At 71.6% G+C, this 115,343-nt stretch carries 98 protein-coding genes, 2 tRNA genes and 2 pseudogenes (1 of these 102 running past the window's edge); 41 read left to right on the top strand and 61 right to left on the bottom strand.

Annotated features, from left to right (window positions below; genetic code table 11):
* From OP04_RS41870 to OP04_RS41855, 4 genes are all read right to left on the bottom strand, one after another.
* Positions 1-264, bottom strand: partial view of a DUF6412 domain-containing protein gene (locus OP04_RS41870; protein WP_085067197.1) — the 5' portion only. The gene continues 45 nt to the left of window position 1, outside the view; only the first 264 of its 309 coding nucleotides appear in the window; it begins with the start codon at positions 262-264; its stop codon lies beyond the left edge, outside the window.
* 35 nt (positions 265-299) lie between these two features.
* Positions 300-875, bottom strand: a complete 576-nt coding sequence (locus tag OP04_RS41865) for a GTP-binding protein (RefSeq protein ID WP_033345556.1) — start codon at positions 873-875, stop codon at positions 300-302.
* Entirely contained in the window at positions 865-1,266 is a 402-nt protein-coding gene (locus OP04_RS41860) for a roadblock/LC7 domain-containing protein (RefSeq protein WP_033345555.1), read from the bottom strand. The genes OP04_RS41865 and OP04_RS41860 overlap by 11 nt, the downstream gene beginning before the upstream one ends.
* A gap of 414 nt (positions 1,267-1,680) precedes the next feature.
* A complete protein-coding gene (locus OP04_RS41855; protein ID WP_033345554.1) occupies positions 1,681-2,052 on the bottom strand; it encodes a hypothetical protein in 372 nt (123 codons plus the stop codon).
* Positions 2,053-2,302: 250 nt separating this feature from the next.
* Between OP04_RS41855 and OP04_RS56115 the strand changes: the two genes are divergently transcribed.
* Complete coding sequence (locus tag OP04_RS56115; protein WP_085067196.1) at positions 2,303-2,719, top strand: ArsR/SmtB family transcription factor; 417 nt, start codon at positions 2,303-2,305, stop codon at positions 2,717-2,719.
* Here the strand turns inward: OP04_RS56115 and OP04_RS41845 are convergent.
* The 3 genes from OP04_RS41845 to OP04_RS41835 all read right to left on the bottom strand — a co-directional run bounded on the left by OP04_RS41845 (position 2,716) and on the right by OP04_RS41835 (position 6,139).
* Complete coding sequence (locus OP04_RS41845) at positions 2,716-4,086, bottom strand: FAD-dependent oxidoreductase (protein ID WP_033345553.1); 1,371 nt, start codon at positions 4,084-4,086, stop codon at positions 2,716-2,718. The genes OP04_RS56115 and OP04_RS41845 overlap by 4 nt on opposite strands.
* 10 nt (positions 4,087-4,096) lie before the next feature.
* Positions 4,097-5,215, bottom strand: a complete 1,119-nt coding sequence (locus OP04_RS41840) for a carboxylate-amine ligase (RefSeq protein WP_033345552.1) — start codon at positions 5,213-5,215, stop codon at positions 4,097-4,099.
* Positions 5,216-5,332: 117 nt separating this feature from the next.
* Positions 5,333-6,139 carry an Fpg/Nei family DNA glycosylase gene (locus OP04_RS41835; RefSeq protein WP_033345551.1) on the bottom strand — a complete coding sequence of 269 codons (807 nt, stop codon included), beginning with the start codon at positions 6,137-6,139 and terminating at the stop codon, positions 5,333-5,335.
* Positions 6,140-6,311: 172 nt separating this feature from the next.
* Between OP04_RS41835 and OP04_RS41830 the strand changes: the two genes are divergently transcribed.
* The 4 genes from OP04_RS41830 (at position 6,312) to rocD (ending at position 11,453) form a co-directional block, all read left to right on the top strand.
* Positions 6,312-8,117, top strand: coding sequence for a putative bifunctional diguanylate cyclase/phosphodiesterase (locus OP04_RS41830; protein WP_051799889.1), 1,806 nt, complete (start codon positions 6,312-6,314; stop codon positions 8,115-8,117).
* A 540-nt stretch (positions 8,118-8,657) separates the two neighbouring features.
* A complete protein-coding gene (locus OP04_RS50700; RefSeq protein ID WP_051799888.1) occupies positions 8,658-9,176 on the top strand; it encodes a hypothetical protein in 519 nt (172 codons plus the stop codon).
* Positions 9,177-9,427: 251 nt separating this feature from the next.
* On the top strand, positions 9,428-10,231 hold the full coding sequence (gene ddaH, locus OP04_RS41820) for a dimethylargininase (protein ID WP_033345550.1): 804 nt from the start codon (positions 9,428-9,430) through the stop codon (positions 10,229-10,231).
* 1 nt (position 10,232) lies between these two features.
* Positions 10,233-11,453 (top strand): ornithine--oxo-acid transaminase, encoded by a 1,221-nt coding sequence (gene rocD, locus OP04_RS41815; protein WP_033345549.1) that lies wholly within the window; start codon positions 10,233-10,235, stop codon positions 11,451-11,453.
* A 56-nt stretch (positions 11,454-11,509) separates the two neighbouring features.
* Here the strand turns inward: rocD and OP04_RS41810 are convergent, their stop codons facing one another.
* On the bottom strand, positions 11,510-12,310 hold the full coding sequence (locus tag OP04_RS41810) for a hypothetical protein (protein ID WP_157241079.1): 801 nt from the start codon (positions 12,308-12,310) through the stop codon (positions 11,510-11,512).
* 93 nt (positions 12,311-12,403) lie between these two features.
* Between OP04_RS41810 and OP04_RS41805 the strand changes: the two genes are divergently transcribed.
* Positions 12,404-12,709 (top strand): 4a-hydroxytetrahydrobiopterin dehydratase, encoded by a 306-nt coding sequence (locus OP04_RS41805; protein ID WP_033345547.1) that lies wholly within the window; start codon positions 12,404-12,406, stop codon positions 12,707-12,709.
* Positions 12,710-12,767: 58 nt separating this feature from the next.
* On the top strand, positions 12,768-14,018 hold the full coding sequence (locus tag OP04_RS41800; RefSeq protein ID WP_063746860.1) for an FHA domain-containing protein: 1,251 nt from the start codon (positions 12,768-12,770) through the stop codon (positions 14,016-14,018).
* A gap of 319 nt (positions 14,019-14,337) precedes the next feature.
* Here the strand turns inward: OP04_RS41800 and OP04_RS55065 are convergent, their stop codons facing one another.
* From OP04_RS55065 to OP04_RS41770, 5 genes are read right to left on the bottom strand one after another with little or no spacing between them, the layout of a single operon-like run.
* Positions 14,338-15,021 carry an HAD hydrolase-like protein gene (locus tag OP04_RS55065; RefSeq protein WP_033345546.1) on the bottom strand — a complete coding sequence of 228 codons (684 nt, stop codon included), beginning with the start codon at positions 15,019-15,021 and terminating at the stop codon, positions 14,338-14,340.
* Between the two features lie 11 nt (positions 15,022-15,032).
* The gene (locus tag OP04_RS55060) at positions 15,033-18,977 is read right to left on the bottom strand and encodes an SCO7613 C-terminal domain-containing membrane protein (RefSeq protein ID WP_198154169.1); all 3,945 of its coding nucleotides are present in this window, start codon (positions 18,975-18,977) and stop codon (positions 15,033-15,035) included.
* Between the two features lie 48 nt (positions 18,978-19,025).
* The gene (cutA, locus tag OP04_RS41780) at positions 19,026-19,346 is read right to left on the bottom strand and encodes a divalent-cation tolerance protein CutA (protein WP_033345644.1); all 321 of its coding nucleotides are present in this window, start codon (positions 19,344-19,346) and stop codon (positions 19,026-19,028) included.
* A 10-nt stretch (positions 19,347-19,356) separates the two neighbouring features.
* On the bottom strand, positions 19,357-20,403 hold the full coding sequence (locus OP04_RS41775) for a 1-acyl-sn-glycerol-3-phosphate acyltransferase (RefSeq protein ID WP_033345545.1): 1,047 nt from the start codon (positions 20,401-20,403) through the stop codon (positions 19,357-19,359).
* 7 nt (positions 20,404-20,410) lie between these two features.
* Positions 20,411-21,247, bottom strand: a complete 837-nt coding sequence (locus OP04_RS41770; protein WP_033345544.1) for a patatin-like phospholipase family protein — start codon at positions 21,245-21,247, stop codon at positions 20,411-20,413.
* Positions 21,248-21,396: 149 nt separating this feature from the next.
* On the opposite strand from OP04_RS41770, the gene OP04_RS41765 reads away from it, so the two are divergent.
* Both OP04_RS41765 and OP04_RS56110 read left to right on the top strand, forming a co-directional pair.
* Positions 21,397-22,710: a serine/threonine-protein kinase gene (locus OP04_RS41765; protein WP_033345643.1), complete on the top strand. Its 1,314-nt coding sequence runs from the start codon at positions 21,397-21,399 to the stop codon at positions 22,708-22,710.
* 201 nt (positions 22,711-22,911) lie between these two features.
* Positions 22,912-24,591, top strand: a pseudogene (locus OP04_RS56110) (DUF885 domain-containing protein); the annotation flags it as partial.
* 157 nt (positions 24,592-24,748) lie between these two features.
* Here the strand turns inward: OP04_RS56110 and OP04_RS52545 are convergent.
* The 11 genes from OP04_RS52545 to OP04_RS41705 all read right to left on the bottom strand — a co-directional run bounded on the left by OP04_RS52545 (position 24,749) and on the right by OP04_RS41705 (position 39,196).
* Entirely contained in the window at positions 24,749-26,038 is a 1,290-nt protein-coding gene (locus tag OP04_RS52545) for an ABC transporter ATP-binding protein (protein ID WP_085067209.1), read from the bottom strand.
* Positions 26,039-26,133: 95 nt separating this feature from the next.
* Positions 26,134-26,913, bottom strand: coding sequence for a hypothetical protein (locus OP04_RS50695; RefSeq protein ID WP_157241077.1), 780 nt, complete (start codon positions 26,911-26,913; stop codon positions 26,134-26,136).
* 44 nt (positions 26,914-26,957) lie between these two features.
* Entirely contained in the window at positions 26,958-27,173 is a 216-nt protein-coding gene (locus tag OP04_RS41745; protein ID WP_033345543.1) for a hypothetical protein, read from the bottom strand.
* A gap of 9 nt (positions 27,174-27,182) precedes the next feature.
* Complete coding sequence (locus tag OP04_RS41740; protein ID WP_051799884.1) at positions 27,183-30,374, bottom strand: M50 family metallopeptidase; 3,192 nt, start codon at positions 30,372-30,374, stop codon at positions 27,183-27,185.
* A gap of 360 nt (positions 30,375-30,734) precedes the next feature.
* Entirely contained in the window at positions 30,735-32,252 is a 1,518-nt protein-coding gene (locus tag OP04_RS41735) for a S1C family serine protease (RefSeq protein WP_033345542.1), read from the bottom strand.
* Between the two features lie 81 nt (positions 32,253-32,333).
* A complete protein-coding gene (locus tag OP04_RS41730) occupies positions 32,334-33,959 on the bottom strand; it encodes a sensor histidine kinase (protein ID WP_063746859.1) in 1,626 nt (541 codons plus the stop codon).
* 5 nt (positions 33,960-33,964) lie between these two features.
* Complete coding sequence (locus tag OP04_RS41725; RefSeq protein ID WP_033345541.1) at positions 33,965-34,666, bottom strand: response regulator transcription factor; 702 nt, start codon at positions 34,664-34,666, stop codon at positions 33,965-33,967.
* A 550-nt stretch (positions 34,667-35,216) separates the two neighbouring features.
* Positions 35,217-36,284 (bottom strand): helix-turn-helix transcriptional regulator, encoded by a 1,068-nt coding sequence (locus OP04_RS56105; RefSeq protein ID WP_232323935.1) that lies wholly within the window; start codon positions 36,282-36,284, stop codon positions 35,217-35,219.
* Positions 36,281-37,144, bottom strand: a complete 864-nt coding sequence (locus OP04_RS41715) for a DUF4097 family beta strand repeat-containing protein (RefSeq protein ID WP_051799883.1) — start codon at positions 37,142-37,144, stop codon at positions 36,281-36,283. Before OP04_RS41715 ends, OP04_RS56105 begins: the two co-directional genes overlap by 4 nt.
* A gap of 58 nt (positions 37,145-37,202) precedes the next feature.
* The gene (locus OP04_RS41710) at positions 37,203-38,132 is read right to left on the bottom strand and encodes a macrolide 2'-phosphotransferase (RefSeq protein WP_033345540.1); all 930 of its coding nucleotides are present in this window, start codon (positions 38,130-38,132) and stop codon (positions 37,203-37,205) included.
* Positions 38,133-38,521: 389 nt separating this feature from the next.
* A complete protein-coding gene (locus OP04_RS41705) occupies positions 38,522-39,196 on the bottom strand; it encodes a TetR/AcrR family transcriptional regulator (protein WP_033345539.1) in 675 nt (224 codons plus the stop codon).
* Positions 39,197-39,329: 133 nt separating this feature from the next.
* On the opposite strand from OP04_RS41705, the gene OP04_RS41700 reads away from it, so the two are divergent.
* The gene (locus OP04_RS41700) at positions 39,330-39,974 is read left to right on the top strand and encodes a TIGR03086 family metal-binding protein (RefSeq protein WP_033345538.1); all 645 of its coding nucleotides are present in this window, start codon (positions 39,330-39,332) and stop codon (positions 39,972-39,974) included.
* A gap of 162 nt (positions 39,975-40,136) precedes the next feature.
* Here the strand turns inward: OP04_RS41700 and OP04_RS41695 are convergent, their stop codons facing one another.
* Positions 40,137-41,267 carry a lysophospholipid acyltransferase family protein gene (locus tag OP04_RS41695; RefSeq protein WP_085067194.1) on the bottom strand — a complete coding sequence of 377 codons (1,131 nt, stop codon included), beginning with the start codon at positions 41,265-41,267 and terminating at the stop codon, positions 40,137-40,139.
* Positions 41,268-41,669: 402 nt separating this feature from the next.
* On the opposite strand from OP04_RS41695, the gene OP04_RS41690 reads away from it, so the two are divergent.
* The 4 genes from OP04_RS41690 (at position 41,670) to OP04_RS41675 (ending at position 48,959) form a co-directional block, all read left to right on the top strand.
* Positions 41,670-45,356 carry a multifunctional oxoglutarate decarboxylase/oxoglutarate dehydrogenase thiamine pyrophosphate-binding subunit/dihydrolipoyllysine-residue succinyltransferase subunit gene (locus OP04_RS41690; protein WP_033345537.1) on the top strand — a complete coding sequence of 1,229 codons (3,687 nt, stop codon included), beginning with the start codon at positions 41,670-41,672 and terminating at the stop codon, positions 45,354-45,356.
* Between the two features lie 87 nt (positions 45,357-45,443).
* Positions 45,444-45,629 (top strand): DUF6104 family protein, encoded by a 186-nt coding sequence (locus tag OP04_RS41685; RefSeq protein ID WP_033345536.1) that lies wholly within the window; start codon positions 45,444-45,446, stop codon positions 45,627-45,629.
* A 148-nt stretch (positions 45,630-45,777) separates the two neighbouring features.
* Positions 45,778-47,865, top strand: coding sequence for a phosphate acetyltransferase (pta, locus tag OP04_RS41680; protein WP_085067193.1), 2,088 nt, complete (start codon positions 45,778-45,780; stop codon positions 47,863-47,865).
* Entirely contained in the window at positions 47,862-48,959 is a 1,098-nt protein-coding gene (locus tag OP04_RS41675; RefSeq protein WP_033345534.1) for an acetate kinase, read from the top strand. Before pta ends, OP04_RS41675 begins: the two co-directional genes overlap by 4 nt.
* A gap of 8 nt (positions 48,960-48,967) precedes the next feature.
* On the opposite strand, the gene OP04_RS41670 is transcribed toward OP04_RS41675, so the two are convergent.
* Positions 48,968-49,153, bottom strand: coding sequence for a hypothetical protein (locus OP04_RS41670; RefSeq protein WP_033345533.1), 186 nt, complete (start codon positions 49,151-49,153; stop codon positions 48,968-48,970).
* 220 nt (positions 49,154-49,373) lie between these two features.
* Here OP04_RS41670 and OP04_RS41665 point away from each other — a divergent pair, with 220 nt between their 5' ends.
* Positions 49,374-50,297 (top strand): alpha/beta hydrolase family protein, encoded by a 924-nt coding sequence (locus OP04_RS41665; protein WP_033345634.1) that lies wholly within the window; start codon positions 49,374-49,376, stop codon positions 50,295-50,297.
* 41 nt (positions 50,298-50,338) lie between these two features.
* Positions 50,339-51,259 carry an alpha/beta hydrolase family protein gene (locus OP04_RS41660; RefSeq protein ID WP_033345532.1) on the top strand — a complete coding sequence of 307 codons (921 nt, stop codon included), beginning with the start codon at positions 50,339-50,341 and terminating at the stop codon, positions 51,257-51,259.
* 299 nt (positions 51,260-51,558) lie between these two features.
* Here the strand turns inward: OP04_RS41660 and OP04_RS41655 are convergent, their stop codons facing one another.
* Together OP04_RS41655 and sodN are read right to left on the bottom strand one after the other, a co-directional pair.
* Positions 51,559-51,948 (bottom strand): ATP-binding protein, encoded by a 390-nt coding sequence (locus OP04_RS41655; RefSeq protein ID WP_408606852.1) that lies wholly within the window; start codon positions 51,946-51,948, stop codon positions 51,559-51,561.
* A gap of 168 nt (positions 51,949-52,116) precedes the next feature.
* Entirely contained in the window at positions 52,117-52,521 is a 405-nt protein-coding gene (sodN, locus tag OP04_RS41650) for a superoxide dismutase, Ni (protein WP_033345530.1), read from the bottom strand.
* A 78-nt stretch (positions 52,522-52,599) separates the two neighbouring features.
* Here sodN and OP04_RS41645 point away from each other — a divergent pair, with 78 nt between their 5' ends.
* From OP04_RS41645 to OP04_RS41635, 3 genes are all read left to right on the top strand, one after another.
* Positions 52,600-52,905, top strand: a complete 306-nt coding sequence (locus OP04_RS41645; RefSeq protein WP_269746736.1) for a S26 family signal peptidase — start codon at positions 52,600-52,602, stop codon at positions 52,903-52,905.
* 223 nt (positions 52,906-53,128) lie between these two features.
* Entirely contained in the window at positions 53,129-54,280 is a 1,152-nt protein-coding gene (locus tag OP04_RS41640) for an NAD(P)-dependent malic enzyme (RefSeq protein WP_033345529.1), read from the top strand.
* A 185-nt stretch (positions 54,281-54,465) separates the two neighbouring features.
* Entirely contained in the window at positions 54,466-55,419 is a 954-nt protein-coding gene (locus tag OP04_RS41635) for a zinc-binding dehydrogenase (protein WP_033345528.1), read from the top strand.
* A gap of 258 nt (positions 55,420-55,677) precedes the next feature.
* On the opposite strand, the gene OP04_RS41630 is transcribed toward OP04_RS41635, so the two are convergent.
* Positions 55,678-56,100: a hypothetical protein gene (locus tag OP04_RS41630; protein WP_157241075.1), complete on the bottom strand. Its 423-nt coding sequence runs from the start codon at positions 56,098-56,100 to the stop codon at positions 55,678-55,680.
* Positions 56,101-57,079: 979 nt separating this feature from the next.
* Here OP04_RS41630 and OP04_RS41625 point away from each other — a divergent pair.
* Positions 57,080-57,334 (top strand): WhiB family transcriptional regulator, encoded by a 255-nt coding sequence (locus OP04_RS41625; RefSeq protein WP_033345527.1) that lies wholly within the window; start codon positions 57,080-57,082, stop codon positions 57,332-57,334.
* A gap of 284 nt (positions 57,335-57,618) precedes the next feature.
* Here OP04_RS41625 and OP04_RS41620 read toward each other — a convergent pair whose 3' ends face one another.
* The 3 genes from OP04_RS41620 to OP04_RS41610 form a co-directional block, all read right to left on the bottom strand.
* Entirely contained in the window at positions 57,619-58,416 is a 798-nt protein-coding gene (locus tag OP04_RS41620; RefSeq protein ID WP_033345526.1) for a sirohydrochlorin chelatase, read from the bottom strand.
* The gene (locus OP04_RS41615) at positions 58,398-59,141 is read right to left on the bottom strand and encodes a phosphoadenylyl-sulfate reductase (protein WP_063746867.1); all 744 of its coding nucleotides are present in this window, start codon (positions 59,139-59,141) and stop codon (positions 58,398-58,400) included. The genes OP04_RS41620 and OP04_RS41615 overlap by 19 nt, the downstream gene beginning before the upstream one ends.
* Positions 59,142-59,361: 220 nt before the next feature.
* Positions 59,362-61,062, bottom strand: a complete 1,701-nt coding sequence (locus tag OP04_RS41610) for a nitrite/sulfite reductase (RefSeq protein WP_033345524.1) — start codon at positions 61,060-61,062, stop codon at positions 59,362-59,364.
* A gap of 363 nt (positions 61,063-61,425) precedes the next feature.
* Here OP04_RS41610 and mycP point away from each other — a divergent pair, with 363 nt between their 5' ends.
* Positions 61,426-62,619: a type VII secretion-associated serine protease mycosin gene (gene mycP, locus OP04_RS41605; protein ID WP_232323934.1), complete on the top strand. Its 1,194-nt coding sequence runs from the start codon at positions 61,426-61,428 to the stop codon at positions 62,617-62,619.
* 59 nt (positions 62,620-62,678) lie between these two features.
* Here the strand turns inward: mycP and OP04_RS41600 are convergent, their stop codons facing one another.
* From OP04_RS41600 to OP04_RS41585, 4 genes are all read right to left on the bottom strand, one after another.
* Entirely contained in the window at positions 62,679-64,034 is a 1,356-nt protein-coding gene (locus tag OP04_RS41600) for a S8 family serine peptidase (protein ID WP_051799880.1), read from the bottom strand.
* Positions 64,035-64,121: 87 nt separating this feature from the next.
* The gene (locus OP04_RS41595; protein ID WP_033345523.1) at positions 64,122-64,403 is read right to left on the bottom strand and encodes a WXG100 family type VII secretion target; all 282 of its coding nucleotides are present in this window, start codon (positions 64,401-64,403) and stop codon (positions 64,122-64,124) included.
* A 26-nt stretch (positions 64,404-64,429) separates the two neighbouring features.
* Positions 64,430-64,744 (bottom strand): WXG100 family type VII secretion target, encoded by a 315-nt coding sequence (locus OP04_RS41590; RefSeq protein WP_033345629.1) that lies wholly within the window; start codon positions 64,742-64,744, stop codon positions 64,430-64,432.
* A 224-nt stretch (positions 64,745-64,968) separates the two neighbouring features.
* Positions 64,969-68,916 carry a type VII secretion protein EccC gene (locus OP04_RS41585; RefSeq protein ID WP_033345522.1) on the bottom strand — a complete coding sequence of 1,316 codons (3,948 nt, stop codon included), beginning with the start codon at positions 68,914-68,916 and terminating at the stop codon, positions 64,969-64,971.
* Positions 68,917-69,054: 138 nt separating this feature from the next.
* Here OP04_RS41585 and eccD point away from each other — a divergent pair, with 138 nt between their 5' ends.
* A complete protein-coding gene (gene eccD, locus OP04_RS41580) occupies positions 69,055-70,446 on the top strand; it encodes a type VII secretion integral membrane protein EccD (protein ID WP_033345521.1) in 1,392 nt (463 codons plus the stop codon).
* Between the two features lie 60 nt (positions 70,447-70,506).
* On the opposite strand, the gene OP04_RS41575 is transcribed toward eccD, so the two are convergent.
* Both OP04_RS41575 and OP04_RS41570 read right to left on the bottom strand, forming a co-directional pair.
* The gene (locus OP04_RS41575) at positions 70,507-71,208 is read right to left on the bottom strand and encodes a hypothetical protein (protein WP_051799879.1); all 702 of its coding nucleotides are present in this window, start codon (positions 71,206-71,208) and stop codon (positions 70,507-70,509) included.
* Positions 71,205-72,401: a type VII secretion protein EccE gene (locus OP04_RS41570; protein WP_157241073.1), complete on the bottom strand. Its 1,197-nt coding sequence runs from the start codon at positions 72,399-72,401 to the stop codon at positions 71,205-71,207. Before OP04_RS41570 ends, OP04_RS41575 begins: the two co-directional genes overlap by 4 nt.
* A gap of 167 nt (positions 72,402-72,568) precedes the next feature.
* On the opposite strand from OP04_RS41570, the gene eccB reads away from it, so the two are divergent.
* The 3 genes from eccB to OP04_RS41555 all read left to right on the top strand — a co-directional run bounded on the left by eccB (position 72,569) and on the right by OP04_RS41555 (position 75,809).
* Positions 72,569-73,993 (top strand): type VII secretion protein EccB, encoded by a 1,425-nt coding sequence (gene eccB / locus OP04_RS41565; protein WP_051799878.1) that lies wholly within the window; start codon positions 72,569-72,571, stop codon positions 73,991-73,993.
* A 158-nt stretch (positions 73,994-74,151) separates the two neighbouring features.
* Positions 74,152-74,517 carry a hypothetical protein gene (locus OP04_RS41560; RefSeq protein WP_033345519.1) on the top strand — a complete coding sequence of 122 codons (366 nt, stop codon included), beginning with the start codon at positions 74,152-74,154 and terminating at the stop codon, positions 74,515-74,517.
* Positions 74,517-75,809 carry a hypothetical protein gene (locus OP04_RS41555; protein WP_033345518.1) on the top strand — a complete coding sequence of 431 codons (1,293 nt, stop codon included), beginning with the start codon at positions 74,517-74,519 and terminating at the stop codon, positions 75,807-75,809. The genes OP04_RS41560 and OP04_RS41555 overlap by 1 nt, the downstream gene beginning before the upstream one ends.
* Positions 75,810-76,220: 411 nt before the next feature.
* Here the strand turns inward: OP04_RS41555 and OP04_RS41550 are convergent, their stop codons facing one another.
* Complete coding sequence (locus OP04_RS41550) at positions 76,221-77,783, bottom strand: sensor histidine kinase (RefSeq protein WP_033345517.1); 1,563 nt, start codon at positions 77,781-77,783, stop codon at positions 76,221-76,223.
* 279 nt (positions 77,784-78,062) lie between these two features.
* Complete coding sequence (locus OP04_RS41545; protein WP_033345626.1) at positions 78,063-79,097, bottom strand: SIS domain-containing protein; 1,035 nt, start codon at positions 79,095-79,097, stop codon at positions 78,063-78,065.
* A gap of 279 nt (positions 79,098-79,376) precedes the next feature.
* On the opposite strand from OP04_RS41545, the gene OP04_RS41540 reads away from it, so the two are divergent.
* Positions 79,377-81,149 carry a tetratricopeptide repeat protein gene (locus OP04_RS41540; protein WP_051799877.1) on the top strand — a complete coding sequence of 591 codons (1,773 nt, stop codon included), beginning with the start codon at positions 79,377-79,379 and terminating at the stop codon, positions 81,147-81,149.
* Here OP04_RS41540 and OP04_RS41535 read toward each other — a convergent pair.
* Complete coding sequence (locus OP04_RS41535; RefSeq protein ID WP_033345516.1) at positions 81,139-81,348, bottom strand: biotin/lipoyl-binding carrier protein; 210 nt, start codon at positions 81,346-81,348, stop codon at positions 81,139-81,141. The two genes, OP04_RS41540 and OP04_RS41535, sit on opposite strands and share 11 nt — an antisense overlap.
* Before the next feature lie 115 nt (positions 81,349-81,463).
* Between OP04_RS41535 and OP04_RS56905 the strand changes: the two genes are divergently transcribed.
* Complete coding sequence (locus OP04_RS56905) at positions 81,464-81,538, top strand: 50S ribosomal protein bL37 (RefSeq protein ID WP_408606851.1); 75 nt, start codon at positions 81,464-81,466, stop codon at positions 81,536-81,538.
* A gap of 53 nt (positions 81,539-81,591) precedes the next feature.
* Here OP04_RS56905 and rsrA read toward each other — a convergent pair whose 3' ends face one another.
* From rsrA to OP04_RS41510, 5 genes are all read right to left on the bottom strand, one after another.
* Positions 81,592-81,876 carry a mycothiol system anti-sigma-R factor gene (gene rsrA, locus OP04_RS41530; protein ID WP_033345515.1) on the bottom strand — a complete coding sequence of 95 codons (285 nt, stop codon included), beginning with the start codon at positions 81,874-81,876 and terminating at the stop codon, positions 81,592-81,594.
* Between the two features lie 4 nt (positions 81,877-81,880).
* Complete coding sequence (locus OP04_RS41525) at positions 81,881-82,696, bottom strand: sigma-70 family RNA polymerase sigma factor (protein WP_051799876.1); 816 nt, start codon at positions 82,694-82,696, stop codon at positions 81,881-81,883.
* 82 nt (positions 82,697-82,778) lie between these two features.
* Complete coding sequence (locus tag OP04_RS41520; protein WP_033345513.1) at positions 82,779-83,384, bottom strand: alpha/beta hydrolase family protein; 606 nt, start codon at positions 83,382-83,384, stop codon at positions 82,779-82,781.
* Between the two features lie 17 nt (positions 83,385-83,401).
* Positions 83,402-83,803 carry a WhiB family transcriptional regulator gene (locus tag OP04_RS41515; RefSeq protein WP_033345512.1) on the bottom strand — a complete coding sequence of 134 codons (402 nt, stop codon included), beginning with the start codon at positions 83,801-83,803 and terminating at the stop codon, positions 83,402-83,404.
* Between the two features lie 200 nt (positions 83,804-84,003).
* Positions 84,004-84,717 carry an SOS response-associated peptidase gene (locus OP04_RS41510; protein WP_033345511.1) on the bottom strand — a complete coding sequence of 238 codons (714 nt, stop codon included), beginning with the start codon at positions 84,715-84,717 and terminating at the stop codon, positions 84,004-84,006.
* Between the two features lie 89 nt (positions 84,718-84,806).
* Here OP04_RS41510 and aroA point away from each other — a divergent pair, with 89 nt between their 5' ends.
* The 4 genes from aroA (at position 84,807) to OP04_RS41490 (ending at position 89,000) form a co-directional block, all read left to right on the top strand.
* Positions 84,807-86,108 carry a 3-phosphoshikimate 1-carboxyvinyltransferase gene (aroA, locus tag OP04_RS55055; RefSeq protein WP_033345510.1) on the top strand — a complete coding sequence of 434 codons (1,302 nt, stop codon included), beginning with the start codon at positions 84,807-84,809 and terminating at the stop codon, positions 86,106-86,108.
* Between the two features lie 54 nt (positions 86,109-86,162).
* Complete coding sequence (rsgA, locus tag OP04_RS55050) at positions 86,163-87,152, top strand: ribosome small subunit-dependent GTPase A (RefSeq protein ID WP_232323938.1); 990 nt, start codon at positions 86,163-86,165, stop codon at positions 87,150-87,152.
* A 32-nt stretch (positions 87,153-87,184) separates the two neighbouring features.
* The gene (gene hisN / locus OP04_RS41495) at positions 87,185-87,997 is read left to right on the top strand and encodes a histidinol-phosphatase (RefSeq protein WP_033345509.1); all 813 of its coding nucleotides are present in this window, start codon (positions 87,185-87,187) and stop codon (positions 87,995-87,997) included.
* Between the two features lie 106 nt (positions 87,998-88,103).
* Positions 88,104-89,000, top strand: coding sequence for a hypothetical protein (locus OP04_RS41490; protein WP_033345508.1), 897 nt, complete (start codon positions 88,104-88,106; stop codon positions 88,998-89,000).
* 3 nt (positions 89,001-89,003) lie between these two features.
* Here the strand turns inward: OP04_RS41490 and OP04_RS41485 are convergent, their stop codons facing one another.
* From OP04_RS41485 to macS, 5 genes are all read right to left on the bottom strand, one after another.
* Positions 89,004-90,140: a glycosyltransferase gene (locus OP04_RS41485; protein ID WP_033345507.1), complete on the bottom strand. Its 1,137-nt coding sequence runs from the start codon at positions 90,138-90,140 to the stop codon at positions 89,004-89,006.
* 101 nt (positions 90,141-90,241) lie between these two features.
* Positions 90,242-90,958, bottom strand: a complete 717-nt coding sequence (locus tag OP04_RS41480) for a pyrimidine reductase family protein (RefSeq protein ID WP_033345506.1) — start codon at positions 90,956-90,958, stop codon at positions 90,242-90,244.
* Entirely contained in the window at positions 90,955-91,761 is an 807-nt protein-coding gene (gene folP, locus OP04_RS41475; protein WP_085067207.1) for a dihydropteroate synthase, read from the bottom strand. The genes OP04_RS41480 and folP overlap by 4 nt, the downstream gene beginning before the upstream one ends.
* Before the next feature lie 176 nt (positions 91,762-91,937).
* Positions 91,938-92,573 carry a response regulator gene (locus OP04_RS41470; protein WP_033345505.1) on the bottom strand — a complete coding sequence of 212 codons (636 nt, stop codon included), beginning with the start codon at positions 92,571-92,573 and terminating at the stop codon, positions 91,938-91,940.
* A gap of 348 nt (positions 92,574-92,921) precedes the next feature.
* Positions 92,922-94,040: a MacS family sensor histidine kinase gene (macS, locus tag OP04_RS41465; protein WP_269746735.1), complete on the bottom strand. Its 1,119-nt coding sequence runs from the start codon at positions 94,038-94,040 to the stop codon at positions 92,922-92,924.
* 97 nt (positions 94,041-94,137) lie between these two features.
* On the opposite strand from macS, the gene OP04_RS41460 reads away from it, so the two are divergent.
* Both OP04_RS41460 and OP04_RS41455 read left to right on the top strand, forming a co-directional pair.
* Entirely contained in the window at positions 94,138-94,566 is a 429-nt protein-coding gene (locus OP04_RS41460; protein ID WP_033345503.1) for an ATP-binding protein, read from the top strand.
* A gap of 40 nt (positions 94,567-94,606) precedes the next feature.
* On the top strand, positions 94,607-95,956 hold the full coding sequence (locus tag OP04_RS41455) for an MFS transporter (protein WP_033345502.1): 1,350 nt from the start codon (positions 94,607-94,609) through the stop codon (positions 95,954-95,956).
* A gap of 41 nt (positions 95,957-95,997) precedes the next feature.
* Here OP04_RS41455 and OP04_RS41450 read toward each other — a convergent pair whose 3' ends face one another.
* From OP04_RS41450 to OP04_RS41445, 3 genes and pseudogenes are all read right to left on the bottom strand, one after another.
* Complete coding sequence (locus OP04_RS41450) at positions 95,998-96,348, bottom strand: hypothetical protein (RefSeq protein WP_157241071.1); 351 nt, start codon at positions 96,346-96,348, stop codon at positions 95,998-96,000.
* 169 nt (positions 96,349-96,517) lie between these two features.
* A pseudogene (locus OP04_RS52530) lies at positions 96,518-96,670 on the bottom strand (CAP domain-containing protein); the annotation flags it as partial.
* 1,388 nt (positions 96,671-98,058) lie between these two features.
* On the bottom strand, positions 98,059-98,997 hold the full coding sequence (locus OP04_RS41445; RefSeq protein ID WP_033345500.1) for a ribose-phosphate diphosphokinase: 939 nt from the start codon (positions 98,995-98,997) through the stop codon (positions 98,059-98,061).
* Between the two features lie 224 nt (positions 98,998-99,221).
* Here OP04_RS41445 and OP04_RS41440 point away from each other — a divergent pair, with 224 nt between their 5' ends.
* The gene (locus tag OP04_RS41440; RefSeq protein WP_033345499.1) at positions 99,222-100,454 is read left to right on the top strand and encodes a glycoside hydrolase family 16 protein; all 1,233 of its coding nucleotides are present in this window, start codon (positions 99,222-99,224) and stop codon (positions 100,452-100,454) included.
* 42 nt (positions 100,455-100,496) lie between these two features.
* Here OP04_RS41440 and OP04_RS41435 read toward each other — a convergent pair whose 3' ends face one another.
* From OP04_RS41435 to OP04_RS41425, 3 genes are read right to left on the bottom strand one after another with little or no spacing between them, the layout of a single operon-like run.
* The gene (locus OP04_RS41435) at positions 100,497-101,477 is read right to left on the bottom strand and encodes an acetylxylan esterase (protein ID WP_033345498.1); all 981 of its coding nucleotides are present in this window, start codon (positions 101,475-101,477) and stop codon (positions 100,497-100,499) included.
* A gap of 11 nt (positions 101,478-101,488) precedes the next feature.
* Positions 101,489-102,319, bottom strand: a complete 831-nt coding sequence (locus OP04_RS41430) for a phosphoribosylaminoimidazolesuccinocarboxamide synthase (protein WP_033345497.1) — start codon at positions 102,317-102,319, stop codon at positions 101,489-101,491.
* A 12-nt stretch (positions 102,320-102,331) separates the two neighbouring features.
* Positions 102,332-102,571: a hypothetical protein gene (locus tag OP04_RS41425; protein WP_051799874.1), complete on the bottom strand. Its 240-nt coding sequence runs from the start codon at positions 102,569-102,571 to the stop codon at positions 102,332-102,334.
* 203 nt (positions 102,572-102,774) lie between these two features.
* On the opposite strand from OP04_RS41425, the gene OP04_RS41420 reads away from it, so the two are divergent.
* Together OP04_RS41420 and malQ are read left to right on the top strand one after the other, a co-directional pair.
* Positions 102,775-104,034 carry an ABC transporter substrate-binding protein gene (locus tag OP04_RS41420; RefSeq protein ID WP_051799873.1) on the top strand — a complete coding sequence of 420 codons (1,260 nt, stop codon included), beginning with the start codon at positions 102,775-102,777 and terminating at the stop codon, positions 104,032-104,034.
* Between the two features lie 66 nt (positions 104,035-104,100).
* Entirely contained in the window at positions 104,101-106,053 is a 1,953-nt protein-coding gene (malQ, locus tag OP04_RS41415; RefSeq protein WP_232323933.1) for a 4-alpha-glucanotransferase, read from the top strand.
* 127 nt (positions 106,054-106,180) lie between these two features.
* Here malQ and OP04_RS41410 read toward each other — a convergent pair whose 3' ends face one another.
* The 3 genes from OP04_RS41410 to OP04_RS41400 form a co-directional block, all read right to left on the bottom strand.
* Positions 106,181-108,304: a bifunctional metallophosphatase/5'-nucleotidase gene (locus OP04_RS41410; protein WP_085067190.1), complete on the bottom strand. Its 2,124-nt coding sequence runs from the start codon at positions 108,302-108,304 to the stop codon at positions 106,181-106,183.
* 139 nt (positions 108,305-108,443) lie between these two features.
* Complete coding sequence (locus OP04_RS41405; RefSeq protein ID WP_232323937.1) at positions 108,444-109,703, bottom strand: DUF1501 domain-containing protein; 1,260 nt, start codon at positions 109,701-109,703, stop codon at positions 108,444-108,446.
* Between the two features lie 36 nt (positions 109,704-109,739).
* Positions 109,740-111,284 (bottom strand): DUF1800 domain-containing protein, encoded by a 1,545-nt coding sequence (locus OP04_RS41400; RefSeq protein WP_033345494.1) that lies wholly within the window; start codon positions 111,282-111,284, stop codon positions 109,740-109,742.
* A 129-nt stretch (positions 111,285-111,413) separates the two neighbouring features.
* Here OP04_RS41400 and OP04_RS41395 point away from each other — a divergent pair, with 129 nt between their 5' ends.
* From OP04_RS41395 to OP04_RS41385, 3 genes are all read left to right on the top strand, one after another.
* Entirely contained in the window at positions 111,414-112,280 is an 867-nt protein-coding gene (locus OP04_RS41395) for a spermidine synthase (protein WP_085067189.1), read from the top strand.
* 224 nt (positions 112,281-112,504) lie between these two features.
* A complete protein-coding gene (locus tag OP04_RS41390) occupies positions 112,505-113,197 on the top strand; it encodes a response regulator (RefSeq protein WP_232323932.1) in 693 nt (230 codons plus the stop codon).
* Positions 113,198-113,276: 79 nt separating this feature from the next.
* Positions 113,277-113,948 (top strand): hypothetical protein, encoded by a 672-nt coding sequence (locus OP04_RS41385; RefSeq protein ID WP_033345493.1) that lies wholly within the window; start codon positions 113,277-113,279, stop codon positions 113,946-113,948.
* A 139-nt stretch (positions 113,949-114,087) separates the two neighbouring features.
* On the opposite strand, the gene OP04_RS41380 is transcribed toward OP04_RS41385, so the two are convergent.
* Positions 114,088-114,693 (bottom strand): ATP-dependent Clp protease proteolytic subunit, encoded by a 606-nt coding sequence (locus tag OP04_RS41380; protein ID WP_033345492.1) that lies wholly within the window; start codon positions 114,691-114,693, stop codon positions 114,088-114,090.
* Positions 114,694-114,918: 225 nt separating this feature from the next.
* Between OP04_RS41380 and OP04_RS41375 the strand changes: the two genes are divergently transcribed.
* Together OP04_RS41375 and OP04_RS41370 are read left to right on the top strand one after the other, a co-directional pair.
* Positions 114,919-114,992 (top strand) — tRNA-Met (locus OP04_RS41375).
* Between the two features lie 256 nt (positions 114,993-115,248).
* Positions 115,249-115,322: transfer RNA gene (locus tag OP04_RS41370), tRNA-Met, on the top strand.
* Positions 115,323-115,343: the final 21 nt, after the last annotated feature.

Here is a 115,343-nt window from a genome sequence, read left to right as displayed (position 1 = left end):
CCCGGCAGCGTCCGGATCACGGAGTCGAGGGGTGCGCGCGCTGAGCGCACGCGCGCGCAGCGCGGAGCCACGGTGCAGCGCGGGCCGCCCGGGGCCGGCCAGGCGCCCGGTGGCGAGGTGCACCGCGAGCACCACCGCGACCAGGCCGGCGGCCGCGACCGCGGCGGAGGCGAGCAGCTCGGCGGGGCTGGCACCGGGCGCGGTCAGCTGTGCGGCGGCCCACGCCCACAGCGACCACACGAACCCGGTCAGCAGCACCTGCACTCCACTCCCTCGGTCACGGTCCCGGCCAACGATACCTAGCCGCGTCGAGCGCTGTTCTTCTTGATCACGTACTCGACGAGCTCGATCAGGAGCTCCTTGCCGGAGGCGCGGTCCCGGGCGTCGCAGAGCACGACCGGCACGTCGTCGTCCAGATCCAGCGCGGTGCGTACCGCGGCGGGGCTGAACTTCTGCTCGTTGTCGAAGCAGTTCACGCCGACCAGGAACGGCAGGCCGCGGGTCTCGAAGTAGTCGATCGACGGGAAGCAGTCGGCCAGCCGCCGCGTGTCCGCCAGCACGACCGCGCCGAGCGCGCCCTGGGCCAGCTCGTCCCAGAGGAACCAGAACCGGTCCTGGCCGGGCGTGCCGAACAGGTAGAGCACCAGATCCTGGTCGATCGTGATGCGACCGAAGTCCATCGCGACCGTGGTGGAGGTCTTGCCCTCGACGCCGGACAGGTCGTCGGTGCCGACGCTGACGTCGGTGAGCATCTCCTCGGTCTGCAGCACGCGGATCTCGCTGACCGCGCCGACCATCGTCGTCTTACCCGCGCCGAACCCGCCGGCGACCAGCACCTTCAGCGCGACGGGCGCGCGTCGTTCTTCAGCGGCCATCGGAACCAGCCCGGTGTGAGACGGAGAAGTTGTCGCCGACGCGCGTGACCAGCAGCGCCATCTCGTAGGAGATCAGGCCGATGTCCGCCTCGGACCCGGCCAGCACGGCGAGGCAGGAGCCCCGGCCGGCCGAGCTGATGAAGAGGAACGCGTCCTCCATCTCCAGCAGCGTCTGGCGCACCGCGCCAGCGTCGAAGTGGCGGCTGGCGCTCCGCGCCAGACTCGCAAAACCGGAGGCCATGGCGGCCAGGTGCTCGCCGTCCTCCCGGGAGAGCCCGCGGGAGGCGCCGATCAACAATCCGTCCGCGGAGAGGAGCACCGCTTGCCGGGTATGAGGCACCTTCTCGATGAGCTCGTCCAGGAGCCATCCCGGCTGGCTGAACAACGTCATGCCGCAGTCTCCCACAACGTTCCGTGACCGTCGTGCCGGTCGATGCCGTCTCCGCCGCTGACGTTGGTCACCGAGAGTGCGGCCGGAACCGCGCGTGGTACGCATGGCGCATTTCTCGCTGAGAACATCCCGGCGGCCCTTCCCGATTCTCCTGTGCGACGGGGACATCATCCCTCGTTGTGCAACAGGAGATACAGGCGGGAGGCGGTTTTCCGTTGTGCGTGACGAGACCGGTGCTCTCCGCAATCGCTCCCTTGTGGAACGTTCTTCACGTGCGTCGGAATGCCGACAGATCGATCGGTAGATTTGCGGCTCTTCATGCGTTCAACAATCGGATTGTCACTCTGAGTAGCCGATCGTGACCGGCCCGGCGGTGGGCGTCCCGGCCGGGGGACGCCCACCGGGCTCCGGGAGTCAGACGTCGATCGACTCCTCGATCCGGCGCAGCTGGTGACGCGCCAGCGCCAGGTTCGCGCGAGACTTGTTGAGCGCCAGGTAGAGGAACAGCCCCTTGCCCGAGCGCGCCTTGAGCGGCCGGATCAGGTGGTACTGCTCCCCCAGCGTGACGAGGATGTCCTCGATCTCGTCCCGCAGCTGCAGCATCTCCATCGCGCGCAGCTTCGCGCGCACCACGTCGGTGTTCCCGGCCGCGGCCACGGTCAGGTCGAAGTCCTTGTTCCCGCCCGCGATGCCCAGCGCCATCCCGCTGGTGTAATCGACGAGCGCCACACCGATGGCCCCGTCGATCTGCATCGCGTCCTTCAGTGCGACGTCCATGTCTGGCATTGGGTTTGCCTCCGTGAGGGCTCCGTTGGGGAGGCCGAGGGTCAGCTCGACCGGGTCCGGCGGTCGCAGACGCACGTGAGCCGGCTACGGGTTACGAGGATGGGCCCGTCCGACGCACAGGAGTCGCACAATCTGTGCGACTGGGGGTGCGCAGGCTGTCACAAGCTTCAACTCAGCGCGGCACGCGAGTTGCACACTTCTGCAACTGCGCAACCAGTCAAGCCGCCCTCGAGCGAGGCAGGTCCCAGCCGTGTCGGTGCCGCTCTACCAGGCGAAGGCCGAGATGTTCCGGACGCTGGGCCACCCGGTCCGCATCCGGGTGCTGGAACTCCTCCAGGACGGCCCGAAGCCGGTCCGCCACCTGCTGTCCGAGATCGACGTCGAGGCGTCGAACCTGTCCCAGCAGCTGGCCGTCCTGCGACGTGCCGGAATTGTTCTGACATATCGTGATGGGCCGCTGGTGATGTATGCGCTGAGCACGCCGGACGTCGCCCTCGCTGCGCGCCAAGACTCCGCCGGCGCTCCGCTTGCCGCTTCGCGTCGGAGCCGGTTCCGCGGTGGTCGGGGAAGAGCACGCGAGTTTCGTCGTGGGCGCGGTGAGCGAGGCGGGTCCCGCTCGCCATCCGGGCCGGCACCGCCCGAGCCGCCCACCGCCCACGCCGGCTAGAACGAGGCGGCGTGGACTGCGTCCGATGCCTTGCGGGCGGCGATCAGCACCGGGTCCCAGACGGGGGCGAAGGGTGGGGCGTAACCCAGGTCGAGGGCGGTCATCTCCTCGACGGTCATGCCGGACCAGAGGGCTACGGCGAGCGCGTCGATGCGTTTGGCGGCCTCGGAGCGGCCGACGATCTGGGCGCCGAGGAGGCGGCCGGTGCGGCGCTCGGCCAGGAGTTTGACGTGCATGGTCTGGGAGCCGGGGAAGTAGCCGGCGCGGCTGGTGGACTCGACGGTGGCGGTGACGAAATCGAAGCCGGCCTCGGTGGCCTCGCGTTCGCGCAGGCCGGTGCGGGCCACCTCCAGGTCGCAGACCTTGGTGACGGCGGTGCCGATCGCGCCGGGGAAGGTGGCGTAGCCGCCGCCGATGTTGATGCCCGCCACCCGGCCCTGCTTGTTCGCGTGGGTGCCGAGCGGGAGGTGCACGGAGCGGCCGGTGATCAGGTGGTGGGTCTCGACGCAGTCGCCGGCGGCCCAGACGTCCTCGTGGCCGTGCACCCGCATGCGCAGGTCGGTCAGGAGGCCGCCGTGCTCGCCGACGGGCAGGCCGGCGGAGCGGGCCAGCAGCGTGTTCGGGCGGACGCCGAGGCCGAGCACGACCACGTCGGCAGGGACCTCGCCGGCGTCGGTGGAGACGGCGGTGACGCGGCCGTCGGTGCCGGTCAGGCCGGTGACGGTGACGCCGGTGCGCACGTCGATGCCGAGCGCGATCATCGCGTCGCGGACCAGTGCGCCCATGTCGGGGTCGACGGTGGACATGGGCTGGGCGCTGCGTTCCAGCAGCGTGACCGTGAGGCCGCGGTTTATCAGGGCCTCGGCCATCTCCACGCCGATGTAGCCGCCGCCGATCACGACGGCGCGGCGGACCTCGGGGGTGAGCCAGGAGGCGAGGCGGTCGCCGTCGTCCAGCGTCTGCACGCCGAAGACGCCGTCGAAGTCCACCTCGGCCCAGGGCGGGCTGACGGGCGTGGCGCCGGTGGCCACCACCAGCTGGTCGAAGCCGAGGTCGTAGTCGCCGGAGGACGCCTGGACGGAGACGGTGCGCGCCTGGAGGTCGATGGCGACGACCTCACTGCGTACCCGCAGGTCGATGTCCTGATTTTTCCGGAACGTCTCGGGGGTGCGCACGATCAGGTCGTCGCGCGCGTCGACGGCGCCGCCGATCCAGTAGGGGATGCCGCAGGCCGAGTACGACCCGTGGTTGCCCCGTTCGAACGCGACGATCTCCAGCTTGCCGGCGGGGATCCGCTTGCGGGCCTGGGACGCGGCGGACATGCCCGCCGCGTCGCCGCCGATGACGATGAGCCTCTTCGTGGTCACCTGTCGATTACTACCCGCGCGTCGCGGCGGTCACCAGGTCGAGCACGTCGTCGAGCCTGCCGTTCTTCGCGAACGCGGCCCGCTGCCGGGCGGCGCCGGAGCCGTGCGAGCGCAGCCGGCTCATCAGCACCGTGGTGATCTCCAGGTCGCCGTGCGCCTCCAGCTGCGGGCGGACCAGGTCGAACAGGCGGCGCAGCAGGTGCCAGGCCGGGCGCGGGCGCTGGTTGACCAGGTCGACCGCGAGGCCCTCCAGTCCGTCGTGCGCGGCCCGCCAGTGCGCGGCGGTGAGCAGCTGCTGGTCGATCGCGGGCGCGGGCAGGCCGGCGCCGATGTCCGCGATCGCGGTGCCGACCAGCGCGCGGACCAGCGCGGCGACCAGCATGGCGTCGTCCAGCGTCGGGCAGACGTCGCCGATCCGGATCTCCACGGTGGGATATGTCGCGGAGACGCGGCCGTACCAGTAGAGCATTCCCTCGTCGAGCACGGCGCCGGACGCGATCAGGTCGTCCAGCAGGTGGCGGTAGTGCGCGAACGACTCCAGGTGCGGCGTCGGGCCGACGGACGGCCAGCGCTCCCACATCACCGAGCGCCAGCTGGCGTACCCCGTGTCGATGCCCTGGTAGAACGGCGAGTTCGCGGTGACCGCGTGCAGCACGGGCAGCCAGGGGCGGATGTGGTTGAGCACCTGGACGGCCAGCTCCGGGTCGGCCACGCCCACGTGGACGTGCATGCCGTTGAGCCCGTGACCGGGCGAGAGCGCGCCGAACCGCTCCTCCATCCGGTGGTAGCGGGGCTGGTCCACCACGGGCGAGTCCGGGCCGCCGACCGGGCAGGCACCGATCGCGACGAGCCGTGCGCCGGCCGCCTCGGCCGCGTCCGCGACGCCCTCGCGCAGCACGCTCATCGACCGCCACAGCGCGGCGAGGTCCACGACCGGCGGGCCGGCCACCTCGATCTGGGTGCGGAAGTACTCGTGCTGGACGGACGCGCGCAGCGCCGGGGAGACGCGGTCGATCACGTCCTCGACCACGGGCGCGGCCTCCGGGCGGTCCTTGGCCAGCAGGAGGTACTCCTCCTCGATGCCGAGGGTGAGCAGGCCGGGCGGGGCCATCGTCGGCATCGCGGTCATGTCATCCGCCCTTCAGGTCCGGTAACCGGGAGTCGGCGGGCGGCGGGAGCTTCCCGAACCCGCCGCACGCCGCGCTACCCTCCCGGAACACGCTAGCGGCGCCCGGGAGCGATCACCCTATTTTTGGCAAACCGGGCACCAGTAGGTATTGCGGTTCGCCAGCGTGCCCTTCGCGATCGCGGTGCCGCAGACCAGGCAGGGCAGGCCCGCGCGCCGGTAGACGTAGACCTCTCCCCCGTGCCGGTCCACGCGCGGCGCGCGCCGCATCGCCTCCGGCGTGTGCTGGACGTGCACGGTGTCGATCCGGCCCTGCGCCACGCCGTCCTTCATCAGCGCGCGCAGGTCCTCCCAGATCTCCGCGAACGCGGCGGCGCTCAGCGCGCGGCCCGGCGTGGTCGGCGGCAGCCCGGCTCGGAACAGCACCTCGGTGGCGTAGATCAGGCCCGGACCGGCCAGCACGGACTGATCCATGATCAGCTGGAGCAGCGGCGCGTTGCTGCGGGCGATCCGTGCGTACGCCGGCGCCGGGTCCGAGTCGTCGCGCAGCGGGTCCGGCCCCAGCCGGGCCTGGATCAGCGCGACGCCGTGCGGGTCCAGCACCTCGCACGCGGTCGGCCCGCGCAGTTCCAGCCACCCGCGCTCGCCGGCCAGCCGCATCCGGATCAGGCCGACCGGGTCCGGGACCGGCAGCGGCCCGGTGGCGAACTTGCCGTACAGCCCGAGGTGCACGTGCACGATCCGGTCGCCGGCGTAGTGGTGGAACAGGTGCTTGCCGTACGCGGAGGTGTCCTCCAGGACACGGCCGGTGACCAGCGCCGCGCCGTCCGCGAACCGCCCCTGCGGACTGTCCGCCTCGACCGGCCGTCCGGCCAGGAGCTCACGGTGGGCGAGCGCCAGGCGATGAATGCTGTGTCCCTCGGGCATGGTGGAAAAAGATACCTACGTCACTCCGCCCGGCCGCATCCGCAGGTCACCCGACGGCTCTCGACAGTGGAATTTCCACATGAGCAAAAACCCCTGTGCGGTGATCATCGGGGGCCCGTACCGGCCGGTATGCTGGCCACCCTGATCGAGCCGCCCGCACGAGGGGACACCGGTGGAGCTGAATCTCACGGGTGACCGGGTGGTCGGGCGCTGGGCCCACATCATCCGGCGGCGCTTCCCCTCCGCGGAGTCGCTCTCCGATCAGGCGCGCGACGACATCGCCACGCTCGCGTCCACACTGCACCTCATCCCGGCGGACACGCCGTGCCCCGCGCTGGACGAGCTGTTCCGCGGACATCCCGGCCTCACCTCGGTCGCGGTGGAGGGCCCGGACGGGCGGCTCGGACTGGTCATGCGCGAGCGCTTCCTGCTCACCATGTCCGGCGCGTTCGGCTACGGCCGGCCGCTCACCAGCCGCGATACCGTGGCCGGGCTGACCGACTGGCACCCGCTGGTGCTGCTGGCCGGCACCAGCGTGCTCACCGCCGCCCAGCGCCTGCGCACCCGTCCGCGGGACGCCCGCTACGACGACGTGATCGTCTCCGACGGCGGGGCCAAGCTCAGCTCCGTCTCCGCCGCGCTGCTGCTGGACACGCTCACCGAACGGCTGTCCGCCAAGGTCATCCGGGACGAGCTGACCGGGCTGGCGAACCGCGCGCACTTCCTGGAGCGGCTGGAGGAGGCGTGCATCGACGCCACCGACCCGGACGAGCCGGGCCCGCGCGTGGTGGTCGCGTTCATCGACCTGGACCACATGAAGAAGATCAACGACTCGTTCGGGCACCACGTCGGCGACGTGGTGCTCACCTCACTGGCCGACCGGCTGGCCGCGGTCGCCCGCGACGAGGAGCTGGTCGCGCGGCTCGGCGGTGACGAGTTCGCGGTGCTCACCCGGGTCGCCGACGAGGCGGACGAGCAGCACGTCGCCGCCGAGATCGGCGACCGCTACCGATCCGCCGCCTCGAAGACGGACCCGGTCATCCCGCACGGCGCGCAGACCAAGGCGAGCGTGGGCGTGGCCGTCACCGGCGACCGCGCGGACGCGGAGTCCGTGCTCAGCGCCGCGGACATGGCCATGTACCGCGCGAAGCAAGCCGGCGGCGACGACGTGGTCACCGTGCTCGGCGTCGGCCCCGGACTGCCGGAGGACGTGGAGCAGGTCGACCGCTCGGTCCGGCAGGCGATCCTCGGCAACGAGCTGCGCCTGGTCTACCAGCCGATCGTCCGGATCAAGGACCGCACCGTGGTGAGCGTGGAAGCGCTGGTCCGCTGGCAGCACCCGCGGCTCGGCCGGCTCTCCCCGGACCGTTTCCTGCCGGGCGCGGAACGTACCGGCCAGATGCCCGCGCTGGACCGCTGGGTGCTGCGCACCGCCTGTGCCGACCTGGTGTCGCTGACCGAGCGCCTGGGCGACGCCGCACCCCCGTCTGTGAACGTGAACATCTCCACCCGCACGCTCACCACGCCGTTCGACGTGACCGTGCTCGACGTCCTGGCCGAGACCGGCCTCCCCCCGGACCGCCTCCGCCTCGAACTCCCGGAGACCGCCGACCTGACGCTGCTCTCCGGCGCCCATGCCCGCCTCGAACGCCTCCGCGAGACCGGCGTCCACCTCACGCTCGACGACATGGGTGCCGGCTCCACCACGCTGCGCCACCTCTCCACGCTGACCGTCCACGGCATGAAGATCGACCAGATGTTCGTCGCCGGCATGCTCGACAACCCGCGCGACCACACCGTCGTCAAGCTGCTCACCGACCTCGGCCACGGCCTCCAGCTGCGCGTCACCGCCGAGGGCGTCGAGACCGCCGAGCAGCTGGAGGCGCTGGCCGCCCTCGGCGTCGAACACGCCCAGGGCTACCACCTGGGCCGCCCCGCGCCGCTGGACGACCTGGTCGCGGCCCTGTCCGACGTCTGAGCGGATCAAAAGCCAGATCAAGATCTAATGCATTTCCCGCTTCCGGCGTGGTCCGGCAGCGCCGCTCCCGCGGGCACCGGTCGTCGCTGGCGCTCCTCCCTGCCGGTTTCGCCGTGGTCCGGGAAACCCGCCCGACCGCTACCGAACTGTCGGCAGCGAGGTCCGGCCGGAGGTCGGCAACGGGCCGTTACGGCCCGGCATGGTTTGCCGGACCACGACGGAACCGGCTCCTCGCGACGAGCGGAGCGCCAGCGGAGCCCGACGCGAGGTTTGCCCGCGGGAGCAACGCTGCCGCACCACGCCGGAAGCGGGCAAACAAGAACTTGACCTGGGTTTGTCCTCTCCTGACCAGCACGCATGCCGGCAGCGAGGCGCAGTCCGGACCATCGCGTGAGCGGGATCGGGGTCTGGGGTCGCCCCCAGGCAAGCTCAAGCGGCGAGCAACAGTCGTCGATCAGGTGAACGCCGTGGGATGTGTGGTGATCAAGGGTTCCGGGTAGGGATAGCGCAACCCCCAAACAACCCTTCAGGAGGTGCACCGTGCGACTCCCGACGTTCACCAGGTCGGCGGGCACGACGACCGCGGACGACGAGATCACCGAGGTCCGTCCCGCCGTCGCCCCGCGCGATACCAAGGTCGATGACCGGACCCCCTACGCGAAGAGTTCCACCGACACGATCACCCGTCCTTCTCCGCCGCCTCCGCCGGTCGCGGTGCCGGTCGAGACCGGCCCGCGCGCCCGGACCAGCATCATGGCCACGGTCGGCCTGGCGCTGAGCGTCGGCGCGGCCGCGCTGGTGATGACCGGCCTGCTGGCCGGGTACGGCATCGGCGTCGCCGTGATCGCGTTCCTCGCCTCGGCCGCGGGTTTCGTGGCCACCCGGCACCGTCACGTGGCCGGCAAGTTCGACGCGCTGGTCGGGATGCTGGTCAGCGCCGCCGCGCTGATCCTCGGGATCATGGCGGTCACCGGCGACCTGTCCTGGATCAGCGTGGACAGCAGCACGGTCGGCCCGGCGCGGGAGTGGCTTGACGCACAGTTTCCGAACTGGTTCTGACGGGCATTGACTGATCAAGGCACCTGGAGCGGTTCGCCCAGTGTTGTCGGGGCAAGGGCGGTTCGCCTGATTGCCGAGCTTGGGGGCGGAGATTCTCCGCCCCCATAACGCTGTCCGGACAACGAATCGCCACTCAGCCGCGCATCAACGCAACGAATCGTCGCGGCACGCAACTCTCGACGCTGGAACGGAAAACGACAGCGGCCATAGCGTTCGAGGTGAAGAACCGCCCTCGATCTGGAGCCGCTCCCATGTTCTCGCACCGGCGCTACCTCATGTGCCGCCCGACCTACTTCGCGGTCGAATACACGATCAACCCGTGGATGGACCCGAGCGCGCCGTACGACACCGAGCTCGCCGTCCGGCAGTGGACCGCGCTGCGCCAGGTGTACGCGGACCTCGGCCACACCGTCGAGGAGATAGACCCGCTCCCCGGCCTCCCCGACATGGTCTTCGCCGCGAACGGCGCCACCGTGGTCGACGGCACCGTGCTGGCCGTGCAGTTCCTCAACCCGGAGCGCGCGGACGAGGGCCCGGCCTACGCCAACTGGTTCCGGCGGGCCGGCTTCGACGTGGTCGAGGCGAAAGCGGTCAACGAGGGCGAGGGCGACATCCTGCTCGCCGGCGACTTCCTGCTGGCCGGCACCGGTTTCCGCACCGCGCACGCGGCGCACCTGCAGGCGCAGGAGACGCTGCGCCGCCCGGTCGTGACGCTGCAGCTGGTGGACCCGAGCTACTACCACCTGGACACCGCGCTCTGCGTGCTCGACGCGAAGACCGTGGCGTACCTGCCGGAGGCGTTCACGCCCGGCAGCCGCGAGGTGCTCCGCCGCCTGTTCCCGGACGCGATCCTGGCCGGTGCCGAGGACGCGGCCGTGCTCGGCCTCAACGCGGTCAGCGACGGCCGCAACGTCGTGCTCCCGGTCCAGGCCGGCAACTTCGCTCAACAGCTCGCGGACCGCGGCTTCATGCCGATCGGAGTGGACGTGTCCGAGCTGCGCAAGGCGGGCGGCGGCCCCAAGTGCTGCACCCTCGAAATCCGTGCTGGAGGCTGAAATGATCGTCGACGACCTCACGCTGACGCCGAAGGCGCTGGCGGACGCGGAGCGGTGGACCGCGCACAATTATCACCCGCTGCCGGTCGTCGTCGCGGAGGCCGAGGGCGCCTGGGTCACCGACGTCGACGGCCGCCGCTACCTGGACTGCCTCGCCGGATACTCCGCGCTGAACTTCGGGCACCGGCACCCGGCGCTGATCGCGGCCGCGCACGCCCAGCTGGACCGGCTCACGCTGACCAGCCGCGCGTTCGTGCACGACCAGTTCGCCGCGTTCTGCAAGGGGCTGGCGCAGCTCTGCCACGCGGACATGGTCCTGCCGATGAACACCGGCGCTGAGGCGGTGGAGACCGCGATCAAGGTGTCCCGCGCGTGGGGCTACCGGGTGAAGAAGGTCGCGCCGGATCGTGCGCACATCATCGTCGCGGACGGGAACTTCCACGGCCGGACCACCACGATCGTCAGCTTCTCCACCGACCCGGACGCGCGGAACGACTTCGGGCCGTACACGCCGGGCTTCTCGGTCGTCCCCTACGGCGATCTGGCCGCGATGGCGGAGGCGATCACGGACGACACGGTCGCGGTGCTGATCGAGCCGATCCAGGGCGAGGCCGGCGTGCTGGTGCCGCCGCCCGGCTACCTCAGCGGCGTGCGCGCGCTCTGCACGGAGCGGAACGTGCTGTTCGTGGCCGACGAGATCCAGTCCGGCCTCGGGCGTACCGGCACCACGTTCGCCTGCGACCACGAGGGCGTCCGCCCCGACCTCTACCTGCTCGGCAAGGCGCTCGGCGGCGGCATCGTGCCGGTCTCCGCGGTCGCCGGCCGGGGCGACGTGCTCGGCGTGCTGCGGCCGGGCGAGCACGGCTCCACGTTCGGCGGGAACCCGCTGGCCTGCGCGGTCGCCACCGAGGTGGTCGGGCTGCTGGAGACCGGTGAGTTCCAGCGCCGGTCCGCCACGCTCGGCACCCGGCTGCACGCCGGGCTGGTCGCGCTGATCGGCCACGGCGTCGTCGCGGTCCGCGGCCGCGGGCTCTGGGCCGGCGTGGACATCGACCCGGCGCTGATGACCGGCCGCCGCGCCTGCGAGCTGCTGCTCGAGCAGGGCGTGCTGGTCAAGGACACGCACGGCTCCACCATCCGCCTCGCGCCTCCGCTGACCGTCACGGAGGACGAGATCGACCTGCTGCTCGGCCGGTTGGGGGCGATTCTCAGCTCCCCCTGAGGATCACTTCCAGACGAAAAGGGGGCCCGACGGGCCCCCTTTTCCTCGTCTGCCGGTCAGTTGGTGCCGAGCGGGTTGTAGAGCGAGTCCGGCGCCTCGGTGACCTCGCCCGCGGGCGGCGCGGTGACGGTCACGGCCGTGCCGTAGTCCGTGTAGTCGATCTTCAGCGGCCCGGCCAGCTCCGCCGACGCCTTCTGCACGTCCACGGTCAGGTTCGTCAGCCGGCCCTGCGCGTCCGTGGTGGCCGTGAACGGCACCTTCTGCGCCGCACCGTCGCCGATCGTCACGCTGCCCAGCCCGGTCACGCCCGCGACCTTGGTCAGGTCCACGGTGCCGCTGAACCCGTTCGCGCCGGTACGTTGCACGTCCGCGCTGGCCGCGATGAACTTCGACGCCTTCGCCGGGTCGGTCTGACCCGGGCTGATGCTGAACGTGTCCGTACCGGACGCCTTCTGCGTGTCCAGGTGCATCCAGCCGGCCGGCAGCGCCTCGCCCAGGCCGGTGACCTTGGCCCACGCGTCCGTACCGATGAGCCGGGTCTCGATCGAGATCTGCCCCCCGGCCGTCTTCAACGTCGTCGTGGTGCTGCCGGCCTCCTTCTGCGGGTCGATCTGCCCGGTCACCGAGATCGCGTCCCCCATCGACATGGCGGCCCTGTAGCTGGTCGTGCCGAGCGCCTTCGTCGACTCGGCCAGCGCGGTGTCCGCCTCGCTCGGCGGCACGGTCGTGGTCACCGCGGTCGGCGCCACCGACACGGACGGCAGGGAGATCGAGGGCTCCCCGTTCTCGGCGCAGCCGCTCAACGCGAGCACGCCCGCGAGCGCCACACCCGGGCCCCACAGAATTCGGCGGTCCATCACAGTTCTCCCTCACCTCACTCGGATACATCCCTGTCTTTCCCCGCGCTCGTCTCCCAGCAAACGAACCCCAGGCCGGATAGGGTCGGTCTCATGGCTCAGTTGCTGGGAGACGCAGCGGTAGGCAAGGCCCTCGCGCAGCTCACGGGCTGGATCGGCGATCAGGAGGTGATCGTGCGGACCGTGGAGCTGCCCAGCTTCCCGGCCGCGATCGTCGCGGTCGTCGACGTGGCCAAGTTCGCCGAGGAGATCGACCACCACCCCGACATCGACATCCGCTGGCGGTCGGTCACGTTCCGGCTGACCACACACTCCGCCGGCGGTGTCACCGAGAGTGACGTCACGCTGGCCACCCGCATCGACGAGATCGTGACCCGCATCCTGGATCAGGAGTCTTGATTTCGCCGGACCGGGCCTTACCGGCATGATGTGACCAGCCCCGGGCGGGAGGTCCAGAGTGAGATTCGAGATCAGCAAAGTGCTCGACGCGATCGAGCGGCGGTTGTGCGTCGACCCGGCGATGGCGCGCGCCGTCCTAGACCTGTCCGAGGTCGTCCGATATCAGGACCTTGACCAGGGCAGACCGGCCAGCATGCTGCGCCTCGGCATGGTCATCGACGCGCTCGGCCGCCAGCTCGCCGAGGAGGACGTGCCGGTCTACGTCATCCTCCCCCGCGCGCTACTCTCCGACGCGGACCTGACCTCCAACGAGCGCATGGTCGCGCGCCGCTGGGCCGACGACGGTCTCGTCGAGGTCGTGCCGCAGATGAACGACCGCGTGCTGGAGGTCGCGGACATCCTCGGCCTCCCGGTGCTCAGCCGCGAGCGCTACGAGGGCCACCGGGGTTCGTACCCGTGGATCGGCGACCCCGGCCGCCTCATCGCCCCGATCGTCGGCCACGGCGGCGCCGCGCTCGTCGCCCGCGTCGGCAACGGCCAGGCCACCCCCGGCGCGCAGTCCCAGGCCGGCCTGCGCCTGATGAGCCGCCTGTGGCGCTGCCCGGAGAACCCGTGCGCCAGCTTCGGCGGCGACAGCGGCGGCGACAGCTTCTTCGCCGACCTCCGCCAGCCCGAGCAGGAGTCCCGGCCCGGCGCCCAGCCGCCGCCCACGCTCCGCCAGGGCGCCCCCACCTGCCCGCGGCACGGCACCCGCCTCTCCGACGGCGGCCCCCGCCCCGCGGCCGAGGCGCTCGCCATCCGCGTCGGCGGCGTCGTCCGCCAGCGCTTCGTCGTCGTCGAGGACGAGCCGCTCGAGGTCGGCCGCGCCCCCGACAAGGGCGGCATCATGCTCGGCCAGTGGCTCTCCGACGAGGCCCGCAAGTGGATCAGCCGAGCCCACGTCCGCTTCGACCTCCGCGGCGGCGAACTCTCCGTCACCGACGTCAGCACCAACGGCACCGGCATCCGGCCCGGCGGCAGCATGGACGAGGACGACCGGCTCATCATCAAACGCAAGAAGCGGGCGCTGGACCCTACGGATCTGGTCGAGCTGTACCCGGGCGTGCACGTGGGCCGTGCGCGGAACTGGACGTCGGGCGGGGTCTCAGACCCGGTGTCCGTGCTGACGGACGCGCCGACGATGAGCCTGCGGGTTGTCCCGCCTCGCTGCGCGCCAAGACTCCGCCGGCGCTCCGCTTGCCGCTTCGCGTCGGAGCCGGTTCCGCGGTGGTCGGGGAAGAGCACGCGAGTTTCGTCGTGGTCGCGGTGAGCGAGGCGAGTCCCGCTCACCGCACGAAGCCGGTGCGGCCCGTGCCGCTGACCGCCCGAACCGGTACCGCTCGTGCCGCTCACCACCCGACCCGGCGCGGCCCGAGCCGCTCACCACCCGAGCCGGCACTGCCCGGCCCGGCAACCGCGATCCACCCCGCAGCCCGACCCGGGCTTCAAAGGGTCGCTTCGGGCACTCCGTGCCCGAAATTTCGGTCTATTGGTTGTGTTGGGTGGTGTGGTGGCGCCAGCGACGGGAATGGCGGCCCGCGGGAGCATGCGGAAACGGACCACGGCGGGAGTGGGAAAAGAAAAAGGGGTCAGGCCTCTGCCAGGACGGCCTCTACCAGGGATTTCGTGTCGGTGAGGTCGGGGAGGACCAGGTCGGCGGCGGCGAGGGCGGCGGCGGGGTAGCGGCCGGTGGCGACGGCGATGGCGCGGGCGCCGGCGGCATGGGCGGCCTCGATGTCGAGTGGGGTGTCGCCGATCAGGATCGTGGTGATGCCGGTGGAGGCGGGGTGCAGGCGGGCCAGTGCGGTGCGGGCGACCGTCACCAGGTCGGCGCGGACGGCGTGGTCGCGGCCGTAGGCGGCCACGGTCAGGTCGAGGCCGGCGCCGAGGCCGACGGCGGCCAGCTTGGCGGCGGCGACCGGGCCGAGGTTGCCGGTCAGCACGGACTGGACGACGGACGGGTGGGCGGTGAGTGCGCGGATCGCGGCGTCGGCGCCGGGCAGCATGGTGCCGCCGTGGGTGTGGAAGTCGTCCGCGGCCGGGGCCAGGGACTCCATCAGCGCGATCAGGTCGTCGGGGGTGTCGGGCACGTCGTGGCGGTCGAGGACGTCGGTCATGATCGCCCGGTCGGTGCGCCCGGCCATCGGCACCAGGTGCACCAGCGGGCGGCCGTAGAGCTGCTGGAACGCGCGGTCGGCCAGGCGCCAGCCGTAGCCTTTCGCGTCCAGGAGCGTGCCGTCGATGTCCCACAGTACGAAGCGGGTCGGGGTCAACGTGTGTCCTCTCAGGTCATCCGGCTGACGGCGGCGCGCAGGCGGGCCAGGTCGCGGCGGCGTCGCTCGTAGGTGATGGCCAGCGTAAGCAGGAGGATGCCGCCCACGGCGAACGGCAGCCAGCGCGGCAGCAGGTCCCAGAAGCGGACGACCTCGGTGAGGGAGAGGATCAGCAGCGTGGCGCCGCCGAGCACGACGGGAGACTGGCGGCGGCGGATCGCGCCGCCGATCACCAGGATGACCGCGCCGGCGCCGAGCAGCAGACGGCGCTGCCAGGACGCGTCGCCGAGCAGGACCGCGGCCAGGCTGGGCAGGAGCGCGGCGGCGACCGGGATCGCGTACGCGCGCCAGCTGCTCAGCGCGGGGCGGTGGCGTGCGGCGATCAGTCCGACCACGGCGGCGACCAGCGCGGTGGGCAGCGTGTACGCCTCCCAGACGCCCACGTTCGCGGACGCGAGCAGCAGCCACCAGGCCAGCAGCAGCGATCCGGCGGCGGCCAGGCCGAGCGGGCGGCGCCACGGACCGAAGATCGCCCGGACGCCGATCGCGATGCCCCAGAACAGGGCGACCGCGGACGCGTACCGCAGGTCTCCGCCGATGACCAGCAGGAACGCGACCACGGCGGTGGCGTGCGCGGCGACCTCGACCGGCCCGGCCTCGGCGGGGCGGGCACGGCGCAGCAGCGCGCCGAGCGTCAGCACGGCCGCGGCCACGCCCAGCACGATCAGCGCGGTCAGGCGCAGCGGGAGGTCGGCGGCGGCGCCGGTGGTGCCGGCCAGTCCGATCGCGGCCACGACCGCGCCCAGCCAGCCGGTCAGCCGGGAACGCATCCAGCGGCCGGTCACGCCGACCACCACGCCCGCGACCAGGGAGAGTCCCAGCGCTGCCAGCGTGGTGCCGGGGCGGGGTGACGCGCCGGCCAGGCCCGCGCCCTTGAGGACGACGCCGACCGGCACGAGCAGCAGGCCGGTCCGCGGCACCCAGCCGGAGACGAGCAGCGCGGTCACGCCGAGTACCAGGCTCACCGCGGGGATCGCGGGCCAGGGCGCGCCGGCCGCGGCCAGGCCGACCAGCACGGTGACGGCCGTGGCCGAGGCGCCGCCGAGCAGCGCCCAGCGACGGCGTCCGCCGGTGAACACCAGCACGGCCAGCACGACCACCGGGATCAGCAGCGCGAGCGCGACGGCCTGGCTCCAGGACGGCAGCACGACCGGATAGGGCGCGAGGCCGATGCCGGCCGGCCGCTGCGACCAGCCTTCGCCGAGCCACGAGTAGGGGGTGAGGACGACCGTGGTCACCGCGTCCGCCACGGCCAGCAGCACGGCGAACGCGAGCGGCCCGCCCGCGAACCCGATCAGCAGCTGACCCCAGGTGGCCGGCCGGCGCAGACCCGCGCCGGCATAGGCGGGCGCCTGCGGGCCGGGAGCCACAAGACCAAGATCAGACACGGTGGGTACGACCGGAGGCGCGCAGGCCAGCAGCGCACGCGCGTACGCGGCGACGGCCACCACCAGCAGCGCGGACACGGCATAGAGCACGCGGGCGTCCCCGCCGGGTTCCAGCGGCAGGCCGGCGACCAGCATGACCAGGCCGAACACCGGCGCGGCCGTGCCGAGGTAGGCGGGCCACCAGCGCCGGACGGCCGCGATCGGGAGCAGCAGCGCCGCACTCGCCGCGAAGGCGATCCGCGCGGCCGGGGCGGACGGTGCGTCGGCCCACCAGGACAGCGTGAGCACGTCACTCCCGGCCGAGGCGGCCGCCAGCACGGTGACGGCGGTGAGCGGCACGCCGAGCAGCGCGGTGCCGAGCGCGAGGCCGCCGAGGCGCGGGTTCCGGGCGTGGGCCGCGGCCGCGACCGCCACGCCGAGCGCCACCGCGACCGGCAGCATCAGCGCGAGCATCATCGGCCGTGCGGAGAGCAGCAGCAGCGCGTAGAGCACCAGTCCGGCGCCGGGCAGCGCGCGGACCGTCACGGAACGGGGGAAACGCTCGCGTGCGGCCGTGATCAGCAGGACCGCACCGATGACGAGGTCGAGCGCGGCGGCCACGACCACCGGCAGGCCGAAGCCGATCGGCAGCGAGAGCACGCCGAGCGCGACGGCGGCCACGATCGCGTCGTGCCAGCCGCTCCAGGCGCCGCCCGCGTGGCGAAGTTCCCCGCGGGGGCCGCCGGCCGGCGACGCGCCGACCGGCAGCGCGGTAACCGGCGGCCCGGTCAGCGGCGGCCCGGTAAGCGGCGCTTCGACGGCCGGCCCCGGCGTGGCCGCGGGCGACGACGCCTCGGCACCCGGCTGCGGGGAGTCAGCAACCGGCGCAGCACCCGCCGGCGAGGCAACGCCCGGCCCCGCACCAGCCGGCGAGGCGCTGACTGGCCCGGCACCCGCCGGCGAGGCAACAACCGACCCGGCATCCATCGGTGAGGCAACGACCGGCGCAGCACCCGCCGGCGAGGCAGCCACCGGCCCGAACAGCGGCACCGCCGCCGATCGGGGAACGAACAACCGCGGCGCATACCTCGGCAGCAACAGCGCCGCCGCCAGCGGCAGCACCACCACCGCGACCGGCTGCTGCCAGTCGTACGAGGCGTCGAACGCGTACCCCTCCCACGCGTCCGACAGCCTCAGCATCGCGGCGACCGCCGTACCGGCCAGCACCAGCCCGTACACGACGAACGCCACGACCAGCCCACCGTTGCGCGGCCCCGGCCGGACCTCCTCCGGCAGCAGCGGCAGCACGCCGCGCACGGTCAGCGCGACCGCGCACACCACCGCGACCGTCCAGGCCAGCACGTAGGAGCCGCCGTACTCGAGTACCGGCCGCGCGGCCGCCAGCGCGACCAGCACCACGAACGCGCCGGCCGCGACGGCCTGGAACCGGGCGTGGCCCGCGACCACCGAGGCCGCGACCAGCAGCAGCCCGGAGACGAGCAGCGCGACCGGCGCGACGAAGCCGGACGTGTCGTCGTCGAGCATCAGCACGAGCAGCGAGGCGGAGAACGCGGCGAACAGCCAGCCGCCGTGCAGCAGCCAGGCGAGCGTGCGCAGCCCCGTTCGTACCCCCTCGGTCTGGTCCGGAATGCGAGAACCGGGCGGGAAGCGGGCCGCGATCAGGTCGACGGCCGCGACGCCGGCCAGCACCAGCGCGGTGCCGAACGCGGCCCGGTGCGCGAAGAGCAGCGGCAGCACCGGCTGGGCCAGCAGCAGCGCGCCCGCGCGCGGCCCGGTGAGCCCGGTGGCCCACCCGTAGCCGCCCGCGATCAGCGTGGCGACCAGCGCGACCACGCCGGCGTACCGTGCCGGGTCCATGCCGTTGACGCCGAAGAGGTTGACGTACCAGGCGGCGTAACCGTCCAGGACCACCAGCAGCAGGCCGAGCGCGGCGAACGTCTCCGCGGTCGCCCGCAGCTTCCGGCGCAGTGCGACCAGCGGCGCGGCCAGCGCGAGCGCGGTGACGGTGCCGAGGATCGCGGCGCGGCCGGCCATGCCGAACGTGGCCCAGGCGATCGTGGTGAACACGATCGCGGCGGTCCCGAGCAGCAGCCCGCCCAGGATGAAGAGCAGATTCTGCACGGTCCTGGTGGAGGCCTCGGGCCGCGCCGGAGCAACACCCGGATCAAGGGCCGGAGCAGGATCAAGAGCAGGAGCCGCCGCGGGTACGGCCACCGCCAGCCGCTCCGCATGAATGCGCGCCAGCAGCCCGTTCCGCCGTTGCTGCATGCCGCGCAGTTCCCCGGCGCGCGCGTCGTGCACGCGCCGGGCCGCCTCCAGCTCCCGCCGCGCGGTCTCCACCAGCGGCATCAGCACCGCGATCCGCCCGTCGAGGCCGATCACCTCGGCCGCCACCGGGTTGGGCCCGCGCCCGCACCCCGGGCATCCGCCCTGAAGCGTGGCGGTGGCGCCGCACCACGGGCACGGGTACTCCGGCGCGAGGCCGCTCAGATCGGTATCAGGCTGCACCCAGGCATCCTGTCGTGCCCGGAAAGGCCGCGACCAGAGTTTCCGTACCTAGGAGTGGATCGAGGAGTGCACCCAGGAGAGGTAATCGGGGTTGCCCGCGCTCACCGGGACGGCCACCACCTCGGGCACGTCGTACGGATGCGCCACCCGCAGATGCTCGATCAGCTCGTCGAGCCGGTCCGTGGTGGTCTTGAGCTGCACGACCCACTCCGAGGACGTCTCGATCTCCCCCTCCCACCAGTACGTGCTGGTGATCGGGCCGCCGACCTGCGCGCACGCGGCGAGGCGGGCGGTCACGGCGGAGAGCGCGAGCGAGTCGGCGGTCGGGCGGTCGTCGACCGTGGTGGTCACCAGATGTGTCTGCTCCACGCCGGGCACGCTACCGTTCGCGGCGCTTCGGGCCCATCGGCCGCGCGGGCTGTGGCTGGTGCGCCTCGATCCAGTCGTCGATGCGCTTCCACCAGTCGAAGAGCCACTCGACGCGTTCCTGCTCGGTTGTGGGGATCTCCTCCGGCGGCACGGACCAGAAGCTCATCATGATGGTCTTGTCCGTCGGCAGCTCCCGCCAGACGTCGCCGACCGTGAGCATCTTGTCCAGCCCGGTGTGCGCCACGAAGATCACGCCGGCGTCCGGCGCCGCGTCGATGGCCGCGTTGAGGCCGCCGGGCTTGGGCGCGAGCACGTGCCGCATGTTCTCCGCGCGCTTGGCCATCCGCTCCAGGCCGAGCGCGCGCAGCCGGTTGATCGCCTTGATCCGGCGCTTGGGCGTGAAGTTGCCGCCCTCCGGGAAGATCACCAGCGCGTCGTTCGGGTCGAGGCCCACCGTGACGTCGAAGATCTGCTTCTCGATGTCCTCGCCGTGCGTACGACCGGGCGCGATGAACCGGGTCGGCAGGCGGTTGAGCAGCACGTCGATCGCGGGGTCCCACTGCAGCGTGTCCTTGAGCACGATGCGCGGCTCACGGTCGAACCAGTTGACCAGCGAGTGGATCAGGATGAACGAGTCGCCGGGGCCGGCGTGCCGGCAGACCACGATCTCCGGGCGGCCGGGCAGCGCCACGTCCGGGTCCGTGCCGACGATCTCGATGTCCACGTTGAGCGCGCCGCGGACCAGCTTGTAGAGCGAGTCGAGGAACGCGCCGGTCACCACGTAGTGCACGCGCTGGAACGCGGGCGACCGCTTCTTCCAGCCGAATCCGGACGCCAGCCACAGGCCGAACAGCACGATCAGCGCGGCGGCGTCCCAGACGACGTAGACGATGAAGGCCCAGAGGATGCGCAGCAGCCGCAGCCGGCCGGGCAGGATCGGCGACAGCAGCAGCGCCACCGGGAGCAGGACCGGAAGGCCCGCCAGCAGTACGGCGGCGAGCGCCACCATCAGCGGGCCGAAGAACAACCTGCGGAACCACCGTGGGGGTAACGGCATCGTCGATCTACTCCATCTTCACGTTGGCGTGCAGATAGCGGCGGGACGCGGTGTAGGCACGGCTGATCCGGCGCCCGACCGCGGCCATGTCACGGTAGGCCCAGGGGGTGTCGTCGCGGGGCTCCCCGCCCCCGGTCGGCAGCACGTGCACGTCCACATCATCGGGCAGCGCCGCCATCTCCCGGGCGAACCGGTGCCGCCGCGCGATCTCGAACGCCACCTGCGCCACCTCCCACGGGCGGCGCGGCGGGACCAGCGCCCGCTCGATCCGGCCCACCTGCAGCACGAAGATGAGCTTGGCGCCGCCGCGCACGGCCTCGTCGACCGGGATGGAGTTGACGATGCCGCCGTCGATGAAGTGCTCGCCGTCGATCTCGGACGGCGGCAGCAGGCCGGGCACGGCCGCGGACGCCTGCACGGCCCTGACCAGCGGCCCGCTGGTGAACCAGTGCTCCGCCGCGCGCTCGATGCTGGCCGCGCAGCACCGGAACGGCACGCGCAGATCCTCGAACGTGGTGTGCTCACCGAGCTCCCGCTCCAGCAGCCGCCGCAGCGGCGTGGGCGAGTGCAGGTGGGTGCGGGCCGCGAACCGCCGCAGCTGCCGGGCGAGCGAGTCGCCGTAGACCTCGCCGGCCTCCGGGGACGCCCAGAGCCGCACCAGCCGGTCCGTGACCGCCTCGCTGGGGTCGGCCGCCACCAGCGCGCCGTTCACCGCGCCGATCGACGTGCCCACCACCAGGTCGGGGGTGAACCCGCCGCGGAACAGGGCACGCAGCATGCCCACCTCGACGGCGCCGAGCACACCGCCACCGCCTAGCACGAACGCGACCGGGCCGTTGACCATGGCAAACATCCTTACACGTCGCCGCATGCGGTCACTGATCGCCCGATTAGTGAGGTACGCGTATCCCCGTAACCTCCCGTTGACAACGCGTACGGATTCGCGCAGCCTGATGTATCCGGTAGTCCCCCACCAGCTGTCAGGTGTGTGAGATGCCCTCGTTGCGCCCCGGCGGGCTGCTGGCCCGCAGGTACCGCCTCATCGATCGGATCGGCGCGGGCGGCATGTCCGTGATCTGGCGGGCGCACGACGAGGTCCTCGATCGGGTGGTCGCGCTCAAGGTGCTCGCCGCCTCGCTGGCCGCGGACGCCCGGTTCCGCTCGCTGGTCCGCCAGGAGGCGCGGGCCGCCGGCGCGCTGGTCCACCCGCACGTCACGGCCGTCCACGACTACGGCGAGGACGTCGACCCGGACGGCACGGTCACCGCGTTCGTGGTGATGGAGCTGCTCAGCGGCGAGGTGCTGGAGTCCCGGCTGACCCAGGGGCCGCTGCGCTGGGACCACGCGGTCCGGGTGTGCGCGGAGGTGTCCGAGGCGCTGGCGGCCGCGCACCGGCTCGGCATCGTGCACCGGGACGTCACGCCGGCAAACATCATGCTGACCGCGCTCGGCGCGAAGGTGCTCGACTTCGGCATCGCCACCCACATCGGCGCGCCGGACGAGGACGAGGAGGGCGACACGTTCGGCACGCCGGCCTACGTGGCGCCGGAACGGCTGGACGGCACGCCCGCGCAGCCGGCGACGGACGTCTACGCGCTCGGCGTGCTGCTCTACGAGACCGTGACCGGGCGGGTGCCGTACCCGGCGGACACCTGGGACGACCTCGCCGAGGCGCTGGCCGTGCCGGAGCCACCGCCGACCGACGGGATGCCGGCCGAGGTCGCCGCGATCTGCCTGCGCTGCCTGGACCGCGACCCGCTGCGGCGGCCCACGGCGTACCAGGTGGCCGACGTCCTGCGCGGCCTGTCCGCCGAGCCTGCCGGGCCCCGTCGTCGTGGCCGGGTCGTCGTCCTCACGGCCGGCGCGGTGCTGCTCGCGGCCGGCGCGCTGCTGGCCGGCACGTTCCTGCGCCCGCACACCACGCCGGAGGCGACCGGGCCGTCCACCGGCGCGCCCGCGACCACGCCCGCGCCGATCCACAGCCCGCCCCCGCCGCCGCAGGTGGCCCGGACCGAGGTGCCCGCGACCGCCTCCGTACCCACGGTCCGCGAGGCGATGGCCACGCTCGGCCACATTCTGGACGCCGGCCTGGCCAGCGGCGACATCACGGCAGACGCCGGCCACGACCTGCGGACCCTCGTGTCCAACCTGGAGAACAACCTGGCCACCGGCGGCGTCAGCGACCTGCCCGCGCAGGTGCGCAGCCTGCACGTGAAGGTCGGCGACCGCAAGCGCGAGGGCTCGATCTCCGCCGCCTACGCCACCGAACTCGGCGCGGCCCTGGACCGCCTCGCTATCGCGACATAAGACCCAGTTCATGTTCCCGCTTCCGGCGGCCAACCTCCGGTGGCCGGAAGACTCCGCTGGCGCTCCGCTTCCGGCCACCGGCCGGAGCCGGTGCCGTCGCTGGTCACGGAAACCCACGCGGTGCCGGGGCCGCGGATCGGTGCGGCTCCGCGATACGTTCGCAGTCGGCAAGCACGGCCACGGCGACGAGGAGTGTGGTGAGTGGACAGTCCGGCCACCGATCAGAATCCCGAACTGACCGATTTCCTGGACGCGGCGTTCGACGCCGAGGTCGCCTTCAGCCCGCAGACCGCCGCGCTGCTCGGCCTCCCGCACGACCCGGGCCGCCTCGACGACCATTCCGAGGCCGGCCGGGAGCGCCATCTGGAGCTGCTCCGGGCCCGGCGGGACGAGCTGCGGCGCCGGTTCCCGCAGGACACGCTCGGGCCGGAGGAACGGCTCAACGCGGCGATGTTCGAAGACCGGGTGGAGCGCGCTGAGGAGGCGTACGTCTGGCGTCACCACATCTCCCCCGGCTCGGCCATCGAGGGGCCGGAGGAGAGCGCGGCGTTCCTGGTCGGCAAGCACCGGATCGCCTCGGTCGCGGACGCGGAGGGCTACGTCGCCCGCCTGCGCGACATCGCACGCGTGCTCACCGAGCGGGCCGAGCGGCTCGACCTCCAGCGCGGGCTCGGGATCACGCCGACCGCGCTGCAGATCACGCATCTGCGCCGGACGCTGCTGCCGTACGACGACGGCGCCGCCGGCCCGCTCCTGGCCGACTTCACCACGAAGGTCGCCGGGCTCGGGCTCCCCGCACCGCAGCAGGCCGCGCTGGTGGCCGACGCCGCCGAGGCCGTGCGCACGGAGGTGCGCGCCGGACGCGAGCGCTACCGGGCCGCGATCGACGACATCGCGCCGCTGGCCCGCGCGGACGACGGCGTCTGGAGCCTGCCGGACGGCGACGCCTACTACGCGGCCGCGCTCCGGCGCTGGAACACCACGGGCCTCACCGCGGACCGGATCCACGAGATCGGGCTCGCGGAGGTGGAGTCCATCCGGGGCGAGATGGCCGACGTGGTGCGCGAGGTCGGCTTCACCGGCACGCTCGCGGAGTTCTCCGACGCGGTGCGGGCCGATCCGCGGTACCGCTACGCCGACGACGAGGCCGGCCACGCGCGCTACCTGGCCGACGCGGAGCGATATCTGGCGGAGGCGACCGCGATCGCGTCGCGGCTGTTCCGAGCGCTGCCGAAGGCACCGATCGAGGTGCGCGCGGTGGAGAGCTGGCGCGAGGCGAACGCGCCGGTCGCGTTCTACGAGCTGCCCTCGCCGGACGGCGAACGGCCCGGCTTCTTCTACCTGAACCTGGCCACCATCGCGGAGGCGCAGACGATCCAGCTGCCCGGCATCGTCTACCACGAGGGCATTCCGGGACACCACTTCCAGGTCGCGCTGGCCCAGGAGCGGACGGATCTGCCACGGTTCCGGCGGTTCGACATCGGCTACGGCGCCTACGTCGAGGGCTGGGGTCTCTACGCGGAGCGGCTGGCGGACGAGCTCGGGCTGTACCAGGACCCGTACGCACGGTTCGGCATGCTGTCGCTGCAGATGTGGCGCGCCTGCCGACTGGTGCTCGACACCGGCCTGCACGCCAAGCGCTGGACGCGCGCGCAGGCCATCGCGTTCTTCGCCGCGAACAGCTCGATCTCGCACGCGGACATCGAGAAGGAGGTGGACCGCTACATCGGCCTCCCCGGCCAGGCCACGTCCTACACGATCGGCCAGCTCCGCATCCGGGACCTGCGCGATCGCGCGCGGGCCGCGCTGGGCCCGCGCTTCGACATCCGCGACTTCCACGACGCCGTGCTCGGCAACGGCGCGCTCCCGCTCCACATGCTCGACACCCAGGTCAGCCAGTGGATCGGACCAGCGACGGCACCGGCTCCGGCCGGTGGCCGGAAGCGGAGCGCCAGCGGAGTCTTCCGGCCACCGGAGGTTGGCCCGCGGGAGCATGCGGATCGCCACCACGCCGGAAGCGGGAAAATGAATGTGATCCTCAGCGGATGCGGTCGCCGGCCGAGTCGAAGAGCAGCAGGCGGTCCAGGTCTACCGCGATCGTCAGGTTCTCGCCGGGTCTGGGCAGGCCGGAGGCGGCCGGAACGCGCACCACCAGGTCCCCGTCGGTCCGGTTCTCGTCCACATCGGACGGCTCGTAGGCGGGGTAGAAGCCGTACTCGGTGCGTGCGGTCGCGGGCGGCTCCGTGCCGCGGGGCAGCAGGCGGCCGATCGGGCTACGGCGCGGCGGCTCGTCGGGCGGGTCCGCGAGCAGGCCCGCGAGGTGCGCCGGATCCGGTGTGCTGATCATGGTCTGGGCCGGCGGCGTCGGCAGGCCGCCGGTGTCGAGGTAGACGATGCCCTCGTGGCCGTGGTTCTCCACGTGCCGCACCCTGCCCCGCAGGCAGGCGCCGTCCACGTCGCCGGTGGCGCGCAACGCGTCGGGGCGCAGGCCGACCGTGACCCGGCCGTGCCGCAGCAGCGCCGCAGCCCGCGCGTCGCCGGCCGGCAGCGTCAGCACCTGACTGCCCAGGTCCACGGTCACCCGGTCGTCCGCGGGGTAGACCGCGCCCTCGAACAGGTTCGCGCGTGGCCGGCCGAGGAACGCGGCGACGAACACGGTGGCCGGGTCGTCGTAGACCTCGCGCGGCGTGCCGGCCTGCTGGAGCACGCCGTCGCGGAGCACGGCCACCCGGTCCGCGACGGACAGCGCCTCGGCCTGGTCGTGCGTGACGTAGAGCGTGGTCACGCCGATCCGGCGCGCGGTCGCGGCCACCTCGCCGCGCAGTTCGGCCCGCAGACCGGCGTCCAGGTGGGCCAGCGGCTCGTCGAGCAGGAAGACGCGCGGCGCGCGGACCAGCGCGCGGGCCATGGCGACGCGCTGCCGTTCGCCGCCGGAGAGCTGGCCGGGCCGCCGGTCCAGCAGGCCGCCGAGCCCGAGCTGGGCCGCGGTGCGTGCGACCAGCACGGCCACGTCGGGCGCAAACCGCAGCGGGAAGCCGATGTTCTCCGCGACCGTGAGGTGCGGGTAGAGCGCGTAGTGCTGGAAGACCATCGCCACGTTCCGGTCGCGCGTGCGCAGGTGGTCGACGATCTGGTCGTCGAACCGGACGTGGCCCGAGGTCGCGGTCTCCAGGCCCGCCACCAGCCGCAGCACCGTGGACTTGCCGCACCCGCTCGGCCCGAGCAGGACCAGCAGCTCGCCGTCGCGGGCCTCCAGCGTGAGACCGTTCACGGCCACGGTGCCGTCGTCGAACACCTTGGTCAGGTGGTCGAGCGCCACGGCCGTCATGCGGACATGGTGTGACGGGTCCGCGCCCGTGCGCCACATCACATCGACGGACGGCGCTCTCCTCGCGCCGAGCGGCGTTCTCAGGTCCGGCGTTCTCAGGTGCGGCGGTCGAGCCACCCGTCGCCGTCGGTGTCGGTGAGCCGCTCGTCGACCGTGCCGTCCCGGTCGACGTCGTAGTCCGCGAAGTCGACGATGCCGTCCGCGTCCACGTCGTGCCCGATGAAGTCGGCGCGGCCGTCGCCGTCGCGGTCCACCAGGATCTCCACGCCGCCGCCCGGACGCCCGCGCACGGTGTGCGCGTCCCAGGTGCCGTCGCCGTCCGCGTCCACCCTGGTCTGATAGCCCTCGGGCACCGGCAGGTCGCCGGCTCCCTGGGCCGCCGGAAGGCCGCCCGGCCCCTGGGCCGCCGGCAGGTCACCGCCGAAGCCCTGCAGCTCGCCGCCGAAGCCCTGGGCCGCCGGCGGGGCCTCGCCGAAGCCGGACGAGGCGGCGCCGCCCGCGAGCGAGTAACCGGTGGGCGCGGCGCCGCCGGTGACCGAGTGCGGCGCGGTGCCGCCGGTGATCGAGTAGCCGGTCGGCGCGGCGCCGCCGGTGACCGAGTGCGGCGGTGCGGCACCGAAACCGTCGGACGACGGCGGCGCGGTGCCGAACCCGTCCAGATTGAACAGTCCGAAGACGCTGGACTGGTTGGTCCGCGCCTCCACCGCGCTCTGCACGCCGTCGCCCGGCCCGGACGCCACCTGGCTGCGCAGCAGCGCCGCCTCGTCCGGCGACAGCGCGTAGCCGGAAAGCGCCCGGTCCGGGTCCGCGGCAAGCGCGGCCGCGAAGGCCGGATCGGTGATCAGTCGCTCCAGGGCGTCGTCGAAGCTCCGCATCGGTTCATCGTCGGGCACCACCGTCACGTACGGCAATCACTGGATCAGTCGAGTTCCGGCATCGGGATCGGCTGCGGCCGCGGGTGGCAGGCACCGCACTGGATCGCGTCCTCGACGACCAGGCCCTCGGCGCGACGGCGCGACTCGGACCGGTGCACCTCCAGCAGGAACGGTCCGAAGCGCGCGTGATCCTCACACACGCCCCGGCCGCAGAACTTGCAGGAGCCGCGCGCGGCCTTGGCACAGAACCAGCAGAGCACGTGGTCTCCTCAGAAGATGATCGTTGACGGCGGGACGGAGGAGATCGTCGGCGACTGGTCGACAGGCGCGGACGGGGTGATCGTCCCGCTGGAGATCACCGGCCCACTGGGTGACGACGACGGCCCCTCCGTTGGCGGCGGCGGGCTGGCCGACGGCGTCGGCGACGGCGGATTCGTGGTGCGGACCGGAGGCGTCGGCGACGTGGTGGTCCGGGACGGCGTCGGCGACCGGGTCACCGGCGGCGGAACCACTCCGCCGTCGTCATCCTCGTCATCCGCCGGCGTGGACGGGGTCGGCGACGACGAGTCCGAGGCCGAGGGGGTCGGCGACGGGGACTCCGACGGCGATTCCGACACGGCCGGCGTCGGGGACACGGACGGCGTGGACGACGGCGTCGGCAGCGGGTCCGGCAGGCCGTCACCGCAGTCCAGCTCGCCGCCGGTCTGCGGCTGCGTGATCCGGTCCGCGCGCACCTCGCCACGCGACACCACGGCCTGGCCGCTGGCGACCGCGTACCACGCGGCCTCGGTGCTGGTGATCGAGACGCGTGCGCTGGAGATCTCCAGCGACAGCGGTGCGAACGCGCCCGTGGTGGACGCGGTGTCGGAGAGGATCCGCCCGTTGGACAGGTCCAGCGTGCCGGACGGTGTCCGCACCCGGTCGCCGTCGCTGTGCAGGTCACGGATCGCGGCGCTGCTGCCGGCACAGAGCACGGAGATCGCGCCGCCGCGGAACGTCAGCGACGCCCGCGAGCTGCCCCCGACCGTGATCTCGGCGCCGATCGGCAGCTGGTAGCGGCCGCCCTCGTCGAGCGTGATCCGCCGGCCCGGCACGGTGACGTCGACCGCGCCGGTCTCCGCGGTGAGCAGCACCCGGTCGGACGGCATCTCGGCCCAGGCCGGCCCGGGACGCAGCTGCCCGGCGGTGAGCGCCAGCGCGAGCAGCAGGAGCAGCAGCACCAGCCACCAGAGCCGTCGCTCGAACCGGCCGTCGAGCCCGTAGTCGACGCCGCCCGGCGGCATCCCGGGCGGGGCCGCGAGCGGTGGATAGTCGCCGCCGGAGTGCACGCCGACCGCGGGCCGCAGCGGCGGCCGGTCCGTACCGTCGAACGACGCGCTGCCGGCGAACGTGGCGGACGCGCCGGCCATCGCCGGGATGGTCCAGAGCCGCACGGGCGTGCGCGCGACCGCGACCGCGCCCGGGAAGCCCTCGCCCACCGGGCCGATCATGGTGCCGCGCCGCAGCTCCCCGCCGTCCGGCAGCACGATCGCGCCGGACTCGACGATCACCGCGTCCGTGGGGCCGTCCAGCCGGATCGGCTCGCCCGGGTTGATGCTGGAGGAGCGGGCGGCCGCGAGCATGCCCATCCGGCCCTCGGGTGAGAGGCCGGTGAGTGCGGGGGTGTCGTCGAAGAGCGCCTCCGCGTAGCGGCGATCCGCGGGCGGCGGGCCGGGCAGCGGGCCGACCACGTCCGCGACCAGCGTGGACGGGACGGAGAGGAGCACGGCGTCGCCCGCGACGTACCAGTCCAGCGCGGACGGTGCGCCGGCCAGCGCGGCGTCCAGCCCGACCGTGTCGCCGGGGCCGGCCTGCTGTCGCAGGATGCCGCCCGGGTCGCCGGGCCGGCGTCCGACCAGCGCGCCCTCGACCACGACGTACACCTTCGACTGCGCGCCGGAGGCGAACAGCAGCTGGCGGCCGTCGCCGGGGCGATCCCAGCGCGCCCGCTCGGCGAGCCGGGCCAGCACCTCCGCGGGCAGCCGGCCGAGCATCGAGCGGTTGAGCGCGTGCAGGCGGCGGGGTGCGTCCTCGGCCCGCTTCGCCTCCTGCCGCGCGGTGCGGAACCGTCGCAGGCGACGGGAGATCCAGCCCATCAACAGGTACGCCAGTGGCGCGCCCAGCCCGCCCACGACCAGCAGGAGCAGCAGCCGCGGGCCGAACCCGCCGTGCCAGAGCGCGCTGACCAGGCCCTGGACCCGGTCGGACCAGACCCGGTAGAAGATGTTCGCGGCGACGACCATCCACAGCACCGCGAGCGTGCCGTAGAGCGCGACCAGCCGGCCCTCCCGGTCCAGCTCGGCCCAGCGCGGCGGACGTCGGCGCAGGCGACCGCCGACGAACGCGAGGCCGCGTGCGCGCAGGTTCGGAATCTCCAGCCAGTCCATCAGCAGGTAGTAGCCGTCCAGCGCGAGCAGCGGGTTCATGTTGAACAGCGCGTTCAGGTACCACGCGAAGGCCAGCTTGAACGCCAGCGGCGCCACGGCCGGGAAGATCAGCCCGACGATCTGCGCGGAGCCGGCCAGCACCAGGCCGGCGGCCGGCCCGGCGAGCGTGGTGCGCAGGCGGGCGCGGCGCCCGGCCATCCACACGTCGCTGGTGTCCACGAAGACGGACGGGATGCCGAAGTAGACGAGGAAGCCCGCGGCCGGCACCCGGCGGCCGACGTGCTTGGCCGCGAGCGCATGGCCGAGCTCGTGCGCGGCGAGCGCGGTGAAGTTGAGCGCGAGCAGCACGATCGCGCCGACCAGGAACGAACCGTTGGAGATGAAGACGGACTGGTCGCCGCGCCACCACGTCCAGGCGAAGAGGCCGAAGCCGGCCAGCGCCACGATGCCGAAGAGCACGGCCGCGACCGGCGTGAAGAACAGCCGCCCGCCGAACCGGTAGAGCGTGTCGATGAGCGGGTCGACGTTGGCGACCACCATCCGGCGGCCGCGCGCGGCGGCCAGGAGCCCGGCGCCGAGGCGCAGCGGGAACGGGCGGCGGCGCACCTTCTCCAGCGGCCCGAACGCGTCGACCGGCAGCTCGCCGAGCATGTGGTTGGCCGCGAGGTCGGCGACGATGCGGCGCACCTGGTCCGGCGCGAGCCGGCCGGATATGTGGGCGAACTCCGCGACCAGCCGGGCGACGGTCCGCGAACCGTCCATCAGCTGGGCGAGCTGCCACTCCTCCGGGCTGAGCCGCAGGTAGCGCACGGAGACGCCGTCGTCGGGCGAGCGCAGCATCAGGTACGGCACACCGCGGACGCTGGTCAGCTCCGCGACCTCGATGCCGGCCCGGATCTCGGGCTTGGCCCGCGCCGGGTTGATCCGGTCGACGACCGCGGACCAGACATCCGTGTCGGACGGGCCGATCGGCTGACCGGGCGCGCGGCCGGCCAGTGCCTCCCAGACGCTCAGATGTGACTCAACGATCGACACTGCACGTTCTCCGTTTTCGCCTGGTGACCCCCCGTCACCCCTTACTTCCGGGGCCCCGCCGCCCTCGTCGAAGAGTATCGACCGGCCACCATGGCCCGGCCGACTACATTCGTCCTATCGGTCACGCAAGCGGACCTTGCGGCCTCCGGCGCGTCGTCCGATCGGGTGGATCACCGCTCCCACCACCGGACAAATCAGTCATCTCCGGAGTGTCTACATTGTCGGAAAGCTGACCTGTGGAAATAGAAGCGTGGCGGGCGACATGACCAACCCCCTCGGTCATGTCGCCCGCCACTTGGGAGGAGGCGGAGTCTCTGCGGCAGCTGAAACCCCGCCATGGTGCGGCTTCTTCCGGTGCGGTCAGGACGCCTCGGCGAGCGTCGTGCTGACCGTCTCCTCCTTGCCACTGCGCGTGTACGTCACGGTCATCTGCTGACCGACCTTGCCGGCCTGCACCGCGGTGATCACGTCGTCCGACCCGTTCACCGGCTTGCCGTCGATCTGGGTGATCACGTCGCCGCGCTGGATGCCGGCCTTCTGCGCCGGGCTGTCGCCGCTGACGCTGCTGACCAGCGCGCCGCCGCCCTCGGCCTCGGAGAGGCTCACGCCGAGGAACGGGTGGCTGACCTTCTGCCCGGTCTTCAGCGCCTCGGAGACCTCCTTGGCCTTGTTGCTCGGGATCGCGAAGCCGAGGCCGATCGAGCCGCTGCCCTGACCGGACGTGGCGATCGCGGTGTTGATGCCGACCACCTCGCCGTTCGTGTTGACCAGCGCGCCGCCGGAGTTGCCCGGGTTGATCGGCGCGTCCGTCTGCAGCAGGCCCGCGATGGTGGACTGCCGGCCGGACGGCGCGTTGCCCTCCTCCTCGCCGGCGACCTGGATCGTCCGGTCCTTGGCCGAGATGATGCCGGCCGTGACCGAGCCCTGCAGGCCCAGCGGGCTGCCCAGCGCGAGCACGGTGTCGCCGACCTTCACGGCCGCGCTGTCACCGAACTTCGCCGCCGTCAGGTCGGAGACGCCCTCGGCCTTGACCACGCCGAGGTCGGTCCGCGCGTCCGTGCCGACGACCGTGGCGTTGGCCTTGGTGCCGTCCGCGAAGACCACCACCACCCGGTTGTTCGCCGCGCCGGAGACCACGTGGTTGTTCGACAGGATGTAGCCGTCCGAGGTGAGCACCACGCCCGAGCCCTCGCCGGTGTCCGTGGTGATCGAGACGACGCTGTCCTGCACGGCCGCGGCGATCGAGGCGAGCGAGGAGCGGTCGATGACCGGTGCGGGCTCGCCGGTGCCGTTCGTGCTGGCCGTGTTCACCGGACTGCCGTCCTCGTCCATCCCCTGCGCGACGAACGCGCCGGTCAGGCCGGAGCCGAGCGCCAGCACCACGGCCGCGGCCGCGATGCCCGCGAACCGGCCGAAGCGACGGTCACCGGGAGGCGGCGGGGAGGCCGGTCCGGCGCCCGTGGCCCACGGCGGCACCGGCGGCTGACTTCCCGGGTAGCCCGGCTGGGGCTGACCGGGGTAGGCCGGCCCGTACGGACTCGCGGGCACGGCCGAGGCGGGCTGCGGTGCCCACTGCGACGCCGGTGCCTGCGGTGCGGCCGCGGGCTGCGGGGCCGGCGTGTGCACCTGCGGTCCACCGGCCGGCGCGGCCCACGGGCTCGGCGGGTACTGGTTGTAGCCGGGACGGCCGGCGGTGACCGCGGCCGGCACCGACTGGGTCACAGGCTCGGAGGTGGCGGGCCGGATCGTCTCGTCACTCGAGCCGGACGTTCCCCGCGGCCCGTCGGCCGGGTGCCGGTAGCCCTCGGCGGGGGTCCCCTGCGCCTGCTCTCCGGCGGGGGCCTGCTGCCCCTCGGGGGTGGTCTCGTGCTCGTTCATGTCTCCCACCTTCCCGCCGACATCTGCGACGGCCCTGAAATCGCCCTGAAGGTTAACTGTGAATCCAAAACGAGGGATATATCAGGGCTTATCAGGGCGGTTGCCCGCCTCTGACGAGTCGGAACCCTCATCCGGCACAAAGTCTTCCAGCTCGTCCTCAGCCTCGTCCGAGTCCGTGTCGAGCTCGGTCGGCAGCAGAGGAAGCCTTACCCGGAACGTAGCCCCGTTACCCGGCGTGCTCTCCACCTCCACCACACCCTCGTGCGAGGAGACGATCGCCGCGACGATCGCCAGACCGAGCCCGGTGCTGATCGTCCCCGCGGCCGTCCGCGTCCGGGCCGCGTCCGCCCGGTAGAACCGCTCGAACACGCGGTCGATCTGCTCCTGGGTCAGGCCGCCGCCGGTGTCCACCACCTCGGCCACACCCGCCACGCGCCGGCCGTCCGCGTCCGTCTCCGCGCGCAGCCGCAGCGTCACGGACGCGTCCGACGGCGTGTGGGTGAGCGCGTTCGTCATCAGATTGCCGAAGACCTGCCGCAGCCGGGACTCGTCGCCGGTGACCACCAGCGGCCCGGCGCCGGGCACGACCTCCAGCGTGATCTTCCGCTCCGGCGCCACCGCGCGCGCGGCCTGCACCGCGTCCGCGGCCAGCACCGGCAGCTCCACCGGGCGCAGGTCCAGCGGCCGTTCCCGGTCCAGCCGGGCCAGCAGCAGCAGATCCTCGACGAGCAGGCCCATCCTGGCCGCCTCGTCCTCGATCCGGCGCACCAGTTTCGCGGTGTCCGAGGCGGCACCCTGCCGGTACAGCTCCGCGAAGCCGCGGATCGTGGTCAGCGGCGTGCGCAGCTCGTGCGACGCGTCCGCCACGAACTGCCGCATGCGCGACTCGGAGTTCCGCGCGCGGGCCTCGGACGCCTGTGCGTGCAGCGCCGAGTCGCGCGCGATGCTCTCCGCGGAGCGGGCGGCCGCCTCGGACGCGGCACGCGCGGCGAACCCGGCCTCGATCTGGGCGAGCATCACGTTCAGCGCCCGGGACAGCCGGCCCAGCTCGCTCTGCGGCTCCTCGATCCCGGGCTCCGGGTCGGGCACGCGGCGGGTCAGGTCACCGGCCGCGATCGCGCCCGCGGTCTGCTCGATCTGGTCCAGCGGCCGCAGGCTGGTCCGCACCACGCCCGCGCCGATCGACGCCAGCATGATCAGGACCGCGCCGCCGACCAGCCCGTCGATCCAGACCAGCCGCTTCACCGCGAGATCGACCTGCTCCAGGTTCTCCCCGATGTGCAGGACCTCGCCGTTCGGCAGCACGGTGACCAGCATGCGCCAGCGAACCTTGCCGTTCTGCGACTTCACCGTGTGCTGGCGAAGCGCGGCCACGGCCTCTATCTCCTCGCGGCCCTTCGCCAGCTCCGGAAGATCGCCCTCGGTCAGGTGGCTGTCGTAGACCGGTTGCTTGCCGACGCCGCTCATCGAGGTGACCCGGCCGTAGTAGTCGGTCGGCACCTGCACCGCGCCGCCGTTCGCGAACTTGGCGGCCACGTTGGCGTCGCCGGCGATCCCGTCCAGCTGGTCGTCGACCAGCTGGACCAGGTAGGACCGCAGGAAGTAGGCGCTGCTCACGCTGATCACCACGAGCGCGGCGCCGACCAGCACCAGCACGCTCGCGACCAGCTTGAGCCGCAGCGGGGTGCTGCGCAGGCGGGCTTTCACAGCACCTACTGGGCAGGCTTACGAAGCACGTAACCCACGCCGCGCAGCGTGTGGATCAGCCGGGGCTGCGTGGTGTCGACCTTCCGCCGCAGGTAGGAGATGTACGACTCGACGATGTTGTCATCACCGCGGAAGTCGTAGTTCCACACGTGGTCCAGGATCTGCGCCTTCGACAACACCCGGTTCGCGTTCAGCATCAGGTAGCGCAGCAGCTTGAACTCGGTCGGCGACAGCTGCACCCGGTTGCCGGCGCGGTAGACCTCGTGCGTCTCCTCGTCCAGCTCCAGATCGGCGAACGTCAGCCGCGAGCTCTCCTCCGCCGTCGCGCTGGTGCGGCGCAGCACGGCCCGGATCCGCGCGGTCAGCTCCTCAAGGCTGAACGGCTTCGTCACGTAGTCGTCGCCGCCCAGCGTCAGCCCTCGGATCTTGTCGTCCGTGGCATCGCGCGCGGTCAGGAACACGACCGGCGTCCGCGTGCCGCCCTCGCGCATCAGCTTGATGACCTCGAACCCGTCCAGATCCGGCAGCATCACATCCAGCACCACGAGGTCGGGACGCCGATCCCGGGCCGCGGCCACCGCCGCGCTCCCGCTCACCGCCGTCGCGACGTCGAAGCCGGCAAAGCGCAGGCTGGCCGACAACAGCTCCAGAATATTCGGGTCGTCCTCGACGACGAGCAGTCGTGCCTCAGTCTGTGTTGCGGCCATGCCCCACATCATGGCCCGCCGTTCTGGCAGCTTTCTGGAGACCGCCTGAGAACAGTCTGTGAACCACCCCCAAGATCAAACCCACCCGTGGGTACGCCCTGCGCCCCGCATTCCCCCCGCCAGGCCACAGCGGCCGCCGGACACGGGCCGGCACCACATCAAGCGCACGACCCCGGCCCGGCGCCGACAACCGGCCACAGTCCCACGTACAGGTCGGCACCGGCCTCTCACGTAGCAGTCTCACGGGCCGGCCGGGCACAGCGCCGCGTGCCGGCCGGACGCCGCCACACGTGTCAGCCGGCCGGACGCCGCCACACGTGTCAGCCGGCACCGCGCCGCGTATCAGCCCGACGCGGTCCCACGCGCCGGCCAGGCACAGCTCCGCAGCTCCGCCTGTCCACCGGGCGCGGTCCCACGCGCCGGCCAGGCACAGCTCTGCAGCTCCGCCTATCCACCCGGGCGCGGTCCCGCGTGCCAGCCGGGCACAGCTCTGCAGCTCCGCCTATCCACCGGGCGTGGTCCCACGTGCCGGCTCGGCCGGAGGACGCCGCTACCCGCGCAACAGCCGCCGGATGCGGGTCAGCGTGGCATCAAGCACCTCACCCGCTTCCCGGACCTGATCGTCCGTGACCCGCGCGCCCCGCACCATCGCCCGTGCCTCATCGACGAACACGTCCAGTGCCGCCTCCAGCCCACTCCTCTCCGTCACGGTCTCGCGTCCCTCGCCGCTGACGGTGCCCGGCGTGAAAGGCTCAGCCTGGTCAGCCTGCCCGCCGCCGCCGTTGTCGAAGATGATCCGGATCCCGCTCGGCGTGCCGAGCGGAGGCACACCATGCGGCGGCATACCGAAGGGTGGCACTCCAGCCCCGACCCCGGATCCAGCACCGAGTCCAGCACCGGCGCCAGCTCCAGCCCCAGGTCCAACGCCAGTCCCGGTCCCAACTCCGGTTCCAGCTCCGGCTGGTTTTCCGGCCCCGGATCCAGCTCCAGCCCCAGTTCCTGCCTCGGGTCTAGTTCCTGCCCCAGCCCCAGCCCCAGGTCCAGCCCCGGCCCCGGCCCCGGCCCCGGCCCCGGCCCCGGCTGGAGCGTCGCCGGGCACGCCGAATCCGGGACGCCCCGCCGAGCCCGGTTCCGGCCGCCCGGCCGCGCCGGGCTCCTGCCACCCGGCCCTGTCGGGCGGGCCCCAGCGCGCGCCGAACGGCGGCGGGCCGGGGGCGGTCTGGCGGGTGGCGCGGGTAGCCTCGCGCAGTTCGCGTTTGAGGTCGCGGACGGAGCCCTGGACCTGGGACTGGATCTGGCCGGCCAGGCTGCTCAGGTCGCTGATGGACGCGGAGATCTCGGCCTCCAGCGCCTGCAGCTCGTCGGCCCGCGCACGCAGCTCGTCGCGGCCCGCGTCGGTGATCTCGTAGGTCTTCCGCGAACCGGCCGCCGTATGCGTCACCAGGCCCTCGGCTTCGAGCCGCGCCAGCCGCGGATAGATCGTGCCGGCGCTCGGCGCGTAGAGACCGAGGAAGCGGTTCTCCAGCAGCCGGATGAACTCGTACCCGTGCTTGGGCCCGTCGTCCAGCAGTTTGAGCAGGTAAAGGCGGAGCCGGCCATGGCTGAAAACGGCCGTCATGCCGAGCCTTCCACGGTCTGGTCGGCCGGTACCGGCCCGTCGTCCTCGCCGGGCACGATCGGGCGGGACAGCAGCGCGATGCTGCCGGAGATCGCGCTGGCGCTGAGCCGGCCCTCGCCCCGGCCGAGCCGCCCGTGCACCCCGGCGCCGCCGGTCATCGCCCGCTCCACCCGCAGTTCCGGGAACGAGCTGGTCACCCGCCCGGCGGTGGCGTGCAGGTCGACCGAGAGGTCACTGTCCTCCCGTACCCGTGCGGTGATGCTGCCGGACGTGGTGTCCAGCCGGATGTCGCTGTCCGCCGCACCCTCGAGGTCGCAGGTGATGCTGCCGGAGATCGCGGTGGCGCGCACGCGCCCGGCCTGACTGTCGGCCAGGATCAGCTCGCCGGAGACCGTGTCCATGATCAGCTCGCCGGCCATGCCCAGCGCTTCGACCGGGCCGGACACCAGGTTCGCCCGGGTGCGGCCACCGAGGCCCATCAGCGTGACACTGCCGGACGTGACCTCGACGTCGGTGCGGGTGCGCAGGCCGGAGGCGATCACCTTGCCCGACAGGAGCCCGAGGTGCGCCTCGGCCGCGGCCGGCACCGCGATCGACACCTCGACCGTGCCCCGTTGAGCCATATACATGATCCACGAGAATATCCCGAGCCATCCCTCGATCCCGGCCTGACGGACGCGCAGCACGCCGTCCTCCAGGACCACCTCGACGGCCCGGTTGCCCACCCTGGACACCTCGACCCGCGCGGGACCGTCGGCGCCGATCACCGTCAACCGGCCCACCACCAGGCTCACCTCGAGGCGGTGCACCTCCTCGTCGCAGGTGATCTTGGTTGGCCTCTCCACCGTCCACGTCGCCATGTCGCCCCCAAGCGCTCACGTCCCTGCCGGCCACTATACGAGATACATCGCGATATAGCTACGGGTTCAGCTGCGCCCGTGCCGCCTCGGCATGGGACGGATCGCCGGTCTCCAGCGCGTACACCCCGTAGTTGATCGGGCCGGCCGCCAGCAACGCCGCACACCGTTCCGCGAGCCGCTCCGGCACCACGCCACCCGCCTCGCGATATGTCTCGACCAGCAGGTCGAACGTGCCCGGCGAGATCATGTGGTGGTACATGAAGTCGATCGCCGGATCACCCACTCGCGCGGTGGTCCAGTCCAGCACGCTGAGCACGACCGGTGCGGCACCCTCCGAGGCCGACGCGGCGCCGTCGTGGTCGGGGCCGAGCAGCAGGTGCGCCGGGTACAGCTCGCCGTGCGTCAACGTCCGCCGCTCCGGCCAGAGCCCGTCGTCCGTCAGCCACGCCCTCCATCGGTCCCGCAGCGCGGCCGAGGTCGGGAACGCCTCCTCCACGCGGCGCAGATGATCCCGCCACTCCGCGCGGACCTCGGCGACGGTCATCGCCGGCACGCCCGCCGCGGCCGCCTCGTCCACGTCGATGGCGTGCAGTGCCGCGATCAGCCGGCCGAGCGACCGGGCATAGTCCTCGGACTCCCGGTCGAAGTGCCAGTGCGTCTCACCGGTCGTGTCGTCCACGGTCAGGCCCGGACGGCCCGGCAGCAGCGGATAGGCGATCAGGTCCGCCTCACGCACCCGCCAGTCAGGCACCGCGGCCGGCAGGCGCGGACCCACGAAATCCAGAACCCGCGACTCCGCCGCGATTTTCGCGGCCATGCCCGGACGGCGCGGGATCCGCAGCACCCAGGACTCGCCGCCCGCCGACTCCGCGAACGCGACGCGATAGTCCAGCCCCGCCTCCACGAACCGGAGCGTCGCCACCTCGACCGCGATGCCATGCCGTGCCGCGAGCGCGGCAACCGCCGCCAGGTCATCCAGATCCGTCATGTCCTCCCCCGCCCCGTGGCCCGCAGAATCCGTCACGCTCTCCTCCGCCTCCCGCCCGCTCAGACCCTTCACGCTCTCCCGCCTCACGGCCGCTCGAATCGTTCACGCCCTCCCCGCCTCACGGTCGGCCAGACCTTCACGCTCTCGCAGCCTCACGGCCAGCCAACCCTTCACGCTCTCGCAGCCTCACGGCCTGAGCTCTCGCAGCCTCACGGCTAACCTCTCGCGGCCTCACGGTCGGGCAGATCCGCGCACTGCCCTGTCTCTCGGCCGGTTCGGTCCGTCGCGCCCTCCCGCCTCACGGCCGGGCTCGGTCCGTCGCGTTCCTTCCCCGGTCGGCCTGCTCCCGCTTGGCGCCGCCTGCCTCCCGGCGCAACGGCTGACCACACTCATCCGTCTGCTCCTTGCTCCGGACTGCCCGATTCGGCCGGCCAGCGGTGCAGCTCGCCAGGCTGAGGTGCCGGACCCGGCAGTGCCACGTCGCCGGGGCCCTCCACCCGTGCCAGGCCGTGGACCAGCAGCGCCAGGTGCCGGCGGCGGAGCTGCATGGTCCGGAAACCGTCGCCGGACCGGATCGCGGCACAGCCCTCCAGAATCAGCGCGACGTCCTCCGCCACCACGTCCGCCCGCAGCCGTCCGCTCGCGTGCGCCCGCTCGATGAGGAGTGCGACCCCCCGGTCCGCCCGAGCTGCGATCTCGCGGAGCTCCGGCGTCGGCGTGAACGCGCCCGCCAGCCGCGTGGTGAGCGCATGCACGTCGGCGTCGACCACACGCTCCAGGAAACGGGCCAGTGCGACCCAGCCGTCCGGCTCCGCCTCGACGGCCTCCGCCTCGACGATCATCCGCTGCAGGCCGCTGCGGCACAGCTGCCGCAACATGTCTTCCTTACCCGCATATCTCCGGTACAGCGCACTGATGCCGACGCCGGCCCGCCCTGCCACCGCGGAGATCGGCGCGCCCGGATCGTGCACGAACACGTCGCGCGCCGCGGTCAGGATCGCCTCGTCGTTGCGCTTCGCGTGCCCGCGCCGGCCGGACAGCCCGCGGCTGGATTCGTCGCTCACCGCTCGACCGTACCACTGGAACGGATCGTTCCGCTCCGCTATGGTAGAGCGGAACAGATGATTCCGTTCCGATCGGCACCGTTTGTGCCGGCACAAACGCGACCGCGACCTGGCACACGGAAGGGCACGAACCATGAACACGCTGATCGACCCGCCGTTCCTCTGGCGCGACCTGCTCGCCGACGCGCACTCCGCGCTGCGCCTGGTGGTCAAACACGTCCCGGTCGGCGGGTGGGACCTGCCCACGCCGTGCGGCGGATGGACCGTCACACAGGTTCTCCAGCACACGACCGGCGACCAGGCCTCCTTCGCCGCGGCCATCACCGGCGGCCCCTGGCCGTCAGAGGATCCGTTCACCCCGTCCGGCCACCTCGTGACCGACCCGATGCGCGTGACACTGGAGGCGATCGCGCGGGCCCGCGCCGCCTTCGCCTCCGTGATCGATGCCGAGGTCGCGGTGCCGACGCCGTTGCCGCTCGGCCCGATGTCCCCGCTGCTGGCCGGCGGGGCCTGCGCGCTCGACGCCGCGATCCACGCGTGGGACATCGCGGTCGCCACCCATCAGCCCTCTCCACTGACCCCCGAGACCGCACACGCGCTGCTCGCCGTGGCCACCGAGATCGTCGAGCCACTGCGCCCGTTCGGTGCGTTCGCGCCCCCGTTCGATCCGCTGGCCGAGGCGATGGCACGCGGCCGCGCCTACACCGGCGACCTCCCCGACGACGACGCTTCCTCCCTGCTCCGCTACCTCGGCCGCAACCCCGCCTGGACCCCCTGACCCGCGCACGGCACGACACGACGCTTTCTGTTGAGCATGGTCAGGCTCGGCAGAAAGCCTCCGGGCCGCGTCACATGGCGGTCCCGGAGGCTGATTGAAGAAGCGTTGGCCGGAAGGAGACGTGGGGCGACGAGAGCGCCGGCGACGCAGGCGGCACGAGGGTCAGGCGGCAAGATCCAGGCGCTCCTGGACCACAGGCACAGCCGCGATGGAAGCACCCGCCGACGCAGACGCTGCAGACACGGCCGACGTCGTGGGCACGGCGGACACGGCAGACGCCGTAGGCACGGCAAGCCCGGCAGACACACCAGACACGGCAGAAGCACCGGACCCGGCGGGCACAACTGGCACAGCGGAGACCGCGGGTAAGGCAGAGGAGGAGGGCTGACGTCTGGGGCGGACTACGCCCTCGGAGGCACGGGCGAGCACGCGGCGGTCCGCTTCGAGGCCGGGGTGCAGTGCGGGCTCGATGGTGACCACCGCGACCAGGCCGCGCACCGAGATCACCCGGAAGACGCAGGCGAAGAGGCTTTCCGCGGAGAGGAAGGTGGCGATCGTGGAGTCCTGGCCGTCCGCGCCCTCGCGGTAGCCGAGCCGGATCGGCACGACGACCGCGCGGGCGTCCACCGCGGCCTGGAAGACGGCCGGGCGCCACCGGCCGGTGAGGGAGTTGTCGGCGCGGTGGCCGGAGCCGGTCGCGGTGCCGCAGGCGGTGGTGCCAGTCGGGAAGACCGCGACCAGGCCGCCCTCGCGGAGCACGTCCGCGATGCGGCCGACCGTGGCGGGAAGCTGCCGGGGGTGCCGGCGGTCGATGAAGATCGTGCCGACCAGCGCGGCCAGCACCCCGATCACCGGCCAGTGGCGGATGTCGTGCTTGGCGGTCATCCGGACCGGCGAGACGGCCATCAGCGCGACCGTGTCCAGCCACGAGTTGTGGTTGGCGACGAGCAGTGCCCGGCGGCGCGGCACGGAGCCGGCGCCGCGCACGACCAGCCGGACACCGGCGGCGGCCAGCACCGCGCGGGCCCATCGGCGACCGGCGGACTGCCGGGCGGAGGAGGTCAGGAGGGGGAGGAATGGGAGCAGCACCAGACCACCGAGCACGGTGCCGATCAGCGCCACGGCACGCACGACCTGGCGCAGGCCGGAGGCGTGCCGATGGAGGCCCGAGCGGGGTAGGCAGCCACTGTCGCAGTTGGACCGGGGCTGGGCGAGCGGTGCGGGCAGCGGCGGGCGCCAGGGCGGCACGATGGCCGGTCCGGGAAGGACGCCCGAGGGGTCAACGGTGTCCATGTTCACTGTGTAAGCGGGCGATCCCTCACCGGCGTGTCGGCGGACCCCGATCTCGGTGTCAGGAACATGAACGATGCCCGCAAGCCCCTCCGTCACGTACCGGAAGCGACGTTCGGGAAACCACCGGAGAGCCGGCGGGTAAACCGCCCGTCGACCGGAAAAGCTGCGTTGACCAGGCACCTTCAGCACAGAAACCCGCCGGAGGCAACCGAACGTGCACCCAGGGCCGAAAGGCCCCAATGCCGTGATTCTCGACACGGACGGATGTCGGCGGCATGAGCCCGAATCACACGGCGTAGCCTGGAAACCGAAGTCTGACCCCACGTCAGCTCGCGGCAGTCAACGGATGCCTGTCACCTACCGCGACACAGACAAACCGCTCTGAAAGAGGCGATACCGGCCGTGTCGACCCAGCAAACCTCGCAGGACAATCCCCTGGCGGGCTTCGGCCCCAACGAGTGGATCGTCGAAGAGATGTACCAGCGGTATCTCGCAGATCCCACGAGCGTGGATCCCGCCTGGCACGACTTCTTCGCCGATTACAAGCCGACGGCGGAGGCTGGTTCGATCGCGACGCCGACGGAGGCCACCGCGGCCGCCGGCGCCACGTCCGCCGCACGCGCCGGCACCGACGCGCCCGCGGCGAAGGCCGAGACGGCGGCCCCGAAGGCCGAGCCGCAGCCCAAGCCGGCCCCGAAGCCGGTGGTCAAGGCCGCGCCGAAGAAGGAGCCGGTCAAGGTCACCCCCGGCACGGCGCCGCTGCGCGGCATCGCCGCCAAGATCGTGCAGAACATGGAGGCGTCGCTGGCGGTCCCGACCGCCACGAGCGTCCGCGCGGTCCCGGCGAAGCTGCTGGTCGACAACCGCATCGTGATCAACAATCACCTGGCGCGCGGCCGGGGCGGCAAGGTCAGCTTCACCCACCTGATCGGGTGGGCGCTGATCAAGGCGCTGGCGCTGCACCCGGAGATGAACAACAACTACGTCGAGACCAACGGCAAGCCGACGCTGGTCACGCCGGAGCACGTGAACCTGGGCATCGCGATCGACCTGGCCAAGCCGGACGGTTCGCGCACGCTGGTGGTGCCGAGCATCAAGGGCTGCGAGGAGCTCGACTTCCGCGGCTTCTGGCAGGGCTACGAGGAGATCGTCCGCCGGGCCCGCCGCAACGAGCTGACGATGGAGGACCACACCGGCGCCACCGTCTCGCTGACCAACCCGGGCGGCATCGGCACCGTCCACTCGATGCCGCGGCTCACCGTGGGCCAGGGCGCGATCATCGGCGTCGGCGCGATGGAATACCCGGCGCCGTACGCGGGGATGTCCGACGAGACCCTGACCGACCTGGGCGTCAGCAAGGTCATCACGCTGACCAGCACCTATGACCACCGGATCATCCAGGGCGCGCAGTCCGGCGAGTTCCTCAAGGTCATGCACGAGCTACTGCTCGGCGAGCACGGCTTCTACGACGAGATCTTCACCGCGCTCCGGGTGCCGTACGAGCCGGTGCGCTGGGTGCGTGACGTCGCCCGTACCTCCGAGGGCCAGATCGACAAGGCCGCCCGCGTCGTCGAGCTGATCCACGCGTACCGGGTCCGTGGCCACATGATGGCGGACACCGACCCGCTGGAGTTCGAGATCCGCCGGCACCCGGACCTCGACGTCCTGGAGCACGGCCTCACGCTGTGGGACCTCGACCGGGTCTTCCCGGTCGGCGGCTTCGGCGGCAAGCAGAAGATGAAGCTCCGCGACGTGCTCGGCGTGCTGCGCGACACGTACTGCCGCCGCGTCGGCATCGAGTACATGCACATCATGGATCCGGAGGAGCGCCGCTGGATCCAGGACCGCATCGAGATCAAGTACACGAAGCCGTCGCCGGAGGAGCAGAAGCACATCCTCAACCGGCTGAACGCGGCCGAGGCGTTCGAGACGTTCCTGCAGACGAAGTTCGTCGGGCAGAAGCGCTTCTCGCTGGAGGGCGGCGAGTCGCTGATCCCGCTGCTCGACGAGATCCTGCAGGCCTCCGCGGAGAACCAGCTGGACGAGGTCGTCATCGGCATGGCCCACCGCGGCCGGCTGAACGTGCTGGCCAACATCGTCGGCAAGCCGTACGAGAAGATCTTCTCCGAGTTCGAGGGCCACCTGGACCCGAAGTCGGCGCACGGCTCCGGCGACGTCAAGTACCACCTGGGCCAGACCGGCAAGTTCACCACGCCGGACGGGGAGTACAGCACCACGGTCAGCGTCACGGCGAACCCGTCGCACCTGGAGGCCGTCGACCCGGTCCTGGAGGGCATCGTCCGCGCCAAGCAGGACCGGCTGAACCTCGGTCTCGAGGGCTACACCGTGCTCCCGCTGATGATCCACGGCGACGCGGCGTTCGCGGGCCAGGGCGTGGTCGCGGAGACGCTGAACCTCTCCCAGCTGCGCGGCTACCGCACCGGCGGCACCGTGCACGTGGTGGTCAACAACCAGGTCGGCTTCACCACCGCCCCGGAGTACAGCCGGTCCTCGCTCTACAGCACGGACGTGGCCCGGATGATCCAGGCCCCGATCTTCCACGTGAACGGCGACGACCCCGAGGCCGTCATCCGGGTCGCGAAGCTGGCGTTCGAGTACCGCCAGACGTTCAACAAGGACGTCGTGATCGACCTGGTCTGCTACCGGCGCCGCGGTCACAACGAGGGCGACGACCCCTCGATGACCAACCCGCTGATGTACGCGATCATCGACAACAAGCGGAGCGTCCGGAAGGCGTACACGGAGGAGCTGATCGGCCGCGGCGACATCACCGTCGCCGACGCCGAGGAGCAGCTGCGCGACTACCAGGGCCAGTTGGAGCAGGTCTTCAAGGCCACCCGCGACGCGAACAGCACCTCCTCCACCCGCCGGGCGCGCTCCACCACGCCGGAGCCGGAGCCGGAGGTCGAGACCGCGATCGACGCGGAGACCGTGGCCCGGATCGGTCAGTCGCACATCGACCTGCCGGACGGCTTCACGCCGCACAAGCGGGTCCAGCAGCTGCTCGACCGGCGCGCCAAGATGGCCCGCGAGGGCAACATCGACTGGGGCTTCGGCGAGATCATCGCGTTCGGCTCGCTGCTGCACCAGGGCGTGACGGTCCGTCTCTCCGGCCAGGACTCGCGGCGCGGCACGTTCGTGCAGCGGCACGCGGCCGTGGTCGACGGTCGCACCGGCGCGGACTTCCTGCCGGTCAGCCAGCTCGCGGCCGGTCAGGCGCGGTTCTTCGCGCACGACTCGCTGCTGTCCGAGTACGCGGCGATGGGCTTCGAGTACGGCTACTCGGTGGAGAACACCGAGGCGCTGGTCCTCTGGGAGGCCCAGTTCGGTGACTTCGCGAACGGCGCACAGTCGATCGCGGACGAGTTCATCTCCTCCGGCGAGGTCAAGTGGGGCCAGCAGTCCGCGGTGACGCTGCTGCTGCCGCACGGCCACGAGGGCCAGGGCCCGGACCACACGTCCGGCCGTCCGGAGCGCTGGCTGCAGCTGGCCGCGGAGGACAACATCCGGGTGGCGAACCCGACCACCCCGGCGAACCACTTCCACCTGCTGCGCCGCCAGGCGCTGTCGCCGAAGCGCAAGCCGCTGATCGTCTTCACGCCGAAGTCGCTGCTCCGGCACAAGCTGTGCGTGTCGTCCGTCTCGGACTTCACGACCGGCACGTTCCAGACCGTGATCGGCGATGCCGGCATCACCGACAACGCCGCCGTCAAGCGCGTGCTGTTCTGCAGCGGCAAGGTCTACTACGACCTGGTCCAGGCGCGCACCGAGCGGCAGATCACGGACACGGCCATCGTCCGGATGGAGCAGCTCTACCCGCTGCCCGTCGAGGAGCTGAAGGCCGAGCTGGCGAAGTACCCGAACGCGGAGGACTTCGCCTGGGTCCAGGAGGAGCCGGCCAACCAGGGCGCGTGGAGCTTCATCGCGCTCAACCTGCTGGAGCACCTGGACGGCCTGCGCCTGCGCCGCATCTCGCGTCCGTCCGCGGCCGCCCCCGCGGTCGGCTCGGCCAAGCTGCACGAGGCGGAGCAGGCCGCGCTGATCGAGGCCTCGCTGCCCCGCCCGTAAGCAGGATCTGGAGACACCAAGAGCACCAGAGCTCCCCGCCACCGGTACGACACGGTGGCGGGGAGCACCCGTCTGAGGAGAAAGCACATGTACTTCACCGATCGCGGCATCGAAGAGCTGAACGAGCGCCGCGGCGAGGAGCAGGTCACGATCGAGTGGGTCGCCGAGCGCCTGCGCGACTTCGTCGACCTCAACCCCGAGTTCGAGACCCCGATCGAGCGCCTCGCCACCTGGCTCGCCCGCCTCGACGACCCGGACGACGATGACGCCTGAGCTTCCGGTCGCCGGCGCCGCTCCCGGCGGTGGCTACATGTTCCCGGGCGGAGAACGGCGCCTGCGGCCGGGCCCGGTGGCACCTGTGGTGACGTGACGTTGATCAAGGTCCTAAGACCTGGGTGTTCCGGCGCTCACCACGGGTAGGTTGAGCCTCGTGGGTCGAAGCGTCTACATTGCCGGGCTCGGTCCCGGCGGCGGAAAATCAACCATCGCGCTCGGCCTGACCGAGCTCCTCTCCCGGCAGACGCCGCGCGTCGGCGTCTTCCGGCCGCTGGTCGCCACCCGCGACAGGCCGGACGCCATCCTGTCCGTGCTCCACGACCGTTACCAGCTTGATCTGCCCTACGAGGAGCTGTTCGGCACCACGTTCGCGGAGGCGTCGGCGCTGGTCGCGACCGGCAACCGCGAGGAGCTGATCTCCCGCGTGGTGGACCGCTACCGCGCGCTGGAGCGGCATTTCGACGCGATCGTGGTGATCGGCAGCGACTTCGACGACAACGGCGAGCCGGGTCCGGGCCTGCCCCGCGAGTTCGCGTTCAACGTGCGGCTGGCCACGGAGTTCGGCAGCGTGGTGATCCCGGTGGTGGACGGCCGGGACGCGTCCGCCGACGAGGTGGCCTCCGCCGCGCGCGGCGCGTACCACAGCGTGCAGGATCTCGGCGCCACCGTGCTGGCCGTGATCGCGAACCGAGTGCCGGAGGGCACGGAGGCGCCGGCGGACCAGACCGTCCCGACCTACCTGATCCCCGAGGTCCCGACCGTCTCCGCGCCGACCGTGGGCGAGCTGGCCGAGGCGCTGGGTGCGGAGATCCTCAGCGGCGATGCCAAGGCGCTCGACCGCGACGTGCTCGACCTGGTGGTGGGCGCGGCCCACGTACCCGTGCTGCTTGATCATTTGACTGATGGCTGTCTGATGATCACGCCTGGCGACCGGGCGGACCTGCTGGTGGCCGCGGCAGCGGCGCACGCGGCCGGCGAGGTGTCCGTGGCCGGTCTGGTGCTGACGCTCGGCGAGCGGCCGGACGAGCGGGTCGCGCGCCTGATCGACAACCTGCACAGCGGCCTGGCCGTGCTCTCCGTGAAGACGGACAGCTATCACACGATCGCCGCCGCCAGCCGGATCGAGGCGGGCCAGCATTCCCGCAACCCGCGCAAGGTGCAGGCCGCGATCGGCGCGTTCGAGGCGACCGTGGACACCGAGGAGCTTGCCCGGCGGCTGGACGTGACGCGCAGCAGCCGGGTGACGCCGATGATGTTCGAGTACGACCTGATCGACCGCGCCCGCACGCACCGCAAACGGCTGGTACTGCCGGAGGGCACGGAGGAGCGCATCCTGCGCGCCACCGAGATCCTGCTGCGGCGCGGCGTGGCGGACCTGACGCTGCTCGGCGACCCGGACGAGATCCACCGCAAGGCCCGCGAGCTGGGGCTCGACATCAACAAGGCCGAGCTGCACAACCCCGCGACCAGCGAGTGGGCCGAGGAGTTCGCGGAGCGCTACGCGGAGATCCGCAAGCACCGGGCGATGACGCTGGAGCTGGCCCGCGACGTGGTCCGGGACGTCAGCTACTTCGGCACGATGATGGTGCACACCGGTCGCGCGGACGGCATGGTCTCCGGTGCCACGCACACCACCGCGGCGACGATCCGCCCGGCCTTCGAGATCATCAAGACCGTGCCGGGCGTCTCCGTGGCGTCCAGCGTGTTCCTGATGCTGCTGGCCGACCGCGTGCTGGTCTACGGCGACTGCGCGGTCAACCCGGATCCGAATGCGGAGCAGCTGGCCGACATCGCGCTCTCCTCCGCCGAGACCGCGGCCCGGTTCGGCATCGAGCCCCGCGTGGCGATGCTGTCCTACTCGACCGGCACGTCCGGCGCGGGTGCGGACGTGGAGAAGGTCGCCGAGGCCACCCGCCTGGTCCGCGCCCGCCGGCCGGACCTGCCGGTGGAGGGCCCGATCCAGTACGACGCCGCGATCGACCCGGGCGTGGCCGCCACGAAGCTGCCGGACAGCGCGGTCGCGGGCAAGGCCACGGTCTTCGTCTTCCCGGACCTGAACACCGGCAACAACACCTACAAGGCGGTCCAGCGCTCCGCGAACGCGGTCGCGGTCGGCCCGGTCATGCAGGCGCTGCGCCGCCCGGTGAACGACCTCTCCCGCGGCGCCACCGTCAAGGACATCGTCAACACGGTCGCGATCACCGCGATCCAGGCCGCCGGAGAGTCGCAATGAGCCGTGTGCTGGTGCTCAACACCGGTTCGTCCTCCCTGAAGTACCGGCTCTTCGACGGCGCGGAGACGGTCGCCAAGGGGCTGGTGGAGGAGGTGACCGATCACGCACGGGCGCTTCAGGAGACCTTCAACGAGATCAGCCTCGACAACCTCGACGCGGTCGGCCACCGCGTCGTGCACGGCGGCGCGGACTTCACCCGGCCCACCCGCATCGACGACGACGTGGTCCGCACCATCGAGCGGCTGATCCCGCTGGCCCCGCTGCACAATCCGGCGAACCTGGCCGGCATCGAGACCGCACGCAAGCTGCTGCCGGACGTGCCGCAGGTCGCGGTCTTCGACACCGCGTTCCACAGCACGCTGCCGCCCGAGGCCTCGACCTACGCGATCGACATGGAAACGGCCACAGCCAATCGCGTCCGCCGCTACGGCTTCCACGGCACCTCGCACGCCTACGTGTCCCGCCGCACCGCCGCGCTGCTGAACAAGGACCCGGAACACACCAACGTCATCACGCTGCACCTCGGCAACGGCGCCAGCGCCTGCGCGGTCGAGGGCGGTCGCAGCGTCGCCACCTCCATGGGCCTGTCCCCGCTGGAGGGCCTGGTGATGGGCACCCGCAGCGGCAGCCTGGACCCCGCGATCATCTTCCACCTGCACCGGGTCGGCGGCCTGTCGCTGGACGAGATCGATGAACTGCTGAACAAGCGCAGCGGCCTGCGCGGCCTGGCCGGCGTCAGCGACATGCGGGAGGTGGAGCGCCGCCGGCAGCAGGGCGACGAGGCGGCCACGCTCGCGTTCGACGTCTGCACGCGACGGATCAAGGAGCTGGTGGGTTCCTACTACGCGGTGCTGGGCCGGGTCGACGCGATCACGTTCACCGCCGGCGTCGGGGAGAACTCGGCGGCGGTCCGCGCGGCCGCGCTCGCCGGTCTCGGCGCGCTCGGCATCGAGGTGGACGCTGACCGGAACGCCGCGCCGGAGCGCGGCGAACGGGTCGTCTCCAGCCCGGAATCGCGGGTCACGGTGTGCGTGGTGCCGACCGATGAGGAACTCGAGATCGCCACGCAGACCCGCGCCGTGCTCGGCGGCTGACAGGCCTCTTACAGAACGAAGAACAGCAGGACGCCGACCACGACCGCCACCGCCACGCCCGCGCCGATGATCAGCGGGAGGTTGGACTTGGTGGGGGCCGCGGGCTCGGCGGCCTGCTGCTCCTGCTCCTGACGGTTCATGTAGGCCCGGAAGGCCATGGTGCTGCCACTCGGGTCCTCGTACTCATCTGCCATGCCACGAACGATAGCGAAGCGCTCCGGCATTCACGCATACCCGTGCGCCTAGCCGACATGTGGCCGGAAAAAGCACCCATATGAATTGACATGCGTCATAAATGGTTACTTAAAGCAGCGATTCAGGCACTGAAGGTAATGCATCTATGCGGCCTTGTCAGATCCACCCGTTCGGCCAAGGCTGATGATCTGCCGCGCCCCTACCGTTCGAGACATGACGATGCGGGGCTGGCGTGTGCTGCTCGCCGCCGCCCTGCTGACCGGCGTCTCCGCGTGCCAGGCCGCCCAGGCCGCGACGCCGGAGGCGCCCACCAGCCGGGCCGCGGGCGCGGCGCCCACGGTGCCGTACCCGGTCGGTGTCCGGACGCTGAACCTGGCCCGCGGCGACGACCGGCCGCTGCCCACCACGGTCTGGTACCCGGCGGACGGCCGTCGCGCCGGCGACCCGGCCCGCACGGACGCGCGCCCCGCGGCCGGCCGCTTCCCGATCGTGCTGTTCAGCCACGGGCTGGCCAGCTCGCCGCAGCTCTTCACGGCACTGCTCACCCGCTGGGCGTCGGCCGGGTTCGTGGTGGCCGCGCCGGCGTACCCGCACACGCACGCGCGCGCTGATGACTTCGAGCGCTGGGACGTACGCAACCAGCCCGGCGACGCCGAGTTCGTGCTGCAGGACATCATCCGGCGCGACACGCTGCGCGGCGACCCGTTCAAGGGCCGGCTCGACGTCGGTCACATCGCCGCGGCCGGGCACTCCGCGGGCGGCTTCACCACGGCCGGCCTGTTCACCACCGGGCACGACCCGCGGCTGCGCGCCGGCATCGTGATCGCGGGTGGCGGGCTGCCCGGCACGTTCGCCGGGCCGGAGGCGTCCATGCTCTTCGTGCACGGCGGCGCGGACCCGATCGTCGCGCCGTACGTCGCGCAGGCCGCCTACGACCGCGTGCCGTGGCCGAAGGCGTTCGTGACGCTGGCCGGGCAGGGCCACGGCGAGTACCTCACGCCCGGCCGCGCCGGTTTCACCGAGGCGAACACCACGATGACCGACTTCCTGCGCTGGACGCTCTACGGCGACAAGGGTGCCCGCACCCGCCTGCCGATCGACGCCACGCTCGCCGGCGTCTCCTCGATGAGCGGCAGGATCTGAACAGTGGTCGATGCCAGGGCCGCGCGGGCACAATCGAGCGCGTGTCCCGTCGCCGCAGACTCGTCGCGCTCGCCGTACCGCTGATGCTGTTGCCCGCCGCCTGCGCGCTCGACGGCGGCGACCGGCCGACCCAGGCCCGCCCGGTGGCCGAGGAACCGCCCGCCGAGCCGGACGAGCCCGCGCCGCCCGGCACCGCGCCCACCGAGCGTTTCACGGTCTCGAAGCGGACCATGGACTTCGCACGCGATGGCCGCGCGCTGCCGACCACGATCTGGCATCCGAAGGCGACCGAGGGCGAGTTCCCCGTGGTCATCTTCAGTCACGGGCTCGGCGGCAAGCCTGCCGACTACACGGACCTGCTGGTCAAGTGGGCCGCCGCCGGTTTCGTGGTGGTCGCGCCCGCCTATCCGAACACCACCGCCGGCAGCCAGCAGAACCCGCTCGACGTGCTCAACCAGCCCGCGGACGCGGCCTACGTGCTGACCGAGGTGCTGAAACTCAACGAGAAGGACGGCGACCGGTTCGCCGGGCGGCTGCGCACGGACCGGGTCGCGGCCGCCGGTCACTCCGCCGGCGGCATCACCACGATCGGCGAGTTCACCCGGGGCCGCGACAAGCGCCTGGACGCCGGCATCGTTCTGGCCGGCAGCACGCTCGGCGTCGGCACCGGCTTCTCCGGCAAGGAGACGCCGATGCTGTTCGTGCACGGCGAACTGGACCAGGTCGTGCCGTACTCGTCCGGCAAGTCCGCCTTCGACGCCGTCCCGTGGCCCAAGGCGATGCTCACGCTCCCCCAGGGCGACCACGTCGGCGCGCTCTCCGAGGGCGACTCGCTCACCGTCGTCGCCGGCACCACGATCGAGTTCCTGCGCTGGTCCCTCTACGGCGACACCGCCGCCAAGACCCGCATCCCGTCCGCCGCCGCAAAGGGCGACCTGGCCGAACTCGACGACCAGCTGTAAAGCAAGATCAAGATCCAATTCATTTTCCCGCTTCCGGCGTGGTCGCGGTCCGCATGCTCCCGCGGGCAAACCTCGCCGTCCGCCAAGACTCCGCCGGCGCTCCGCTTGCCTCCCGGCGTCGGAGCCGGTTCCGCCGCTGGTCACGGAATCGCGAAAGAACTGGACGTAACCACCCACGGATCCGGCGGCCCGCGGGAGCACGCGGACCTGGACCACCGCGAGAGCGGGAAAATTCTCCGCGGTGTGCCTTTGATCCGGCTCTTCGCGCTCGTGCGTCGCGGGATGCCGGCGGATCGACGCTAGGCGCTGGTGCGCTGCGTGAGCAGGGTGATCGTGGCCTTGCCGTCGGCCGCGCCGGCGCTGGCCGCGGTGGTGAGGGCGGTCAGGACCTTCCAGGCGAAGCTGGACTCGGACGGCAGCTTGGCGCCGCGGACCGTGGGCACGCTGACCTGGACGGTGAGCGCGTCCTCGGTGACCGAGAAGCGGCACTCCAGATCGGCGCCGCGCGGCGCGATGGCGAGCAGCATGGCGCAGGCCTCGTCGACCGCGATGCGAAGGTCCTCGATCTCGTCCAGCGCGAAGTGCAGGCGCGCGGCGAGCCCGGCCGTGGCGGTGCGGAGCACGCTGAGGTAACCGCCGTCGGCGGGCACCGTGAGCAGCACGACGTCGTCGTCCGTCGCGGGCTCCATTGTCAGATCAGTCACCGGGTCATCCCCCCGATCGGCGACTCTACCGCCTTCGTCGCCCGCGGCGCGTGCCCGAGGTGCAACTTCTTCGTGTGGTGTTTCCTGCAGCCTGATGCGGCAAACCGGCCGGAGCATCGCAACATCGATGCACCGGCCGGTCCTCCACGCCGTTCAGGCCTGCTTGGTCTCCCAGAAGATCTTGGAGATCTCCTCGATCTTGCCCAGCAGCTCCTCGGCCTTGGCCGGGTCGGCCGAACCCTTCGCGCCGGTCGCGCCCGCGAGCTTCGTGGCCTCGTTGAAGAGGCTGTGCAGCTGCGGGTACTTCTCGAAGTGCGGCGGCTTGAAGTAGTCGGTCCACAGCACCCACAGGTGGTGCTTGACCAGCTCGGAGCGCTGCTCCTTGATGATCAGAGCCCGGGTACGGAACTCCGGGTCCTGGTTGGCCTGGTACTTCTCGCTGATCGCCTTGACCGACTCCGCCTCGATGCGGGCCTGAGCCGGGTCGTAGATGCCACACGGCAGGTCGCAGTGGGCGCTGGCAACGGTGCGAGGAGTAAACATGCGCGGGAGTCGCATCAGGATTCCTCCGATGAGCAGTTGCGATGATCCTCAGTGGTGACACTACTCCTGGCATTCGTGCCCCAACCGAGAGAGGTGAAACGCGTGTTCCTGCCGGTCCTGGTACACGGACCGTCGATGGTGCCGACGCTCCGGCACGGCGATGCGGTGCTCGTGTGGGAGCGCGCCCGCGTACGTCCCGGCGACGTCGTGATCGGCGAGTTCCGGTCCCGCCCCGGGCTGCTCGTGGTCAAGCGGGCCGTCCGGCCCCAGGACGGCGGTTGGTGGCTGGAGGGCGACAATCCGCTGGTCACGGACGACTCCCGGGCATACGGCGTGGCGGACGTGCGGGGGCGTGTGACATTTCGATACTGGCCGGCACCGACGTTTTTCCGTCGATAACCGTTACTGTCGGGAACGACCCCGCCCACCCGTGGGGTCCTGGCCGGTCACTATGATCGGCCGCTACACCGGGTGACCCCCGTGCACTCCGCCGGTCAGCGCTGACCACGGCTTGCTTGCCGGCTGAGCATGTATTTTTCCTGCTCGGCTGCCTGCTGCTGAGCGCGTTTCCTCGCCCCGCGATCAGACGCCGTGGGCGAGACGTCACGGAGTGGAGTCCCCAATGGCATCCGCTGATCCCGTCTTCGACCTGCACCGAGGCGGCAAGATGGCCGTCGCCTCGACCGTCCCGCTGACGAGTCGCGAAGACCTCTCGCTCGCCTACACGCCCGGCGTCGCCCGGGTCTGCGAGGCCATCGCGGAGAACCCCGACCTGGCCGCCGAGTACACCTGGACCGGTAACGCGGTCGCGGTGGTCACGGACGGGTCCGCCGTGCTCGGCCTCGGCAACATCGGGCCGCGCGCCGCCATGCCGGTCATGGAGGGCAAGGCGGTGCTGTTCAAGCAGTTCGGCGGCGTCGACGCGGTGCCGATCTGCCTCGACACCCAGGACACCGAAGAGATCATCCGCGTGGTGACCGCGCTGGCGCCCTCGTTCGGTGGCATCAACCTGGAGGACATCAGCGCGCCGCGCTGCTTCGAGATCGAGCGCCGGCTGGACGCGGCGCTGCCGATCCCGGTCTTCCACGACGACCAGCACGGCACCGCGATCGTCACGCTCGCGGCGCTGCGCAACGCGGCCACGCTGCTCGGCCGCGACCTCGGTGACCTGCGCGTGGTGGTCAGCGGCGCGGGCGCGGCCGGCGTCGCGGTCACCAAGATGCTGATCGCGGGCGGCGTGCGGGCCGGCAACGTGGTGGTCTGCGACTCCAAGGGCATCCTGCACCGGGACCGCGGCGGCCTCGGCGGCGCCAAGACCGAACTGGCCGGCCTGACCAACGGCGGCATGGTCACCGGCGGCATCGAGAACGCGCTGGACGGCGCGGACGTGCTGATCGGCGTCTCCGGCGGCACCATCGACGAGTCCGCCGTGGCCCGGATGGCGCGGAACAGCATCGTCTTCGCGCTCGCCAACCCCACGCCCGAGGTGCACCCGGACATCGCGTCCCGGCACGCGGCCGTGGTCGCCACCGGCCGTTCCGACTTCCCCAACCAGATCAACAACGTGCTGGCGTTCCCGGGCGTCTTCCGGGGTGCCATGCAGGTCCGCGCCCGCACCGTCACGGACGCGATGAAGGTCGCCGCCGCGGACGCGATCGCCGGCGTGGTCTCGTCCTCGCTCACCGCGGACGCGATCGTCCCGTCCCCGCTGGACCCCCGCGTCGCCCCGGCCGTGGCCGCCGCGGTCGCCGCCGCGGCGCAACAGCCCGTCTGACGCGAGCCGGTCATCGGAGCGGTGCGGGCCTCGGGGCCCGCACCGCGCGTTACCGGGCCTCGGCGTCGAGGTCCCGAAGCCCCAGGATCGATGGAGGCGGGTCGCGCCCGAAATTTCACGAAACAGCGGCCGGCCCGCCGGCCACCGCCTCACGCTGACGCCGGAAGCCCAGTAGCGTGCGAGACATGCGTGCTGCGTTCGCGTCCAGGATCGACGACGAGTCCCCGCTGACGGCCCTGACCGTCGGCGAGCGCCCCGAGCCCGTGCCCGCCGGCGACGACTGGGTCACCGTGGAGGTGCGGGCCAGTGCGCTCAACCACCACGACCTGTGGTCGCTGCGCGGCGTCGGCCTCTCGGAGAAACAGCTGCCGATGATTCTCGGCTGCGACGCGGCCGGCATCGCGCCGGACGGCAGCGAGGTCGTGGTCTACCCGGTGGTCTCGGACCCGGGCGACCCGCGCGGCTTCTCGATCCTCTCCGAGCACCACCAGGGCACGCTGGCGGAGCGGGTGACCGTCCCGGCCGCGAACCTGGTGCCCAAGCCCGCCGGTCTCACGTTCGCGGACGCGGCCTGCCTGCCCACCTCGTGGCTCACCGCGTACCGCATGCTCACCTCCCGCGGCCGCGTCGCCGAGGCCGACGCGGTGCTCGTGCAGGGTGCCGGCGGCGGCGTGGCCACCGCGGCCGTGGTGCTGGCGCTCGCCATGGGCAAGCGCGTCTACGCGACCAGCCGTGACGCCGCCAAGCGTGAGCGGATCGCCGCGCTCGGCGCGACCGCGGTCGAGCCCGGCGCCCGCCTGCCCGAGCGCGTCGGCGTGGTGATCGAGACGGTCGGCGAGGCCACGTTCGACCACTCGCTGAAGTGCGCCGGCTTCGGCGCGCGCATCGTCGTCTCCGGCGCCACCTCCGGCCACCTCCCCGCGGTCAACCTGCGCCGCGTCTTCGCCATGAGCCTGGAGATCCTCGGCACGTCCATGGGCACGCCGGACGAACTCGCCGCCCTCCTCGACCTGTGCGTCACCAAGGACGTGCGCCCGGTGATCGACACGGTCTTCGGCTTCAGCGAGGCCGGCGCGGCCTTCGCGAAACTCGCCTCGGGCCACATCTTCGGCAAGATCGCTCTCGACCACACCCGATGAGGTCCTGGGTTCTGGCCCACCGCGAACCGGCAGGGAGGAGCGCCGGCGACGACCGGTGCCCGCGAGAGCATGCGGGCCGGACCACCGCGTAGGCGGGAATATCTCGATCTTCTGCTGTTCAGGGCTTCTCGGGATGCCGCCGGATCGAACGAACGCGGCTTGGCACGCCCCGAGCCGCCCACAGGAACGCTGGCGGCCCGGCGGCGCACGCTCCACACACGACAGTGCCGGGCGCCGGACGATGCCGCAGCGGGGCGCTCAGGCCGTTTCGTCGTCCGGGGCGCCGTAGCCGAGCGCGCGCGTGGACGGCGGCGACACGATGAGGCCGATCACCAGGACCGCGAGCGCGATCAGCACGGCGCCGACCCAGCCGAGGCCGCCCTGGATCATGTAGTAGCCGATCGCGATCAGCATCAGCTGGGCCACGATGCCGGGCGCGCGGGCGCCGCTGCGGTGGTGGCCGAGCGCGCGGGCGATCGCGTAGATGGTGGCGGACGCGGCGACGGTGAAGACCGTGACGCCGATCGCGACGCCGAGCGACGAGAACGTGGCCGTGATGTCCTTGAAGATCAGGAAGATGGCGATCGCACCGACCACCACGGCCTGCGCCTTGAGGAGCAGCACGGCCACCCGCAGCGTCGGCGGGGAGGTGACGGGCTCTACCTCGGGGGTGGTGGTCACGACTCCCACGATACCGGCGGTGACGGGGATGACGGCCGGGCCGGTAACCGCCACTTGACGTTTCGGGACGGTGCCGGATGCGAGGCATGCCGAGTGCGTAGTCGGACGACTACTCCAACGCACTACACGAGTCGGATGATCGGCGCGTTCCCCTCCGATCAGGATCAACGAGATCGGCACACCCCCGCGGCCGGATTGGACACGTTGATCGCGCGGATCAGTAGCCCGATGACCTATATCGGTGATCGCCCGGTTTCCGTGTGTCCACATGCGTCATTTGATCTCGGATAGGGACGCGACTTGCGATCGGGTAGTTACGCGCCGCGGCGAGGCTTCCGCACTTTGGGGCAGATTTTCCGTCAGCACGCGACCGGACCGGCCAATCGGGCGTTGAGCTTGCATGACCTGCCCGTATACCGCCGCCGGCCACCGGGCCGCGGCCGTACCGACTTGACGGTGAGTATCTTGGGGATCGACGGAAAGTACAGTTTCACGAAGTACCGGACGCGGCGCGTGTAATCTGCTAGGGACTGGGTACCCGCCCAATATCAGGTTGCCGCGACATGATCCAAGAGATCGGCGCCGTGGCACCCAGCACAAGAAACCGGGCCGGAAATGACGGCAATGCGGCGGGGACCGTACTACATTGACTTTTGACTGTCGCGTGCCGGGTCTCGGAGGAACGCCGAAATTCGGACAAAGGGGTCGTGAGCTAGCTCACCGCGCCGAACTTTTTCGCAGCGCGCCTCTTGACTTTGCCAGAGTTCGTGAAAGCATTCACAAGCGAAATGAGTTACGGGGATGTTGCCGGGACGCGCACGCAGTGCGACCGCTCCGCAACAAACACGGGCTCCACAAACGCCTGCTCACGCACTGTTGACCGATGGCTGCACACCGTCGCGATCAACGCCGCGCGCGCATAAGTAATGGAATTACGCATTTACCAAAACCGATCCGAAGAACAAGGAGTGTTGCCGCCATGGACTGGCGCCACGATTCTGTCTGCCGCGACGAGGACCCTGAGCTGTTCTTCCCGATCGGGACGTCCGGCCCCGCGCTCCTCCAGGTCGAGCAGGCCAAGTCGGTTTGCCGGCGCTGCCCCGTGACCGAGGAGTGCCTTGCCTGGGCGCTCGAGTCGGGTCAGGATGCGGGCGTCTGGGGCGGAATGAGTGAAGAGGAGCGGCGCGCCGTGAAGCGCCGCGGCGGCCTGCGGGTCCGCGCTCACTCCGCCTGAACCATCACCACTAGCGCAACGCCCCGGGAGCACCCCTCCCGGGGCGTTTTGCTGTGCGGGGCACCAGATCTCGCGACTCATCGCAGCCCAGTTGCCCCGAAACACACCCTCCCAAACCTTAAAGCATCAAAAACCTCAAAAAGCCATAAATCCGAATATGGTACGTATCGAGCGCCCCCGGCCCGCTCCGTGACCGACACGGCCGCGGTCGTCAGGCGGCCTGCAACCCGCTGTCTCAGGCAGCCGGCATCCCGCTTGCTTCAGGCAGCCGGCATCTCCCTGCTTCAGGCGGCCTGCATCTCGCTGCTGAACGTGACCGCGTCCACGCGCGACAGCACCAGCCGCGCGATGTCCCGCGCGTCCGTCAACGGCGATGCCACCGCCACCACTCCCCCGGCCGACCGCGCCGACGCCACCACCGAGTCGTAGAGCAGGCCCGGCGCCAGGAAATATCCGGCGATCGCGATCCGGCGAGCACCGGCCTCCCGCAGCGCGGTCACCGCCTCCGCCCCCGTGGGCGGCGACGCGGACGCGTAGGCGACCGCGGACGGCACGCCGAGCACGTCACCGAGCGCGACCGCGGCCTGTGCCACCGTCCCGCGCGCGACCACGTCGTTCGTGCCGGCCGCGGCCAGCAGCACCGCGTCGAAGCCGGGATCCCGCACCGGCGTGCCGGGCCGGGCCCCGGTGACCTCGGCGAGGCGGCGCAACAGCCCGGCCAGCAGCAGGTCCGGCACCACACCGTCGAACGGGCCGATCACGTCGCTGATCTCGACCGGCATGCGCAGGCCGTCCGCGCGCGCGGTCCGCACCACGTCCGGCACGTCGACCCGGCCGTGATAGGCGGCGGTGAGCAGCAGCGGCACCAGGATCGCCCGGGAGCACCCGAACGTCTCCAGCCCGTGCAGCACCTCGGCCGGCCGCGGGCCGGCATGGTCCAGATAGGACGCGCGGACGTCCGCGCCGGGCCGGGCGGCGGCAACCGCCCGGACCAGCGCACGGGTGGCGTGGGCGGCGCGCGGGTCCCGGCTGCCGTGGGCGACCAGGACCAGCGCGGTGCCGGCTAGAGGTGCAGCCCGCATTCGGTCTTCTCGAACATCGCCCAGCGGCCGGCACGCGGGTCCTCGCCCGCCTTGGTGCGACGCGTGCACGGCCAGCAGCCGAGCGAGGTGTAGCCCTTGCGGAACAGCTCGTTGACCGGCACGTTCCACCGCGCGATGTACCGGTCGACGTCGGTCTGGGTCCAGGCGGCGATCGGGTTGACCTTCACCTTGCCCTTCTTCGGGTCGAAGCCGACCACCGGCGTGTTCGCCCGGGTCGGCGACTCGTCGCGGCGCAGGCCGGCCGCCCACGCGTCGTACCCGGCGAGCGCGCGGTTGAGCGGCTCGACCTTGCGCATGAAGCAGCACTCGTCCGGCGCGCGGTTGAACAGGCGCGGGCCGTACTCCCCGTCCTGCTGGCCGACCGTGAGCCGCGGGCGTATCGAGCGCACGTTGACCGGGAGCGTGGCCGCCACCAGGTCACGGATCTTGTACGTCTCCGGGAAGTGCAGGCCGGTGTCGAGGAAGACGACATCGACCCCGGGCTTCACGCGGGACACGATGTGCGCGAGAACCGCGTCCGCCATCGAGCTGGTGACGCAGAACCGGTCGCCGAACTGCTCGGCGGCCCAGCGCGCGATCTCCTCGGCGGGCGCGCCCTCCAGCAGCCGGTTGCCCTCGGCCGCGATGGCCTTGAGCTCCTCCGGCGTGCGGCGGGCCTCCTCGACCGGCTCGGGCTCCGGCAGAGGCTGGACCAGCGCGGACATCGTGGCGGACAACTGCGGCGGGGCATCGACCTTGATCAGGTTGAGACCGGCGGCTGACAGCGCGCTCATCGGGTCTCCACCACCTCTCGGAGTATTCCGATGAACTTGATGGAAAATACGCGCACGCAGGAACGGCACTCCCAGGCGCCGTGCGTCTCCGCGTGCGGGCGAAGATCCTCGTCGCCGCAGTACGGGCAGTACAGAGGGGCAGCACGTTCGCTCATCGCAGTTCGTCCTCCTCAACCCTGATCACCCAGTCGGCGAACCGCTCGCCGTCCGTGCGACCGGCCAGGTAGCGCCTGGTCAGCCGCTCCACGTACTCGGGAAGCTCGTCCGCGGTGGTCTTGAGACCCCGCAGCTTGCGGCCGAAGCCGGCCTTCTGGCCCTCGGCCATGCCCAGTCCGCCGCCCAGGTGGACCTGGAAGCCCTCCACCTGCTTGCCGTCCGGGCCCATCACCAGCTGGCCCTTGAGGCCGATGTCCGCGATCTGCGTGCGGGCACACGCGTTCGGGCAGCCGTTGATGTGAATGGAGATGTCCTCGCCCGCGAGGTCGCCCAGCCGTTCCTCCAGCCGCTCCACCAGCTGCTGGCCGCGCGCCTTGGTCTCGACGATCGCGAGCTTGCAGTACTCCAGGCCGGTGCAGGCCATCGTGGACCGGCGCCAGACCGACGGGAACGACTCCAGCCCGATCTTCCGCAGCCCGGACACCAGCGAGTCGACCTGCTCCGGCGCCACGTCCAGGACCAGCAGCTTCTGGTACGCCGTCAGCCGCACCCGGTCGCTGCCGTGCGCCGCCACCACGTCCGCCAGCTTCCGCAGCTGCTCGCCGGAGGTCCGGCCGACGACCGGCGCGGCCCCGACGTACCGCTTGCCGTCCGCCTGGGCGTGCACGCCGATGTGGTCGATCGGCTTCTCCGGCAGCTCCGGCGCGGGACCGTCGATCAGCGTGCGGCCGAGGTACTCCTTCTCCAGCACCTCGCGGAACTTCTCCACGCCCCAGTCGTTGACCAGGAACTTCAGCCGGGCGCGGTGCCGCAGCCGCCGGTAGCCGTAGTCGCGGAAGATGCTGACCACGCCCTCCCAGACGTCGGCCAGCTCGGCCAGCGGCACCCAGACGCCCAGGCGCTGCGCGAGCATCGGGTTGGTGGAGAGGCCGCCGCCGACCCAGAGGTCGAAGCCGGGGCCGTGCTCCGGGTGGATCACGCCGAGGAACGAGATGTCGTTCACCTCGTACGGCATGTCGGCCAGCCAGGAGATGGACGACTTGAACTTGCGCGGCAGGTTCGAGTACGCCGGGTCGCCGACGAAGCGCTCCACGATCTCGTCGATCGCCGAGGTCGGGTCGATCACCTCGTCCGCGGAGACGCCCGCGACCGGGCTGCCCATCACCACGCGCGGGCAGTCGCCGCACGCCTCGGTGGTGTAGAGGCCGACGTCCTCCAGCGCCTTCCAGATCGCGGGCATGTCCTCGACCCGGATCCAGTGCAGCTGAATGTTCTGCCGGTCGGTGATGTCGGCGCTGTTCCGGCCGTACTTCTCCGAGATCTCCGCGATCACGCGCAGCTGGGCCAGGCTGAGCTGGCCGCCGTCGACGCGAACGCGGAGCATGAAGAACTTGTCCTCCAGCTCCTCCGGCTCCAGCACGGCGGTGCGTCCGCCGTCGATGCCGGCCTTGCGCTGGGTGTAAAGCCCCCACCAGCGGAAACGGCCCCGCAGGTCGGCCGGGTCGATCGAGTCGAACCCGCCGTGGGCGTAGATGTTCTCGATCCGGGCGCGGACGTTGAGCGGGTTGTCGTCCTTCTTGCTGCGCTCGTTGGGGTTCAGCGGCTCTCGGTGACCCATCGCCCATTGCCCCTCGCCGCGAGGGCGACGGGCGGGGCGGGCGTTGCCGCCGGTCGTGGGAGTGGTGCTAACCGCCATCGCGGCGTCCTCCGGTATGGCTCGGGTTGAAGGACGCGCAGCAGGCACGGCGGGATCAGCGACGTCATCGTCAACGGGCCGGCGGATGCACGCCCAGGCAGACTGGTGCGGGCGAGGTCAGCAGACCGGACAGATGGCGCTGCGCACGCGACCGTAGTCGACGTGACGGCGGGACGTCAGCCCCAGCGTCACGGCACGGTTCGCGGCGGTAATCACGCCCCTCATGCTGCCACATCGATCCCGGCCCGGCCAGGGGCCGAGCCGCGCGTCCCAGATGCCGGTTACGCTGTGGTTACCGTCACGCCGTAACAATGTGTTCATCCATATCCGTGTCTGTGGAGGCCAGCCGCTACTCTCAGGCGCGTGAGTACACCCCTGTTCCGTCGCATCGCGCGGCTCACGCTGGCCGCGCTGCTCGTCGCACCGGTGCCGCTCGCGATGCCGGGCGCCGCGTACGCCGCGGCCGTCGACTGCGGCAGCGCCGTGACGGGCGACGATGCGCCGTCGCAGCGCAGCTGGGCGCTGAACCGGCTGGCTCCGGAGGCGTCCTGGCCGCTCAGCCGCGGCGCGGGCATCACGATCGCGGTCATCGACTCCGGCGTCAACGGCGACCACCGGGCAATGAAGGGCCAGGTGCTGCCCGGCCGCGACTTCGGTCTGCCGGACTTCGACGGCCTCTGCGACCTGGCCGGCCACGGCTCCGTCGTCGCCGGGATCATCGCCGGCAGGGATGGGGTCGACGTCGGCTTCTCCGGAATCGCGCCGGATGCGAAGATCCTCCCGCTCCGGGTGCTGCCGGACGCCAAGACCACCACGGACCCCCAGGCGCCGATCCGCATCGCGCAGGCGATCGAGTTCGCGGTCGACCAGGGTGCGGACGTCATCAACCTCTCGCTCGCGACGGACAAGGTCCCGCAGATGGACGCCGCCATCGCGTACGCGGAGCAGAAGAACGTGGTCGTGGTCGCGGCCGGTGGCAACAAGGCGGCGGACGCGGCCAGCAACATGGTCTTCCCCGCGGCGTACGACACGGTGCTGGCCGTGGCCGGCGTCGACGAGCAGGGCGGGCACGTCGCCACGTCCGTCCAGGGGCCGTACGTGGATCTCTCCGCGCCGGGGCTGAACCTGTTCGGGCCCGCGGGCACCGGCAACGGCTACATCGCCGAGGGCGACGGCGGCACTAGCTTCGCCGCGGCGTACGTGTCCGGTGCGGTCGCACTGGTCCGGTCGTACTTCCCGGACATGAAGGCGGCGGACGTGCGGGCGCGCCTGAAGACCACGGCGGATCAGCCGCCGGCCGGCCAGGACTCCTCGTTCGGCAGCGGCATGGTCAACTCGTACGCGGCGCTGACCACGGTCTTCAGCACGAAATCACAGCGGCCGGTCGAGCCGATCGCGCTGGCCGGCGCACCGGCCGATCCGACCGCCACGGCCCGGACGGTCGCATGGTGGACGATCGGGATCGTGCTGGTGCTGACCGTGGCCACGCTGGCCGGCGCGCCGCTGATCCGGCGCGGCCGCCGCAACGGCTGGCGCGCTAACCACGGCAACATCTGAGAGCACAAACGACATCGGGGGTACGGCTCCGGCCGTACCCCCGATGTCGTTTGTGGCTCTCAGCGGTAATTCGGCGGAGGCGGAGGTGGCGGCGGCTGCTGACCCTGCGGCGGCGGATAGTACGGCTGCTGCTGGGGATAGCCGGGCGCCGACTGGTACGGCGGCGGCTGGTAGGAGCCGGCCGGCGGGTAACCACCCTGCGGATGCTGCGGATAGCCGGCCGGGACCGGGGTCTTCCGGCGGTTGGACGAGACCGCGAGGACCACGATCAGCACCAGCACCGCGACCACGACGATCCCCACCCACCAGTAGTCGGCGACCAGCCGGTCCACCAGCGGCGGCTCGTTCAGATCCGTGGAGGCCGCGGCCTCGGCGCCGTCCATCGGGTCGCCGAGCGGGTTCGCGGACACGGACGGCACGTCCGCGGAGACCGCGGCCAGCGCGTCGATGGCGCCGAAGCCGTACTGGTCGTCGCGGCCCTGCGCGCCCTTGTCCTTCGCGGTCGCGGTCAGGCGGTTGATCACGTTCGCCGGGTCCAGGTCCGGGTGCTTCGCCTTGATCAGCGCGACGATCGAGGAGACCACCGCGGTGGCCGCGCTGGTGCCGGTGCTGTTGCCGTAGCCCTCGGTGCCCATCGACAACGGGTAGGCGGAGAGCAGGTCGACACCCGGCGCCGCGATGCCCATCTGCGCGCCCTTGGCGCCGCCGTCCCAGAACTCGCCCTTCTGGTTCAGGCCGGAGACCGCGATGACGCCGGGGATGGAGGCCGGAGGGCCGATGATCGGGCCGGTCTCCTGAAGGTTGCCGGAACCGGCCACCACGACCGCGCCCTTGCTGTGCGCGTACGCCACCGCGGCCCGCTCGTCCGGGTTGATGGCGGTCATGACGCCGAGCGGGTCCTGCCTGGTGAACGACATGTTGATGACGTCCGCACCCTGGTCGACCGCGAACCGGATCGCCTCCGGGACCGCCTCGCGCGGGTTGCCGTTGTCGTACTGGAGGGACAGGATCGTCGCCTCCGGCGCGATGCCCTTGACCAGGTTGTTCCGGCCGTTGCCCTGGCCGGCGATGATGCTGGTGATCGCGGTGCCGTGGAAGTCCAGATCCTTCAGGCCACCGGTGTCCGCACGCGTCTCGCCGAAGACGCCGGCGTCCCGCACATCCGCGCCCTTGAAGTCGGGCAGGCTCACGTCCACGCCGCTGTCGATCACCGCGATCGTGATGCCCTTGCCCTTGCTCCCGGCCGCCTTCTGGAGCTGGGGGACCTTCAGGTAGTCGTCGTAGTACCACTTCTGGTACGCCTCGGCGTCGATCACCGGCGCGGCCGCGTGCGCGGCACCGGGCGCCGTCAGGGCCGCGCTTCCGCAGGCCACCAGCGCGGCCAGCGCCGACGCGGCGACGCGTCTGAGCTTCATCGGTTGTCTTCCCCGTCCTTGAAAGATCGCGCGGTAACGCGAAAAGGCCCGGCTCGGCGAAACCGAACCGGGCCCTTCACACAGAGGTCAGCCCCACATGCGGGAGTTCGACATCTCGGTGGAGACGTAGTTCTCCTTGGCGACGCCGACGGCGCCACCGATGTCGTTCAGGATCTTGTTGATGTCCGCGATCGAGGCGTCCCAGGCGGCCTGGTGAGCCTCGTAGGCCACCCGGTCCTCACCGTCCCACTGGAGCTTCTGCAGCATCTGCCGGAGCGTGTCCAGCTTCTCGTCGATGCTCTTCGAGATCGAGTTGATCTGCTGGGTGGCACTTTCCAGAACCGCGTAATCGACTTTCACAACGCTCATCGCGTTACTCCTAACGTTCTCGCTGCTTACGGGTTCAGGACCTGGTGGAACTTGTCCAGCATCTGCTGCTGCTCCTCGTCGTTCACCTGGTGCGTGGTGCCCGACTTGTCCAGCAGGTCAGCGATGTCGTCCAGTGCCTTCTGGAGCTTCGCGGTGTCCTGATTCCACTGGTTCATGAGGTTCTGGAAGCCGGTGGACGCCGATCCCTGCCAGGCGATGGCCAGATCATCGACCGTGCTCCAGAGCTTCTTCAGCTCGCCGTCGACCTCACTCCGCGTGGACCGCACATCGTTCGCAGCGGTATGCAGTGTCGCGTGATCGACCTCGAACGGGCCCGCCATGGTCTTCACCCCTTCTTCGTCGCTAGTGCAGCCAGTCGCTGCGCCTCAGTGCAGCCAGCGGCTGCGCCTCCCCCGCGGCGGCGTACTGAAACCCCACCGACGGACACTTCGCAACGACGGTAACGCACCTGGTCCAGTCGTTGCAGCCTCGGCCGGGGCCCCGACGGCGATATGTCCAATTCAGACGTTTTTATCGGACTTCACCGTCGGGGCAAATTGTCTTCCTAAGGCTCTGTCCAGGCAGTTTGGATCAAGTTCTGTCCGTCGCGCCGGCGCACCAGCATGCCGCGGCCCGGCGGCTGCGGACTGGGGCGCAGATTTCCGACAACCTGACCCTCCTCCTTGTTGCCGGACATCAGCAGCGTCGGGGTGTCCAGCTCGCGCAGACGCTGCAGCACCTGCTCGTACCCGGCCCGTGCCGCACCGCCCATCCGGCGCGTCAGGATCAGGTGCAGGCCGATGTCCCTGGCCTGCGGCAACAGGTCCGTGATCGCACTCAGCGGGTTGTTGCCGCCGGACGCCACCAGGTCGTAGTCGTCGACCAGCACGTACAGGTCCGGACCCCGCCACCAGGACCGGTCCCGGAGCTGTTGCGACGTCACGTCCGGGCCGGGCAGGCGGGCCTGCAGCGCGCCCCGGATCTGCTTCATGTTGTTCGCGAAGACCTCGCTCGACGGCGAGTAGTCGAGCAGGTGATCGCCCTCGATCGCGCCGAGCAGCGCCCGCCGGTAGTCGCCGACGACGATCCGCGCCTCGGCCGGTGTGAATTTCTCCATGATCTGGCGGCCGATCAGGCGGAGCAGGTTCGTCTTGCCGCACTCCGCGTCGCCGAACACCACCATGTGCGGCTCGGTCGCGTCCATCAGCACCGGGGCCAGGTGCGCCTCGTTGATGCCGATCGGCAGGCCCGCCTTGGCCGGGTCGACCATCCGGTTGAGCTCCGCCACCGGCAGCATGCGCGGTAGCAGCCGCACCTTCGGCGCCGGCGCGTGCGCCCAGGCCGCCCGGACCTGCTCCACCGCGGACGTCGTGGCCTCGGCCAGGTCGTCCAGAAGCGGCTTGCCGTCCAGCCGGGAGATCGCGGCCAGGAAGTGCAGCTTGTCCCGGGTCAGACCACGACCGGGCGTACGCTCCGGCACGTTCACCGCGGCCTTGCGGTCGATCTCCGACTCGCTCGGGTCACCGAGGCGCAGCTCCAGCTTCGTGCCGAGCAGGTCACGCATCTTGATCCGGACCTCGGACCAGCGGGCCGCGGTGATCACCAGGTGCACGCCGTAGCCGAGACCGCGCTGGGCCAGCATGGTGATCGTCTGCTCCAGCTCCTCGTAGTCCTCGCGGAGCGTGCCCCAGCCGTCCACCACCAGGAACAGGTCGCCGAACAGGTCGTCCGGCACCTCGCCGTTCGCCTGCCGGCGCCGGTAGGTGTTGATCGAGTCGATGCCCATCGTGGTGAACCGGGCCTCGCGCTCGTCGATCAGCGACGTCACCTCGGCCACGGTCCGGCGGACCGCCTCGCCGTCGCGGCGGCCCGCTACGCCGGAGAGGTGCGGCAACCCGTCCAGCGCGCGCAGCGCGCCACCGCCGAAGTCGAGGCACATGAACTGCACCTCGCGCGGCGTGTGGGTGACCGCGAGCGACATCAGCATCGACCGCAGGATCGTGCTCTTGCCGGACCGCGGGCCACCGACGATGACCACGTTGCCGCCCGCGCCGGAGAGGTCGGCCACGAGCGGGTCGCGACGCTGCTCGAACGGGCGGTCCACGATGCCGACCGGGACCATCAGCTTCGCCGCGTTCCGCCAGGCGGCCGGCGACAGGCCGAAGACCGGGTCCGGCGTGAGCGGCGGCAGCATCCGGTCCACCGTGGGCGGCACGCCGAGCGGCTCCAGCCACACCTTGTGCGCGGCGCGGCCCCGGCCGTTCAGCTGGTCGATGAGCACGTCGAGCATGCTCTGCTGCTTGCCGGTCTCCTCGTCCTCCTCGTCGACCACGACGACCTGCTCGTTGATCTCGGGTACCGGGATGAACTCCGTGCCGTACTCCAGGATCTGACGCTGCACCACGGCCTGCGAGCGGACGGCCCGGCCCGGCGCCTTGTACGGCCCGGACACGTACGCCGCCCGGAACCGCAGCATGGTGGTGGTGTCCGTCTTCAGGTAACCGTGACCGGGCGCGCTGGGCAGCTCGTACGCATCCGGCACACCCAGCACGATCCGGCTCTCCACCGCGGAGAACGTGCGCAGACCGATCCGGTACGACAGGTGCGTGTCCAGACCGCGCAGCTTGCCCTCCTCCAGCCGCTGCGACGCGAGCAGCAGGTGGACGCCGAGCGACCGGCCCAGGCGGCCGATCATGACGAACAGGTCGATGAAGTCCGGCTTCGCGGCCAGCAGCTCGCTGAACTCGTCACAGATGATCAGGAGGCTGGGCATCGGCTCCAGCTCCTCGCCGGCCGCCCGCGCCTTCTCGTAGTCGAACCGGGAGACGTAGTTGCCGGCCGCGCGCAGCGCCTCCTGCCGGCGCACCATCTCACCGGCGAGCGCGTCCTTCATGCGGTCGACCAGCGGAAGCTCGTCCGACAGGTTGGTGATCACGGCGCTGGTGTGCGGCAGCGCGTCCAGCGAGGCGAACGTGGCACCACCCTTGAAGTCGACGAGGACGAAGTTCAGCTCCGCCGACGAGTGGGTGACCGCGAGCGCGCCCACGATCGTGCGCAGCAGCTCCGACTTGCCGGAACCGGTCGCGCCGATGATCAGGCCGTGCGGGCCCATGCCCTCGTGCGCGGACTCCTTGAAGTCCAGCTCGACCACGTTGCCGTCCGGGCCGAGACCCAGTGGGATGCGCAGCCGGTCCCGGTGCGGGCGGGTGCGCCACGTCTGGTTGGTGTCCACGCCGGCCGCGTCGCCGATGCCGAGCAGGTCCGGCAGCTCCATGCTCTTGGCCAGCGGCTCCTCGGACGTGGCCGCGCTCTGCTGGGAGAGCCGGTACGGCGAGAGCTGCCGCGCCAGGCCCTCGGCCTGCACCAGGCTGAGCTGGTCCGGCCGGCCCAGGTGGGTGCTCGACTTGCCGCGGAACACCTCGACCGAATCGGCCGTGACGTCCAGGCACAGCAGCCAGCGGCCGGCGTCCCGCGGCACCGCGCCGGAGAGGTCGACCACGGTGGTGCCGAGCAGGCCCTGCCCGTAGAGCTGGCAGTTCGCCGACACCTCGCCGCCGTCCAGCACGATCAGCACGTGCGGCGACGTGGTCAGCGGCTTCGCGTCCGGACTGAACCGGGGGCGGCTGGCCAGCTCGTCCGCCAGCATCTGCTCGGCCGCGAGCAGCGTGTTGAACACCATCCGCCGGCTGCCGGCCGCGTCGTTGCGCCGCGGGTGCTGCGCGTGCGGCAGCCACTTCGTCCAGTCCCAGCTCGCCTGCCGGTCCGGCGCGGCGACCACGGCGATCATCAGGTCGTCCGGCGCGTGGAACGTGCTGAGCTGGCCGAGCACGGCGCGCATCAGGCCGAGCGTGGGCTCGCGGTCGCCGCGCAGCACGATCCGGCTGAACGCGCGGATGGACAGCGCGATCGGCAGGTCGGGCACGACCGAGTGCGAGCGGACGAACCGGCGGAGCGCGATCGCGGCCATCGGCTCGAGATCCTCGACCGGTTTCGTCTCCGGCGTGACGATCTGCACCGCGAGCTGCTGCGGGCCGATCGCGATCCGGGCCTCACCGAAGTCGTCCTCGGTGACGCGCCGCTCCCACATCCGCCGGGACGCCGCGAACGAGTAGAGCGCGTCCGCCTCCGGGTGCTTCCAGGTGGTCGCGGACCGCTGCTGCTCCGCCGCGCGCCGGGTCCGCTTCCGGACCTGCGCGAGGTAGCGCATGTAGTCGCGCCGGTCCGCGTTCAGCTCGGCCTTGTCGTTGCCGCCGCCGAGCTGGCCGGCCGCCATGCCGAGCATCGACACGCCGAACAGGCCGCCGGCGACCCACATCATGGCGCCGCCCTGCCGGCCCGCGTAGAGGAACGCCATCGCGCCGACGCCGCAGAGCATCGGCAGGATCATCATCAACTGTCCGAGGCTCTTGGGCAGCTCCTCCGGCAGCTCGGGCGGTGACTCCAGGAGCACCTCGCCCCGGGGCAACTGTGGCCCCTGCCGCCGCGGTGGCCGCCTGAACAGCACCGTACTCATCCGCGTCTCGCCTCCCCGAAATTCCCCCGTCGGACGCCCGCTTCACAGAAGGTGGCGTCGGGTGGGCATCCTAGCGTTCGTCATCGTAGGTACTCTCCTCACGAAACGTGAGTGGCTTGGATCCACGGGGAGGCAACCATGGCCGCCACAGTGAGCGGGAGCAGCAGGGTCACGATCGTCGCGCCCAGAACGAGGCTCGACCTCGCTCTGCCGTCCGACGTGCCGTTGGCCGATCTGTTGCCCACGGTCCTGAAGCACGCCGGTGAGGAAGTCGCGGATCAAGGCGCCGCGCAGGGGGGCTGGGCGCTGGCGAGGCTGGGCGGCCGGCCGCTGGACAGCTCGCGCACCGCGGTCGAGCTGGAGATCCGCGACGGCGAGATGCTCTATTTCACGCCGCGCGCCGACGCACGTCCCGAGGTGGTCTTCGACGACATCGTCGACGCGGTCGCCACCGCCACGCAGAAGCGCGAGGGCCGCTGGGACACGGCGATGACCAGGCGTTTCTCGGTCAGCTTCGCGGCGGTCGCGCTGCTCGCCGGCGCGGTCGGCGTGCTCTTCGCCGGCCCGCCGCAGCTGCCCGGCGGCATCGCGGGCCTGGCCTCGGCCGCGCTGCTGATGCTGACCGCCACGCTGCTGTCCCGCGCGGCGGGCGACGGTCGCAGCGGTGCGCTGGTGGCCGGCGTGAGCCTGGTCTTCGGCACCGTCGGCGGCCTGCTGCTGCTCGCCGGCGACAACACGGTCGCCCAGCTCTCGGCGCCGCACGTGCTGCTCGGCGCCGCCGTGCTGCTGATGCTGGGCGTGATCGCCACGCTCGCGGTCGGCTATGCGACACCGCTGTTCCTGGGCTCGGCCGCGGCCGGTGTCGCGCTCGCGCTCGGCGCCGGGATCTGCATCCTGTTCGACCTGGGCGCCGCGCCCGCGGCCGCGATCGTCGCCGCGGCGGTCTTCGCGTTCCACCCGGCGCTGCCGATGATGTCGTACCGGCTGGCCCGGGTCCCGGTCCCGTCGATCCCGACCGGTCCGGAGGATCTCAAGGCCGACGAGGAGTCGGTCGACGGGCGCCGGGTGCTGGACCTCAGCGAGCGCGCGGACGAATATCTGACCGCGCTCATCTGGACCGTCTCCGCGATCGTGTTCGGCGCGGAGATCACGCTCGCGTTCGACGGCCGGCTCGGCGCGGTGCTGCTCTGCCTGTCGCTCGCGCTGCTCCTGCTGCTGCGCGCCCGGCCGTACCCGAGCCGGCGCGAACGCCTCCCCTCGCTGCTCGCGGGCGGTGGCGGCCTGATCCTCGCCGCGTTCGCGGTCTTCGGCTGGGGCGGCTGGGCGGCCCGTCTCGGCCTGGTGCTGGGCGGCCTGATCATCGTGGCCGCGATCAGCCTGATCTACGGCCTCTCGGTGGCCGGAAAGCGGATCGCCCCGATCTGGGGCCGTCTGCTCGACATCTGGGAGATCATCCTGATCCTGACCGTGGTGCCGCTGGCCGCGTGGGTCTGCGGCGTCTACGGCTGGATCACCACCATCAGCGCATAGACCCATTTCGCACGAAGGGCCGGGCACCGCTCCAGCGGTACCCGGCCCTTCGTCGTTGCGTCAGGCGCGGCGGGGCGCCGCACCGAGCGACTGCTGCTCGATGCTGGTCGGGGTGAACCAGAAGTACTGCGCCTCGGGCCCGGCCCCGAGCAGCACCGCCATGTCGACGTTGAGCCGCTGGAAGAGCTTCACGTCGCGGCCGGTGAGGCGCAGCGGGGCCGCGCCGACCGTGGCCTCGGTCGCGTTGAGCCGCTGCACGACCGCCAGGTCCGCGGTGCGCAGCAGCGTGGCGACGCCCGGCACGAGCTGCTGGATCACGGTGAGACGGGCCTGCCACGGCTCCAGCGGATGCGTCAGCGCGGACTCGGCCGCCTCCGGGTGCACGTCGACCACGTGCAGCACCGGCTGGATGGCCGTGCCGGACGGGATCGAGCCGGGATTGGCCAGGCCGTTGACCAGCATCAGCCGGTCCGGCCGGCCGGTGGCCCACTGGCCGAGGTTCGACCACTGGTCGGGGGCGTGCGAGCTGACCACGACGCGTGCGCCGACCGCGAGCGCGCGGAAGACCACGATCCGGGCCGCCCACCAGTTGCCGACCAGCGCGACATCCGTGCCTTCGGGGCGGAAGACCTGCACGGGTACGGGACCACCGTTGCGGTCCCGGCCGAGCAGCAGGCCGCCGCGCGGCACGGGCGTGGTGAGCGGCGCGAGCGCGTCCGGCTCGGTGCTGAACCGTCCGGTGACGGCGTGCAACTGGGTCATCCGATCGCTCCTCCCGTGGGCGCGGTCGCGTAGATCGCCGCGGCATGCTGTCCGTCGAGCCGGCGGAGCTGGATGCCGCTCTGCTGGAAGACGCCGACCACGGCGGTGAGCGTCTCGGCCGCGTTGCCCGCGCGGGCGGCGACGTCGACGATCGCCTGCATGCGCAGGTCGCCGTCCTGCTGGCGGTTGAGCACCACCGCGACGGTCGCGGAGAGCGCGCCGACCTCGGTCAGCCGCCGCGCGGCCACGGCCAGGCCCGCCGGTGAGACGCGGGTGGCGAGGAAACCGACGTGCACCGCCTCGGTGCCCTGCCAGCCGGCCCAGTTCTCCCGCTGGACCTGCTGCACCGGCTGGGCCGGGGCGGGGCCGCCGCCGGTGACCGCGGCGCCGGAGAGGCCGGCCACGGTGGCGACGGCCGCGGTGAGCTCGGTCGCGGTGAGCGGCTGGGAGACGAAACCGGCGCTGTCCAGCGTCTTGCCGATCCGGCCGAGCAGCGCGGCCAGCGCCTTGTGCACGCCCTCCGGCCCGCCGCCGCGGCTGGCGCTGGCGGCGAGCGCGTCGGCCGGACGCAGCCTGGCCGCGACCCAGACGCGCGAATCGGCCGGGATCGGCAGGCCACCGAGCAACTCACGGTACGACTGGACGGCCGGCGAGGAGTGCTCCAGGAACGACGTGGGCGCCGGGACGATGTGCGAGACCACCTGCAGCGCGGAGACCGGCAGCGCGGACTCGGCGAGGATGCGGCCGACCCGGTCCAGGCCGAGCCCGGCGTCTGTCACCGAATCGTTACCCGCGTTGACGGCAAGGGCGACGAACCAGCCCATCTCGTCGCGGCCGACGCCGATCGGCGTACCCCGCTCGCGGATCTCGGTCACGGCCAGGTCCGGGGCCAGCGCGGCCAGCTCCCGGTCCGGACGGAATGCGGCGGCGCGGGCGCGCTCCTTGAACCGGCGGTTGACCACCCGGTGCTCGAACCACCAACGGCTCTTGCGCCGGGCGAACGCGAGGACCAGCAGAATCACGGCCAGGACCGCGGCCGCGGGCAGCGCCCAGAACGGCCCGCCGAGCGACGCGAGCACGGCCACGACGGCCACCTCGACGCAGACCAGCTGTGCCACGGACAGCCCGCCCAGATGTCCGCGCCGCCGTTCGGGTGGCAGCGGTGGCGCGACCCGTCGCCCCGTTTCGGTCATGGTCATCCCCGTGTGCCCTTCCTCGCGCGAACGCCTTCCCGCCGGTCATCGGGGTTCCGCGGAGCACCGCAGGTCCCCCGGCCCTACCGGCGGACCCTTATCGTAGGGACGCGTGCGACACGGCAGGAACCCGTGGCGTTCGCTGCACCGTTTCAGGAGGGTTGTGCATGCGTACCCGGCGTGATCAGGTTCAGGCGTACCGGTTCGTCACCCGCCGTATCGTATCGGCGTTGGTCTCCGGCGAGCCCGAGTCCAACGACCTGCCGATGCGGCGGCTCGGGCTGGCGCTGGTCGGCAGCGTCATGGTCGGCGCGCTCGTGCTGGCCGGCTTCGGCGCCTACGGTTTTCTCACCGACAACAAGGCGCCGCTGGCGGACGACACGCTGGTGATCGAGAAGGACACCGGCGCGAAGTACGTCTACGTCGGCGGGCAACTGTTCCCCGTCATCAACTACGCGTCCGCGCGGCTGATCCTCGGCGCGGAGAACCCTACGATCCGCAAGGTGTCCTCCGGGTCGCTGAAGGGGATACCCCGGGGTCGCACCGTCGGCATCCTCAACGCGCCGGACGCGCTGCCGGACCCGAAGAACCTGTCCGGGAGCGTCTGGCGGATCTGCTCTAATCTCACCGACGACGACGGCACCGTGCCGGTGAGCACACTGATGGTCGGCCGGTCGCCGAGCGGCGCGGGAGCGCTCGGGGACGAGGCGGTCCTGACCCACTTCAAGGACCTCGGCGGTAAGAGCCGGTTCTACCTGGTGTGGAACAACACCCGGCTGGCCGTGCCGCAGACGGCCGCGGTCAGCCTGGACGACGCCGCGTCGGTCGAGGTCTCCGAGCAGCTGATCAACGCGATCCCGGCCGGGCCGGACCTCGCGCTGGTGAAGGTGCCGGGCCTGGGCTCGCGGTACAGCGGCAACGTGGGCGGCGCCTCCGCCGTGATCGGCGACGTGTACCAGGTCGGCGACCAGGCGTACGTGCTGACGCAGTCCGGCCTGTCCCCGATCGGGAACCTGACCGCGAAGCTGCTCACGATCAACGGCCGGGACCAGTTGGAGGCCACCGCGCCGGAGGCGGAGCGGCTGAAGACCCCCACCCGGGTCGAGCCGGCCGGCTTCCCCGACGAGATGCCGAAGCTCAGCCAGGCCGTGACGCCGCGCACCAACAGCGCGATCTGCAACTTCTTCGACGTGAGCACCGGTAAGAACGTCGTCGAGCTGTACGCGAGCCGCCCCGACGAGCTGAAGGCCGCGCTGAAGACCGGCAACGGCACCACCGTGCCGGGCAGCGCCACCGAGTCGGTGGACCGGGTGCTGGTGGCCGGCGGTTCCGGCGCGCTGATCCAGTACACGCAGCCGGACGGCAAGCCGGCGCCGGGCGGCACCGTGTTCCTGCTCACGGACACCGGCCGCAGGTACGCACTGGGCACGGAGGGCGGTAGCGCGCTGGATGCGCTCGGTTACAAGGGAGCCACAATCTCGGCCGTGCCGCCCGCGCTGGGCGAGCTGATCCCGGCCGGACCCACGCTGCAGAACCTGAACGCGCAGCAGACCGTGACCGGCACTCCGACAGGCACGACGACATCCGGATAGTTCGGACACCGGCGAGACGGCCCGTGCGCCGACGTGCACCCATTGGTTACGCTGGCACTTCGGGGTAGCTGCGGTGGTTCGTCGATGCGTGTGGGTCGCCGTCGTCCCGGACAGTTCCAGCCGATCGGATTTCGCTTGAAGACGGGGAGGCGATAGCCATGAGTCCGGCTGATGGTGCAAGCACCACTGTAGACGTCGATTCACTGCAGGAGTTCCAGGAGCAGCTCACACTGCGCCTGGGCGAGATCGACCATGTGATCAGCGTGTTGAGCAACCGCATGAGCCCGACGCTCCCGATCGGGACGTTCCACCATGCGGCGCAGATCAGCGCGAGCTACACGAACCTGCACACCCTGCATCTCGCCAACGCGCGCCGCCTGCGGACCGCGATCGTCGCGACGCAGACGGCCACGGCCGAGATCCTGAAGAACTACACCACGACCGAGCAGCTCAACGAGGTCAGCGCGAATGAGATCGCCTCGACCGTGGGCGACCTCGGCGCGCCGCTGCGGGAGAAGGCCTGATGTCCGATCTGACGTCCTACTACCAGGGCCAGAGCCACGAGACGCTCTACCAGCAGCTCCAGACGGGTGACCCGCCTTCGGTCTCGGCGGCGAGCGACCACTGGGCCACGGTCGAGTCCACGCTCGACGACATCCACACCGCGCTGACGCGCGACCTCTCCTCGCTGAACGAGAAGTGGAGCAGCGACTCGGGCGACGAGTTCACCCGGCGCGTGCAGACCGTCGTCGAGTTCGCCGAGGGCAACGCGCGGCAGGCCGGGCACGTCAAGATCTCGCTCGCGGGTTTCGCGACCGAGCTCAAGGCCGCCCAGAACAAGGTCGACGATCCCGCGGACACCGACGACAACGACAGCACCTGGGGCGGCATCGCCGCCGGTGCGGCCGTCGGTGGCGTGCCCGGCGCCGTGGTCGGCGGCCTGGTGGGCCACGACCGCGACGAGGCGCAGCGGGAGCAGGCGAAGGCGCGCACGGTCGAGCTGATCGCCGGTCTCGCCAGCGACTACCAGCTGGACTGGAGCCGCGGCAAGGTCGAGCCGCCGGAGCCGCCGAAGACGCTGCCCGGCTCCGTCGACAACGACGGCCCCGGCAACTCGCGGGGCCCCGGCGCCCACGGCGTGAGCAGCCTCAGCGGCACCGGCCCCGGCTCGTCCACCGGCGACGGCACGAAGAACGCGCCGGACAGCCCGTCCGTGGTCCCCGGCCTCGGTGACGACAGCGAGAGCGGCGGCACCACCGGCAACACGCCGTCGACGTCGCTCGAGGGCGTGACCGGTGGCAGCGGCGGCACGGGCGGCACCGGTGGCACGATCGGCGGCATCACGCCCGGCGGCGGTGGCACCTCCGGCGGCGGCAGCGGCTTCGGCGGCGGCGGTCTCGCGCTCGGCGGCCTCGCCGCGGGCGCGGGCGGCATCGCGGCCGGCGCGCTCGGCCTCGGCGCCGGTGGCGGCCAGTCCGGCGGCGCGCGTCCCGGCACCGGCACCGCCGGCTCGCCGAACGCGTCCTCGGCCGCGCGGCCCGGCACCGGCGGTGCCGGCGCGGGCAAGGGCACGGGCGCCGGCGGTCTCGGCAAGGACAAGCTCGGCGTGCCCCGCCAGGGCGCCGGCGGTCCCGGCATGGACGGCCAGCACGGTGCGCAGAACCGCAACGCCGCCGGCGGACGCAACGCGGCCGGCGGCCGGGGCCTCAACGGCCAGGACGACGACGCGGACGAGCACACCACCTGGCTGACCGAGGACGACATGGTGTGGGGCCAGGACGGCTCCGCTCCCCCGCCGGTCCTCGGCGGCAGGTAACAGCAGCCCACGAGCGCGCCCGGCGGTCCCACCGCCGGGCGCGCTTCGTGATCCCGCCCACCGGGCGCGCTTCGTGATCCCGCCCACCGGGCGCGCTTCGTGATCCCGCCCACCGGGCGCGCTTCGTGGACCCGCCCACCGGTGATCGAGGTACCCCTCAACGACAGTGGGACGCCGGCCGCGTCACCGCCGACGCTCGGTGCGGCATGCGGACCCCGACGCCGGGAGGCAAGCGGAGCGCCAGCGGAGGCTTGGCGGACGGCGAGGTTTGCCCGCGGGAGCAACGCTGCCGCACCACGCCGGAAGCGGGAAAATGAATTTGATCTTGATCTTCCCGCGTCGTGCGACGGAACCGCCGGCCGGCTGCGCCTGCCCCGATCTTGGAGATGCGCGGGGCCCGTGGAACACCCGCTAGGCGTCGGGTTTGCCGAGGGGAACGGTGAGGAGGGCTTCGGTGCCGCCGCCGTCGCGGTTGCGGAGTTCGATGGTGCCGCGGAGTTCGCCGGTGGCGAGCGAGCGGACGATCTGGAGGCCGAGGCGGCCGTCGCGGCCGTCGACGAAGCCCTCGGGCAGGCCCTGGCCGTTGTCCGCGACCGTGATCAGCAGCTGTTTGCGCTGCCGCTGCACGGTGACCACCACCTCGCCGACCGGCTCCGCGCTGCCCTCGGGGACGGTGAGCGCGCCCGGGTCCGCCGGGTCCTCCTCCTTCGCGGGGAAGCCGTGCTCGACCGCGTTGATCAGCAGCTCGTTGAGCACCATGACCAGGCTGGTGGCGGTCTCGGCGGGGAGCACGCCGAAGCTGCCCTCGCGGCGGATCGCGACCGTGAAGTCCGTGGCCGCGACCTCGGTGGCGCCGGTGGCGACCCGGTCCAGGATGCCGTCGAACTCCACGGTCTCGTTGCCGGACATGGAGAGCGTCTCGTGCACCAGCGCGATCGACGCGACGCGGCGCACGGACTCCTCCAGCGCGGCCTTCGCGGCCACGCTGTCCACCCGGCGGGCCTGCAGGCGCAGCAGCGCGGCCACGGTCTGCAGATTGTTCTTCACCCGGTGGTGGATCTCCCGGATCGTGGCGTCCTTGGTGACCAGCGCACGGTCCCGGCGGCGGACCTCGGTGACGTCGCGGACCAGCACCAGCGCGCCGATCGGGACGCCGGCCGGCATCAGCGGCAGCGCGCGCAGCAGCACGGTGGCGCCGCGCGCCTCCATCTCGCGACGGGCCGGCGCCTCGCCACGCAGCGCGGACAGCATCTTCGCGGTGATGTCCGTGCCGTCCAGCGGGTCGCGGGCGAGCCGGCCGGTCAGCGCCGGCAGGTCCTCGCCGACCAGGTGCGAGGAGAAACCCAGCCGGCGGTACGCGGACTGCGCGTTCGGGCTGGCGTAGGTGACCCGGCCGCTGGCCGCCATCCGGACCAGGCCGTCGCCGACGCGCGGCGCGGACGAGGTCTCGCCCGGGTGCCGGGCCGGCGGGAACGTGCCGTCCGCCACCATCTGCGCCAGGTCGTCCGCGGTGGTGAGGTAGTTCAGTTCCAGCTGGCTCGGCGTGCGTGCGGTGGAGAGGTTGGTGTCCCGGCCGATGATCGCGATGACCTCGCCGGGCTCGCCGTCCGCGTCCCGGGTGCGGACCGGGATCGCCTCGTGGCGGGCCGGGGTCTCGCCGTACCAGACCGGGTCGCCCTCGCGCCAGATGCGGCCCTGGTGGTGGGCGATGACCAGGTGGGCGACCTCGGCGCCGCCGATGACCCGGCCGACCTGGTCGTCCTGGTACGCCGTGGGCCCGGTCGTCGGCCGCACCTGGGCCACGCACAGGAAGGACCGCACCGTGCTCCCACCGCCGACCGCCACCCAGAGCAGCAGGTCGGCGAACGAGAGATCGGACAACAACTGCCAGTCGCCGGCGAGCCGGTGCAGATGATCGATGTCGGTGGAGGAGAGCTTGGTGTGCTCCTCTACAAGATCGCGCAGCGTGGACACGCGCTCAGTCTATGGTCGTCGCTTCGCTCCTCCGGGCTCGGCGTTGTGTTTCTGGTCGTCGCTTCGCTCCTCCGGGCTCGGCGTTGTGTTTCTGGTCGTCGCTTCGCTCCTCCGGGCTCGGCGCCACTCCCGGCGACGACAGGCAAACTTTCGGACGAAGAGCATGTCCGAAAATTTGCCCGCCGTCTCTGGTCGCCCGCGCCTCACGTGGGTGGCCGGGTTTCGCCGTGGCCGGGGGAAACTTCCAAGAGCCCGCATGGCTGGCCTGCGACGACCGAACTACAAAGTGGCGGTGACTTTTTTGAGGCCGCGGGGGGCGTCGGGGTCCTCGCCGCGGGCGACGGCGAGGGCCAGGGCGAGCTGCTGGGCGGGCAGGATGTCGAGCAGCGGGGCGTGGCGCTCGTCCAGCTCCGGGATGAGGATCCGGGCGGTGGCGCCGGGGACCTCGCGGGAGCCGATCGCCACCACGTCCGCCTTGCGCTCGGTGAGGCGGCCGAGCACCTCGCTCATCGAGGCGCCGCCGGAGCCGGAGCCGACCACCGCGAGGACCGGCACGTCCGGGTCGGCGAGCGCGAGCGGGCCGTGCATCAGGTCCGCGCCGGAGAACGACAGCGACGGCAGGTAGCAGGTCTCCATCAGCTTGAGCGCGGCCTCACGGGCGGTCGGGTACGCGTACCCCCGGCCCGTGGTGAGGATGCGTGCCGCGAAGCGGTAGCGCGCCGCGAGCTCGGTGGCGGTCCGGTCCGCGAGCACCCGCTCCGCGTGCGCGGGCAGCGACTCCAGCACCGCGCGCTCCTCGGCGGGCAGCACACCGTCGCCGGCGCGGATGCCCTCGATCAGCATGAGCAGCGCCTGCAGCTCCGCCACGTAGGACTTGGTGGCCGCGACCGCGCGCTCGTGCCCGGCCGCGACGTCGATCACGTGCTCGGCCGCGTGCGCGAGCGGCGAGTCCGGCACGTTGACGATCGCGACGGTGAGCGCGCCGGACGCGCGGGCGACCCGCATCACCTCGGTGAGGTCGGGCGAGCCGCCGCTCTGGCTGACGCCGATGACCAGCGCGTGCGAGAGGTCGGGGCGGGCGCCGAAGACGGTGATCGCGCTGGGCGAGGAGCTGCTGGCCGGGAGCCCGAGCCGGATCTCGGTGAGGTAGGCGCCGTAGAGCGCGGCGTGGTCGGACGTGCCGCGCCCGACGAAGACGACGTGCTTCGGCTTGCGGGCGGCGACGACGGCGGCGATCGAGGCGATCGCGTCCGCGTGGGGGGCTTCGAGCAGACGGGCGATGCCGGCCGGCTGCTCCGCGATGTCGGCGGCCATGCCGGCCCCGGGCTGCACCTCAGGCATTGTCTGCTCCTATTCACCGAACGCACACAGGATGATCAGTTCGTGCTCAATGCTGCACGAAAACGCGCTACTTCGCAACGATCTGAGCAACAGCGGCCGGGGTAGATACGTGGGGCCCGATGTGCCATAGGCTGCGGTTCAGGGGTAACGATCAACGAGCGGGACATACGCCTTAACAAGGGACATAAGGCTTTGAGTGAGGGGATAGGCGACCCACGCCTCTCCGCGGAGGGCGAACTCGCCCTGGCTCGGATGGCGCTCGACGAGGCGGACTTCGGGCATGCCGCGGATCACGTGGCCGGGGCGCTCGTACACGCGCCGACCATGCCCGAGGTCCACGAGGTGCTCGCGAAGCTCGCGGCCCGCACCGGCGGCGCACTCGACCTCTACCCGATCGGTGACCACGTGTTCATCGGCGCCGTGGTGGCGCGCGGACATCTGCTGGCCGCGGCCGGCAAGCCCGGCGAGGCGCTGGAGTTGCTGGCGGCCGCGACCGGGCACGTCCCGACCGTGGACTGGGCCGGCGTGCCGTGGGTCTCCGACCCGGAGCTGGCCACCCGCATCGACCCCGACCAGCTGGCCCGCACGATCATGCAGGTGTGCGCCGGCGTGCCCGACCCGGTGCCGGACGATCAGCGCGGCCCGCTGCTGCCCTACCTGCGGCTCGCCAAGCACGCGGTGCAGGCGCACCCCCGGCACGCGCTGCTGCTCGGCGCCGCGTCCGCGCTGGCCCGCCGGATGGGCGAGACCGCGATCGCGATCGACTGGGCGCAGCGCGGCGTGCGGGTGAGCCCGTCGAAGCTGGGCGAGGTCTGGCTGGGGTACGCGTTCCGCAGCGCCGGCCGCACCAAGGAGTCCATCGCCGCGCTCCGCCGGGCCGTGGCGCACGACCCCGCCGACCTCTCCGTCTACGCCGACATCGCCGGCACGCTCGCGGACAACGGGCAGCTCGACGAGGCGATCCGGTGGATAGACGACGCGCTCAGCCGGGACGCGGAGTTCGACTGCGCCGTGCACACCGCGCACCGGCTGCGCTACCGCCGCGACGGGAAGCTCTCGCACCTGGTCGCGCTCGCCGACTTCCAGCGCCACCACCCGGACGACTCGCACGAGCACACCGACCTGGCCGAGTGCTGTCAGGACCGGCCGTGGCTGGGCCGGCTGCCGGCCGCGGGCGAGGCGGTGATCAACGTGCTGCGGCAGATGCTGGAGACCGAGGGGCCGATCACCGGCGGGCGGCTGCGGCTGAGCAACCTGGAGCCGCCGTCCGCGATGCGCACGGTCAGCGCCGCGCTGCCGGACATGGCCGTGGTCGTGGAGAAGGTGCCGGCGCCGGACATCCGGCACCCGCGGCGTACCGGTGCGAAGTCGGTCTGGGAGTTCTTCGACACGGACGCGATGCCCGCGTTGCGTGAGCCGTCCGAGGCCGCGGCCGAGCGGATCCGGCAGATCGCGCTGCCGGCCTGGCCGCACCCGCCGGCCGCCTACGACGCCGCCGTGGCGCTCGCGCTGCTGGAGATGGACGATCTGCTGGCGTTGCTGGTGCACCCGCCGGCGCCGCCCGGCACGGAGCTGGGCGCCGCGCTCGCCACCCACGATCCGTCACTCTGGGTGCGCAGCGTGCAGGTCTGGGCCTGCCTCGGCCTGCTGCACCACCGCACGGACGAGCCGTGGGAGACCAGCACCCGGCGGCGCGTCCTGGTCGAGCTGGCCTGGGGCGTGGAGGACTGGATCACCGAAGCCGCCCTGTTCGCACTGGTCACGGCCGCGTGGGTGTCGCCGGAGGTGCGTGCGGACGTGGCCGTGCTGATGCGCGAGCGGCTGGCCGACATCGCGGTCGTGGTGCGGCAGCGCCCGGTCACGATCGCCTGGTCGGTGGCGCAGCTCGCGCTGAGCACGCCGGAGCTGGACGCGAAGACCGAACTGATGGCGCGGTCGATCGTCGCGGCGGAGCGTCCGGTGGAGGCGCCGCCGGCCCCGCCGCGGCGCAAGGCCGGTTTCCTCCGGCGCCTGTTCAGGCGATGACCGCGATCAGGTCGCCCTCCTGGACCACGTCGCCCTCGGCCACCTTCAGCGTCACCACGCCGTCGTCCTCCGCGACGACCGGAATCTCCATCTTCATCGACTCCAGGATGACCAGGGTGTCCCCGTCGCTGACGGTGTCGCCCTCCGCCACCACGACCTTCCACACGTTGGCCACCATCTCAGCGTGAATCTCGGACATCCGGTCCTCCTTAGCCGTCGTTAACCCATCCAACCATGACGCGGGCGCGCGCAGGCCGGGCTGGCTGGCCAACTACCATCAGTGGCGGATCCGACGATGGAGAGGAGGGCTTCGCATGGCTAAGAAGTCCCGCAAGAAGAAGGCCCGTAAGAAGAGCGGCGCGAACCACGGCAAGCGCCCCAACAGCTGAAGACACGAAAAAGCCGCCGTCCGTACGGACGGCGGCTTTTTTGGCTGGCCGGGTCAGTCCGGCAGGTATTCCCGGGTGCCGGCCTCCACGGACAGCTCGCCGAGCTTCGCCCGGAGGCGGGTACGCAGCTCCTCGGGCGCGGTCTCGTCGCCGCAGCACCGGGAGACCAGCGCCTTCACCTCCTGCTCGATGCCGAACTCCCGGAGGCAGGGCGAGCACTCGTCCAGGTGCTCGCGGATGACCTCGCGGCGCCCGTCCGCGCACTCCAGGTCGAGGTAGAGGTAGACCTCGTCGAGGACCTCGTTGCAGTCCGTCTCGTGTGGCTCGCCGCAACTCATCGCGTCACACCTCCTGCGCTGCCGGCGACTCCGGGGCCCGGTTGAAACCCCGGTCCGCAGCGTAGCGCTCCAACAGCTTGCGAAGGTTCCTGCGGCCGCGGTGCAACCGGGACATCACGGTGCCGATCGGCGTGCCCATGATGTCGGCGATCTCCTTGTAGGAGAAGCCTTCCACGTCGGCGAGGTAGACCGCGAGGCGGAACTCCTCGGGCAGCTGCTGCAGCGCGTCCTTGATGTCGCTGTCCGGCAGCCGGTCCAGCGCCTCGGTCTCGGCCGACTTCAGCCCGCTGGACGTGTGCGACTCCGCCTCGGCGAGCTGCCAGTCCGTGATCTCCTCGGTCGGCGCCTGGATCGGCTGACGCTGCCGGCGACGGTACGAGTTGATGTACGTGTTCGTGAGGATGCGATACAGCCATGCCTTGAGGTTCGTACCCTCCTCGAACTGGTGGAAGGCCGCGAACGCCTTGAGGAACGTCTCCTGCACCAGGTCTTCGGCGTCTGCCGGGTTGCGCGTCATGCGCAGGCCCGCCGCGTACAACTGGTCGACGAACGGCATCGCGTCGCGCTCGAAGCGCGCGCGCCGTTGGTCGGTCGTCTCCGCTCGGGTCACCCGGTTGTCTCCCCTCCGCTGTCCCGCAGAGGATACGTGGAGAGTCCCGGCAATGGATTCGGAAACGTCCGGTGTCGGCTGTGTCACCCGGCCGGTAGTCGTCAACACCGACAATTCACCCTCGGCAGGCCACGTGGGCCCGTTCAGCAGCACCTTGATGCGGTCGGTGCCGGAAGCCGCCCGGTCTGGGTCACGCACTGCGGATCGCACAGGATCCACCCCTTCCGTTTCGTTGCATCCGGGGGTTGTAACCACAGGGCGGGGCGCAACATTCCACGGAGTGACCTCCGGCTCAGGCGGCCCAGCCGTGCCCGGTCAGCCAGCCGACGACCACGGCCGCGATGCCGGACGGGTCGCGCTTGAGGTCGTGCGTCTCGCCGGGGCGGACCAGCACCTCCACGGTGCCGCCCGCGTCCGGCACGCCGAACGCGTCCCGGTCGCCGTTGACCACCAGCGTGGGCAGGCCGGTGTCCAGCTCCGGCGCGCGGCTCTTCTCCGGCTTGCCGGGCGGGTGCAGCGGGAACGCGAGCGCCACGATCGCGGCCGCGTCCAGCGCGCGGGCGGTGCGGCAGGCGACCCGGGACCCGCTCGACCGTCCGCCGAGCAGCAGCGGGCCCGGGTGTTCCGCGCGCAGGTGCCGCACCACGTCGGTGAACGCCTCGTCCAGGTGTCCGGCGGGCGCGGGCGCGCGCCGGCCGGCCACCCGGTACGGCTGGGTCACCCGGGCCACGGCCACGCCGGCGTCGAGGGCGGCGTCGCGGAGCGCGAGCAGGTCCGGCGCGTCCACGCCGCCGCCCGCGCCGTGGCCCAGCACCAGCAGGCTCACGGGCGCGGCCCCGGGCAGGTCGAGATCCACCCGGGCCGGCCCGCGAGCCGTGCCGATCGTCAACGAGTTCATGACGTGATCTTCCCCGGTCACCGCCCCAACGGCACCAGGGTCAGCAGCTTGTCCCGCACGGGCGGGCCGCCGGCTGCCGCCTCGACCTGTTCCTCGTCGTCACGCACCTGCTCCTGCCAGACCCGGAGCATGGCGCGACGCTCGCGTGGCGTCGTGCCGCCCCAGACCCCGTGGCAGTCCCCCACCTCCAGCGCCCACGCCAGACACGAGCCCTGCACGTCGCAGGACCCGCACATGGCGATGGCCGCATCCGCCGGCTCGTTCGGAGCCGGGAAGAACGTCTCCGGATCGACGCTCTGACAGACCCCTCTGGTCCGCCAGGCCTCGTCCAGCCGTCTCTCGTCCAGGGCGCGCAGCAGACGCGGATCCTTGCGAGCTGCGGCGACCTCTTGCGGGCGTGGCATGCGCGCCCGTGTCATTCACCCACCTCCCCCGTGGGGCTGGCAACGCTGTCTTCGATCTGGCGCAGTGTCGAGCGGCGCGACTCCCGTAACCCCAATCGCGCGCTGTGTTGTACCGCACTTTGCGGAGGACAGGCAAGAGTTTCTATCGAACACGGGGAAATTGCACACAGCTTTTTACAAAGAAGTCGACAAATCCGCCGGTGGGCGCGGCCGGATCAGAAGAGCGTCAATGTCGCCGGCGTTTCAGCTTGAATTGGGGCAATGAGTTCAGGACCGTCATTCCGGACGTTACCGACGGCCGGGCCGACCGGCCGCAATTCCAGGCCGGCGAGGTAATCGTCGGACGGCGGCGTGAGCAGCGAATCCGCATCCGCCTCCGCGCCGTCGCCCAGCCAGGCGTCCCAGCGGTCCGGCGGCATCAGCAGCGGCATGCGGTCGTGCACCGCGGCGAGCGTGGATCGGGCGGCCGTGGTGACGATGCTGCAGGTCAGGAGCTTGTTGTCGCCCTCGCCCCAGACCGACCAGAGCCCGGCGAACGCGAGCTCGCCGCCGTCGGACGGAGTCATGTAGTACGCCTGCTTGGCGCCCTTGCCCTCCGGCTTGACCCACTCGAACCAGCCGTCGGCCGGGACCAGACAACGGCGGCGCGCGAACGACGGCGCGAACGCGCGGGACGTCGCGACCGTCTCGGCACGCGCATTGATCATGCGGGCGCCGGCCTTCGGATCCTTCGACCAGGACGGCACGAGACCCCACCGCGCGGTATGCAGAATCCGCAGTTCACGACGGTGTGAGACGCGAACGATCGGGACCGGATCCGTCGGCGCAACATTGAATCGCGCGGTAATCGGATTGCCGGTCTCGTCCTCGGCGCCGAATAGCGCGCTGAGGTCCACGGAACTCCGCGTCGTCGCATACCTGCCGCACATGCGGTCCACGCTACGCCGCGGGTATGACGTTCTTCCCGATCTACGAGAGAGAGACGGTCGGCAATGGACGGACGCGTCAGACTGTAACGGTGTCGAAACTGACCGTTACGCGCCCTCCGACGCCGTGGCAGGCCCCCACCGCCGCCGGCCCCGTCAACGCCGTCGTCCACCTCCCCGGATCCAAGTCCGTCACCAACCGCGCGCTGGTGCTCAGCGCGCTCGCGACCGGCCCGTCCACGCTCGCCTCGCCGCTGCTGGCGCGGGACAGCGCGCTGATGGTCGCCGGACTGCGCGCGCTCGGCGCGCACGTCTCCACCGCCGCCGACGACCGCTGGGTGGTCCGTCCCGGGCCGCTGCACGCGGCCGGCGAGATCGACGTGGGCCTGGCCGGCACCGTCATGCGCTTCCTGCCGCCGGTCGCCGGCCTCGCCGAGGGGCGGGCCGTGTTCGACGGCGACCCGCTCGCCCGGCGGAGACCGCTCGGGCCGCTGGTCCAGGCGCTGCGCGGCATCGGCGTACGCGTGGAGAGCGACCCCGGCGGCCTGCTGCCGCTGACCGTGCACGGCACCGGCGAGGTCTACGGCGGCGAGGTGGTGATCGACGCCTCCGCCTCCAGCCAGCTCGTCTCCGGCCTGCTGCTGGCCGCGCCACGGTTCGCCGAGGGCATCACGGTCCGGCACCTCGGGCCGCCGGTCCCGGCCGCGCCGCACCTGCGGATGACGGTCGCGATGCTGCGCTCCGCCGGGGCCGGCGTGGACGACGCCACGCCGGACGTGTGGACCGTGGCGCCCGGCCGCCTCTCCGGCCGCGGCTGGGAGATCGAGCCGGACCTGTCCAGTGCGCTGCCGTTCTTCGCGGCCGCGCTGGTCACCGGTGGGACCGTGACGCTGCCGGGCTGGCCGCGCAGCAGCATGCAGCCGGTCGAGCAGCTACGCGAGCTGCTCCGGCAGATGGGCGCGGACGTGCGCCTCGGCACCGGCGGCCTGACCGTGCGCGGGGGCGGCCGGGTGCACGGGCTGGACGCGGACCTGTCCGGCCTGAGCGAGCTGGCGCCGGTGCTGACCGCGCTGGCCGTGCTGGCGGATTCGCCGAGCACGCTGCGCGGCATCGGTCACTTCCGCGGGCACGAGACCGACCGGCTGCCGGTGCTGGCCCGCGCGCTCGGCACGCTCGGCGCGGACGTCACCGAGCTCACGGACGGGCTGCGGATCGTGCCGCGGCCGCTGCGGGGCGGCGTGGTCGACACCGACCGCGATCACCGGATGGCGCACGCGGCGGCCGTGATCGGCCTGGCGGTGCCCGGCGTGGAACTGAGCGACGTAGCGTGTACCTCGAAGACGCTGCCCGAGTTCCCGGCGCTATGGTCGTCGATGATCGGGGCCAATCGATAGAGGAGATCCGCGCTGACCGGCAAGAAGCGGGAGTACGACGAGGACGACGTCCGCATCCGACCGAGCAAGTCATCACGGCCCCGCACCCGTACCCGCCCGAAGCACGACGACGCCGTCGAGGGCTTCGTCATCGCGGTGGACCGTGGCCGCTACACCTGCATGGTCGACGACGCGCCGCTGACCGCCATGCGTGCCCGCGAGCTGGGCCGCAAGTCCGTGGTGGTCGGCGACCGGGTGCGGCTGGTCGGCGACGTCTCCGGCAGCGCGGGCTCGCTGGCACGGATCGTACGCATCCAGGAACGCACGTCCGTGCTGCGCCGCACCGCGGACGACGACGACACCACGGCCGAGGGCCGCGTCGAGCGCGTGGTGGTGGCGAACGCGGACCAGCTCGTGATCGTCAGCGCGCTGGCCGACCCGCAGCCGCGCACCGGGTTCATCGACCGGTGCCTGGTCGCGGCGTACGACGCGGACATCACGCCGCTGCTCTGCCTCACCAAGGCGGACCTGGCCGGCCCGGAGGAGGTGCTCGGCTACTACGCGGAGCTCGACCTGCCGTACGTGCTCTCCGCGCCGGACGGCGACCTGACCGAACTGCGGAAGGCGCTGGCCGGCCGCGTCTCGGTGATGGTCGGCCACTCCGGCGTGGGCAAGTCCACGCTGGTGAACCGGCTGGTCCCGGACGCGTTCCGGGCGGTCGGCATCGTCAGCGCGATCGGCAAGGGCCGGCACACCTCGACCAGCGCGGTCGCGCTCCGGCTGCCCGACAGGAAGCGGCCGAGCTGGATCGTGGACACGCCCGGCGTGCGCAGCTTCGGGCTGGCGCTGGTCTCCGCGGACAGCCTGCTGCACGGCTTCCCGGACCTGGTCGAGGGCACCGTCGACTGCCCGCCGAACTGCGAGCACACGGAGACGGATCCGGAGTGCGCGCTGCCCGCCTGGGTGGAGAAGGGGCACGCGGACGCGCGACGGCTGGAGTCGTACCGGCGGCTGTTGTCGTCCCGATCGGGCGGCGACGGGCTGGAAGGGCCCGACCGAGGTTAGGCCGCTCACCGTGATCGGCTAGTTTTTCCGCCATGGCCAGCTATGCCGACGATCTCTCGCTCGCCCACGTGCTCGCCGACACCGCGGACTCCATCTCGATGGCCCGGTTCCGCGCGCTGGACCTGCACGTGGAGGCGAAACCCGACCTGACGCCCGTCTCCGACGCCGACACCGCCGTGGAGAAGGCGATCCGGGCGACGCTGGCCCGCACCCGTTCGCGGGACGCGGTGCTCGGCGAGGAGTACGGGCAGACCGAGGCCGCGGCCGGCATAGGCACCCGCCGCTGGGTCATCGACCCGATCGACGGCACGAAGAACTTCATCCGCGGCGTCCCGGTCTGGGCCACGCTGATCTCGCTGATGGAGGGCGACACGCCCGTGGTCGGCCTGGTCTCCGCGCCCGCGCTGGGCCGCCGCTGGTGGGCCGCGACCGGGCACGGCGCGTTCGCGGGACGGCACACGGCCGCGGCCACGCCGATCCGGGTCTCCGGTGTCAGCCGCCTGGGTGACGCCAGCTTCTGCTACTCGGACCTGATGGGCTGGGAGGAGTCCGGCCGGCTCGCCCCGATGCTGGACATCATGCGGCAGACCTGGCGGAACCGGGCGTACGGCGACTTCTACGGCTACATGCTGGTCGCGGAGGGCGCGGTCGAGGCGATGGTCGAGCCGGAGCTGTCGCTGTGGGACATCGCGGCGCTGGTCCCGATCGTGACCGAGGCCGGCGGGCGGTTCACGGACATCACCGGGCGGCCCGGTCCGGGCGGCGGCAGCGCGGTCGCCACGAACGGCCGGCTGCACACCGAGGTGCTGGAGAAGCTCACGTCGTCCGGCATCCGCGCGCTTTGAAGATCCCCTGGCCGAGTGACCGGTTGCCCCCGTGCAACTGCGAGCACGCTGACGGGCGGTCTATCCTCGCGTGGTGATGTCGGCTGGATGGTGCTTCCTGGGCGCGATGATCATCGCGTACGGCGTCGCCAACCTGCTTCAATCCATCGCGGCGACCCGGACGACGGTGCACCACACGTTCGACCCCGGGCTGCTGTTGAGGCTGGCCGGCCACCGGGCATACCTCGTCGGACTGGGTTGTCAGGTCATCGGGTTCGTGCTGGCCTTCCTGGCCCGGCGTGATCTGCCGCTGTTCCTGGTGCAGGCGAGCGTCGCCGCGGGCCTCGGCGTGACCGCCGTGCTCGGTGTCGTCGTGCTCAAGTGGCGCCTGCCCAAGGCCGAGATAGCCCTGATCACGGTGTTGTTCGGCGGCATCACCGCGCTCATCGTGTCCGCCGAGCCCGCGCCGGCCCGGCCGCTGCCGACGGCCGGCGTGATCGCGCTCGCCGTCGCGGTGCTGCTCATCGGCTTCATCGGCGCGTTCGCGGTCCGGCTGCACGGCGCGCCCGGCTCGGTCGCGCTCGGCTCGCTGGCCGGCATCGCGTTCTCCGCCGCCGCGGTCGCCGCCCGGCCGCTCGCCTCGATGCACACCGCGGCCGACTTCCTGGCCAACCCGCTGCTCTACCTCCTGATCGTGCACTCGATCGTGGGACAGCTGCTGCTCGGCCTCGCCATGCAGCGCGGCTCCACCACGGCCGCGGTCGCCGCGATGGACGCCGCGGGCGCGGTGCCGGCCTCGGTCATCGGCCTGCTGCTGCTCGGCGACCGGATCTGGCCGGGCCGCGAGTGGCTGGCCACGCTCGGATTCGTGGTCACGCTGCTCGCGGTGATCGGCCTGACCCGGTTCGCCGAGCCACAGCACCACCATGAGACCTCACCGGCACGGAAGCGGCTGACGCCTCCGCCCGCCCCCAAAGGGAACTACGTCCCCCTCAAAGTCGCCTCAGAGCGATCTCAAAGCTGAAACCTAGGCCGGTACGGCCTGCGGGTTCAACAGACGCTGATAGACCGCCTCAAGCGCGGAAGCGGTGCGCTCCCACGTGTACCGGCACTGCACCCGGTCCACCGCGGCATCGCCGTACGCGGTCCGCTGCACCCGGGTGCCCATCAGCTCGCGCAGGGCGTGACCGGCCCCGCGCACGTCACCGGGCTTCACGAGCCGCCCGGTGACCTCGTCCACCACGCTCTCCGCGATGCCGCCGAGCGCGTAGCCGACGACCGGCACGCCGCACGCCATCGCCTCGACCGGCACCGCGCCGCTCGGGGCGGACCTCGGTGTGCAGGCCACCACGTCCGCGGAGCGGTACCAGCGGGGCATCCGCTCGTGCGGGACCGGCCCGGTGATCCGGACCCGGTCGGCCACGCCGACACGTCGCGCGAGATCCTGCAGCGCGGACGCCACGTCACCGCCGCCGATGATCACCAGCTCGGCGCCCGGGACGTACCGCAGCGCCCTGATCAGGTGATCCTGGCCGTGTCCCGGCCCGAGCCCGACCGAGACGATCCGGCCGTACCCGCCCGTGCGCGCCTCGGCCTCGCCGTCCGGCTGGAAGAGCCCGGTGTCGACGCCGGACGGGATCATCGCCACGGACGCGCGCGCGGCGCCGAGCCGGGTGAGGTCGTCGACCTCGTCCGGCGACTGCGCCACGGTCACGTCCGCGGCCCGGGTCAGCGCCCGTTCCAGTGCTATTCGTTCGCCCAGGCAGGCGTCGGCCCGCCCGAGCCGTTGCTGCGCGGTGCCCACCGAGTAGAACGTCTGGACCATCGGCAGCCCGGTCCGACGTGCCGCGGTGGCGGCCGCGAGACCGCCGAGCCAGTAGTGGCCGTGTACGACGTCCGGGACCCACCCGCTCGACCACCGGTCCGCCAGTCGGCGGCCGACGCCTGCGAGCTGGGCCACGAACCGGCCCGCCGGTCCGGACGGCGCCGGTGGCGCCACCCGGTGGACCGCGTAACCCGACTCGGTGAACTCCTCGTCGGGGGACGCGTTGCCCCGGCATTCGAAGACGCGCACATCGTGCCCGAGCGCGGCCAATTCGGCCGCGACCCGGGAGGTTCCCGCCTCCATGGGACGGGTATTGGCCCTGATCAGGCCGACACGCATCGCAACACCTCCGCTGTTCTCAGGGGTCGAATCGGACCAGCTGAGAGCCGGTTACTCGGTAACCGAGCGGGGCGTGCGCAAAACCTTTATATCGGTATCGGTCAGGGGACGGGACGCGCGTACCTCAGAAAGAGCAGTTCGTCGTCCGTGATCACGTGCCGCAGCGCCAGCCGGCGGGGCACCGAGGGCGGGCCGGCGATGATCCGGTCCGGTCCGGCCCCGGCCAGCCACGGGCTGAGCGTGAGGCAGAGCTCGTCCACCCGGTCCGCGGCCGCGAGCGCGCCGAACAGCGTGGGGCCACCCTCGCAGAGCACGCCGGGCAGGCCGCGGTCCGCGAGCAGGCCGGGCAGCGCGGCCGCGTCCAGCGTCTCATCACCGCAGGTCAGCACGTCCGCGACGTCCTCCAGCGCCTTCCGCGGGCCGGCCGGCGCCGCATCCACGGTGATCACCAGCGGCCGGACCGGCGCGTCCGCGAACGCGGGATGCTCCGGGCCGAGACCGTGCAGCCGGGCGGAGACGACGGCGAGGCGGGGATGCGCGGGCAGCCCGCGCCCGACCCGCCACGCCGCACCGGAGTCGGACACCCGAAGTGCCCCGTAACCCTCCGCGCGCAGCGTGCCCGCGCCCACCACCAGCACGTCCGCCAGCTGCCGCAGCAGGCCGAGAACGTGCTGGTCATTGGCGTTGCCCAGGTCGCCGGAGCGGCCGTTCAGCGTGGAGGCGCCGTCCGCGCTGGACACGAAGTTGACCCGCAGCAGCGGCCGGTCCATCGCATAGGCCGCCGGCAGATCGACCGGTGCGCCGCTCAGCGACCTCATACGTTGTGCCGCGTGTACGCCGGCTCGCGCCAGCCGAGCACGGCCTCGGTCAGCCGCACCGCCGAGACCGCGGCCGGCACGTCGTGCACGCGCACGATCCTCGCGCCCTGCACGATGCTCAGCACCACGGCCGCGAGCGTGCCGGGCAGCCGCAGACCGGCCGGCAGGTCCAGCGTCTCGCCGATGAAGTCCTTGTTCGAGACCGCGGCCAGCGTCGGGTAGCCGATCGAGGTGATCTCGCTCAGGCGGCGGGTGAGCTCCAGCGTGTGCCGGGTGTTCTTGTTCAGGTCGTGGCCCGGGTCGATGATGATCCGCTCCGGCGGCACGCCCAGCGCGACCGCCCGCGCGGCCCGCTCCCCCAGAAAGGCCGCGATTTCTCGTGCCACGTCCTGATAAGCGGGGCGGGGATGCGGCGTGCGCGGCGGCGACGCCAGGCTGTGCGTGATCACCAGCGCGGCCTGGCTCGCCGCGACCAGTGAGGCGAGCGCGTCGTCCTGCAGCCCGCTGGTGTCGTTGATGACGTCCGCGCCCGCGTCGATCGCGGCCCGCGCCACGCCGGTCCGGTAGGTGTCCACCGAGATCACCACGTCGCTGGCCGCGCGCACCGCCTCGACCACCGGGATCACCCGGTCCAGCTCCTCCGCCTCGGTGACCTCCGGGCCGGGGCCGAACGGCACGCCACCGATGTCGATCCAGTCCGCGCCGTCCGCGGCCGCGGCCAGCACCGCGTCCACGGCCGCCCGCAGCGCGTAGGTGCGGCCCCGGTCGAAGAACGAGTCCGGCGTGCGGTTCACGATCGCCATCACCGCGACCTGCCGGGAGAAGTCGAACTCGCGCGCACCGATCCGCCGCACCGGCTTGACGATCTCCGGCTCGAAGAAGCTGCTCACTGAGCCTTTTTCAACGTGGTCCCGGCCCGAGTGCGCCCGTCCCGTCGGCTCTTCCTTGGCGTCTACCCGCTCGCCAGGTTGAAAATTGCTCACTGATCAAGACCCTTTTCGATGGCGTAGCGGGTCAGCTCGACCCGGTTGTGCAGCTGCAGTTTGCCGAGCGTGTTCTGGACGTGGTTCTGCACGGTCCGGTGCGAGAGCACCAGCCGCTCCGCGATCTGCTTGTAGGACAGCCCCTTCGCCACCAGCCGCAACACCTCGGTCTCCCGGTCGGTCAGCCGCGGCGCGCCGTCGTCGTCCGTGCTCGGCGGCTCCGTCGCCAGCCGCCGGAACTCGCCCAGCACCAGCCCGGCCAGCCCCGGCGTGAACACCGCCTCGCCCGCGGCCGCCGACTCCACCGCGGCCAGGAACTCGGCCTGCCCGGCGGACTTCAGCAGATAACCGGTCGCGCCGGCCTTCACCGCGTCCAGCACCGACTGCTGCTCGCCGCTGGCGGACAGCATCAGGATGCGCACCTCCGGCAGCGCGGCCAGCAGACCGCTGATCACCTCGACGCCGTCGATGTCCGGCAACTGCAGGTCCAGTACCACGAGATCGGGCCTGGCCGCGGCCGCGATGCGCACCGCCTGCCGCCCCTCGCCGGTAGCCGCAACCACGTCATGGCCGGCCTCGGTAAGGTCACGGGCCACGCCGTCCCGCCACATCGGGTGGTCGTCCACCACCATCACCCTGATCACTCTACTGATTGTCGTCGCTTCGCTCCTCCGGGCTCGGCGCCACTCCCGGCGACGACAGGCGAACTTCCGGACGAAGAGCGTGTCCGAAAATTCGCCCGCCGTCTCTGGTCGCCCGCGCCTCACGACGTGGCCGACCGCGTCGGGCCTGGGGAAGACTTCCCAGAGCCCGGGTGGCTGGGATCGGGCGGCTTCGCAAGATCAAAATCAAATCAAGATCTTGATTCCCGCTTCCGGCGTGGTCCGGCAGCGTTGCTCCCGCGGGCACCGGTCGTCGCTGGCGCTCCTCCCTGCCGGTTTCGCCGTGGCCGGGAAAGACCCATGGGGGCGCGGGATGCGTCAGAGACGTGGGAGGCGGAGCTCCACCTCCGTACCCTCGCCGGGTTTTGAATAGATCTCGACCTCGCCACCCAGGTCGGCGATGCGGCCGCGGATGGACTGCGCGACGCCCAGGCGGCCCTGGGAGGCGGCCTCCTCCAGGCGGCCCTCGGGGAAGCCGGGGCCGTCGTCGCGGACCGAGATGGTGATCGCGGAGGGGTCGTCCTCCAGCAGGACCCAGGCGCGGGCCTCGGGGCCGGCGTGGCGGGCCACGTTGTCCAGCGTGGCGCCGACCGCGGCGCGGACCGACTCCGCGGTACGCACCGGCAGCAGCACCGGCGTGGCCGGGCTCGCGATCGAGACCGTGTCGGACGCGAACCGGCCGAGCAGCGGGCGCAGATCCGCCTCGCCCTCCTCGCCCGCGGGCGGGCCGGCCGGGCCGTCGGCGATCATCATGCGCAGCTTCGCCTCGGACTGACCGGCCAGCCGGGCCAGCTCGCCGGCCTCGCCGTCCAGGTGCGCGCCGCGCCGCTGGACCAGCGCCAGCACCTGCAGCACCGAGTCGTGGATGTCGCGGGCCAGCCGCTCCCGCTCACGCGTCGCGGCCTCCAGCTCGGTCGCGCGTTGCATACGCTCCTCCGCGTCGACCGCGAGCCGCGCCACCAGGCCGACCACGAAACCGGCCAGCACCATCAGCGCGAGCCCGTTCAGCGTGGACGGGTGCAGCTCGTCGCGGACCGTGATGTCGGTCGCGCCGAGGATCAGCGCCGCGGCCACGCCACGACGCCGCCCGCCGGAGACCGCCCAGGTCAGCACCGGTGCGCCGAGCCAGGTGACGGCCAGCGTGGGCACGCCGTCGCTGAGCGCGTCCTGGCCGATCACGTGCGGGCCGGCGATCACCACGGTCAGCGCGACCGCGAGGTCCGCGATCAGCAGCGGCCAGCGCCGCCACTGCGGGCGGGCGAACGCCGCGGTCGCGAACGCGGTCCAGCCGACCATCAGCGCGAACACCGGGCCGGTGGCGAGCGGGTTGGCGTACTGATCCACATTGCGCACGATCAGCACGGCCACATAGATGAGCGAGGTGATCCGGTACGCGCCGATCGCCCGCCACATGGGAGCCTGTAGACCCTGTTGCACGGTGTCACCGTGCCACACTCGGTTGCGTCCCGGAGCGACGGAACGCGTACTGTGGGCATGCCGTAAGCCCTTGACCAGCAGGCGAGGGGAACTGGGCATGGCCGATCACCACATTTCACCGCCCGCGGACCCGTCCGCGGGCGCTGTCGGCCTGCTCGAAAGCCGTTTCGACGCCACCGGCGTGACCGCTCTGCGACACCGGGTAGCGGACTGTGCCGAGGCCGCCGGTCTGCACGGCGAGCGGCTCGACGACTTCGTGCTCGCGGTCTACGAACTGCTCACCAACGCGGTCCGGCACGGCGGCGGCAGCGGTGGCCTGCGCCTCTGGCACGACGGCAAGCGGGTGGCGTGCGAGGTGGTGGACCGTGGCCGCGGCTTCGACGCGGACGGGCGGGTCGAGCCGCGCGGTCCCGCCGCCGCACCCGGCGGGTGGGGCCTGTTCCTGGCGGACAAGCTGACCGACAGCATCGAGGTGGCGAGCGGGCCCGAGGGCACCACGGTCCGGGTCGCGACCGCGCTGCGGTGAGCTTTGACTTCAAGCCCGGTTCAGGTCGTACCGTCGCGTAATGATCGACAGTGTCTTCGACCGGCGGCATCTGCTGACCACCATCGGCGCGGTCAGCCTGGTCTTCCTCGCCGCGTTCGAGTCGCTGGCCGTCACCACCGTCATGCCGATCATCACGGCCGACCTCGGCGGCCGTGACCTCTACACGCTCGGCTTCGCCGCCACGCTCGCCGCGGGCGCGGTCGGCATGGTCACCGGCGGCACGCTCGCGGACCGGCGCGGACCGGCCCGCCCGCTGCTGATCGCGATCGGCGTGTTCGCGGCCGGGCTCGCGCTGGCCGGCCTGGCCGGCACCATGGCCGTCTTCATCGCCGGGCGTTTCCTGCAGGGCCTCGGCTACGGCGCCTACACGGTCGCGCTGAACGTGGTGGTCGCCCGCGTGTACCCCGCGTCGCTGCACCCGCGCCTGTTCGGCCTGTTCGCCGCCGCCTGGGTGGTGCCGTCCCTGATCGGCCCGTTCGCCGCCGGAATCGTCACGGACGTACTCTCCTGGCACTGGGTCTTCCTCGGCGTGCTGGTCCTGGTCGCGCTGGTCACCACGCTGATCCTGCCCGCGCTGCGTCGCGTCCCGCCGGTCGCCGTCACGCCGCTGACCGGGGCCGACCTCCGCCGGACCGGTGCCGCCGCCGTGGTCGCGGCCGCCGTGGTCGCGCTCAGCCTGGTCTCGAGCTGGTGGCTGGTGCCGCCCGCGCTGCTCGCGGTCGCGTTCGCGGCGCGGTCGCTGTTCCCCGTCGGCACGCTGCGCGCGGTCCGCGGTCTGCCCGCCACGATCCTGCTCTGCGGTACGGCCGGGGCCGCGTTCTTCGGCACCGAGGCGTACCTGCCGCTGCTGCTCCAGGACCGGTACGGCTATCCCGCCTGGCTGTCCGGCGCGTTCCTCACCGCGGCCGCGCTCTCCTGGGCACTCACGTCCGACCTCCAGGGCCGCCGTTTCGCCGCCGGCATCGGCCACCAGACCGTGATCCGGCTGGGCGCCGCGCTGCTGGCCGCCGGCGTGCTGGGTGTGCTGGCGACCGCCGCGCTGGGCCTGCACCCACTGGTCGCCGGCGTCGGCTGGCTGGCCGCGGGCGGCGGGATGGGCGCGATGTACCCGCGGGTCAGCACCGCGGTCCTGGCCTTCTCCTCCCCCGACACCCAGGGCTTCAACCTCGGCGCCAAGGCCATCTCCGACGCCGCCGCCGGCAGCATCACGCTCTCCGTGGCCGGCCTGATCTTCCACTCACTGGGCTCGGGCGCGGCCGGTTTCACGGGCGCGCTGACACTGACCGCGGCCACGGGCGTGGCCACGCTGGTGGTGGCCGGCCGGATCGCCGCCGGTACGCCGGCCGGCGTCCGGGCACACAGCGGGTGACGAACGACTGAACCGCGATCCGGCTCCGTCGCGCCGGCACGTCAGGAGCCGTCGCGAGCGCGCCCGGCGATGTCCCGCATGACCATCCCCGGCGTGTCGAAGTAGGGGTTCCAGGCGGGCGTGAGCCCGGCACGCAGCGCGTCGTCGTGCCGGGACATCTCCCGGAGGTTGAGCAACCCCAGTCCCAGGAACAGGGGCACGGCCGCGAAGAACGCCAGAAGAGACACCAGGAACGGCACGAGAAGGAAGAAGGCCGACGCGCTCGGGCCGACCCGAAACATGATCGTGGCGATGACGAGCACAGATCCGAACGCCACCAGAAATGTCCGGATCGCGAGGATCCCCACGCGGTAGAGCGCGCCTGCCCGGAATGCCCGCAATGCCGCTGGCATGTTCGCCTCCCCCGCGGCTCGATCCATGATCCACACAGGACGGTAGCAGGAGCACGTCCTCCAGCGGCCCCACCACAAGGCGGCACCGGACGTCACCCCGGAAACAGATCAAGGGATCGGCGTCCGGGTGGACGCCGATCCCTTGATCAACGGGGGGAGAGGAAAGGTCTTAGCCGCCGAATTCCTGGGTCCAGTAGATGGTGCCCTTGGTGTCGCGGGCGACGCCGACGCCGATCTTGACGGCTTTGCAGTTGAGGATGTTCTTGCGGTGGCCGGGGCTGTTCATCCAGCCGGTCATGACGCCCTTGCTGTCGGCGTAGCCCTCGGTCGGCGTGCGCTGCGCCGGTGTGGCTCAGCGTTACGCCAATCAAGTTCGGCCACCGCCCGCAAACCCTGACAGATCGACCGGGTGCTATGCGGTGAGGGCTCGGGTCCCACACGGTTGCCGCAGCCGGCGCTGGAACGCCTCTTCCGCGAAACGATCATTGAGTGACACGTGGGGTAGATCAACAGGACTGGTTGATCTACCCCACGTGTCACTCAATGATCGTTTTCCCCCGGTGACCTCACGCGAGGCCGCCGCAGCGGCCTTCACCGAGTCCTCCCGTCTCCTCCGGGCGACGCCCCACAGGCGGTGACAATCCCTCGGCTTCGGTCCGTGGTGGGACCTGCTTCCCGGTCGGCTCTCGCCCCCTCCCGGTCAGCCTGGGCGTCCTTCGTGGTCAGCTCTCGGCGTCGGGGCCAGGGTCTCGGCCCAGGGTCTCGGCCAGGTGCACGCCGTGGTGTCGCAGGTCCAAATCCGGCGCGACCAGCCGGGCACTCCGTGCCCGAAATTTCGGGAAATAGCATCCCGGATATCGACCGCAGCCTCACCGACACCGAAGCGCCCAGCGAAACCGGCGGCACGTCGCGGTCCGTCACCCTCAAAACCGGACCACCCACGGACCCCAACCGATCAGCTCAAAGCGACCGCCCAAACGTAAGCGCTACGAAGCCGCCGCACGACAGACCAAAGCCGGCGGCCCTGCCGATGATCTGCTCGGCTTGTCCCGAGTCGACGGCAAACGGGGCAGACAGGCCCGCACGAAACCCAGCCACCCTCTTTGAATGGCAGCGCAGCCGAAAGGTCTTGGATCCTGCCCCGGAGCCGGAGCGCTCCCGCCGGAGGCAAAAACGCAACCATAACACCCAACGCAACCAATAACATGAAATTTCGGGCGCGGCAGCGCCCGAATACCCCGCTGGCATCCGCAACAACGCCGGATCTCAACACAGCGCCGGATCAACGCAACGCCGGATCAACGCAAATTCCGGATCTCAATACAACGCCGGACCTCAACGCCGAAAACTCATTAATGCCGAAATTTCGGACAGACCCCAAGGCCACAGATAAAGACCCAGGCCCACCGCGAGCAGCCGAGGCGCGTTCTCCGGAAACCCGCCTGCCAGCCCGATCCCAGCCGGATGTCCGGAAACCGGCAGGCCCCAACCAGCCCGCGGCCGTCCACGAGCAACGACCACGCGGCCAGCAGCGCATGCTGCGGGCCGCGAACGGGCGGGCAGGTTTTCGGTGACCAGCGGCGGCACCGGCAGGGAGGAGCGCCAGCGACGACCGGTGCCCGCGGGAGCATGCGGACCGCGACCACGCCGGAAGCGGGAAATGAATTAGATCTTGATCTGGCCCTTGAGTGACAGCGGCAGCACGCAGAGCTAGTGGAAAAGGGCGCTGACGGACTCGCCGTTGTGGATGCGGCGCATGGCCTCGGCGAGGGCGGGGGCGACGGAGAGGACTTCCAGCTTCGGGACGCGCTTGGCCGGGGGGATGGGGACCGTGTTGGTGCAGACGATCTCCAGGACGCCGGGCTGGTCGCTGAGGCGTTCGAGCGCGTGGTCGGAGAAGAGGCCGTGGGTGCAGGCGAGGCGGATGGAGCGGACCTTGAGTTCGCGCAGGTGGTCCATGAGCTCGATGGCGGTGCTGCCCTTGGCGATCTCGTCGTCCAGGACGATGACGTCGCGGTCCACGACGTCGCCGATCACGGCCGAGATCTTGACCTTGTCGTCGCTGAAGCGCTGTTTCGCGCCGGCCGCGACCGGCGTGCCCAGCATGCGGGCGAACGCGGCGGCCTCCTTGGCGTTGCCCAGGTCGGGCGAGACCACGACGGTGTCGGTCAGGTCGTACTGCTTGAAGTGGTCGGCCAGTTCGCGCAGCGCGTGCAGGTGGTCGACCGGGACGCTGAAGAAGCCGTGGACCTGCGGCGAGTGCAGCGTCATCGCCAGCACGCGGTCGGCGCCGGCGGTGACCAGCAGGTCCGCGACGAGGCGGCCGCCGATCGAGATGCGCGGGCCGTCCTTCTTGTCGGAGCGGGCGTACGCGTAGTGCGGCAGCACGACCGTGGTGCGCGCGGCCGAGGCGCCGCGGGCCGCGTCCAGCATGAGCAGCAACTCGACCAGGTTCTCCTGGACCGGCGGCACCAGCGGCTGGATCAGGAAGACGTCGCGCTCACGGCAGTTGGCCTGTAGCTGGACCTCCAGGCAGTCGTTGGCGAATCGGGACACACGGGTGGGTAGCAGCGGCACGCCCAGGTGGCTGCAGATCTCCTCGGCGAGCTCCGGGTGGGCACTTCCGCTGAACACTGCGATGTCACGCACGGGTGCCACCTTAGCCACGGCCCGATCGCCGCTGAGCAGGCCCGGCCTAACTCTGCCCTAAATCTGAGAGCGCTTTCTTGACCCTCACAGGATTCGTGCGGTTCGATCCGCTCAGTCCGATATTCCACCAGTTCGACCGGAGGCGCGCCCACATGCACCGGATACCCGGGGCTCACCGACCCCGACGCGGCCGTTGGATCTACTCGAGCAAGATCGGTCGCGCGATGCTCGCGCTGTCCGTGATCGCCACCGGCCTCGGCAGCGCGTTGTACCTGACCAACAACGAGACCGAGGCGTCGGCCGCCAGCACGCTGGTGTGGTCGGACGAGTTCAACGGCGCGGCGGGCACCCGTCCGGACGGCAACAAGTGGGTGCAGGAGACCGGCGGCCACGGCTGGGGCAACAACGAGCTCCAGTACTACACGAACAGCGCGAGCAACTCGGCGCTGGACGGCAACGGCAACATGGTGATCACGGCCCGCCGGGAGAACCCGGCCGGCTACCAGTGTCACTACGGCTCGTGTCAGTACACGTCGGCGCGCCTGATGACGAACGGCAAGTTCACCCAGACGTATGGCCGGTTCGAGGCGCGGCTGAAGCTGCCGAAGGGCCAGGGCATCTGGCCGGCGTTCTGGATGCTCGGCGCGGACATCGGCTCGGTCGGATGGCCGAACAGCGGCGAGATCGACATCATGGAGAACGTCGGCAAGGAGCCGAACACGGTCTACGGCACCATCCACGGCCCGGGTTACTCCGGCGGTGCGGGCCCGTCCGGCTCGAAGGTCAACAACGCGCCGCTCGGCGATGCCTTCCACACGTACGCGGTGGACTGGTCGCCGAACCTGATCGTCTGGTACCTGGACGGCGTCGAGTTCACCCGCAAGACGCCGGCCAACATCGGCGGCAACCGGTGGGTCTTCGACAAGCCGTTCTTCATGATCATGAACCTGGCGGTCGGCGGCAACTGGCCGGGCAACCCGGACGGCAGCACCCAGTTCCCGCAGAGCCTGGTCGCGGACTACGTGCGCGTCTACTCGCTGGACGGTGGCACCACCCCGCCGCCGCCCACCGGCAGCGGCACCGCGCTCAAGGGCAACGGCTCCGGGCGCTGCATCGACGTGCCGGGCAGCCAGTCGCAGGACGGCCTGCCGCTGCAGATCTGGGACTGCCTGAACAACGACGCGCAGCGCTGGACGTTCAACGGCAACGGCTCGCTGACCGCGCTCGGCAAGTGCATGGACGTGGCCGGCGGCAACCCCGCGAACGGCACGAACATCCAGCTGGCGAACTGCAACGGCTCCGGCTGGCAGAACTTCGTGCTGAGCGGCGCGGGTGACCTGGTCAACGTGGCGGCGAACAAGTGCGTCGACGTGCGCGGCAACGGCACGGCGGCGGGCAGCAAGCTGCAGCTGTGGGACTGCGCGGGAACGCCGAACCAGAAGTGGGTCAAGGCGTAAGCAACTCGGGAAAAGGGGTGGCCCGACAGGGCCACCCCTTTTTCAGGCCTTCAGAATGCCGTTCACGAACGCAACACTCTTGCCCGCGAAGTCGGCCCGGCCGCCCTCGTGGCCGTCCCACTCGTAGACCTCGACCGCCTTCTCCGTGCCGCCGTACGCGTTGACCGCCGCGAAGATGCCGGACGGCGGGCAGGTGGCGTCCATCAGGGCGGCGGACGCCAGCAGCGGCGCACTCGCGCGCGGCGTCAGGTGCAGCAGGTCGATGTAGTCCAGCGTGCGCTGCGCCGCGGCCACCCGGTGCGGGTTGACCCGGAAGAAGCGGACCAGCTCGTGGAACGGGTCCGTGTCCACCAGCGTGACCATCCGCCGGATGTGGCAGAGGAACGGCACCTGCGACACCACGGCGTGCACCAGCGACGGTGCCAGCGACGCCGCGGCCAGCGACAGCGCGCCGCCCTGGCTGGAGCCGGCCACGGCGAGCCGGGTCGCGTCCACCCCGGGCAGCGCGGCCGCGCTCTCCACCGCGCGGACCGCGTCCGTGAACAGGCGCCGGTAGTAGTAGGTGTGCGGGTCGAGGATGCCACGGGTCATGAAGCCGGGGTGGCTCGGGCCGGCGCCGTCCGGGCCCGGGTCGGGCGTGTCACCGCCGCGCCAGGCCGCGCCCTGACCGCGGGTGTCCATCACGAAGTGCGCGTAGCCGGCGGACGGCCAGAGCAGCCACTCGTGCGGGAGGCCGCGGCCGCCGCCGTAGCCGATGAACTCCACGACCACCGGGAGCGGGCCGTCCGCGCCGGCCGGCACGTTCAGCCAGCCCTTGACCGGCTGGCCGGCGAAACCGGTGAACGTGACGTCGTAGGTGCGGATGTTCGCGAACGGGGTCGCCAGCGGCGTCGCCACCGGGGGTGCGCCGGCGGACCGGGCCTCCGCCAGGGTCTCGGCCCAGAACGCGTCCAGATCGTCCGGGATGCTGGGCGTGGGCCGGTACGTCCGCAGCTGGTCCAGCGGTAGGTCGAAGAGCGCCATGGCGCCGGACGCTACCAGCGCGTACCGGTGATCCGCTCGTAGACGTCGACGTAGCGGGCGCGGGTGACCTCGACCACCTTCTCCGGGACCTCCGGGGCCGGGCCGGTCTTGTCCCAGCCGGTGCTGAGCGACCAGTCGCGCACGTACTGCTTGTCGAAGGAGAACTGCACGCGGCCGGGCTCGTACTCGTCGCCGGGCCAGAAGCGGGACGAATCCGGCGTGAGCACCTCGTCGCCGAGCGTCAGCGTGCCGTCCGCGTCCCAGCCCAGCTCCAGCTTGGTGTCCGCGATGATCAGGCCGCGCTCGGCCGCGATCTCGGCGCCGCGCCGGTAGACGGCGAGCGTGATGTCCCGCAGGTGCGCCGCGAGGTCCGGACCGACCGACGAGACCACCTCGGCGAACGTCATCGGCTCGTCGTGCGAACCCATCGGCGCCTTGGTGGACGGCGTGAAGATCGGCTCGGCCAGCCGGGACGCCTCGACCAGGCCGGGCGGCAGGCTGACGCCGGAGACCGCGCCGTCGCGCCGGTAGTCCTTGATGCCGGAGCCGGTCAGGTAGCCGCGGGCGACGCACTCGACCGGCACCATCCGCAGGCGCTTGCACCTGATCGCGCGACCGGCCCACTCCTCCGGCACGTCGGTCGCGCTGATCACGTGGTGCGGGATCAGGTCGGCGAGCTGGTCGAACCACCAGAGCGAGAGCCGGGTGAGGATCTTTCCCTTGTCCGGCACGGGGGTGGGCAGGACGACGTCGTAGACCGAGATCCGGTCCGACGCGACGAGGATCAGATCCTCGCCGTCCTGGTACACATCCCGAACCTTGCCCGAGTGCAGCAGCTCCACGCGGCCCAGTATCTACTTACGCCGACGGCTGCGTGTCACCAGGTAGACGATCAGCGCGATCACGACGACCACGCCGATGCAGCAGACGGCGCCGAAGAAGAAGAATCCGCCGCCTCCGCCGCCACGCCGGCGGCGCTCCTCGATCAGCGCGTCCGCCACGCCGTTCGTGCTCGCCCACGCGGCGGCGGGGATCAGCAGGGTGAGGGTCAGGGTGGTGAACAGCGCGCCCAGGCGGGCGGCCCAACGCTTCATCGCACTCATACCTCCATCTTGACCTTCCCCCGCAAGGATGGCGACTTGACCCCCGATCGGGTGTCGTTTCAGGAATCGGGACGCGGCGCAGACTATTTGCCGCTAATAGGACGGGGATGTTGACAGTCCCCGTGTGCGCGGTCTTAATGGGGCGTCACTCGTGTCGGGCTGGAGACATCGTGGGCTTTTCCAGATCAACCGCAATGCGGGCATTCGCCGTCGCGATGCTCATAGTGGGCGGCGCCACCGCATGTGACCGGGGCGGCGCCGGTGATGAGCCGTCCGCGCAGCTGAGCTTCTTCTTCTGGGGCGGTGACAAGCGCGTCGAGCTCACGCAGAAGGTGCTCGATCTCTATCACGAACGGCATCCCGGCGTGACGTTCACGGTGGCGTATCAGCCGAATGCCGGCTATTTCGACAAACTCGCGGAACGGATCGACGGCGGCGACGCGCCGGACCTGTTCCAGATCGACGACAACTACCTGACCGAGTTCGCGCAGCGCGACTGTCTGCTCGATCTGGGGCCGTACATCGCGGACAACCGGATCGACCTGGCGCAGGTCTCCAACGGCCTGGTCCGGTACGGCCGGGTGGACGACAGGCAGGTCGGCATCGCCGCCGCGGAGAACACGGCCGCGCTCGTCTACGACAAGTCGCTGCTCGACCGGCTCGGCCTGGACGCGCCCGCGTCCGGCATGAACTACCCGCAATATCTGGCCTGGGCCGCGACCATCACGGAGAAGAGCAACGGCACCGTGGCCGGCACGATGGACCCGTCCGCCGACTACAAGGCGTTCTGGCTCTGGCTGCGGTCGCAGAAGAAGGAGTTCTACTCCGGCGCCGCGCTCGGCTTCGGCGAGGCGGACGTGACCGCCTGGTTCCGGCTGTGGAAGGACGCGCGGGACGACGGCGTCACGCCGGACGCACCGGTCATCCACGAGGCGAACGCGGGCGACGCCACCAAGCAGCTCGTGGTCACCGGCAAGGCCGCGACCTCGTTCATGTGGTCCAACCAGTTGCCCGAGATGCAGCAGAAGACGCAGAACGAGCTGGGCATCGTGGCCTACCCCGGCGCCGCGTCCGCGGCCTGGGCGCGCGCGTCGATGTACTGGAGCGTCCACAAGGGCACCGCGCACCAGGACGTGGCCGCGGACGTGATCGACTTCCTGGTCAACGACCCGGAGGCGGCCGTGATCCTGGGCACCGAGCGCGGCCTCGCGCCGAACCTGCAGAACCGCCGCGAGCTGGAGGTGTCGCTGACCGACCCGATCATGAAGGCGTCGATCGCGTACACGAACGAGATGAGCACGCGGTACGGCGCCGCGCCGCAGCCGCCGCCGAAGGGTCACGGCGCGATCCGGGCCGCGCTGGTCGAGGCCGCGGAGGCGGCCCAGTCCGGCGCGCTGACCCCGGAGGCGGCCGCGAAACAGTTCATCACGGAGGCGAACGCCGCGCTGAGGTAACGCGCCCCGGAATAGGTGTGGCCGTGGGAGGGTAGAGCACGGCTTCAGCTTGTTACGGAGGGCGCTTTGGAGATCCACGTCAACCGGGACCTGGATCCCGATCTGGTCGCGCTCGCGGAGGCGCACGGCGTCGCGACCTGGTACGAGAACTGGCGGCGCGAGCCCACGAACGTGAGCCACGCCGCCGTCACCGGCACGCTGCGACTGCTCGGTGTGGACACGTCCACACCGAGCATGATCACGTCCGCGCTGGAGCGGATCCGCGCCGACCACGACCCGCGCCGGCTGCCCGCGACCGTGGTGCTGCGCGCCTCCGGCACCCGCGCGCTGGCCACCCCCGGGAAGATCACGTTCGAGGACGGCAGCACGCGCGCGGTCACCGGCGAGCTCCCGGCCGGGCTGCCGCTCGGCTGGCACCGGCTGACCACCTCGAACCAGGAGGTCACGCTGGTCGTGGTGCCGGACGCGTTGCCCGAGGCCCCGCGCGCCTGGGGCTGGATGCTGCAGCTCTACGCCGTGCACTCCGCACGGTCGTGGGGCATGGGCGACTTCGGCGACCTGCGGACGCTGGCCTCCTGGTCGGGCGCGTCCGGCGCCGGGCTCACGCTGCTGAACCCGCTGCACGCGCCCGCGCCGGTGCATCCGGTGCCCGCTTCGCCGTACTCGCCGTCCAGCCGCCGCTTCTGGAACCCGCTCTACCTGCGCGTCTCCGACGTGACCGGCTACGAGTCGCTACGCGCGGAGATCGACGCGCTGCGCCCGCCGCTCGGCGAGCTGATCGACTACGACGAGGTCTGGCGCGCGAAGCGCACCGCGCTGGAACTGCTCTTCCCGCTCTCCGGTTACGAGATCACGGACGACGACGATCTCCGGGGGTACGCCACCTACTGCGCGATCTCCGAGGTCCACGGCGCGAACTGGCGGGCGTGGCCGGCCGCGCTGCGCCACCCGGACAACGCCGAGGTCGCCACGCTCGCCGAGGAGCTGCACGAGCGGGTCGTCTTCCACTGCTGGCTGCAGGAGCTGTGCAAGGCGCAGCTCGCGGCCGCCAACGAGGCAGCCGAGGCGGCCGGCATGCCGGTCGGCATCGTGCACGACCTGGCCGTCGGCATCGACCCTGGCGGCGCGGACGGCTGGATGCTGCAGGACGTGCTCGCGGCCGGCGTGCATGCGGGCGCGCCGCCGGACGCGTTCAACCAGCTCGGCCAGGACTGGGGGCTCGCCGCCTGGCGTCCGGACCAGCTGGTCGCGACCGGCTACCAGGCGTACCGGGACATGCTGCGTGGCATCCTGCGGCACGCGGGCGGCCTGCGGGTCGACCACGTGGCCGGGCTGTGGCGGCTCTGGTGGGTGCTTCCGGGCGCGGGCGCGGCGGACGGCACCTACGTCACGTACGACCCGGAGGCGATGGCCGGCATCCTCGCGCTGGAGGCGCACCGGGCCGGCGCCGTGGTCATCGGCGAGGACCTGGGCACCGTGCTGCCGATCGTGACGCGCGGCCTCCAGCGGCGGAACATGCTCGGTTCCGCCGTCATGTGGTTCGCCCGCGACCACGACGCCTGGGACGACGGCTTCGTCCCGCTCGCCGACTGGCAGCCGAACGCGCTGGCCTCCGTCTCCACCCACGATCTGCCGACCGCGGCCGGGTTCCTGACCGAGGAGCACGTCCGGGTCCGGTCCGCGCTGAAGCTGCTGGCCGGGCCGGTGGCGGACGCGGAGACGGAGGCCCGGCGCGACCGTGCGCAGCTGATCGGCCTGCTGCGCGAGGCGGGTCTCCTGACCGGGGAGACGCCGACGGTGGAGGAGATCATCGTGGCCATGCACGAGGCGCTGGCCGCCACGCCGTCGCGGCTGGTGGTGGCGTCGCCGTACGACGTGCTCGGCGAGATCCGGCAGCCCAACATGCCCGGCACGATCGACCAGTACCCGAACTGGCGGATTCCGCTGCCGGTCACGCTGGAGGAGTTCGTCGCCGACCCCCGGGTGGCGAAGACCGCGGAGGCTCTCAACAAGCACTGAGCGACCGGCCACGGATCCGCCGGCCGCGGGAGCTCGCGGAAGGTGACCACGCCGGAAGCGGGAAATCCGCTTCTGAAAAAGCCGGCCCCCGCGGAACTCGCGGGGGCCGGCTTCATGAACCAATCGCTTACAGGCCCTTGCACTGCCCGAGGACGATGCCCTTGACCGTGTTCGGGCGGGCCGCGTTCACCGGCGCCGGCGTGTTGCCGGTGCACACGAGCGTGCCCTTGACCTGGTTCGCCGCGACCGTGTTGACGGCCGTGCCGGTGTTGCCGGTGAGCAGCGCGGCGCCGCTCAGCGTGTTGGTGTCGAGCGTGACGCCGCCCTTGCCGCTGAGCACGCTGACCGCGCCCTTGATGGTGCCGCCCTTGACGGTCACCGTGCCGGTGCCGCCGATCAGGCTGATCGCGCCGGTGACGGTGGCGCCGGTGATCTCGACGCTGCCGCCGAGCAGCGCGGTGATCGCGCCCTCGACGGTGCCGCCCTCGACGATCAGCGAGGCGCCGGGCAGGATCGTGATCGCGCCCTTGACCGTGGCGCCGGTGACGCAGACCAGGCCGGCCTTGACGGTCAGCGCGCCCCGGTAGGAGCCGGTGATCGTCTGGGTGCAGTCCGGGCCGACCGCGGCGCGCGGGGCCTGGTCCGCCGTGACCGGGGAGAACTTCCCGATGTAGTTCGTGAGCATCGTCAGGTCGTTGTCGCCGGTGGTGATGCGGTCCGTGCCCTGGCCGAGCGTGGTGAAGTTGTCGCCGCCGGACGCGAGGAACGAGTTCGACGTGACGCGGTACGTCGCGGCCGGGTTGATCACGGCGCCGTTCAGCTTGATCGAGCTCGCGATGACGTGCGCACCGCGCGGGGCGTCCTCGACGTAGTGGTAGCTGAAGCCCTTGGAGACGCCCAGGTGCAGCTTGGGACGGGACGCGCCCTCCGGCTGCCACTGTTCCTCGAGCACCTGCTTGACCTGCGCGCCGGTGAGCGTCTGGGTGAAGACGTCGTTGGAGAACGGCTGCACCGAGAACGCCTCGGAGAAGGTGACCACGCCGTCCGGCGCGTAGAGCAGGTCGGTGCGCAGGCCGCCCGGGTTCATGAAGGCGATCTGCGCGCCGCCGCGGCCGGCGTCCTTGGTGCCCTCGAGCTGCACGTCCGCGACGAAGTTGCCGAGCGCCGACTCCGAGCCGCGGTCCTCGACGCCGTTGAGGTAGGCGCGCTTGACGTCCGCGGTGATCTCGCCGAGCGGCTGCGCGCCGAGGACGGCCGCGTTCGCCACGGCGGCGTCGACGATGCCGGCGACGGTGCCGTTGATCGGCGCGCCGGTCACGTCGAGCAGCGCCACGGACGAGCCGGTGATGCGCTTGGTGGTGGTGTCGTACGTCAGCCCGACCTTGCTGATCAGCTTGCCGTACTCACCGGCCTGGACGATCGGACGGGTCCGGTCGGTGCCGGGGATCGGCAGCTGGTACGCGTACGACTGGTGGGTGTGGCCGCTGAAGACAGCGTCGATGTCCGCGCTGGCGTTGATGAACCGGCCGAAGACCGGGTCACGCACGATGTCCTGGGCGGACTTGATGTACTCCGCCGACGCGCCCTCGTGCGAGAGCAGCAGGACCAGGTCCGACTCGCCGTTCGACTCGTCGCCGTCGGAGAGCTGGGCCGCGACCGCCTCGGCCTCGGTCACCGGGTCCCGGAACTCGACGCCGCGGATGCCGTCCGGGCTGACCAGCTCGCCGGTCTGGGCCGTGACGACACCGATGTAGCCGACCCGCACGCCGCCGATGTCCTCGACGGAGTAGGCGGGCAGCGCACGCTTGCCGTCGCGGTAGACGTTCGCGCCCAGGTAGTCGAACTCCGCCCGCGGGATGACGCGGTTGAGCAGGTCGTCGATGCCCTTGTCGAACTCGTGGTTGCCGACGGCGGACGCGTCCAGCCCGGTCGCGTTGAGCGCGTCGAGCGTGGGCAGGTCGCCGTCGATGGCGGAGACGAACGTGGAGGCGCCGATCAGGTCGCCGCCCGCGACGACCCCGGTGTTCGGGTTCTCGGTACGCAGCTTGTCGATGAGTCCGGCGAGCTGCGCCGCGCCGCCGACCGCCTGACCGTTCACGGTCGCCGGCGACTGCAGGCGGCCGTGGAAGTCGTTGAGGCCGATGAGCTGCAGTTCAACCGGGTTGGGTGCGGCTTGGGCAGGCGCTGCCGTGACGACCAGCGCCGCGGCACCGGCCAGCGCCACGGCGGTACTTATGGGGGTGAAACGCATGGATGAAGCCTCCGAGAAGAACGGCTGGAGGGGTGCGAGCGACAGGCCGTGAGACAACGGCAGAAGCGCGCTCGATCCGAGTCATCCTATGATCCGCAGCTAAACGGTGCGTATCGCATGCGTGGCCGGAAACAAGTGATCATCTAGACAGAACCAGCCCCAGATCATTTCCGTTGACGCCGGGGAATACGTCGCCGAGCGCGGTCGCGGAAACGCCGCATCGCTTTCGCAGAATCTCCCCGATCACGGTCCGGTAGTCCGTCGTCACCTTGAGATCACCATTCACCAGACGTGCGGTGCCGAGTCCTGGCCAGGCGCCGTAGACCGCGCCGCCGCGCACCCCGCCGCCGAGCACCAGCATGGCGTTGCCGTAGCCGTGGTCCAGCCCGCCGGAGCCGTTCTCCGCCACCCGCCTCCCGAACTCGCTGATCGTAAGCACGGTGACGTTCTCCAGCGCGGTGTCCGCGGCGAACGCGGCCAGCGCGGCCGCGAGCCCGGCCAGGTTGTCGTGCATGCGCCCGCCGGCCGCGGCCGCGCCGAGGCCCTCGTGCATGTCCCAGTCGCCGGAGTCCACGCAGGCCGCGGTCAGCCCGGCCTTGCTCTTGATCAGCCGGGCGACGTCGCGCAGCGCCCGGCCCAGCGTGGTGTCCGGATAGGTCACCGTGCTGGTGACCGCGCGGACCGCGCCCACCGCGCCGAGCGCACCGACGGCCGCGCGGGCCGGGGCGGCCAGCTCCGCGGGGACGCCGGCGTAGAGCGCGCTCAGCGCCGTCGCCATCCTGTTGTTCGACTCGCCGCTCAGCGTGAACGTGTCGATGCCGCGCAGGCTCAGGTCCGGCGACGGGCCGGCGAACGCGCGGTGCGGCTGTGCGGAGCCCACCGAGACGCCCGCCAGCGGCCCGGTCGCGCCGAGGCCGCCCAGCATGCGGTCCAGCCAGCCGGTGCGCACGGAGGTGCCGGCCGCGGCGCGCTCCAGCTCCTCCATCGCGGCGAAGTGCGAGCGGTTCGGCGCGGCCTGGCCGACCGCGTGGACCGCGGCCATCCTGCCCTGCTGCCACAGCGGCACCAGCGGGCTCAGCGCCGGGTGCAGGCCGAACATGGCGTCGCCGGCCACGATCCGCTCCTTCGGCACCGCGATGCCGGGCCGCGCCGCGTAGTAGTCCGGGTCGCCGACCGGCACCACCGCGGACAGCCCGTCGAACCCGCCGCGCAGCGACACCACGACCAGCACGTCACCGGTGTAGGCGGCCGGCGTCGCCGCGAACGCGAGCTGGGTGGAGACGCCCGCGCCGGTGAGCCCGGCCATTCCCGCGGCCAGGCCACGCCCGAGCAGTCCGCGGCGGGTGAGGCCGTTGTTCTCCGCGCATCCGCACTCGGTCGTCGTCTTCAAGATCAACACCAATCATTCGAGGGTACGGTGGAAGGCTTCAACGACTCAGCGGACCAGGAAATAGGGCGAGTCAAGGATGAGCGCGACAAGGTAAGGAAAATTCGCATTCACCGCCGGATCAGTGGATTTCAGCGCGCTTCCGGTGCTTTTCCCGAAGTACGCCGCGAGCGCCGCGGTGTGCGCCGCGCTCGGCTTCGTTCCGGTCAACCGGAGCGCCAGCGCGTCCACCAGTGCGCCGTAGGTCGCGGGCACGGCCGGCACCAGCGCGGCCCGCAGCGACGCCGGCCGGGTCAGCTGCTTGTACCACCAGTTCGCGGCCAGGTTGATGTGGAGGTTCCAGCGGGTCAGGTGCCCGGACGGCGAGGCCCAGGCCGTGGCCACGTCCGGATAGCCGTTCGGCGGCGCCCACGCCATCGGCTGGTGCCCGCTCGGCTCCAGCGCCCAGTAGAGCGAGGTCAGCCCGGCCGTGCCCGTCGCGTCCGGGCCGAGCCCGAGCGTGCGTACCGTGGCGGCCAGATCCTCCAGCGGCGTGCGCTGCTTGGCCCCGGCCGACGCGGCGAACTCCGCGGAGGCGAAGAGCGCGCGCAGCACCGGCGCGATCGCGGTGCCGTTCTCCAGGTAGACCTTGGCCAGCGCGGCGACCAGCGCGGCCGGCGGCTCGTCCGCGACGAAGCGCACGCACAGCTTGCGGGCGATCCGCTCGGCCGTGGCCGGGTGGGTCGCCAGGTAGTCCAGCAGCGCGGTCACGGCCGCCTCGCCGGAGGCGTCCGCGTTCGCGTGGGTGAACCCCAGCACCGTCACCGCGCCGGTGGCGTGCGCGGCCGGGACGTACCGGTAGAGGCCGCTCCTGTCGTCGACCGACATGCCGGTGAGCAGCAGCGCGGCCTGGCGCACGTCGGCCTCGCTGTAGACAAGTCCGACCGTGTGCAGTTCGAGCAGCTCACGCGCGTAGTTCTCGTTCGGCTTGGCCTTCGTCGAGTACCGGTTGTCCAGGTACGTCAGCATCGCCGGGTGCCGCGCGCTCGCCTTGAGCAGGTCCGCGAACGTGCCGAGCGCGTGCCGCCGGATCACGGCCACGTCGTAGTCCGGCCGGCTGTCCCAGACGTCGCCGTTCGGGCAGGTCACGTTGAGGTGGTTGGCCCAGAAGTCGGTCATCACCTCGAACAGCTGCCGGTTGCTCCAGATCGCGCGCGTCACGGCCGCGGTCCCGAGCTGGAACATCGCCTCCCAGCCGTATCGCTTGAACACGCCGGCGGCCGCGGCCGCGCGCACGGCCGCGATGTCGCGCCCGGCGAGCGGGAAGCGGGCGACCAGCGCCGTGCACGCGTCGTCCGCGATCGAGGCCGGGTTGAGCTGCCGCTCCAGCCAGGCGGTGGCACCCAGCGCGCGGGCTTCCGCGATCGAGGCCGGCGTCGGGCCGTAGGTGGCGCGGCGCAGCAGGTGCAGCAGCGGGTCCGCGGCGACCAGCCCCGCGCCGGAGGCCTCGGTGGCCTCGGCGGCTCGGGCGGTGCCGGGCGCACCGATGGCCAGCGCGGCGCCGGTCGCGGTGGCGGCGCCGAGCAGCGTACGCCGGGAGGTCTGTGCGGTCATGCCGTGTCTGTCGCCCGGCCCCGGCAGAATCTGAACCGCGGCAACCGGACTGCCACCGTTCGCAACCGGACCGCACCACGGCGTTTCTCATATTTGCGTGAGATCAACGCGACGCGAGAGGGTTGGTACGTGGGCAGAGAGAAGCGGGACGGCACGGTCCGCCGGATCGTGCGTGGTGGCGGCGTGGCCGAGGTGGTGCCGGACCGGGACCGGGAGAACGCGTTCCTGCTCCTGGTGGACGGCACCCAGCAGTCACATGTGGACCTCGCCGACCCGTCCGCGCTCGAGTTCGAGTACATGCGCCGGATCGCGGCCGTGCTCGACCTGACCGCGCCGCCCGGCGAGCCGCTGCGCGTGCTGCACCTGGGCGGCGGCGCGCTGAGCCTGCCCCGCTACCTGGCCGCGACCCGTCCCGGCTCCACGCAGCGGGTGGTGGAGATCGACGGCGCACTGGTCGAGCTGATCCGCGAGACGCTGCCGCTGCCGAAGGACGCGAAGATCCGGGTACGCGTCGGCGACGCCCGCGAGGTGGTCACCGGCAGCCCGGACGCGTCCTACGACGTGGTGATCGGCGACGTCTTCGACGAGGCCCGCACGCCGGCGCACCTGACCTCCGTCGAGTTCGCCTCGCAGGTGGTGCGGCTGCTGCGCCCGGACGGCCGCTACATCCTGAACATCGCGGACAGCCCGCCGCTGCGGTTCGGCCGCAACGCGGTGGCGACCGTGCGGGCCGTGCTGCCGGACGTGTGCCTGATCGCGGACGCCACCGTGCTGCGCGGCCGGCGCTACGGCAACCTGGTGATCGCGGCCGGGCGTACCCCCCTGCCCCTGCATGACCTGCGCCGCCGGATGGCCGGTGACTGGTTCCCCAGCCGGGTCGAGGCCGGCGAGGAGCTGGACCGATTCGCCGACGGCGGACGCGTGGTCACGGACGCGGACGCGGAGCCCTCGCCACCGCCGCCGGAACTGCTCCGCCCCGAACGCCCGGAGCTGTGACCGGGACAGACGTAAAAAGCTCACTTTCGATGTATTGGCTATACCTGAAAGAGCGGATAGCCTGCCAGAGGCGTGTGTCGGAAGTAGGCATTTCCAATGCAGACCTTGCGCGGGCCATTTGATACAGAGTTCAATCATTGCGAACTTCGGTCCTCGTCGCGGTATCTCCCGGGCCGGCTTGGGCCGCTCCCGACTTCTGGCTGCGACCGCATAGGAGGACCGCTGTGGACACGCCCGTCACGGTGGCGATAGTCGACGACCACCCCGTGGTGCTCGAGGGCGTGCGCTCCTGGCTCGCCGACGACCCGCGGTTGCGCGTGGTGGCCACCGGGTCGGACATCGACGACGTCCTGGCCGCGGCCGGCGATGTGAAGGTGCTGCTGCTCGACCTCAGCCTGCACGGCCGCATGGTGATCGACCGGGTCTCCGACCTGTGCGACACCGGCCTGCGCGTGGTCGTCTACTCCGAGCACACCGACGCGGAGACCGTGTTGCGCGTGGTCGAGGCCGGCGCCGTGGCGTTCCTGGCGAAGAACGAGGGCAAGGAGCACTGCGTCCAGACCGTGCTCGCCGCCGCGATGGACCAGCCCTATGTCGCGCCCGCGCTGGCCGGCGCCATGGTCGGCGACCGCCGCCCCGAGCGCCCCTCGCTGTCGGAGAAGGAACGCGAGGCGCTGCTGCTCTGGTTCCAGTCCATGTCGAAGGCGTCCGTGGCCCGCCGCATGCAGATCAGCGAGCACACCGTGAAGCAGTACGTGGACCGTGCGCGGATCAAGTACGCGAAGGCGGGCCGACCTGCCGCGTCGAAAGCGGCGTTGCTGGCACGAGCGATCGAGGACGGTCTGATAAAACCAGACGATGTCCAGGAATATCAGTCAAATGCCTCAAGCGCGTCAAATGTGTCTCACCGCTACTGAACGTCGCGTGACCCCCCAACAGGTGTCATGACTGTGGAGCCTTCAACCACCAGAGTGGGGCATTGAGGAGGTTTCTTTCATGGCCGATCAATCGTCCTCCTACTTCCGCTTGACGGAAGGGGCACGGCTGCCCGAGGGACCCCGGCTCCACGAGGGCGAACAACTGCTGTGGCACGGCCGGGCGAGCGTCGCGGAACACCTTTACAGCGAGGCGATGACCCGATCCGCCGTCCGGTGGACGCTGCCGCCGTCGACGACCGTCATGGTCACCGACCGGCGTCTGATCTTCGCCGGGCCGATGGAGCGGGAAAACGCCGCCGAGCGCGGGCGCGTCTGGAGCCACCGTGCGTGGATCCGCCGGCGCGACCACCAGACCATGGTCGGCCAGTTGCTCTACCAGTGGCCGTACCACCTGTACGTGTACTCGACCCAGGAGGTGCTGCTCGTCTGCGGCGCCGCGCTGGCCGGCGGGCGGCCCACGCTCGCCATCTCCGGCGGCGACGTCGGCGGCGGCTTCCTGGCGAACATCCTGCGGCGGGCCATCGCGGGCTTCCGCATCCAGCACGCGGACGTCCTGGGCCTCACCGAGACCAAGACCGAGACGCTGACCGGGCTGCTCAACGGCCCGAATTTCCAGCGCAGGGTCGGGTCCGTACGGCTGCCGGGCGCGCTGCTCCTGGGCTTCCAGCAGGAGCGGGAGTACGCGGACGCGGCACTCGCGGCCGTGCACCGCAGCCGCGCGTCACACTGATCGACTTCCTTCGGGCGGGCCGGCTGCCACCGGCCCGTTCACGAGCCTTTCCCGACCTCGGGAGAGCTCACGTGAGTGGTGGGACCGGCGCGAAGAGGGTGGGGGCGCCGGTTCCACCCCCACCCCTCGTCCTCCCGCGCTAGAGCAGGTGCGCGCCCGCGCCGATGTTCGCCTTGCTGATCACGTGGTCCACCAGGCCGTAGTCCTTGGCCTCCTGCGCGGTGAACCAGCGGTCACGGTCGGAGTCGCGGTTGATCTCCTCCGGCGTGTGACCGGTGTGGAACGCGATCCGCTCGTTCATGACCTTTTTGACGTGCAGCATGCTCTCCGCCTGGATCGCGATGTCCGCCGCCGTACCGCCGATGCCGCCGGACAGCTGGTGCATCATGATCCGGGCGTGGGGCAGCGCGTACCGCTTGCCGGGCGTGCCGGCACACAGCAGGAACTGGCCCATCGAGGCCGCCATGCCGACCGCGATCGTCGCCACGTCGTTCTTGATGTACTGCATCGTGTCGTAGACCGCCATGCCGGCGCTGATCGAGCCGCCGGGCGAGTTGATGTAGAGCGAGATGTCCTTCTCGCTGTCCTCCGACGCCAGCAGCAGCATCTGCGCGGTGATCCGGTTCGTCACGGCATCGTCGACCTGGCTGCCCAGGAAAATGATCCGCTCACGGAGCAGCCGCTGGAAGACCTCGTCATCGAAGCTGCCGCCACCCGCACGCATCACGAGCTCGTCCCTACCCATGCAACCACCCCTCGGTTCAACGTCAGGTCAACACTCCGCCGCCACGGCCCCCGAACCAAGCGATTCTCCGCAGGGCGAACAGCCCCCATTATTCGCTCCCGCGCCCGTCTGAGCGGTTCAGCCCGGTTTCCCAACGGGCCTACAGCGTGTTGACCTGCTGAAACACGTTCAGGGGTTAATCGTTTTGCACATTCGGTGGACACCCGGCTAGTGTTCTAGGAGCGACGCGGGGTGGAGCAGCTCGGTAGCTCGCTGGGCTCATAACCCAGAGGTCGTCAGTTCAAATCTGGCCCCCGCTACGAAGGTCGAAGGGCGTGTGTTCGCGGAAAGCGCGAACATGCGCCCTTCTTCGCATTCTGCTCCGGGGCCGAGCCCCGGAAACCCCACGGGCCGGTGGGCGCCCTAGGCGGCTTGCGTGCGTCGCGAGTTGTGCCGGGGCCGAGCCCCGGAAACCCGCGGTCGGGTGGGTGCTTTGGTGGGGTGCGTGCGTGCTGGGGTGTTGCGCGGCAATCGATTCGCGCTTCGGGGCAAACCCGGCTAGGGTTGGTGTTGCGACGCGGGGTGGAGCAGCTCGGTAGCTCGCTGGGCTCATAACCCAGAGGTCGTCAGTTCAAATCTGGCCCCCGCTACGAAGGTCGAAGGGCTTGTGT

Source organism: Catenuloplanes japonicus (assembly GCF_000717135.1).
In the GTDB taxonomy this organism is placed as follows: domain Bacteria; phylum Actinomycetota; class Actinomycetes; order Mycobacteriales; family Micromonosporaceae; genus Catenuloplanes; species Catenuloplanes japonicus.
Note: the sequence above shows the minus strand (reverse complement) of the source record. Positions and strands in the feature narration are given on the sequence as shown.

Bases quoted from the DNA above. Each gene is read 5' to 3' on its own strand.
- OP04_RS41665 (WP_033345634.1), top strand. From the start codon at position 49,374: ATGCGGGGCTGGCGTGTGCTGCTCGCCGCCGCCCTGCTGACCGGCGTC.
- ddaH (WP_033345550.1), top strand. From the start codon at position 9,428: ATGTTCTCGCACCGGCGCTACCTCATGTGCCGCCCGACCTACTTCGCG.
- OP04_RS41770 (WP_033345544.1), bottom strand. From the start codon at position 21,247: ATGGTCAACGGCCCGGTCGCGTTCGTGCTAGGCGGTGGCGGTGTGCTC.
- OP04_RS41655 (WP_408606852.1), bottom strand. From the start codon at position 51,948: ATGGAGCCCGCGACGGACGACGACGTCGTGCTGCTCACGGTGCCCGCC.
- OP04_RS41685 (WP_033345536.1), top strand. From the start codon at position 45,444: ATGTACTTCACCGATCGCGGCATCGAAGAGCTGAACGAGCGCCGCGGC.
- OP04_RS41535 (WP_033345516.1), bottom strand. From the start codon at position 81,348: ATGTCCGAGATTCACGCTGAGATGGTGGCCAACGTGTGGAAGGTCGTG.
- OP04_RS41855 (WP_033345554.1), bottom strand. From the start codon at position 2,052: ATGCCAGACATGGACGTCGCACTGAAGGACGCGATGCAGATCGACGGG.
- OP04_RS41400 (WP_033345494.1), bottom strand. From the start codon at position 111,284: ATGACCGCACAGACCTCCCGGCGTACGCTGCTCGGCGCCGCCACCGCG.
- OP04_RS41460 (WP_033345503.1), top strand. From the start codon at position 94,138: ATGGCCGATCACCACATTTCACCGCCCGCGGACCCGTCCGCGGGCGCT.
- OP04_RS41515 (WP_033345512.1), bottom strand. From the start codon at position 83,803: ATGACACGGGCGCGCATGCCACGCCCGCAAGAGGTCGCCGCAGCTCGC.
- OP04_RS41490 (WP_033345508.1), top strand. From the start codon at position 88,104: ATGATCATCGCGTACGGCGTCGCCAACCTGCTTCAATCCATCGCGGCG.
- OP04_RS41385 (WP_033345493.1), top strand. From the start codon at position 113,277: ATGGCCGATCAATCGTCCTCCTACTTCCGCTTGACGGAAGGGGCACGG.
- folP (WP_085067207.1), bottom strand. From the start codon at position 91,761: ATGGCGATCGTGAACCGCACGCCGGACTCGTTCTTCGACCGGGGCCGC.
- OP04_RS41425 (WP_051799874.1), bottom strand. From the start codon at position 102,571: ATGAAGCGTTGGGCCGCCCGCCTGGGCGCGCTGTTCACCACCCTGACC.
- OP04_RS41775 (WP_033345545.1), bottom strand. From the start codon at position 20,403: ATGCCGTTACCCCCACGGTGGTTCCGCAGGTTGTTCTTCGGCCCGCTG.
- OP04_RS41810 (WP_157241079.1), bottom strand. From the start codon at position 12,310: ATGGACCGCCGAATTCTGTGGGGCCCGGGTGTGGCGCTCGCGGGCGTG.
- OP04_RS41840 (WP_033345552.1), bottom strand. From the start codon at position 5,215: ATGACCGCGATGCCGACGATGGCCCCGCCCGGCCTGCTCACCCTCGGC.
- OP04_RS41635 (WP_033345528.1), top strand. From the start codon at position 54,466: ATGCGTGCTGCGTTCGCGTCCAGGATCGACGACGAGTCCCCGCTGACG.
- OP04_RS41765 (WP_033345643.1), top strand. From the start codon at position 21,397: ATGCCCTCGTTGCGCCCCGGCGGGCTGCTGGCCCGCAGGTACCGCCTC.
- OP04_RS41560 (WP_033345519.1), top strand. From the start codon at position 74,152: ATGAGTCCGGCTGATGGTGCAAGCACCACTGTAGACGTCGATTCACTG.
- OP04_RS41615 (WP_063746867.1), bottom strand. From the start codon at position 59,141: ATGTCCGCGCTGGTCCAGCCTCTGCCGGAGCCCGAGCCGGTCGAGGAG.
- OP04_RS41485 (WP_033345507.1), bottom strand. From the start codon at position 90,140: ATGCGTGTCGGCCTGATCAGGGCCAATACCCGTCCCATGGAGGCGGGA.
- rocD (WP_033345549.1), top strand. From the start codon at position 10,233: ATGATCGTCGACGACCTCACGCTGACGCCGAAGGCGCTGGCGGACGCG.
- OP04_RS41860 (WP_033345555.1), bottom strand. From the start codon at position 1,266: ATGACGTTGTTCAGCCAGCCGGGATGGCTCCTGGACGAGCTCATCGAG.
- OP04_RS41835 (WP_033345551.1), bottom strand. From the start codon at position 6,139: ATGCCCGAGGGACACAGCATTCATCGCCTGGCGCTCGCCCACCGTGAG.
- OP04_RS41570 (WP_157241073.1), bottom strand. From the start codon at position 72,401: ATGACCGAAACGGGGCGACGGGTCGCGCCACCGCTGCCACCCGAACGG.
- OP04_RS41735 (WP_033345542.1), bottom strand. From the start codon at position 32,252: ATGAACGAGCACGAGACCACCCCCGAGGGGCAGCAGGCCCCCGCCGGA.
- OP04_RS41620 (WP_033345526.1), bottom strand. From the start codon at position 58,416: ATGCGGGCTGCACCTCTAGCCGGCACCGCGCTGGTCCTGGTCGCCCAC.
- OP04_RS41675 (WP_033345534.1), top strand. From the start codon at position 47,862: ATGAGCCGTGTGCTGGTGCTCAACACCGGTTCGTCCTCCCTGAAGTAC.
- OP04_RS41865 (WP_033345556.1), bottom strand. From the start codon at position 875: ATGGCCGCTGAAGAACGACGCGCGCCCGTCGCGCTGAAGGTGCTGGTC.
- OP04_RS41670 (WP_033345533.1), bottom strand. From the start codon at position 49,153: ATGGCAGATGAGTACGAGGACCCGAGTGGCAGCACCATGGCCTTCCGG.
- OP04_RS41590 (WP_033345629.1), bottom strand. From the start codon at position 64,744: ATGGCGGGCCCGTTCGAGGTCGATCACGCGACACTGCATACCGCTGCG.
- OP04_RS41510 (WP_033345511.1), bottom strand. From the start codon at position 84,717: ATGTGCGGCAGGTATGCGACGACGCGGAGTTCCGTGGACCTCAGCGCG.
- OP04_RS52545 (WP_085067209.1), bottom strand. From the start codon at position 26,038: ATGACGGCCGTGGCGCTCGACCACCTGACCAAGGTGTTCGACGACGGC.
- OP04_RS41725 (WP_033345541.1), bottom strand. From the start codon at position 34,666: ATGGCCGCAACACAGACTGAGGCACGACTGCTCGTCGTCGAGGACGAC.
- OP04_RS41625 (WP_033345527.1), top strand. From the start codon at position 57,080: ATGGACTGGCGCCACGATTCTGTCTGCCGCGACGAGGACCCTGAGCTG.
- OP04_RS41715 (WP_051799883.1), bottom strand. From the start codon at position 37,144: ATGGCGACGTGGACGGTGGAGAGGCCAACCAAGATCACCTGCGACGAG.
- OP04_RS41695 (WP_085067194.1), bottom strand. From the start codon at position 41,267: ATGGACACCGTTGACCCCTCGGGCGTCCTTCCCGGACCGGCCATCGTG.
- OP04_RS41420 (WP_051799873.1), top strand. From the start codon at position 102,775: ATGCGGGCATTCGCCGTCGCGATGCTCATAGTGGGCGGCGCCACCGCA.
- OP04_RS41435 (WP_033345498.1), bottom strand. From the start codon at position 101,477: ATGGCGCTCTTCGACCTACCGCTGGACCAGCTGCGGACGTACCGGCCC.
- OP04_RS41545 (WP_033345626.1), bottom strand. From the start codon at position 79,097: ATGGCCGCCGACATCGCGGAGCAGCCGGCCGGCATCGCCCGTCTGCTC.
- OP04_RS41555 (WP_033345518.1), top strand. From the start codon at position 74,517: ATGTCCGATCTGACGTCCTACTACCAGGGCCAGAGCCACGAGACGCTC.
- OP04_RS56105 (WP_232323935.1), bottom strand. From the start codon at position 36,284: ATGACGGCCGTTTTCAGCCATGGCCGGCTCCGCCTTTACCTGCTCAAA.
- OP04_RS41450 (WP_157241071.1), bottom strand. From the start codon at position 96,348: ATGCCAGCGGCATTGCGGGCATTCCGGGCAGGCGCGCTCTACCGCGTG.
- OP04_RS50695 (WP_157241077.1), bottom strand. From the start codon at position 26,913: ATGCGGAGCTTCGACGACGCCCTGGAGCGACTGATCACCGATCCGGCC.
- OP04_RS41380 (WP_033345492.1), bottom strand. From the start codon at position 114,693: ATGGGTAGGGACGAGCTCGTGATGCGTGCGGGTGGCGGCAGCTTCGAT.
- OP04_RS41595 (WP_033345523.1), bottom strand. From the start codon at position 64,403: ATGAGCGTTGTGAAAGTCGATTACGCGGTTCTGGAAAGTGCCACCCAG.
- eccB (WP_051799878.1), top strand. From the start codon at position 72,569: ATGCGTACCCGGCGTGATCAGGTTCAGGCGTACCGGTTCGTCACCCGC.
- OP04_RS41470 (WP_033345505.1), bottom strand. From the start codon at position 92,573: ATGGTGGTGGACGACCACCCGATGTGGCGGGACGGCGTGGCCCGTGAC.
- OP04_RS41805 (WP_033345547.1), top strand. From the start codon at position 12,404: ATGGCTCAGTTGCTGGGAGACGCAGCGGTAGGCAAGGCCCTCGCGCAG.
- OP04_RS41480 (WP_033345506.1), bottom strand. From the start codon at position 90,958: ATGAGGTCGCTGAGCGGCGCACCGGTCGATCTGCCGGCGGCCTATGCG.
- sodN (WP_033345530.1), bottom strand. From the start codon at position 52,521: ATGCGACTCCCGCGCATGTTTACTCCTCGCACCGTTGCCAGCGCCCAC.
- OP04_RS41440 (WP_033345499.1), top strand. From the start codon at position 99,222: ATGCTCGCGCTGTCCGTGATCGCCACCGGCCTCGGCAGCGCGTTGTAC.
- OP04_RS41540 (WP_051799877.1), top strand. From the start codon at position 79,377: ATGGCGCTCGACGAGGCGGACTTCGGGCATGCCGCGGATCACGTGGCC.
- OP04_RS41600 (WP_051799880.1), bottom strand. From the start codon at position 64,034: ATGAAGCTCAGACGCGTCGCCGCGTCGGCGCTGGCCGCGCTGGTGGCC.
- OP04_RS41700 (WP_033345538.1), top strand. From the start codon at position 39,330: ATGAACACGCTGATCGACCCGCCGTTCCTCTGGCGCGACCTGCTCGCC.
- OP04_RS41610 (WP_033345524.1), bottom strand. From the start codon at position 61,062: ATGGCGGTTAGCACCACTCCCACGACCGGCGGCAACGCCCGCCCCGCC.
- rsrA (WP_033345515.1), bottom strand. From the start codon at position 81,876: ATGAGTTGCGGCGAGCCACACGAGACGGACTGCAACGAGGTCCTCGAC.
- OP04_RS41710 (WP_033345540.1), bottom strand. From the start codon at position 38,132: ATGACGGATCTGGATGACCTGGCGGCGGTTGCCGCGCTCGCGGCACGG.
- OP04_RS41640 (WP_033345529.1), top strand. From the start codon at position 53,129: ATGGCATCCGCTGATCCCGTCTTCGACCTGCACCGAGGCGGCAAGATG.
- OP04_RS41520 (WP_033345513.1), bottom strand. From the start codon at position 83,384: ATGAACTCGTTGACGATCGGCACGGCTCGCGGGCCGGCCCGGGTGGAT.
- OP04_RS41585 (WP_033345522.1), bottom strand. From the start codon at position 68,916: ATGAGTACGGTGCTGTTCAGGCGGCCACCGCGGCGGCAGGGGCCACAG.
- OP04_RS41455 (WP_033345502.1), top strand. From the start codon at position 94,607: ATGATCGACAGTGTCTTCGACCGGCGGCATCTGCTGACCACCATCGGC.
- eccD (WP_033345521.1), top strand. From the start codon at position 69,055: ATGGCCGCCACAGTGAGCGGGAGCAGCAGGGTCACGATCGTCGCGCCC.
- OP04_RS41575 (WP_051799879.1), bottom strand. From the start codon at position 71,208: ATGACCCAGTTGCACGCCGTCACCGGACGGTTCAGCACCGAGCCGGAC.
- hisN (WP_033345509.1), top strand. From the start codon at position 87,185: ATGGCCAGCTATGCCGACGATCTCTCGCTCGCCCACGTGCTCGCCGAC.
- OP04_RS41410 (WP_085067190.1), bottom strand. From the start codon at position 108,304: ATGCGTTTCACCCCCATAAGTACCGCCGTGGCGCTGGCCGGTGCCGCG.